Source organism: Peribacillus simplex, assembly GCF_900156045.1.
In the GTDB taxonomy this organism is placed as follows: Bacteria; Bacillota; Bacilli; order Bacillales; family DSM-1321; genus Peribacillus; species Peribacillus simplex_D.
This window is the reverse complement of the sequence record NZ_FTMX01000001.1, coordinates 1-115,343: the sequence shown is the minus strand read 5'-3', so window position 1 is coordinate 115,343 and position 115,343 is coordinate 1. Positions and strand designations below refer to the sequence as shown.

General features: G+C 38.7%; 95 protein-coding genes, 1 pseudogene and 2 riboswitches (1 of these 98 running past the window's edge). Of the genes and pseudogenes, 26 read left to right on the top strand and 70 right to left on the bottom strand.

Features of this window, described 5'->3' with window-relative positions; genetic code table 11:
- Positions 1-534, top strand: partial view of an NAD(P)-dependent alcohol dehydrogenase gene (locus tag BW986_RS00485; RefSeq protein WP_076364132.1) — the 3' portion only. It extends 393 nt beyond the left edge of the window; 534 of the gene's 927 nt are visible here — the last part of the coding sequence; the start codon falls outside the window, past its left edge; the stop codon is at positions 532-534.
- 779 nt (positions 535-1,313) lie between these two features.
- A riboswitch (purine riboswitch) is annotated at positions 1,314-1,417 on the top strand.
- A gap of 230 nt (positions 1,418-1,647) precedes the next feature.
- A complete protein-coding gene (locus BW986_RS00480) occupies positions 1,648-2,472 on the top strand; it encodes a 5'-methylthioadenosine/S-adenosylhomocysteine nucleosidase (RefSeq protein ID WP_397221670.1) in 825 nt (274 codons plus the stop codon).
- Between the two features lie 77 nt (positions 2,473-2,549).
- Here BW986_RS00480 and BW986_RS00475 read toward each other — a convergent pair whose 3' ends face one another.
- The 3 genes from BW986_RS00475 to BW986_RS00465 form a co-directional block, all read right to left on the bottom strand.
- Positions 2,550-2,930 carry a hypothetical protein gene (locus BW986_RS00475; RefSeq protein ID WP_076364128.1) on the bottom strand — a complete coding sequence of 127 codons (381 nt, stop codon included), beginning with the start codon at positions 2,928-2,930 and terminating at the stop codon, positions 2,550-2,552.
- A gap of 174 nt (positions 2,931-3,104) precedes the next feature.
- Positions 3,105-3,830, bottom strand: coding sequence for a ZIP family metal transporter (locus BW986_RS00470; RefSeq protein ID WP_076364126.1), 726 nt, complete (start codon positions 3,828-3,830; stop codon positions 3,105-3,107).
- A gap of 172 nt (positions 3,831-4,002) precedes the next feature.
- Complete coding sequence (locus BW986_RS00465; RefSeq protein ID WP_057276953.1) at positions 4,003-4,341, bottom strand: hypothetical protein; 339 nt, start codon at positions 4,339-4,341, stop codon at positions 4,003-4,005.
- A gap of 198 nt (positions 4,342-4,539) precedes the next feature.
- Here BW986_RS00465 and BW986_RS00460 point away from each other — a divergent pair, with 198 nt between their 5' ends.
- A complete protein-coding gene (locus BW986_RS00460) occupies positions 4,540-5,034 on the top strand; it encodes a L,D-transpeptidase family protein (RefSeq protein ID WP_076366177.1) in 495 nt (164 codons plus the stop codon).
- Between the two features lie 71 nt (positions 5,035-5,105).
- On the opposite strand, the gene BW986_RS00455 is transcribed toward BW986_RS00460, so the two are convergent.
- Entirely contained in the window at positions 5,106-6,560 is a 1,455-nt protein-coding gene (locus BW986_RS00455; protein WP_076364124.1) for an Msr family ABC-F type ribosomal protection protein, read from the bottom strand.
- Between the two features lie 685 nt (positions 6,561-7,245).
- On the opposite strand from BW986_RS00455, the gene BW986_RS00450 reads away from it, so the two are divergent.
- A complete protein-coding gene (locus BW986_RS00450) occupies positions 7,246-7,791 on the top strand; it encodes an SMI1/KNR4 family protein (RefSeq protein WP_076364122.1) in 546 nt (181 codons plus the stop codon).
- A gap of 259 nt (positions 7,792-8,050) precedes the next feature.
- On the opposite strand, the gene BW986_RS00445 is transcribed toward BW986_RS00450, so the two are convergent.
- The 3 genes from BW986_RS00445 to BW986_RS00440 form a co-directional block, all read right to left on the bottom strand.
- The gene (locus BW986_RS00445) at positions 8,051-9,652 is read right to left on the bottom strand and encodes a sodium:solute symporter family protein (protein WP_076364120.1); all 1,602 of its coding nucleotides are present in this window, start codon (positions 9,650-9,652) and stop codon (positions 8,051-8,053) included.
- Complete coding sequence (locus BW986_RS29940) at positions 9,653-9,793, bottom strand: hypothetical protein (RefSeq protein WP_179085980.1); 141 nt, start codon at positions 9,791-9,793, stop codon at positions 9,653-9,655.
- Between the two features lie 99 nt (positions 9,794-9,892).
- Entirely contained in the window at positions 9,893-11,656 is a 1,764-nt protein-coding gene (locus BW986_RS00440) for a sigma-54 interaction domain-containing protein (RefSeq protein WP_081395456.1), read from the bottom strand.
- Between the two features lie 337 nt (positions 11,657-11,993).
- Between BW986_RS00440 and BW986_RS00435 the strand changes: the two genes are divergently transcribed.
- On the top strand, positions 11,994-13,952 hold the full coding sequence (locus BW986_RS00435) for an oxidoreductase (protein ID WP_076366173.1): 1,959 nt from the start codon (positions 11,994-11,996) through the stop codon (positions 13,950-13,952).
- Between the two features lie 44 nt (positions 13,953-13,996).
- Here BW986_RS00435 and BW986_RS00430 read toward each other — a convergent pair whose 3' ends face one another.
- Together BW986_RS00430 and BW986_RS00425 are read right to left on the bottom strand one after the other, a co-directional pair.
- A complete protein-coding gene (locus BW986_RS00430) occupies positions 13,997-16,414 on the bottom strand; it encodes a DEAD/DEAH box helicase family protein (protein ID WP_076364118.1) in 2,418 nt (805 codons plus the stop codon).
- The gene (locus tag BW986_RS00425) at positions 16,407-16,733 is read right to left on the bottom strand and encodes a nucleoside triphosphate pyrophosphohydrolase (RefSeq protein ID WP_076364116.1); all 327 of its coding nucleotides are present in this window, start codon (positions 16,731-16,733) and stop codon (positions 16,407-16,409) included. The genes BW986_RS00430 and BW986_RS00425 overlap by 8 nt, the downstream gene beginning before the upstream one ends.
- Positions 16,734-16,852: 119 nt before the next feature.
- On the opposite strand from BW986_RS00425, the gene BW986_RS00420 reads away from it, so the two are divergent.
- The gene (locus BW986_RS00420; protein ID WP_076364114.1) at positions 16,853-17,266 is read left to right on the top strand and encodes a (deoxy)nucleoside triphosphate pyrophosphohydrolase; all 414 of its coding nucleotides are present in this window, start codon (positions 16,853-16,855) and stop codon (positions 17,264-17,266) included.
- Positions 17,267-17,271: 5 nt separating this feature from the next.
- On the opposite strand, the gene BW986_RS00415 is transcribed toward BW986_RS00420, so the two are convergent.
- From BW986_RS00415 to BW986_RS00400, 5 genes are all read right to left on the bottom strand, one after another.
- Complete coding sequence (locus BW986_RS00415; protein WP_260320480.1) at positions 17,272-19,494, bottom strand: DUF3427 domain-containing protein; 2,223 nt, start codon at positions 19,492-19,494, stop codon at positions 17,272-17,274.
- Positions 19,495-19,724: 230 nt separating this feature from the next.
- Positions 19,725-20,081 (bottom strand): phospholipase D-like domain-containing protein, encoded by a 357-nt coding sequence (locus BW986_RS30570; protein ID WP_260320479.1) that lies wholly within the window; start codon positions 20,079-20,081, stop codon positions 19,725-19,727.
- A gap of 266 nt (positions 20,082-20,347) precedes the next feature.
- Entirely contained in the window at positions 20,348-25,192 is a 4,845-nt protein-coding gene (locus BW986_RS00410) for an AAA domain-containing protein (protein ID WP_076364112.1), read from the bottom strand.
- Positions 25,193-25,573: 381 nt separating this feature from the next.
- On the bottom strand, positions 25,574-26,410 hold the full coding sequence (locus tag BW986_RS00405) for a hypothetical protein (RefSeq protein ID WP_076364110.1): 837 nt from the start codon (positions 26,408-26,410) through the stop codon (positions 25,574-25,576).
- A gap of 423 nt (positions 26,411-26,833) precedes the next feature.
- Positions 26,834-27,283 carry a hypothetical protein gene (locus BW986_RS00400; RefSeq protein ID WP_076364108.1) on the bottom strand — a complete coding sequence of 150 codons (450 nt, stop codon included), beginning with the start codon at positions 27,281-27,283 and terminating at the stop codon, positions 26,834-26,836.
- 258 nt (positions 27,284-27,541) lie between these two features.
- Here BW986_RS00400 and BW986_RS00395 point away from each other — a divergent pair, with 258 nt between their 5' ends.
- Entirely contained in the window at positions 27,542-30,112 is a 2,571-nt protein-coding gene (locus BW986_RS00395; RefSeq protein WP_076364106.1) for an McrB family protein, read from the top strand.
- Entirely contained in the window at positions 30,105-31,319 is a 1,215-nt protein-coding gene (locus tag BW986_RS00390) for an McrC family protein (RefSeq protein ID WP_076364104.1), read from the top strand. The genes BW986_RS00395 and BW986_RS00390 overlap by 8 nt, the downstream gene beginning before the upstream one ends.
- A gap of 293 nt (positions 31,320-31,612) precedes the next feature.
- Here BW986_RS00390 and BW986_RS30565 read toward each other — a convergent pair whose 3' ends face one another.
- The 11 genes from BW986_RS30565 to BW986_RS00340 form a co-directional block, all read right to left on the bottom strand.
- Complete coding sequence (locus tag BW986_RS30565) at positions 31,613-31,888, bottom strand: hypothetical protein (RefSeq protein ID WP_260320478.1); 276 nt, start codon at positions 31,886-31,888, stop codon at positions 31,613-31,615.
- Positions 31,866-32,168, bottom strand: coding sequence for a hypothetical protein (locus BW986_RS30560; RefSeq protein ID WP_260320477.1), 303 nt, complete (start codon positions 32,166-32,168; stop codon positions 31,866-31,868). Before BW986_RS30560 ends, BW986_RS30565 begins: the two co-directional genes overlap by 23 nt.
- Positions 32,169-33,058: 890 nt before the next feature.
- Positions 33,059-34,258, bottom strand: coding sequence for a GmrSD restriction endonuclease domain-containing protein (locus BW986_RS00380; protein WP_179085979.1), 1,200 nt, complete (start codon positions 34,256-34,258; stop codon positions 33,059-33,061).
- Positions 34,259-34,749: 491 nt separating this feature from the next.
- The gene (locus BW986_RS00375) at positions 34,750-36,261 is read right to left on the bottom strand and encodes an Eco57I restriction-modification methylase domain-containing protein (RefSeq protein WP_076364102.1); all 1,512 of its coding nucleotides are present in this window, start codon (positions 36,259-36,261) and stop codon (positions 34,750-34,752) included.
- A 259-nt stretch (positions 36,262-36,520) separates the two neighbouring features.
- On the bottom strand, positions 36,521-38,650 hold the full coding sequence (locus BW986_RS00370) for an AAA family ATPase (protein WP_076364100.1): 2,130 nt from the start codon (positions 38,648-38,650) through the stop codon (positions 36,521-36,523).
- Positions 38,651-39,038: 388 nt separating this feature from the next.
- Positions 39,039-39,500, bottom strand: coding sequence for an SMI1/KNR4 family protein (locus tag BW986_RS00365; RefSeq protein WP_076366170.1), 462 nt, complete (start codon positions 39,498-39,500; stop codon positions 39,039-39,041).
- An 87-nt stretch (positions 39,501-39,587) separates the two neighbouring features.
- On the bottom strand, positions 39,588-39,932 hold the full coding sequence (locus BW986_RS00360; protein WP_076364098.1) for a tRNA-Val4: 345 nt from the start codon (positions 39,930-39,932) through the stop codon (positions 39,588-39,590).
- A 2-nt stretch (positions 39,933-39,934) separates the two neighbouring features.
- The gene (locus tag BW986_RS00355; RefSeq protein ID WP_081395452.1) at positions 39,935-41,668 is read right to left on the bottom strand and encodes a T7SS effector LXG polymorphic toxin; all 1,734 of its coding nucleotides are present in this window, start codon (positions 41,666-41,668) and stop codon (positions 39,935-39,937) included.
- Positions 41,669-41,909: 241 nt separating this feature from the next.
- Positions 41,910-42,737 carry a MetQ/NlpA family ABC transporter substrate-binding protein gene (locus BW986_RS00350; protein WP_076364096.1) on the bottom strand — a complete coding sequence of 276 codons (828 nt, stop codon included), beginning with the start codon at positions 42,735-42,737 and terminating at the stop codon, positions 41,910-41,912.
- Between the two features lie 18 nt (positions 42,738-42,755).
- On the bottom strand, positions 42,756-43,418 hold the full coding sequence (locus BW986_RS00345; RefSeq protein WP_076364094.1) for a methionine ABC transporter permease: 663 nt from the start codon (positions 43,416-43,418) through the stop codon (positions 42,756-42,758).
- Positions 43,411-44,160 carry a methionine ABC transporter ATP-binding protein gene (locus BW986_RS00340; RefSeq protein ID WP_076364092.1) on the bottom strand — a complete coding sequence of 250 codons (750 nt, stop codon included), beginning with the start codon at positions 44,158-44,160 and terminating at the stop codon, positions 43,411-43,413. Before BW986_RS00340 ends, BW986_RS00345 begins: the two co-directional genes overlap by 8 nt.
- Positions 44,161-44,666: 506 nt before the next feature.
- On the opposite strand from BW986_RS00340, the gene BW986_RS00335 reads away from it, so the two are divergent.
- Positions 44,667-45,461 (top strand): alpha/beta hydrolase, encoded by a 795-nt coding sequence (locus tag BW986_RS00335; protein WP_076364090.1) that lies wholly within the window; start codon positions 44,667-44,669, stop codon positions 45,459-45,461.
- 193 nt (positions 45,462-45,654) lie between these two features.
- Here BW986_RS00335 and BW986_RS00330 read toward each other — a convergent pair whose 3' ends face one another.
- Positions 45,655-46,167: a helix-turn-helix domain-containing protein gene (locus BW986_RS00330; protein WP_076364088.1), complete on the bottom strand. Its 513-nt coding sequence runs from the start codon at positions 46,165-46,167 to the stop codon at positions 45,655-45,657.
- Between the two features lie 173 nt (positions 46,168-46,340).
- Between BW986_RS00330 and BW986_RS00325 the strand changes: the two genes are divergently transcribed.
- Together BW986_RS00325 and BW986_RS00320 are read left to right on the top strand one after the other, a co-directional pair.
- Positions 46,341-47,639 carry an MFS transporter gene (locus BW986_RS00325; RefSeq protein WP_076364086.1) on the top strand — a complete coding sequence of 433 codons (1,299 nt, stop codon included), beginning with the start codon at positions 46,341-46,343 and terminating at the stop codon, positions 47,637-47,639.
- 32 nt (positions 47,640-47,671) lie between these two features.
- Positions 47,672-48,655, top strand: coding sequence for an ornithine cyclodeaminase family protein (locus tag BW986_RS00320; RefSeq protein WP_076364084.1), 984 nt, complete (start codon positions 47,672-47,674; stop codon positions 48,653-48,655).
- A gap of 402 nt (positions 48,656-49,057) precedes the next feature.
- On the opposite strand, the gene BW986_RS00310 is transcribed toward BW986_RS00320, so the two are convergent.
- From BW986_RS00310 to BW986_RS00285, 6 genes are all read right to left on the bottom strand, one after another.
- A complete protein-coding gene (locus BW986_RS00310; protein ID WP_076364080.1) occupies positions 49,058-49,516 on the bottom strand; it encodes an SRPBCC family protein in 459 nt (152 codons plus the stop codon).
- A gap of 210 nt (positions 49,517-49,726) precedes the next feature.
- A complete protein-coding gene (locus tag BW986_RS00305; protein WP_076364078.1) occupies positions 49,727-51,190 on the bottom strand; it encodes an NAD-dependent succinate-semialdehyde dehydrogenase in 1,464 nt (487 codons plus the stop codon).
- Between the two features lie 58 nt (positions 51,191-51,248).
- Positions 51,249-52,544, bottom strand: a complete 1,296-nt coding sequence (locus BW986_RS00300; protein ID WP_076364076.1) for an MFS transporter — start codon at positions 52,542-52,544, stop codon at positions 51,249-51,251.
- 135 nt (positions 52,545-52,679) lie between these two features.
- Complete coding sequence (locus tag BW986_RS00295) at positions 52,680-53,924, bottom strand: iron-containing alcohol dehydrogenase (RefSeq protein ID WP_260320476.1); 1,245 nt, start codon at positions 53,922-53,924, stop codon at positions 52,680-52,682.
- A 109-nt stretch (positions 53,925-54,033) separates the two neighbouring features.
- Positions 54,034-55,239: a hydroxyacid-oxoacid transhydrogenase gene (locus tag BW986_RS00290; RefSeq protein ID WP_076364072.1), complete on the bottom strand. Its 1,206-nt coding sequence runs from the start codon at positions 55,237-55,239 to the stop codon at positions 54,034-54,036.
- Between the two features lie 18 nt (positions 55,240-55,257).
- Positions 55,258-56,700, bottom strand: coding sequence for an aldehyde dehydrogenase family protein (locus BW986_RS00285; RefSeq protein WP_076364070.1), 1,443 nt, complete (start codon positions 56,698-56,700; stop codon positions 55,258-55,260).
- Between the two features lie 598 nt (positions 56,701-57,298).
- On the opposite strand from BW986_RS00285, the gene BW986_RS00280 reads away from it, so the two are divergent.
- The 3 genes from BW986_RS00280 to BW986_RS00270 all read left to right on the top strand — a co-directional run bounded on the left by BW986_RS00280 (position 57,299) and on the right by BW986_RS00270 (position 60,832).
- A complete protein-coding gene (locus BW986_RS00280; RefSeq protein ID WP_076364068.1) occupies positions 57,299-57,964 on the top strand; it encodes a GntR family transcriptional regulator in 666 nt (221 codons plus the stop codon).
- Between the two features lie 82 nt (positions 57,965-58,046).
- Positions 58,047-59,099 (top strand): ureidoglycolate dehydrogenase, encoded by a 1,053-nt coding sequence (gene allD, locus BW986_RS00275; protein WP_076364066.1) that lies wholly within the window; start codon positions 58,047-58,049, stop codon positions 59,097-59,099.
- Positions 59,100-59,563: 464 nt separating this feature from the next.
- Positions 59,564-60,832 (top strand): ATP-binding protein, encoded by a 1,269-nt coding sequence (locus tag BW986_RS00270; protein WP_076364064.1) that lies wholly within the window; start codon positions 59,564-59,566, stop codon positions 60,830-60,832.
- 78 nt (positions 60,833-60,910) lie between these two features.
- Here BW986_RS00270 and BW986_RS29450 read toward each other — a convergent pair whose 3' ends face one another.
- The 5 genes from BW986_RS29450 to helD all read right to left on the bottom strand — a co-directional run bounded on the left by BW986_RS29450 (position 60,911) and on the right by helD (position 68,259).
- Positions 60,911-61,162, bottom strand: coding sequence for a hypothetical protein (locus BW986_RS29450; protein WP_142244506.1), 252 nt, complete (start codon positions 61,160-61,162; stop codon positions 60,911-60,913).
- A gap of 553 nt (positions 61,163-61,715) precedes the next feature.
- On the bottom strand, positions 61,716-64,886 hold the full coding sequence (locus tag BW986_RS00260) for an ATP-binding cassette domain-containing protein (RefSeq protein WP_076364060.1): 3,171 nt from the start codon (positions 64,884-64,886) through the stop codon (positions 61,716-61,718).
- 449 nt (positions 64,887-65,335) lie between these two features.
- Entirely contained in the window at positions 65,336-65,467 is a 132-nt protein-coding gene (gene sspL, locus BW986_RS00250) for a small, acid-soluble spore protein L (RefSeq protein WP_034304091.1), read from the bottom strand.
- Positions 65,468-65,606: 139 nt separating this feature from the next.
- Positions 65,607-65,843: a hypothetical protein gene (locus BW986_RS00245; RefSeq protein ID WP_076364058.1), complete on the bottom strand. Its 237-nt coding sequence runs from the start codon at positions 65,841-65,843 to the stop codon at positions 65,607-65,609.
- Between the two features lie 79 nt (positions 65,844-65,922).
- Positions 65,923-68,259: an RNA polymerase recycling motor HelD gene (gene helD / locus BW986_RS00240; protein ID WP_076364056.1), complete on the bottom strand. Its 2,337-nt coding sequence runs from the start codon at positions 68,257-68,259 to the stop codon at positions 65,923-65,925.
- Positions 68,260-68,661: 402 nt separating this feature from the next.
- Here helD and BW986_RS00235 point away from each other — a divergent pair, with 402 nt between their 5' ends.
- Positions 68,662-68,919, top strand: a complete 258-nt coding sequence (locus BW986_RS00235; RefSeq protein WP_076364054.1) for a zinc ribbon domain-containing protein — start codon at positions 68,662-68,664, stop codon at positions 68,917-68,919.
- Positions 68,920-69,344: 425 nt separating this feature from the next.
- Here BW986_RS00235 and BW986_RS00230 read toward each other — a convergent pair whose 3' ends face one another.
- Both BW986_RS00230 and BW986_RS00225 read right to left on the bottom strand, forming a co-directional pair.
- A complete protein-coding gene (locus BW986_RS00230; protein ID WP_076364052.1) occupies positions 69,345-70,265 on the bottom strand; it encodes a response regulator in 921 nt (306 codons plus the stop codon).
- Positions 70,262-71,533 carry a sensor histidine kinase gene (locus tag BW986_RS00225; protein WP_081395451.1) on the bottom strand — a complete coding sequence of 424 codons (1,272 nt, stop codon included), beginning with the start codon at positions 71,531-71,533 and terminating at the stop codon, positions 70,262-70,264. The genes BW986_RS00230 and BW986_RS00225 overlap by 4 nt, the downstream gene beginning before the upstream one ends.
- A gap of 199 nt (positions 71,534-71,732) precedes the next feature.
- On the opposite strand from BW986_RS00225, the gene BW986_RS00220 reads away from it, so the two are divergent.
- A complete protein-coding gene (locus BW986_RS00220; RefSeq protein WP_076364050.1) occupies positions 71,733-73,004 on the top strand; it encodes a cation:dicarboxylate symporter family transporter in 1,272 nt (423 codons plus the stop codon).
- Positions 73,005-73,398: 394 nt separating this feature from the next.
- On the opposite strand, the gene BW986_RS00210 is transcribed toward BW986_RS00220, so the two are convergent.
- Both BW986_RS00210 and BW986_RS00205 read right to left on the bottom strand, forming a co-directional pair.
- Entirely contained in the window at positions 73,399-74,376 is a 978-nt protein-coding gene (locus BW986_RS00210; protein ID WP_076366164.1) for a 2-hydroxyacid dehydrogenase, read from the bottom strand.
- A 95-nt stretch (positions 74,377-74,471) separates the two neighbouring features.
- A complete protein-coding gene (locus BW986_RS00205; RefSeq protein WP_260320463.1) occupies positions 74,472-75,794 on the bottom strand; it encodes an Nramp family divalent metal transporter in 1,323 nt (440 codons plus the stop codon).
- Positions 75,795-76,245: 451 nt separating this feature from the next.
- On the opposite strand from BW986_RS00205, the gene BW986_RS00200 reads away from it, so the two are divergent.
- Complete coding sequence (locus BW986_RS00200) at positions 76,246-76,527, top strand: hypothetical protein (protein WP_076364044.1); 282 nt, start codon at positions 76,246-76,248, stop codon at positions 76,525-76,527.
- Between the two features lie 291 nt (positions 76,528-76,818).
- Here the strand turns inward: BW986_RS00200 and BW986_RS00195 are convergent, their stop codons facing one another.
- The 4 genes from BW986_RS00195 to BW986_RS00180 all read right to left on the bottom strand — a co-directional run bounded on the left by BW986_RS00195 (position 76,819) and on the right by BW986_RS00180 (position 79,663).
- Positions 76,819-77,046 carry an excalibur calcium-binding domain-containing protein gene (locus BW986_RS00195; RefSeq protein WP_397221667.1) on the bottom strand — a complete coding sequence of 76 codons (228 nt, stop codon included), beginning with the start codon at positions 77,044-77,046 and terminating at the stop codon, positions 76,819-76,821.
- 199 nt (positions 77,047-77,245) lie between these two features.
- A complete protein-coding gene (locus tag BW986_RS00190) occupies positions 77,246-77,800 on the bottom strand; it encodes a competence protein ComK (RefSeq protein WP_076364040.1) in 555 nt (184 codons plus the stop codon).
- Between the two features lie 460 nt (positions 77,801-78,260).
- Positions 78,261-78,572, bottom strand: coding sequence for a protealysin inhibitor emfourin (locus BW986_RS00185; RefSeq protein WP_076364038.1), 312 nt, complete (start codon positions 78,570-78,572; stop codon positions 78,261-78,263).
- Positions 78,573-78,604: 32 nt separating this feature from the next.
- The gene (locus BW986_RS00180; protein ID WP_076364036.1) at positions 78,605-79,663 is read right to left on the bottom strand and encodes a M4 family metallopeptidase; all 1,059 of its coding nucleotides are present in this window, start codon (positions 79,661-79,663) and stop codon (positions 78,605-78,607) included.
- Positions 79,664-80,034: 371 nt separating this feature from the next.
- Between BW986_RS00180 and BW986_RS00175 the strand changes: the two genes are divergently transcribed.
- The 4 genes from BW986_RS00175 (at position 80,035) to BW986_RS29935 (ending at position 83,163) form a co-directional block, all read left to right on the top strand.
- On the top strand, positions 80,035-81,378 hold the full coding sequence (locus BW986_RS00175; RefSeq protein ID WP_076364034.1) for a PepSY-associated TM helix domain-containing protein: 1,344 nt from the start codon (positions 80,035-80,037) through the stop codon (positions 81,376-81,378).
- A gap of 27 nt (positions 81,379-81,405) precedes the next feature.
- A complete protein-coding gene (locus BW986_RS00170; protein ID WP_076364032.1) occupies positions 81,406-81,876 on the top strand; it encodes a FixH family protein in 471 nt (156 codons plus the stop codon).
- A 175-nt stretch (positions 81,877-82,051) separates the two neighbouring features.
- Complete coding sequence (locus BW986_RS00165; RefSeq protein ID WP_076364030.1) at positions 82,052-82,534, top strand: hypothetical protein; 483 nt, start codon at positions 82,052-82,054, stop codon at positions 82,532-82,534.
- A 461-nt stretch (positions 82,535-82,995) separates the two neighbouring features.
- Positions 82,996-83,163 (top strand): hypothetical protein, encoded by a 168-nt coding sequence (locus BW986_RS29935; protein WP_179085978.1) that lies wholly within the window; start codon positions 82,996-82,998, stop codon positions 83,161-83,163.
- A gap of 201 nt (positions 83,164-83,364) precedes the next feature.
- Here BW986_RS29935 and BW986_RS00160 read toward each other — a convergent pair whose 3' ends face one another.
- Together BW986_RS00160 and BW986_RS00155 are read right to left on the bottom strand one after the other, a co-directional pair.
- On the bottom strand, positions 83,365-84,564 hold the full coding sequence (locus BW986_RS00160; RefSeq protein ID WP_076364028.1) for a phosphoglycerate dehydrogenase: 1,200 nt from the start codon (positions 84,562-84,564) through the stop codon (positions 83,365-83,367).
- Positions 84,565-84,698: 134 nt separating this feature from the next.
- Positions 84,699-84,777, bottom strand: a riboswitch (ZMP/ZTP riboswitch).
- 148 nt (positions 84,778-84,925) lie between these two features.
- Complete coding sequence (locus BW986_RS00155) at positions 84,926-85,357, bottom strand: ATP-dependent metallopeptidase FtsH/Yme1/Tma family protein (protein ID WP_076364026.1); 432 nt, start codon at positions 85,355-85,357, stop codon at positions 84,926-84,928.
- Positions 85,358-85,505: 148 nt separating this feature from the next.
- Between BW986_RS00155 and BW986_RS00150 the strand changes: the two genes are divergently transcribed.
- Positions 85,506-86,024, top strand: coding sequence for a GNAT family N-acetyltransferase (locus BW986_RS00150; protein ID WP_076364024.1), 519 nt, complete (start codon positions 85,506-85,508; stop codon positions 86,022-86,024).
- A gap of 77 nt (positions 86,025-86,101) precedes the next feature.
- Here the strand turns inward: BW986_RS00150 and BW986_RS00145 are convergent, their stop codons facing one another.
- The 4 genes from BW986_RS00145 to BW986_RS00130 all read right to left on the bottom strand — a co-directional run bounded on the left by BW986_RS00145 (position 86,102) and on the right by BW986_RS00130 (position 88,639).
- The gene (locus BW986_RS00145; RefSeq protein WP_076364022.1) at positions 86,102-86,518 is read right to left on the bottom strand and encodes a VOC family protein; all 417 of its coding nucleotides are present in this window, start codon (positions 86,516-86,518) and stop codon (positions 86,102-86,104) included.
- Positions 86,519-86,622: 104 nt separating this feature from the next.
- Entirely contained in the window at positions 86,623-87,114 is a 492-nt protein-coding gene (locus BW986_RS00140; protein ID WP_076364020.1) for a PTS sugar transporter subunit IIA, read from the bottom strand.
- An 80-nt stretch (positions 87,115-87,194) separates the two neighbouring features.
- A complete protein-coding gene (locus BW986_RS00135) occupies positions 87,195-87,584 on the bottom strand; it encodes an iron chaperone (RefSeq protein ID WP_076364018.1) in 390 nt (129 codons plus the stop codon).
- 284 nt (positions 87,585-87,868) lie between these two features.
- Positions 87,869-88,639 carry an SDR family NAD(P)-dependent oxidoreductase gene (locus BW986_RS00130; RefSeq protein ID WP_076364016.1) on the bottom strand — a complete coding sequence of 257 codons (771 nt, stop codon included), beginning with the start codon at positions 88,637-88,639 and terminating at the stop codon, positions 87,869-87,871.
- A gap of 260 nt (positions 88,640-88,899) precedes the next feature.
- Between BW986_RS00130 and BW986_RS00125 the strand changes: the two genes are divergently transcribed.
- Complete coding sequence (locus BW986_RS00125) at positions 88,900-89,496, top strand: TetR/AcrR family transcriptional regulator (protein ID WP_076364014.1); 597 nt, start codon at positions 88,900-88,902, stop codon at positions 89,494-89,496.
- A 67-nt stretch (positions 89,497-89,563) separates the two neighbouring features.
- On the opposite strand, the gene BW986_RS00120 is transcribed toward BW986_RS00125, so the two are convergent.
- Complete coding sequence (locus BW986_RS00120) at positions 89,564-90,208, bottom strand: alpha/beta hydrolase (RefSeq protein ID WP_076364012.1); 645 nt, start codon at positions 90,206-90,208, stop codon at positions 89,564-89,566.
- A 200-nt stretch (positions 90,209-90,408) separates the two neighbouring features.
- Here BW986_RS00120 and blaOXA point away from each other — a divergent pair, with 200 nt between their 5' ends.
- Positions 90,409-91,200, top strand: coding sequence for a class D beta-lactamase (gene blaOXA / locus BW986_RS00115; protein ID WP_076364010.1), 792 nt, complete (start codon positions 90,409-90,411; stop codon positions 91,198-91,200).
- A gap of 369 nt (positions 91,201-91,569) precedes the next feature.
- On the opposite strand, the gene BW986_RS00110 is transcribed toward blaOXA, so the two are convergent.
- From BW986_RS00110 to BW986_RS31165, 8 genes and pseudogenes are all read right to left on the bottom strand, one after another.
- Positions 91,570-93,327: a SulP family inorganic anion transporter gene (locus tag BW986_RS00110; RefSeq protein ID WP_076364008.1), complete on the bottom strand. Its 1,758-nt coding sequence runs from the start codon at positions 93,325-93,327 to the stop codon at positions 91,570-91,572.
- A 1-nt stretch (position 93,328) separates the two neighbouring features.
- Positions 93,329-93,922 (bottom strand): beta-class carbonic anhydrase, encoded by a 594-nt coding sequence (locus BW986_RS00105; RefSeq protein WP_076364006.1) that lies wholly within the window; start codon positions 93,920-93,922, stop codon positions 93,329-93,331.
- A gap of 302 nt (positions 93,923-94,224) precedes the next feature.
- The gene (locus BW986_RS00100; protein ID WP_076364004.1) at positions 94,225-94,962 is read right to left on the bottom strand and encodes a PepSY domain-containing protein; all 738 of its coding nucleotides are present in this window, start codon (positions 94,960-94,962) and stop codon (positions 94,225-94,227) included.
- 79 nt (positions 94,963-95,041) lie between these two features.
- Positions 95,042-96,385, bottom strand: coding sequence for a sensor histidine kinase (locus BW986_RS00095; protein ID WP_076364002.1), 1,344 nt, complete (start codon positions 96,383-96,385; stop codon positions 95,042-95,044).
- The gene (locus tag BW986_RS00090) at positions 96,382-97,083 is read right to left on the bottom strand and encodes a response regulator transcription factor (RefSeq protein WP_076364000.1); all 702 of its coding nucleotides are present in this window, start codon (positions 97,081-97,083) and stop codon (positions 96,382-96,384) included. Before BW986_RS00090 ends, BW986_RS00095 begins: the two co-directional genes overlap by 4 nt.
- A 324-nt stretch (positions 97,084-97,407) precedes the next feature.
- Positions 97,408-100,023, bottom strand: a complete 2,616-nt coding sequence (gene ppsA / locus BW986_RS00085; RefSeq protein WP_076363998.1) for a phosphoenolpyruvate synthase — start codon at positions 100,021-100,023, stop codon at positions 97,408-97,410.
- A gap of 434 nt (positions 100,024-100,457) precedes the next feature.
- Positions 100,458-100,955, bottom strand: coding sequence for an SRPBCC family protein (locus BW986_RS00080; protein WP_076363996.1), 498 nt, complete (start codon positions 100,953-100,955; stop codon positions 100,458-100,460).
- Between the two features lie 13 nt (positions 100,956-100,968).
- Positions 100,969-101,154: pseudogene (locus BW986_RS31165) on the bottom strand (ArsR/SmtB family transcription factor); the annotation flags it as partial.
- Positions 101,155-101,615: 461 nt separating this feature from the next.
- Between BW986_RS31165 and BW986_RS00070 the strand changes: the two are divergent.
- Complete coding sequence (locus BW986_RS00070) at positions 101,616-102,020, top strand: VOC family protein (RefSeq protein WP_076363994.1); 405 nt, start codon at positions 101,616-101,618, stop codon at positions 102,018-102,020.
- Between the two features lie 417 nt (positions 102,021-102,437).
- Here the strand turns inward: BW986_RS00070 and BW986_RS00065 are convergent, their stop codons facing one another.
- From BW986_RS00065 to BW986_RS00020, 9 genes are all read right to left on the bottom strand, one after another.
- Positions 102,438-103,157 (bottom strand): alanyl-tRNA editing protein, encoded by a 720-nt coding sequence (locus BW986_RS00065; protein ID WP_076363992.1) that lies wholly within the window; start codon positions 103,155-103,157, stop codon positions 102,438-102,440.
- Positions 103,126-104,202, bottom strand: coding sequence for a threonine aldolase family protein (locus tag BW986_RS00060; protein ID WP_076363990.1), 1,077 nt, complete (start codon positions 104,200-104,202; stop codon positions 103,126-103,128). The genes BW986_RS00065 and BW986_RS00060 overlap by 32 nt, the downstream gene beginning before the upstream one ends.
- A gap of 1 nt (position 104,203) precedes the next feature.
- Positions 104,204-104,647 carry a MarR family winged helix-turn-helix transcriptional regulator gene (locus tag BW986_RS00055; protein WP_076363988.1) on the bottom strand — a complete coding sequence of 148 codons (444 nt, stop codon included), beginning with the start codon at positions 104,645-104,647 and terminating at the stop codon, positions 104,204-104,206.
- Between the two features lie 326 nt (positions 104,648-104,973).
- The gene (locus BW986_RS00050) at positions 104,974-106,269 is read right to left on the bottom strand and encodes a hypothetical protein (protein ID WP_076363986.1); all 1,296 of its coding nucleotides are present in this window, start codon (positions 106,267-106,269) and stop codon (positions 104,974-104,976) included.
- 229 nt (positions 106,270-106,498) lie between these two features.
- A complete protein-coding gene (gene argH, locus BW986_RS00045) occupies positions 106,499-107,818 on the bottom strand; it encodes an argininosuccinate lyase (protein ID WP_076363984.1) in 1,320 nt (439 codons plus the stop codon).
- Positions 107,819-107,857: 39 nt separating this feature from the next.
- Positions 107,858-109,423 carry an APC family permease gene (locus BW986_RS00040; protein WP_076363982.1) on the bottom strand — a complete coding sequence of 522 codons (1,566 nt, stop codon included), beginning with the start codon at positions 109,421-109,423 and terminating at the stop codon, positions 107,858-107,860.
- 480 nt (positions 109,424-109,903) lie between these two features.
- On the bottom strand, positions 109,904-110,311 hold the full coding sequence (locus BW986_RS00030) for a YbaN family protein (protein ID WP_260320445.1): 408 nt from the start codon (positions 110,309-110,311) through the stop codon (positions 109,904-109,906).
- A 131-nt stretch (positions 110,312-110,442) separates the two neighbouring features.
- Complete coding sequence (locus BW986_RS00025; RefSeq protein ID WP_076363979.1) at positions 110,443-111,087, bottom strand: MBL fold metallo-hydrolase; 645 nt, start codon at positions 111,085-111,087, stop codon at positions 110,443-110,445.
- Between the two features lie 210 nt (positions 111,088-111,297).
- On the bottom strand, positions 111,298-111,843 hold the full coding sequence (locus tag BW986_RS00020) for a cupin domain-containing protein (RefSeq protein WP_076363978.1): 546 nt from the start codon (positions 111,841-111,843) through the stop codon (positions 111,298-111,300).
- 148 nt (positions 111,844-111,991) lie between these two features.
- On the opposite strand from BW986_RS00020, the gene BW986_RS00015 reads away from it, so the two are divergent.
- On the top strand, positions 111,992-113,353 hold the full coding sequence (locus tag BW986_RS00015; protein ID WP_076363977.1) for a D-serine ammonia-lyase: 1,362 nt from the start codon (positions 111,992-111,994) through the stop codon (positions 113,351-113,353).
- A gap of 907 nt (positions 113,354-114,260) precedes the next feature.
- Here BW986_RS00015 and map read toward each other — a convergent pair.
- Positions 114,261-115,001, bottom strand: a complete 741-nt coding sequence (gene map / locus BW986_RS00005) for a type I methionyl aminopeptidase (RefSeq protein ID WP_076363975.1) — start codon at positions 114,999-115,001, stop codon at positions 114,261-114,263.
- Between the last annotated feature and the right edge of the window lie 342 nt (positions 115,002-115,343).

Below are 115,343 nucleotides of genomic sequence, written 5' to 3'. Positions count from 1 at the left end.
GCCGCTGCCGTTTCTTTTGGGGGAACGACAGCCCTGCATTTTTTCAGAAAAGCCAATATCCAGGACGGGCAAAAAGTCCTCATCTACGGAGCATCCGGTTCAGTAGGCACTTCAGCCGTGCAGCTGGCCAAATACTTTGGAACAGAAGTTACCGGAGTATGCAGTGCCGCTAATTTTGAATTGGTGAAATCATTGGGAGCAGATGAGGTAATTGATTATACGGAAGAGGATTTCACGGAAAAACAAGAACGATATGACATCATCTTTGATGCAGTCGGGAAAAGCTCGAAAGCCGCTTGCAAGAAGGCACTGACCCCGAACGGGCGATACGTGTCCGTCGAAGGACAAGGAATAGCAAAGATACTTACGGAAGACTTATTACTCCTCAAAGAGCTAATCGAAACTGGAAAAATAAAATCGGTCATTGATAAACGCTACCCGCTGGAACAGCTTCCCGAGGCCCATAGATATGTAGAACATGGACATAAAAAGGGTAATGTAGTCATAACCTTGGTTGATCATGATAGACCCTGACAAAACCTATAGTTTTTTTATTTTAAAAAAGTTTCAGTTTGATTTCAGAAACCCGCTCCCTTTCCGCCGACTGTCTGCCAAGCCTCCTCGGCTCAAGCGCCTGTGGGGTCTCGGCTAGCCAGCTATTCGGCAGGAGTGTCGCAAATTTCTTCAATCCAATGAGGAGGTTATAAAAAAACTATTAAGAAAACCATAGTCTTGTAATCATGAATCAGGATGAGCCATTCCGCCCCTCCAGATTAAAGCCAAATTGGAAGAAAAGTCAGTTTACCTATAGTTTTTTTATTTGAAAAACGCTCCAGTTGATTGGAGCGGGTGTTCGAGACTCCTGCGGGAAAAGCGTGTCCAAGGGAGACCCCACAGGCGAGCGCCGAGGGCGGACCGCCCGCGGAAAACGAGTGCCCTACGTTCCAATCAACGATCAGATTTACACGAAAACCATAGTCTTGTAATCATGAATCGGGATAAGCCATTTCTCCCCCCTCCAGACTATAGCCAAATTAGAAGAAAGGTCAGTTTGCCTATAGTCTTTATATTAAATAAACGTTTCAGTTGATTGGAGCGGGTGTTCGTGACTCCTGCGGGAAAAGCGCGTCTAGGGGAGACCCCGCAGGCGCAAGCCGAGGAGGCTCCACGACCGCCCGCGAAAGCGAGTGCCTTACGTTCCAATCAACGTTTCAAACAAATCACCACCCTACAAAACACGAACATTAAATTATTTTTATATTTTAATGTTCACTTTTTTATTGATTATCTATCATTTGTTTGTTATATTAGCAAAGTAATAATCGTAATTTACTCGTATATGCTCGGAAATATGGTCTGAGCGTTTCTACCTGGTTCCCAGTGAAAGAACTAGACTACGAGTTAAAGTATTCGGCTGCCCGCTTTCTTGAGCAGCGCATGATTTAGCTAATCATTTTGCTTAATCATCTTTACTTTGACTATCGTAGGTCTAGAAGGCAGTAATCATTCTGCCCGTTCTGGACCTTTTTCTTTGACCGCAACTGCGAGTGCATCAAACAATCGAATAAATATGTTTTAAGGAGAAATTAAATGAGAAAAAACATGTTCAAAAAGTACACGATATTAGGAATCATTACATTACTTTTCATGTCGGTGATTGCCGCATGCAGTTCTGCTTCCAAAGATGAAACGGTCGAAAAAAAGACTCAAAGGCCTATCATGATTCAAGGTCCAATGCCGATTGAAGCTGAAAATTTCGCTAAAAGGTTAAAAAATGTTAAAGAAGAAAAATCAGGAGATTTTGTGTTTTACATTGGAACGTTAGACAATTATCCTGTAATCGTTGCAAAAACAGGTAAAGGGATGGAAAACACAGCTGCCGCTACAGCTTTGGCCATTGAAAGGTATAACCCTATTGCCATCATCAATCAAGGAACATCAGGCGGACATGATCCAAGCTTAAACGTTTTTGATATTGTTTTAGGAAAAAGAACGGTAAACCTAGGTTCATTAAAAACGGCTGATAAAGCTGAAAAACAAGGAATCGATCCAACCATTTGGAAACCGATGGACCTAATGGCTTCTGAAGGAAGTGCAGGAGAAGATCCTAACGCTGAAAAACCACGCTTCTACGAGGGAGATAAAGATCTACTCGCAGCTGCCCATGCAGTTAAAGATACTTACACAAAAGGTAAGGTTGTCGATGGCACTATCGGTTCTGCAGACGTTTGGAATAATGAAGTGGATCGGATTAAGTGGTTCCATACGAAATATGGTACATCTGTAGAGGAAATGGAAGGAGCTGCGGCAGCGCAAATCGCCAAAGCTTACGATGTTCCCTTCTTAGGTATACGAGTGCTATCCAATAATAAAGTGAACGGCGGTAAATATAACCCGAATACAGCAGCTGCCAATCAAGAATATGTTTATGAAGTGGTCAAAAAATATATATCCACGATGCCAAGCAAATAAGGCCGGCTCGGAGTATACTATCCCTATAATGAATAAAAGAAGAGCACATATTATCGTATATAATATGTGCTCTTCTTTTATTCGCTGAGGGCTGTGCCCGATTCTTCCTCCTTGCAAAATAATAAGCTGAGGTTATTCAACGTATAGAGTCTAGCGGTAAAAATGAATAAATCGCTGTAGTTGTTTTCAACGTACTCTTCAATGATGCCCATCCCTTTCCTGAATCTATCAACTAATAAATGCGTGTAGTTTTCATCCCAGGTAAACCGATTGATTCGTTTAAGTTCATCGGCCAAAACTTGAAACTTGAACTCCTCGACAAGAAGCTTCAATTGATACAATTTATCTCTATTTAAACAAAAGCAATTATTTTCATTTTCATGATTTTCCCGAACGAATGTAATGAAGCCATTTATATTATCGGCCAGCATATTCGCTATTTGCATCCCGAAGTTCATTCCTAACATCTCCTCAATGTCTAAAATCTATATGAAGAGTGTATGATTTCAAATGATATTTTAACACCAACAATTATTCTTTTAAGATAGATTTCCTTATTTCGTACTATGATAGATTTTTACAAAAAAAATTGTCCCCTTTCCTTCCAAGGGGACAATCTCACTTTATCGTCATCACATCGAATCCAGAACCAAAGAGATAAGCAGGCCGGCGGCGGTGAATATGCCCGTAATCGGTCCTCCGTCTTCATATGCTTCAGGCATCATCGTCGAGGCAATCATGGCGATGATTCCACCGCCTGCAAATGCCGCCATCGCTGCCAGGATATAGTCCGGGGCATGATCGAGGAATAGATAGCCCGACATCGAGGATAGTGCCGAAATGAGCAATACGGAAAACCACAGCAGCATGATTTTCTTCTTCGAATAATCACTTTTGAGCAGACCAGTTGTACTTGAGAGCCCCTCCGGAATATTACTGATGAAGATGGCAATGACCAATAACCAGCTTACCGAGCCACCGCTTATTAAGCTTGCGCCAATCATGATCGACTCCGGTATGGCATCCATCACCGTCCCGATGAAAATGGCCAGTCCCGCTTCCTTCGAAGAGCTATTATTGGACCGTTTCCTTTTATCCGCACCTTTTTTGGAAATAAGAAAATCCAAGGCGGTAAATACGGCGGCCCCTGTTATGAATCCGATCGCCGTCGCCCAGATTCCTCCATCACTCACCGAATCGGCAAGCAGCTCGTATGCCGCTGCACCGATCAATACACCTGTACCAAAAGCCATAATATAGCCAATGATGTTTTTCCTTATCGGAATGGAGATGGCGGCTAGTGCGCCAAGCAGGACAGCAGAACCCGAAACCCCTCCCCAAAAGACCGCATTCCACATAGAATTCCCCCATTTCCTTTTTATAGGATAGTGTACCCTGGTAGATGTTGGGGTAAACAAGGGGCCGCTTTTTTGCAAATTCCAGCAAAAAAAAGCAGTTACATTCGCTGCCATGGTTTTTGTGTATAGAATAGTAGAGTCGCTATGATTATCCTAGCCTTCGCTGCCTGCCTTATATGACTGATATTTGCGGTTTTCCTTCTTCTCTTTCACTAACCTTTTCAATTTTATCGACAAACATTTGAAAAACCTTTCTCTTTTCTTCCAGCTCTTTTATTGATTCTTTCAATTCGTTCAATTTTTGTTCAAAAGGTTTATGATAGAGCTCACGGATATTTCGAATGATTTCATCATTTATAGTTGATTGTACCACTTGCTTGGTAATATTGAATTTATAGGAATAAACCTGAAGATCACGCTTAACTTCTTCATACTCTTTTTCTATCCCATTTAACACATCACTGATTTCTTCATTCCATTCCACTAAAGCCTTTTTCACATGTTCCTCCACCCTTATTCCCCCTCTTTAACTAACAAAAAATCCATCTCGATAAAAACTTATTTTATCAAAAGTTCATTTCGGTTTCTTTTCGGTTAAGTTACTTAACATATACATTTCATTAAAAACAGATAACAGCGAGTTACGAAACACTTTTGAAAAATCACATAGAATGAAACATGACAACTATAACCTATGGAGGTGTTCAGACTGATTCATACAGTTAAACCAGGTGAAACACTGACACAGATATCCAGGGACTACCGGACACCGCTATCGGAAATCATCAATGCTAACCCGAACATCAATCCAAATGTCATTTATCCTGGTCAGCCCATCATGATCCCTGGTTTTCCCCCTCCTGATACCATTCCATTTCAGATCGATGTGTCCGTTAACAATCGTAAGCTAAGGCTGCTAAAGAATGGAGTCCTGCAAAAACAATATCCAATTGCTGTTGGAAGAATGCTGTTCGGTACACCAGTAGGGCAATTCATCATCGTTAATAAAGCCCCAAACCCCGGAGGCCCATTCGGTACAATGTGGATGAGTTTATCGAAAGAACACTATGGCATTCATGGAACGAATGATCCCAGCTCGATCGGTAAAGCCGTCTCAAAAGGCTGTATTCGCATGCATAATCGGGACGTGGAGGAATTATCTAGGATCGTTCCAATCGGGACACCGGTTACGATTCATCCTTAATGTGTATAGGGAATGATGATAAATAAGCCGATGGAATTGTCCCATCGGCTTATTTTGGCATGAACTTAAAATCACACTTGAACCAATTTCTTCGCCTGAATCTTATACTGAAGATCGGCTACATGGTTTATGAACGCTTGATCATGGGATACAAATATGATCGTCCCATCATATGCCGCGATAAATCGTTCCAATGCTTCAATGGCCGTAATATCCAGGAAATTGGTCGGTTCATCTAAAAGCAGAATGTTGTATTCCCCTAAGAACAACTGACAAAGTTGGAGGCGAATCGCTTCACCGCCACTTAATGCTTGAACACTTTTCAGTATATCCGTCCCGACAAACTGCATCGAATGCAGGACGCTTCTTAAAAATCCTTCATCATATTCTGAACGGTTTCCCAGGAATTGCAGAACCGTTTCATCTCTTGCAAATCGATAGCTCATTTGACGGAAGTAACCAATTTTCGCTTTTGGAGAAAGCGCCAAGCCTGCACCACCATTTGCAATATGGTGAAGCAAAGTACTTTTACCGCTGCCATTTCTGCCTGTGATGGCTATTTTTTTACCGAGCGGCAGCTGGAAACTCACTTCATCCAATAATACTTTTTCCTTCACTTGAAGAGTCAATCGGTCCGCCATTATAGGGAACTTATTATGCAATTCCAATTGCTTTGACTGGCGAAATACGATTTGCCTTTCCTCTTGTACAGCATCGACTTCCTGAAGCTTTTCCGCTCGCTGCTCAATTGCCTTCGCTGCACGTTGTGCGGCTTTTTGGCTTGTGCCTTTCGATTTCGTCATGAACGTCTTATTCGGTTTTGCATTCGCCTCTCTTTTTGACAACCTACCAGCTTGAGCGATTTTTTCAGCTTTTTTCATTTTTTCCTGCGCTGCTTTTTCAAGCCGGCTCTTTTCTTTTATGAATTGTTCATGAGCCTGCCTCTGTTGTTCACGTTGTAACTGCTTCTGTGCCATGTACTCGCTGTAATTTCCTGAATATACGTATACCTTGCCTTCATGCACTTCCCAAATCGTTGTCACAAGTTCATCCAATACAGCCCGGTCATGACTAATTAATACAAGCGCACCATAGTAATAGCGTAATTCATCAAGTAAAAACGAAATGCCGTCTTGGTCCAAGTTGGTTGTCGGCTCATCGATAAGTAACGCTTCAAAATAGTGGGTAAACAATTGGGCAAGCTTCAGCCTCGTTTGCTCACCGCCGCTTAGCGACCCTGAATTTCGCGGAACTGTTAATTTTCCCAGTAACGCTGGATCAGCCTCTGCAACAGCAGGCGCTTCTACTTGCTCAAAATAGCCACGATCAACGTAACCCTTTACTTTTCCGCTTGCCGGTTGAATTTTTCCAGCAAGTAACTTCAATAACGTACTTTTCCCTGCACCATTTTTCCCGACGATGCCGATGCGGTCAAATTGATGTACAGCCAATCGTTCAATCTTCAATATCTCTTTATCTAAATAAGTCACTTCGACATTTTCCAATTCAAAACATATTTGTTCCATATTCGCTACCTCCGAAATTTGTGATTTCGTATCGATAGCTTGGATCGATACGAGCTTCTATTTCAAGCTCGCATCAAAAGAATAATAAAAATTGCAATTTACATTCCCCCCACCTTCAAAGTCACCGCTGAATGACCATGTAATCGAAAAGAGCTTATCTTCCAAACTCGTATCAATAGAAAAGTAACATCATCATGTAAAAATCCCTACAAAACAAAAAGTACACAGAAGGCTCTGTGTACTGAAAAAACGGCATAGATATCCGGTAGAACGACAAAACTCCTACAACATATCCATCCTATACACACAGCAAATAACCCCTTATGCAAAGTGGTTTTTTCCATAATATGTGTGTATATCAGTATAGTTGTAAAAATGCCACGTTTATCGCTCCTTTCAATTCTTGCCCCTATTCTAACCAGGAAATTTCCATTAGTCAATATTTTTTGTTTTATGTAATGGACAAATAACTACAATAATTACCAAAATAGTAATATATGATAAAATATAGAGATCAAAAGTGGGGAACAAAATGGCCGGGAGCTGATATACATCATGAATTGCCAATAAAATATGGCGAAAAAAACTCGATGTCTAATTTATTTCCTTTGCCAAGAGAACTCCATCAACAAACAGGAACTCCTTGGTGGGCTTCATATTAATTTGATTTGGAGGGATAAGTAAATTGAGCCATTTTGTACAAAACACCCTATCTGGCCTTAAAGAATTGTTGAATAGCACTGACCAAATGAAAATAATATCATACGAAGGGGAAGTTAGAGAGGTAACTTGTTCTTTTAATTCCGAAGCCATTACAGCTGAAATTGAAAAGTTTGAAAATGAAAATAACAAACTTCCTGAAGACTATAAGGCGTTCTTAACCCTCCATAATGGAGCGAGAATATATGAGTCAATCGATGAAGACGGTGAAACACTAGGCGATGGTCTTGAGATATTTAGCTTAGACGAAATAAAAGAACATCAAGAAATTGAATATTTAAGTGAACACGGGATTCCGATTGCACATCTGTTGAATGATTGTTATCTAATATTAGATACAGAAAAACTAAAGAGTGGGGATCCAAATTACCTTATTATTATGGAGTTTACAGAACTTTCATCTCTAAGTCTTAATTTTGAAATCTTTTTAGACCGCTACATTATTTCACAAGGTGAAGCGTTTTGGAGCTGGCCCATTTACACAGCTGAAAACTACTACAGGACCAGGTAAATAAATAATAAGAGCGATTGCTAACTAAATGCAGTCGCTCTTTTTGAATATTATTTCGATTCGAATTCAAGTATTTTGAAAAAGAGGGGGCGAATATTGAAATCTACTCTTTCAACATAATACTAATTTAGTTGAAAGACTGACATAAACAAATCATTTGGTTTTGCTCCTTGTTCTATGCTGATTTATAATCATACCATCGTGTCGTTATAGTCAAAATACAGAATAAAAATGACAGGGATCTCCCCTGCCATTTCTATCAATTCATATTGATCGGCCAATAATAAAACACTAGTGTAACCATAATGATCATGACGCCGCTTATCATCAAATAGGCTGGGTATCTGCGGGTGATGCTCATTTCTTTTTGCTCGTCTATTTCAATTGGGGTTTGAAGGATATTTGCCTGAAACTCCCTTTCTTCGATGGTGATCGTTCCATACTTGGAGCCAATGATAAGTGCGCCTATGCTTAAGATTAAACCTATGATGACAGGATTGAGGTAAACGGGAAGGCTTATTCCGAACATGCCGAGGCTTTCTCCGAGAATGACTCCAACGAAGCCGAATACGATGCTCCAAAAAGCTCCTTCTTTCGTTACCTTCTTTGAAAATACGCTTGATATGGCAATCGGTCCCCATGATGCCGCAAATAATGTTGCCGCAAAGTAGCCGATCCACATGACGGCAGGCGGCTGGAACAATCCAATCAATAAGATGATCAAGCTAATCACGACCATGGAAATGCGGCTGGCCCGTAATAGATGTTGATCGGTGTATTCCTTTTTCCGTGATTGTTCCATGATATCCCGAGTTATGCTGCTTCCTATTATTTGGAGGAAGCTCGAACAGGAAGATAATGCCGCAGCCATGATGCCGCTAACAATGATGACGCCAAGCCATGTCGGGACAATATTCATCGCTGCCCAAATGAATACCTTTTCCGTCGGGGCGATATCCGCTTTAATGGTGGTGATTGTCGAGATGCTAATATGAAGGAACAAATAGACGGTCAAAATGGATATCGTTGCCCATACGCCGGCCCGGATGGCTACGTGTTCATTTCTAGCCATTAAGTACCGGCTGCTTTGCCATGGACTCACTGCAATGACAATGCCCCAGACCAAGCCCATGATGACTGCCCAGGCCAATGCTTCCCAAGGAGTGCCCATCGTTGCGGCAGGTCCGGTAATGCCATGCCAGCTTAATAAATCAGGCCGTTCTGCCAGGTTTGCCGCTTTCATAACAGCATCAGGGAATCCGCCTGCAGATTTGATGATATAAGGAAAGCTAAGATACGTTGCGATCGAGAATAAAAAGAACATCACGGTATCATTCACCATGACCCCCTTAGCACCTGAGAGAATGGTAAAGGATGAATACACGACCCACATGATCACCAGGGCCATTGGATAGGAAACCCCGGAAACCTCGGCCAATAAAACCGCAGCGCCTTGGGTAACGGCTACCAAGTATGCTGCGATTCCGAGAATCGTCGTGATGGCAGCTGCCAGTCTTACCTTCTTCGAATGAAAGCGGTTACCAAAAAATTCAGGAACTGTCAAGGATTTGCTTCTTCTTAAATACCTGCCAAACAGGAATACCCCGAAAATATAGCCGCTTGCATTAAAAATAACAAGAATAAGCAGCAGGATCGGATACCCTTCATAGGAAAATCCCGCTTCTCCCATAAATGATACGGTACTTAGGAATGAGGCAACAAGCGTACCCGTTATCATCAATGTGTTTCCGCTACGTCCAGAAACATAATACTCCTCTGAGCTTTTCACTTTCCTGAATAAAAAAATGCCGATCGAGACATAAACACAAAAGGATATGATAATACCAAGCAGAAAGGCCACTTACATCCCCACCTTTTCAATCGGATCTTTTGCTTTTATTTCTTCTTGGCTCTTTTTCATTTTCACTAGAAACACCTTCGTGATCCACCCCATGACAATTAAGGAACCCCCATAACTTAAAGAGAAAATCAACTCACCCATTTCTTGACCCCCTTATCAAAATAGAAATAATCAATAATGAAATATGCAATATCCATACCAAGTTTTTGAATATTCAGATTTCAATGGAGGTAAATTTTATTAATCGTCATGATAGCTAAATTCGTATTTGCCTAGTTTGCGCATGATCGTCGTTTGGCTGACCTCCAAGGCTTTGGCCATTTTCCGGGTAGATTTAAAGGTGGAAAGGGCCTGGGACAATAATTGCTTTTCCGTTTCCTCTAACGCTTTTTTCAAGGGAATGATCCCTGTTAAATTGACTAGCGCCGTATCTTTATAGGTTAAATCGGAAGGCAAATCCTCTATCGTTACGATAGGTTTTCTAGCCGTCACGACAATTTGTTCTATTACATTTTCCAGTTCCCGGACATTACCCGGGTAATCCTGCAACTGAAGAATTAACTTCGAATGATCATCGATCGTGATGGATTGACCGTATTTTTCATTGAATTTCTTTAGAAAATAATCGGTTAATAATAGAATATCTTCCTTTCGCTCACGCAGCTGCGGTATTTCCATTGGAACGACATGCAGCCGATAATAGAGATCTTCGCGAAACTGATTTTTCTTGATCATTTGCTTCAAGTCTTTATTCGTAGCGGAGATAATGCGAATATTCACCTTTTTCTCCTTCGTTCCTCCCACCTTCATGAATGTTCTCTCCTGGACCAGATGGAGGATTTTCACTTGAATGTCGAGCGGCATTTCCCCGATTTCATCAAGAAACAGCGTGCCTCCATCAGCACTCTCAACAAGACCTTGTTTCCCGTGCTTATTGGCTCCCGTGAATGCACCGCTTTCGTAACCAAACAGCTCGGATTCGATTAATGCCGATGGAATCGCGCCGCAATTCACTTGAATGAATTTCTTATCCTTTCTGCTGCTAAGATCATGAATGACCCTTGCTAATACGCCTTTTCCGACTCCGGTTTCTCCATGGATGAAGATTGATGAATCCATCGGTGCGACTTTTTCAGCTAATTCCAACACCTTTATCATCTTATCCGAATTTGTAATGAAGTTATTGAACGAAACGGTTCTCGAATTCCCATGCTGGGCCCGCTGGTTCCTAAGATTCACCCTGTTCAATTTACTCTTCATCTCAACCAATTCCGTAATATCCCTGGAATTCGAAACGATTCTATATAAGTTCCCCTCCTCATCAAAAATCGGCTTCGCTGTGCAGAATACAGTCAGCCCATGCGGATAGGTTTGCTCCGCTGAATGGATCGCTTTCGTTTTCATGGTCTTTAATGTAACCGAATTGACGATCAATCCCTTTTCCACTAACTCTTTAATGTTCTTATTAATAAAGGCCTCCGGCGGCAGCCCTGTAAGCTTCTTGCACGCTTCACTCACGAATAACGTGTCCCCGTTCGCATCGGTCACGAAAATTTCATCATAGCTGGAATCCAAGATTTGCGTCAGCTCTTTGACCTTCTTTCTTGTCACCTCAAGCTCTCCATGCAGTGATTCATTTAGACTTATTAAGCTCTTAATCTTCTGTTTAAGCAGAGTTTCCCTGGCTTCAGTGATCGGATAGCATCTATATTGGTTATCGCCATGTTGAATCACAAAATCATAGGTGCACATATCCTCTTCACTTAGCCTATCTAAATCATCAACGACGACAAACGATGTATTCAGATAAGCCGTGATTTCCTGATTTTGCCCCTCACTATCCAATCTCTTCAAAAAGAAACCTTCCTCTAAAATGCCGAGGATTTCCAAGTGATTTTTCATGACAATAAAAGGAGAAGAATTGATTTTCAGTAATGCTTTCACATCCAAAATAGAAATATCGGAAAATACAATTAGTGATTCTTTTTTTGCTTCCGTATCCACACACTCACCCCATCATTCGATATTGAACCGATTTTGTTACACTTTTTAGTGCGCAAAGAAATATGTGACCCTTTCATAAGCAACGATTGTCTCTATACCAACAATTTTAAAACTGAACCTTTTATGAATCACCACTTTCCAAAAAAGGTTCAGTTATCTATCTATAAAATACTATATCCATGAGCCATACCCTCCTTATAAAAGTAAAAAAACGATGATGTACCCAAATTCCTCATCGGCATGATTATTGCATATTGAACCTGTATAGGGATAGGTAGAGGGCGATTGGTGCCCTCTATCCTCTCATTCTATCTAACATTAGGGAGTGGTCATGATCATGGCTCAATTCAAGAATCTGTTTACCCAATTAACGATCGGATCTACTGAATTAAAAAACCGGATCTTAAGCACAGCACATCAAACAAATCATGTCACGGACGGAATCCCGACTTCGGATATGGTGGCCTATCATGAAGCCCGTGCTAAAGGCGGCGTCGGATTGATCATCCTTGAAGCGGCATCCGTACATCCATCCGGCATGCTTACGTCCAAAACAATCGCAGGATATGACAAAAGAATCGTCTATGCCTACAAAAAGATTTCCGAAACGCTCCATAAGTATGGAACGAAGGTTTTCTCGCAGCTATTTCATGGCGGACGGGAAGTCGTATCGAGCGACTACCGAAATGCAGCATGGGCGCCATCCGCCGTTCCCAGCCTGCGCTTCGGCGTTATGCCAAAACCAATGAGTTTAGAAGATATTGAAGGAGTGGTTGAAGGGTTCGCCCATTCAGCACAGCTGGCAAAGGAAGGCGGACTTGATGGAGTGGAAATTTGCTGTTCACACGGATATCTTCCTGCCCAGTTTTGGTCGGTGCATACAAATAAACGCACCGATAACTACGGAGGATCTTTTGAAAACCGGATGCGATTCATCGTGAAAATTTTGGAGAAAGTATGGGAAAGAGTCGGAGAAGACTTTACCGTCGGCATTCGCATGAGCTCAGACGAACTGACGATGGACGGAACAACGATGAAGGATTCCGTGCAAATCGTCGAATATCTCGCGGAAAAGGTCCGATTGGATTTCATCAACGTCACGGCCGGAGATTCAAGCACCTTCGAGGGTTCAACACATATCGTTCCGCCATCACCGATAAAGCACGCGTACCTATCTCCACATGGATTCAAAATCAGGATGGCAGGAGCCGTACCGGTCTTTGTCGGAAATCGAATCGTCGACCCCGTTGAAGCCGAACAGATCGTATCAACCGGAAAAGCCGATGTCGTCGGAATGACCAGGGCCTTAATCGTCGACCCTGACATGCCCAACAAAGCAAAAAACGGCGACCTGCAGGCAATCGATGCATGCATAGGCTGTTTACAAGCCTGTATCGGCCACTATCATAAAGGACTGCCGATTGGCTGTGTCCAAAACCCGACAACAGGTAAAGAAGCATGGATATTACCAGAATTAAAGAAAACAAGAAACAAACAGAATGTCCTGGTCATCGGCGCCGGACCTGGCGGATTACAGGCAGCCATAACTGCTGACTACCTAGGTCATTCCGTTACACTGATCGATCAAAGCAAATCAATCGGCGGCCTGCTTCGCACCATGCGTAAAGCACCGATGAGGCATGAACTCGCAGAATCGATGCTCGATAACTACTCCCGGAAATTAATGAGAAGCAACATAAATGTTCAATTAGGAAAGACTGCCACCGCCCAAGAAATATCCGAAGCGAAACCGGACGCCATCATCTGTGCAACCGGCTCACGTCCCTATACACCAGCCATCGAAGGAATCGATGACCCACGGATCATCATGAGTGATGACCTCTACAGCTCAACAAAAAAAGTCGGGGACAACGTCCTCGTATTCGACTTTGGCGGCGACTGGCCCGGCATGGAAGCAGCCATCTACCTAGCCGAAAAAGGACATGGAGTCACACTCATATCATCACGACTGCACATCGGCGAAACCGTCCACCAATATCTCAGGAACGAATACCTAAAAAAACTATACAACCTAAACGTCAAACTCCTTCCCCACTACGACATCGGGGCAATCAAAGAAGATCACGTCATTATCAGAAATCTATTCACCCAACAAAAAGAAGAACTAACAAACTGGGATTCCATCGTCCTCTCCCTTGGCCGCATTCCCAACACAGAACTATTCGAAGAAATGAAAGGCCATGCGCCTATTGTGAAACAGATTGGGGACTGCCTTGGACCACGTACGATTGAGGAAGCTACGCATGAAGGGATGATGAGTGCAATAAGTTTATAGAGGGGAAGAGACATTCCTTGGGGGGGATGTCTCTTTTATTTCTTTTACTTAGCTTTGCGCTCAAAGTGATAATGAAGTCTATATTCACTAATATCCTTGGTCATTTCAAACAAGACCCTCTGATCTTCTGGTCTGACATCAAAGTTCAGCTTGAAAATATCATCTTCGTAAGAAATTAACCCTTTAGAGCTTCCACTCCACTTAGCCATAGGCATAGTTGCAATTAACTTACTAACTCCATCTTCATCGTAGTTCCATAGCTTTTTAGAGGATTTATCAGCAAAGTCGATTTGTTTTCGATACTCTGTTTCTGTTAAGTAACTATGAAAGAATGGTGCTGCTTCCTCAGAGGTGATTGGCTTGAACCAACTAACCTCTCCCCGATCTAGCATGGCTAGCAGAACGACCATCTTATAGCTCTTCGCCATACCCGTTTTCTCTACTTCCACTAGCCATGGTTCATATCGATGAAATATTTCAGATTCACGTTCTGAAAACTCTTTAGCATATTCCAAGAATCCATAATATGAAGAGAATTCCTGACGATACTGAGGGGAATCAGAGGCACCTTTTAAATGCAATTCCAAATAGGAAGGCCTTCTTCCTAATTCCTGCTTTAATATGTGATAATCATTTACTAATTTATCTCGTCTAGGCTGTTTCTTTCTCGTCATTTCCTTTAAGAGATTAATAACCTGGATATCTAATTCTATTTCACATAATTCAGGAACAACCGGCTCAATGGTTTTCGTCTTTTGCTTGCTCAAATTTGTATCAAACAAACTTAATTTAACATCTGCATTACGATAATTACCAATCAGATCTATAATAACGCAATGATCCTTAGAGTCATGTAGTCTTAACCCTCTGCCAATCTGCTGGGTAAAGACCGTTAAAGATTCTGTTGGCCTAACAAATAAAAGCGTATCAACAGCCGGGATATCGACTCCCTCATTGAATAGATTGACAGTAAAGATAATATCGAGGTCTCCAGCTGCAAGCTGATTTATTGCATCATCTCTATTTATGTCTTTTTGCCTTGAATGCAGACTAATTGCCCTATAGCCCTTTTGATTAAAAAAGTCAGAAAGAAAATCTGCTTGCCTAATGGATGAACAGAAACCAATTGTACGTGTTTTTCTTTTGTCCTTCCACGCATTCAATACTTTTTGGGCCATCTCATCCCGTAATTGAAGCTGTAGCAACTCCTTTTCATCATATCGATATCCTAGCCAAGTAATCTGACTATAATCTGTATCATCATACACACCAAAATATTTAAACGGCGCTAACCAGTTCCTTTGTATAGCCTCAAGGAAATCCATCCGGAATGCTACATTTCCACCACAAATGGCGTATACATCCTTGTTATCATTTCGATCAGGTGTGGCCGTGATTCCAAGCAAAAATTTCGGTTTGAAGTAATCTAGTACTCTTTGATAAGATTCAGCCGCTGCATGATGAAACTCATCGACGATTATCAACTCAAATTCTTCAGGATCAAACACTCGAAGATGCCGCTGCATACTTAACGTGTAAATCGAAGCAAAAATGGTATGTCCATACCTCTCCTTCACCTTGCCATTATAAATAGAAAAGCTCTCTGCCGGCATAACCATTTGGAAAGACTTCTTAGCCTGATATAAAATTTCTTCAAGATGGGCAATAAACAGCACCCGTTTGAAATTGCGCGCAAAGAACCCGGCTAAATATGTCTTTCCTAATCCGGTGGCCATCACAACTAACGCCTTATCATAATCTTCTTCCATTGTTTTATTTAACTCTTCTAATGCTTCAATTTGTGCAAAGCGAGGATAGACTTCCCCATATGGTGCAGATGGTTCGTGAATGATCTCCGTTGTTGGAATAGACTCATCAATTTCACTTGGAAGCATTAAATCCATTTCCTCTGTTTCCGTCCACTTTTGAGGAAGACTTGGATTAGTTATATGAAACTTCTCATAGCTTTCTTCATAATACTTCAACGTTTCTTGATTTAAAGAAATCGTATGATCACTATAAAACGTTTCTAAAAATAGATGCAAGCCTTGAGAAAATACTTCTTCATCATCACTAACAGAAAGACTCCATTCCACTCCATTACTTAAAGCAGAACGTGAAAGATTGGACGAGCCAACAAACAGGCTATCTTGGTTTTCTTGTTGAAATAGATAAGCTTTAGGATGAAAGGACACCCCATTACTCCTCCATAATCTGACCTCAATCCTTGAATCAATCTCTAACAACATCCTTAATGCTTCTGGCTGGGTCACAAACAAATAATCGCCAGTACACACTTTAATTTCCGCTCCACGTTCAGCAGCTGCTTTTAATGCTTCTCTCAAATATTGAACACCAGACTTCATCACAAATGAGGTCAAAATACAAATAGAAGAAGCAGAATCAATCTGCTTCAATAGGTGTGACCCTAATTGACTGATAATTAATTGGACCTTACTCATCTTCAACCTCAATCAGATAAATCTTCTCCTTAAACCCCCCGCGTTTATCTGCTTTGATCTTCCTTACTTTCTCCACTTCCTGGATAGAAGCCCCATGATACTCAGCCAGAGCATGGAGGATTTCTAACACATCAGCCAACTCTTCAATCGCATCCTCTTTACTTTCAGTCTCTACATATTCCTGTAACTCTTCAAAGCTCTTCTTTTTCAATTCTTCTATGTATTCTTTCTCATCTAACACTCTCGTTGTAAACTTTTTACCTGTAGCTTCAATCACTTCTGGAATCCGATCACGGACTAATTTATTGTGGACTGGCATTAATGGTCCTCCTTCAGATTTTATCTTACAATTATATCACTTACCCAAATTCTGTATTTATCACAAAACTCACTTAATCATGATATTATTTAATCATAGCAAACCTATAGGAGGATAACATGAAAAAGCAAGTTAAAGTAGTTGCAGCCATCATTGAAAATGAAAAAGATGAAATACTATGTGCGTTACGCTCTCCAGATATGAGCATCCCGAACATGTGGGAATTCCCAGGTGGAAAAGTAGAAATGGGTGAAGATATTTTTACTGCTTTAAAAAGAGAGATTGATGAAGAATTACAATGTAAGGTTGAAACAGAATCTTTAATCTTTAATGATAATACGCATGAATATGAAACCTTCATCATTAACCTACTATCAATAAAATGTAGAATTATTGAAGGTACCCCAACTGCCAATGAGCATTCAAAACTGATATGGTTAAAGGGAGAGAATCTAAGCTCTCTAAAATGGGCTCCTGCTGACATTCCAGCTGTAGAGCAATTAATCAATGAAAAAAATAGTCTTCTCAAATGAGAAGACTATACTCTTTTAGTGAACTCAGTATATAAACTAGCTGGGACTTCATTCTCTAATTCCATTGTAACGGTAATTGGCTTTTCCCCTTCATATTCCACCGTGTTACCCTTCCCGATATAAATATAAGGTTCTGTCTTTCCATCTATTTCTTTATACTTTCTAATAAATAAATGTAAATGAATCCCTCTATCCTGGTTGAATACAATATTCTTGCCTCTCTCAGAACTTGGGGCTGTACTATTTGGAGTCTGCCATTGAAAAATACGCTCATTTATAAATTCATCGTGGTAATTAATGCTCTCTTTAATATCTTCTTCCTTGTGTAAATCAATAAATAAGAAATAGTCATTTCCATTCGAAAGTAAACCAGAACCCCTAAAAGCACTGTGGCTTTTGCGATAATTCGATAGTAATGCAGCATCACCCATTTGATATTGTTCATAAAGCTTCAAATGCGGGACACCATAGTAATCTTCTTTAAATTCCTTTTCATATCTAAAGATCCCATAAATAATAAGATCTTCGATATACGGTCTATATTCTTCATTCTGTAGAACTATTTGATAAGTAGAGGTCTTAGATAAATGACCATCTTCAAGTGTAAATAACTTCAAGTTCCTCTTTTTCTGACCAGGATCATAAAAATCCTGATTTAGACACTGAAAGGCATGTAATACACTATCTTCATCTACCTCTTTAACTAACTTCAATATCTCTTGTGTTGCGGTTTCTAAAGAAATCTCATCATGGTCCAATAGATATTTAGCAATCGCAAACTCATACACTCGCTTTAAAGGTAGCTTACTCGATAATTCCCTTATTACTCCTTCAAAAGCCTCGTCTAGTAATAGCCTTTTCAAGGAATCCTCTTTTTCTACTTTTGCTACAAATTGCAAATATGTTTTTTCACGATTAATAAACTTAATCGGATCTGGAGCTCCATCAAATTTCATATAATCCATTAATAAGAAAGGAATTTTTCCTTGATTCATTTTCTTAAATTCAAAGTACTCTTCCTTCAAATACTTCAAAGAATTAAAGTTTTCCTTATCAATTTGCGCCAATATCCGTTCTTCCGAGATCTTATCCATTTGAATATGTGTACAACCTGGAATATTTGCAAAGCCAGTCGCAATAGCAACCTTCAAGCTTTCTTTATCATAATAACGACTTCCATTTAATGCGATGGCAATCAAGAACGTTTTACTATGATTCCCGATAAAATCAAGGACTGTTAGGAAACTCTTGTCTTTATGTTTACGAAGCCCTCGTCCTAGCTGTTGAATAAAAACTATCGGAGAATTAGTTGGCCTTAGCATTAATACAGTATTTACAGAAGGAATATCAACACCCTCATTAAAAATACCAACCGTGAAAATAAATTCTAAATCATCATGATCATCTTCTAATCTATTTATATAATACGATCTCAGCTCGACTGAATCATTTCCAGATAAACAGATACTTTGAATACCTCTTCTATTAAATTCTTGTGCCATATATTGTGCATGTTCAACGGTTACGCAAAAACCTAAACCTTTTCTTTTGTCCCCGTCATGGCCATAGAAATTCATATTCTTAATAATAAAGTCTACTCTCTCGTTAACCTTTAATCTCTTCGTTATCTCCGCTACATCGTCAATATCTACATCACTTAAATCAATTCCCTCAATGTCGGTAATACCAAAATAATGAAAGGGAATAACCAGTTCATCCTCTAAAGCCTCATGTAAACGAACCTCCAAGGCAACATTATTATCAAATAAGTCAAAGACATTTTGTTGATCGCTTCTCTCTGGAGTAGCTGTCATCCCTAATGTGAATTGTGGGTCGAAATATTCTAGCACTGCTTGATAGCTAGGGCTTGTCGCATGGTGGGCCTCGTCAAAAATAATATAATCAAACTCATCTCGTTTAAATTCCTCGTAGCATTTAGACATAGTTTGAATGGTAGAAAAAATATAATCAGCATTTTTTTGCTTTTGATTACCAGTCAGTAATCCAAATGTCAGTTTTTCATTAGGAAGGAGCTTTTCAAAGGTCTCTTTTGCTTTTTTTAATATTTCTTCTCTATGTACAATGAACAGTAATCTTTTAGGCTTGAATCCCTTTACATCAAAAGCAGACATATACGTTTTACCCGTCCCTGTTGCTGCTATAACTAAGGCCTTCTTTTCCCCAAACGACCTAATCCTTTCTAGGTTTTCAACCGCACGTTTTTGCATGTTATTAGGAATGATATATTCAGAGCTTTCATAAATAAATTGCTGTGTATTCGTATAGCCCTTTAATTTACTCAGAAACTCTTCATACTTACTTATGAAATTGTCATCCGCTACGACACTACTATTCCATAATCCATCATATTCCTTTAATACATCTTTCAGAAATTGAGCATCCTCTTTAGCAATAATCTCAACGTTCCACTCAATATTACTCTTAAGTGCACTTTGAGTTATATAGAAGAACCAATAATCACCTTATAACTATCCTTAAATTCAAAAATATACGCTTTCGTATGAAAACCAATCGCCTTTTCCGTTTCAAAAATCTTCAAACGGATATTACTAAACTCATTTATTTTCTTTAAAGCCTTCGCTTCAGTAAAATTCAGATAAGTAGAAGTAATAATCTTCCCCTTTACTCCCCTTTTCTCCGCGTTCTTAAAAGTATCCAACAACAGCTGAAGACCACTATAATTAATAAAAGCCACGCTGAAATAAAACTTTTCACACTCATTTATTGAAGAAATTAATTCATTTAATAAATTCCCCTTGTCTGAATTGACAATTAGCTTTTTCTCGATGCTCATGATTTGCTCCTGACTGTGGTTATATAAGAAAATATTTCAGATTTCAAAAGATACATTGAATAATTTGTCGAACAATAATACATTTTTCTTGTTTGTTTCTAAAGGCGAATTTTCCCTTCAACTAGTGTCAGAAATAGTGTGTCATACATATGTTTTTTGTGCATGCTGTGAGAGCAGTCTTAAATACAATGAAAAAGTCGCCGACTCTTCCCAATCTAAATTGAAAAAAGAGAACCAAAATAAGATTTTTTTGGTTCTCTATAGTCCTAGTCACTATATTGTGAATACCAAGCAGGTTCTTTTTTAGTTGAACGACTACCATTAGGAGAGAACTTAAAGGTTATATTCCTCCTTGAAAGGCTTTCCATTAAAGGTTGTAGATTTTCTCCCCCAACAACCCAAATACTCCCCCCTTTATCTCGCTGATCTATAACTTCATAACCTGCAGATTTTAAGTAGTTATATAACGAGAATGATTTTGATTCTTGATTGATAATACCCAGTTTAACGGTTATTTTGTCGTCACTTTTTTTCATGTGTAAGGTTGGATTTTCATTTTCAAACAAACTAGTTTGCTTATGAGAACCTTTCGATTTTAAGTCAAAAGGGGCTTCTTTTACCTCAATAATTGATTTTTTTTCCATACCTACGGGAGGACCCAAATTCAATTTACTTCTTTGTATCTCTGGTATTTTTAGATTTTCTTGTATTCGTGCCTTTTCAGCAGATTTTTCTAAATCCCTTGAAGTTATATTTATTTTATTATATCGTGATTGACCTATTGACGGTTCAATTCCCATGCTTTTTAATTGTTCCCATAAGCTCTCCATTGCTTTTATGCGGTCATAGTAGAACTCCCTACCCCTGACTCGCCAAAATTTCCAACCCGCACGCTCGAGAGATTCTTGCCGTTGCATATCCTCATCAAATTTCTCTGGGCCATGCCATTTTTCTCCATCACACTCAACTGCTAATCTGTCTCGTAAGCCTTCTATGACTAAGTCGATTCTGTATCTTCCAACTTTAACTTGTGGAGTTACTCTATACCCTCTTGCTAAAATCATCCTAAGTACATCTATTTCAAATGGGGAATCACATTTGTCTTCAAGGTTTGCTAGTTCTTCATTTAGACGAGTTGGATGCTTACAATAACTTAAGAACCTATAACGTAAATCATCAGAGCTTAGTTCTTCTAAGTCTACAGAATGATAAAGTCTCATTTGATTTTTCGCACGGCTTGCTGCCACATTAAAACGCTGCTTTTCAGATGTTTTTGTTAATGCTCTAAAATTCCTATTAGGAGCGACAACCATTGATAAAAATATTATGTCTCTTTCATCACCTTGAAGAGTATAAGGATTACCACAAATTATCTTACGTTTCACAAATTCACTGTCGCCTATTTCCTCCCGGATTCTTATTTCGAGCAATTTATGTTGCTTTTGTCCTTGTAGAGTTATGACCCCAAAGGTTTGCTCGTCATAAAGTGGATCATTTATCATTTGAACCATATCAGCAATAATAGCATCTATTTCTGGTATGTTAACATCCTTATCTTTTTCATCATTGTATCCATCATTTACTTTAATTGCTTTTACCGGCGGTTCAATTTTATCTTCTTCTAAAGGTAATCTAAGTGGAATCATCTCTCCCCCGTAACTTAGGTCATTTGAGAATTGAATGATTTCAGGCACACAGCGGAAATGCTCTCTTAGCATAAGCTTTCCTTCCTTTGGGAAGGTTTGTTCTGCAATTTCATATAAAGATATATTTCCGTCAAACAAATTTGCATTTGGGATACCTGAAAGATGCCGACGAACCAATTCGTAAACATCCTCAAGATTAGTACCAATTGCTTGGGGGCTAATTTGCTCATCATCACCAACTACGATTATCTTTTCTCCACGCAACAAAACATTTATTGAAAATAAATCGCATTGGCTACTTTCATCAAAAATAATGATATCAAATTTTTCATTTGTAACAGGGAAGTTTTCTAAAACTTGATTTATAGGCATAATCCACACAGGGATGGCACTTTGAGCTGTCTTCATTTCTTCCCTGGCCCCTTGCAAATGCATCTGTGCGTATTTCCCACTTCCTTTCCCAAAGCGTTTAATATATGTTTTCCATGCCGAAAGCGATCTTTTTTCTTCATCTGTTATTCTTGCGACTTGGTTCTTCCATGTAGATTTACTAACAATATCACGCACTAACTTCATCTGTTTTTTATGCTCATGATCAATTTGTTTTTTTAATACAGAAAAATTCATATCCTTTGTTTCATCTAACCATGACTGCAACTTTTTTAATTCAAAAGCTGCTATATGTTCTACTGGTAATTCTTGTTCAGATCCTACAGTAAGTTCGATTGATTTTCCTGTTAATGGCAGCCTTTCCTTTAAAACGTTTAGTAACTCATAGAAACGGTTGACAATCTCTTTTGTTTGATGCAGTTTTTGCAATAAGTTAACCAGTCTTATCCAATTTGAAACATCTCTTGATTGCATAGTACTAATAAATTCATGTAAGATTGGATGACTATTTTCTTGGATACACAAATTTCTTAACTGTAAGAGTGTTTTTTCATAATTTTCGAGCCAGTCTTGATGTTGTATATATTTGATTGCATTTTCGATTCCATTAATAAGTTGTTTGTTAATTTCAATAGAATACAGGTTTAGACCATTCATTTTGTATATTTTTATCTTCTCATATATAGATACAGTGGAGTCAACGACTTGTATAACAAGCTTTAGCTCTTTAATCCGTTCCTCAAGGATATGTGGATACCGTCTCTCTTTTTCATCGATCATTGAAAGACCTATTTCCTCCATATTTCCGTTAAAAATCCGAGCAGTCTCTTTTTTAATCTCCTCGTATTGAAGATAAATCTCAATTGCACTGATATCGTCAATAGTACTAAGAGGTTTATCATTTAAAATAGGATCTTCAAACAAATATTTAGCCTGCTTACCTTTTAACATAAAAAAGAGTACATTTGGTTTTTTTCCACTTAAAAGTCTTTGCTTAGCGATATTTATTTCCTCTTTCAAAGTGATAAAATCCTTATCGGGTAATTTGATCCTTTGAGTAATCAGACTATTATAGTGTTCGAACATTTTTTCATTTGCCTGTTCTAATTCACTTAATAATTTTCGCCACCGTTGTTCTCTAACCCCGCCTGCTTTGCAGTCTTCGATAATTGATTTGTACTCGGTATTTTCTAGTATAGCTGACATACTCAAAAGGCCTTTAAAATCCTTTAAAAGTTGTTTAAGCAACCTTTCATCTTTAGGATAGTCATATTTTTCGATCACTTCGTTTCCTAATTCAACGTATTTACTTAGCTCTTGGCCGGTCTGTATAAGAGAAGAAAAGGAAGCGCTATTCTGAATATGTATACCTACGGTAGGAAGAAACTGATCTCTAAGTAATAAGCTTTCTTTACTTAATTTTTCTTTCAGTTCCCAAAGCTCTTTAAAATCTAATGGAGATAAAGGGAAAGTTTCGTCTAATAATATTTCATCTTGAATCCAAGTATAATCAATAGTAGATTCAGATAGTTTTTTTGCAATATCAAACTTAAATAATATTTCTCCATTGTAAAGAAGTTCTGTTCCTTCTTTTTCAGCATATATTTTTAGTTGATTTTTCAAATGAGCTTCGTTAGCTTTACTTTTATGAAGTTGTTCCTTGTCTCCGTTTATTTCAGTTTCCAGTCGATAAACATCTAATTCACCAAGCTTTTCACCAATTACTCGAATAGATTGTTCAATTTCTTGTAAAGACTCACGCCCTCCTCCGAGTACAGGAACACATAAATCTCTAATTTCTTTGGGGATTTTATTTTTTAATACTTTTAGAGGACTCTCTTTCTGACTGGTTATTAAAATCCTTTTTCCTTCTGATAAGAAGTGAGAAACCAAATTTGCTATTGTATGAGTCTTCCCTGTACCCGGAGGCCCTTGTACGGTCACACCATGATGTCTTTCAATTCTGTTTATAATTTCTTTTTGTTGCTCGTTAGACTCAAGTGGAAAGTATAAATTGTTTTCCAAAAACCCAGTAACACTGTTTTCTTTCATTATTTTTAATTTTTCAACCGAATTGTTACTATTCTCTCCTAAAATAGAGATTACAGTATCAGAAAGTACTATTTCGCCTGTAGAAATACCGGAAATAATTTGTTCAAGATCATCCCGTAAAACCCTAACATTTTTACTTCTTAATGAAAACATCGAATGTTCATATATAAGGGGATCCTCAGTTGCTTTTTTTGTCGAAGATTCTTCAATGAATTTACCATTAGCATCTAATAAATGAATAAAGTGAGTAAAGAAGTCAGATAAATCCGTTGTTATCTCTCTTGATTCAACATCACGAATTAATTGATTTATCTGCTGAATATTTGGAATTTGTATTCCTGAAAACATTTCACGCTCGACGCTTTTTATGCCATCAACCTGTTTAGCTGAAATAATACCTTTATCAGCTTCTAATTCGAGTTCCAATTTAGTTGTTAGGAGTGGAGAACGAATCGTTCCTACCTTATTATCTGGATGTTTCCAACATAACAATCCCCTTCCAAAAATAAATTCGAGCGATTCCCCTTCCTTTTCAAGTCGTGAAATCAAATCAAAAAATTCCCCATACAGTTTTAAGACGCGCTTTTTTTCCTTCAGATTATTAGCCCAAATGTTCCATTCAGAAACCCATCTTATATAAGAAGATTTACGGTCACTGTTATCGCTAAAAGATTCTTTAATCTCTTCTCCTTCTTTATCAGTTACCAATTTCTCTTTTCTATATGAAGTTTGTATATTTTCGTTGGAGAAGTCGAAGTCTATCCAATCGGTAATTATTTTATCTGGCTTAGGGGGTTGCTTATCCTTTTCAGTAATGTTTGGTCTATGTATTTCAAAAATGTTATCCTCGCTATGGCAATTTCCTAATACAAAGCACCCGTTTAACTCTTTAAGGTCATCTATAAACCAATTTTTCTCAAATTCCGAGAAGTCTCGGGTTACTTTTCCAACTAAATTATTTAAAGCAAGTAAATATTCAAAAAAATTCTGTGCTTTTTCTGTTACTATATTATTTATTTCCACTCTAAACACACCCCATTTATTTTTCATGTATAATTTTACAACTTTTGTAGTTTCAATAAAAGGATATGTAAAATATAACAATATTATTATTACATGCTGCTTTTATTTTTTTATGTATAGTGCTAAAGGTAAAAGTCCCGTAAACTGTATTGAATCTCTCCCTTTCAAACTAACTCTCTTAAGTAATTTTATTATTTTATGTATACAAAAAGACCGGATACTAAATCGTAACCGGTCCCACCCTCGATAGTCTACTTGACCCAAAAATGACCAGCGGTTAATCTCTTGTATTTGAGTCCAAGCAATATAAGTAGAAGGGTAAATTGGAAGCGGAAATAAAATATTGTTTCACTTTTATTCTTCTCACATATCCGATGTTATTTACAAATAACTCCCCAATCTCCATTGATTCCATGCATCCTTAATTCTACCTGGTTTTACACAACGGTCATTAATTATCGTTTTATCACCATTAAAAGAGATATTTAAGTCTATGTGGTTATATTTCACATAATTTGCAATCCAACGTCGAGACTCTTGAATCCCATTGAGGCTATCGTTTAATCTTTTTACACTTCCAGAGGGCAAATGCAAATCCACAGTGTAAAAATCCGTTTGTTTACTCCCGGAGATAATAAAGTAAACTTCATGTTCTTTACTAACTCCCCCAATAATCTCACTAGGCATTCCTGATGATCTTCTTCTTTCAGGATTCATATCCTTATACTCCGACAAAAACTGCTGAATCAGAAAGGCTTCAATCGGCTTGGTTGATAGATCCAATTTATTAAAAGACTCAAAGACTTTTTGCCAGGAAGCTTCAATTACTTTTGCGGGTTTCGAAAACTTTGTTTGGTGAGCTGCCAATTGACTATCATCCAGCGTACCTCTCACCTTAACTTCAACGAGTATAGTGAAATTTCCACCAAATATCCAAGCATCTGGTATTGAATCGAGATTTCCCTCTAACCCACTGTTAGGTAGTTTTCTCTTATAGGGTGCTATCCCTAAGATATATTCAAATTCTACATTTGGATTCGGGTTAATAGGACTGAATAACTTTATTTGATTCCTTTCATGATTAAAATTTTTAGTTGCCTCTCCTATTAATAAATCTAAAAATGGTCTAGTAAGTTCTGCATTATGCATTGATAATATATTCATCAATATATTTGTAAGGTGATTTTCATATTGCCCATAATATTTAAATAGATTCATATATTTCCCTTCTTTCGCAGAAATACTAACTCATTTTTATACTACCTTTGAAAATCTCACATTAAGAATAGTGGAGTTAGAAGTAACCATTTATATATTTAAAAGAACTTACTCTTATTGGTTTTATGGAAAGGCCCTGACTTAGCCGCCATACAGAAGGAAAACCCTAGGTTACAGCAGGGAGTAGAAATCTTAAAAAAAGCTATGGCATATCCACGAATAAGTATCAGAAACCGATCTTAACTAATTTATCGAGGAACAAATGAATCAATTTCCTGTACAGAAGGTATGTAAAGTGTTTGGAATCCCCTGATCCAAACACTGATTATTCCCTTTATTATCTTCATTCCTTGAATTAATACTACTTCTTAATTAAATATTCTTCTGTTAACCAAAACATTAATTGAGGGTTCAGCTACAACTTTACAACTTAGATTGAACGATCACTTCATCTTTTCCACATGTAATTTCTTCATATGTATAGTAGGTGTGGCCTGCTGTATTTCTCCCTTGAGGTCTAGGTTCGTGAGGTAGGGATTGTTCCTCTTTTAGGACAAAAAACTTATAAGTATGATTCTTTTTTTCAAAGCCAAATTTTGTAGTTTTTCGTGCATTTATGTATCTTAAAATTCTATCTTTACTATCATCATCTAAATGATGAAGTTTGCACTCCAAATTTTTATCAGAAGGGTTTAATACTACTTCATTCGTAACGCTGTATAACATATCCATTTTTCCGCCTTTTTCTGCTCTGAATGCTATATATTGTGATTGATCATACGTAGTATTCCTTGGATAAGGGAATGCATGAATACCATATCCTTTAATATTTTTAATTGTCTTTCCCGCTGGTATTGATAAAACTTCTCTCATCTTCATACTCCCTTTATCTATTAATATAGTTTTAACTTATTATATCACCTAAGGGTACTTTTTCTTTATTTTCCAATCGATTGAATTACTTAGAACAACCCCTTTCATTCCACATAAGCATGTGACTTATTAAAAAAGACAATATATTTAAATATCGTCTTTTTTATCCTCTTCTTTAATCTTGCTATATCTACCACCTTCCCTCTTTTTACCTTATAACCTATAATTGCTATAAAAACAAAAGGAGTTCCTTCCTTAATGAAACTTCAAACTTTACTCAATAAAGCTTTAATTTACAAATCAAATGAACAACTCCTTGCTGAAAAAGAAGAAGGACGCCAATCATTCCTCAAACGTTTTCCATTTGCCTCTTTAATCGATCTAACAATAGATGAATTTTCCAATACAAAAACAAAAGATTGCTTTAACTACTGGCTTGAACGGAAGAAAATTTTAGGTGGGATAGGTGGAGGCAATTCATCTAAGTTTGGCATTTACCTTTCAAAAACAGGAGACTACTGTAAAGGTTATGGTAAACAAAAAATCGAACTGAAAGGTGAACAGTTAAATAAAGAATTTCAATCTCTAAAAGAAAGAATTATTAAAGCCATCAAATTTGCAGAGGAAGACCATATTTCTGATATTTCCTCATTGGAAGTACCTGTTTTTAATATGGTGCTACTCAAGATATTAAACATCTATATTCCAGATAAATTTTTAAACATTTATTCACCACCGATTTTGATTGAACTTGGAAAAGAGCTGAATATAAATGATGCGCTACTTGCTTCAAAGTATTCTATAGAGCTAAATCACGAAGTATTGATTGCACTTAAGAAGCAAGATGTCTTTTCAAGTTGGTCTAATGAAGAGATTAGCCGCTTTATTTGGGATACATTTTCAGAGCGCGATAAAGCGCTTGACAAAAATATCAATTATTGGTTAATTGAACATAAATCTGACAATGAAGATTCCATTCGAGATTACTTACTACAAAATAACTGTATAGCCATTGATATTTTTCACGAAGATTTATCACCTTATTTAAATGAGGAAAGTATTGAAGACATTTTTGATGAAAAAGAAGAGTCAACAGCAGGACAAAAAGCGTTAAAGCAGTTTTTCACAATGAAAGAAGGCGATTTAGTTGCCTTAAAGTCAACTTACACTCTTAAAGTCGAAGGAAAGAATCGGGCTGTTTTACGGATTAGCGCAGTCGGAAGAATAACTAGTGATGCCACTGATGGCTATGAGTTTTCTCAAAAATACGGACATCTTCTTCCAGTTCAATGGACAAATACAGAGAAAAGAGAGTTTATTGGCTATGGGGGATATCGTAGTGTCATTAATGAAGCGAAAAGTAAGAAAACGATTAATTTAGTGTTTATGCAGAGTGAAGAAATAAAAGATCCCTCTCCATTGCCGGAACCAATATTAGATACAGTCCCAAAAAACTATATATTTCATGGACCACCTGGTACAGGGAAAACGTATACGGTTACAGAAAGGGCTGTTAAATTAATTGATCCAAAAATATATGAAGAACTGATTGCAGACGGACGTGAGGCCATCCAACAGGAGTTTTCCCGTTTAGTTAAAGCAGGTCAAATTAATTTTGTAACATTCCATCAGTCGTATGCTTACGAAGATTTCATTGAAGGGTTAAAGTCGGATGGAAATGGAAATTTCATTCCAACAGACGGTATTTTAAAAAAGGCAGCACTCGAAGCTATGTATGAAGGAATCGAGAGCAATAAACATGACTATTCAGGGGAAGTGCATTTTGAACAGTTATATAATTATCTAGTTGTAAATGGGATACCTCACAATGTTCAATTTGAATCCAAAACTGGGGCTGCAAGTTTTATCTCTCATATCTCACCACAAGGTAATATTGTAGTAACAAGTGAAGATGTGAAAACCAACTCAATCGTCTCCAAAGAACGATTGTTAAATTTATATCGCTTTATTCAAGAGCATGACATTGATTGGAAGCATAATAATATTGGATTTATTCGCGAAGCGATTGGTGGCTGTAATCAGACCAGATATTGGTCTGTACTGAATTGGATTTCAGAAAAAATGGAAGAAGAAGAGACCATTGAAATTGAAGGAGACGAGAAAAAAGCGGTTATCAAAAAGGCGCTGATAGAAAGAAGCAGTTCATTTGAATTTACTAATGTGAAAAAACATGTTGTGATCATTGATGAAATGAACCGTGGCAATATTTCAAAGATTTTTGGAGAACTTTTAACACTTTTAGAAGAGGATAAACGCCTTACAGAAAAAAACGAACTAATTGTTGAACTTCCCTATTCAAAAGAAAAATTCACTTTACCTCCAAACTTATTTATTATCGGAACAATGAATACAGCAGATCGCTCAATTGCATTGTTAGATACAGCACTTCGCAGAAGATATGTATTTGAAGAAATGATGCCGAATGCGGATCTATTAGAATCCATAGGTGAAGAGATTGATCTTACTGTCATGTTATCCATTATGAATAAGCGTATAGAAGTGTTGTATGATCGAGATCATACAATTGGTCACGCATATTTTATAAACGCTACAACGGATGAGGAAGTGATTTCTATTTTCCAAACAAAAATCATACCACTCTTGCAGGATTACTTTTATGATGACTGGGAAAAAATCGGTCTTGTTTTGGGAGGAATTGGAAAGTCAAAGGAAGATTCGTATATCGTTTATAAAGAAGAAGTCGATGTGAATCAATTATTTAAACAGAAACCGTCTATGCATATTCCAGCACTGTACCGCTTAAAACGTAAATTAACACCACAGGAACTAATAGCAATTTATGAATAAGACGATTACTGTTCGAGAAGCATTTGACTGGATTACGGAAAATACTGTAACAAACGCACAATTTGAAGAACTGGTACAGTATATAGAAGAAAAATATCCGAACGAGAAGGTGCTTGAACTTCAGTATAAACGGCTGCGTTTTATTAATTATGTCGGTGTAATTCAGTGCTCGGATGTACGATATGAAATTGTTCCGAAAATTACATTGAATCCAGTTAATGATCAAAAAGCATTATTAGCGATGCTGTCGGTCACAGGGTTTCTATCAATTTCCTTTTACGATCAGGTACAAAACGGGGAAGAAAAAGGTAACCTGCTTGATGCTTTTCTTACTTCATTTATCACTCGTTTACTACCTGAACTACAAAAAGGTATCTATAAAACATATGAACGCCAAGAAGATAATTTATATGCACTTCGTGGCAAACTTCAGCTAAGTAAGCATGTCCGTCAAAATATGTTTCAAAAATCAAATGCTTACTGTGCATTTGATGAACATACAGAAAACAATTCTTTAAATCAACTTTTTAAATGTGCCTTACTTATTGTGAAGCGCTCTGCAAAAAATCATAGGTTAACACTGCACCTTGAACGTTGTTTAGGCTTTTTAGAGCAGGTGGATTTAGTGCAGTTTTCCCAGTCAAATTTTAAAAATATAATGTTTAACCGTCAAAACGAACGCTTTCGCGATGCCGCATTGTTTGCAAAACTGATTATTGAACGAGCTGATATATACAATAAACGACGAAATGCCTCATCATTTTCTTTCTTATTTCAAATGAATTTGCTATTTGAAAACTACATTGAAGCCGCATTAAAAGAGGCTGTTGGTACTCATGCAGTAATCAGTCAGGATACAGGAAAAAGGCTGCTCCGAAATAAAAAAAGTGGCTATGGTAATATTTTATTAAAACCAGATTTTGTGATTGATAATAAAATAATCATTGATACCAAATGGAAGAGTTCATCATATAACGGAAGAAGCCAATACGTTCAAAGTGATATTTATCAAATGTATGCATATGTGACTGCCTATAAGGATGTTGAGCGTTGTATTTTGCTTTATCCTAAACAGGAAGGAGAAACGGATTATCCTGTATGGGAAGTTATTGATACTGAGAAGACAATTGAAATGTGCGCCGTGAGAGTTGATGAGTTTAGTGAGACTGTGAGTGAGTTGAAAGATATATATTATAAATTAATATAAAGAGCATGATTTCAGGGAAATCATGCTCTTTACATATAGGAGATAGGGCAAAAAAGATATTACTCCCGCTGCAACCGGCTATGACCTACTGCTCCTTTTGACACTAGGATTACGCTGTTATACCAATTTGTGATGGTTCTAGTAAAAAACGTTGATACATTGTTTGCCTAGGAATTAAGGATATCCTTTTTAGACTAAATTAAATTTACCCCTTTGTGCGTTTAACATGTTTCTTCTTTATTTTTGCAAAAAATATACTCTCCATGGATAAAAAGCAGTTTGGATCATAATCCCTACAATATACCATCTACTGTCTGTTTTAATTCTTCATATATACACGGGTGAGCTATTTTTTTTAGTGAATTTAAAGATATTGTTTTTTGATGGGGAAAATGCATATCTAAGTCTTTAGTTAATACAATATAAAATTCCCATTGTGTCATATTTAATGGTTCAATTAATTCTAAATTTTTTTCTTTTAGTAAACAAAAAACATTTATATCTGCATGCCGTTTTATGGTAGGGCTATTTTTATTTGTTCCATAATCATATTCTTTTTTTTGCCCCAATACTAAAACTGATGTTTGAATATTTTTCTTTATGCCATGCTTGGATATACGCAGAAGATTTCACCTCAATTTTCATGCCTTTATAAACTAAATCAAATGCATCCCATTCAACTCGTATTTGATTTAAACAGCCAAGAGCAGTCCCAATTAAAAACTCAGCAAAAATACCACTTAGGTTATTTGTTAATATATTTGAAAAGTCCCATTGCCAAAATTCTAACATAGTATGGTCTGTTCCTAATATTGGGGTTTCTGATTTAAGAGGTAAATCATTATTCAATTATAACCACATCCTTTTATGCACATTTCATGCAAACCACCAACGTTTCCCAATACATTTTATCTTCCCAATTAAGTTTCACATAAACCAAAAAAATATATCCCATTGGATGATATCCCATTTATAAGTTGCTTCTAGTTATCTATTTTAAAAATCTGTTGTTCCTACTACTTTCATGACGACTGTTCCAAGGGCATAAGTTACCCAATGAGACCGCGAATAGGCATCACCATTTACCATATCCCCTTCATAAAATCAGATATTGCCTTTGAAATATATTTATAGGTTTATATAGGATGCACGATTGAATTTGCCACACCTTCAACCGTTTCCCTAGGGTCTGTGACAAAGTCCCAAACCCCCGCAACAAATTCATTATAAAGGCCTAGTCCTATTCCCTTTAATGTATGCCGTTGCTTGGATACTTCTAGCTGCATAACATATTGCTGTTGGGTATGCCTAAGTTTTCATACCTGATCTGCTTGGCGATTTGCGGAACTCATCTGGTCTGTTACATGATCGAGTTGTGCCTTTAATTCTTTAATCCGGCGATTCTCCGCTTCCGCTAGTTGATATCAATTTTTTTGGACTCCGATGAAGCGACTTGGACTAACAAAGATTACTCGTTTTGCAGGCTGCTTCTTCTACATTTTTGTCTCCAATAACTCTAACAGTTTTCTGTACCTTTTTTGACTCATAATTTTCCCTCCAATAGAAAAAACCCTCATTCTGTATATAGAATGAGGGTTTTTTCTGAACATATGTTCATAGCTATAATATATATTTTCATATTTATTTTTTACGATTCTAATCTATGAGGATATAAAATAAATGGAATCATTAAAGTGAAAAGTTCATTCAGAAACCCAAGATGGCTGCCTTTTAATCAATTAATAGCTAAAATACTTTTTACCCAAATCAGTTAAAGTTGTGAATCGAGTTACCGCTCTACCACTTATAGTTTTTTGAGCTTCCGAATAATCACTCGAGTCATAAAGGTCTGTTACTTTAGTTAATATATACTCTGTAGGAATATCCATATTAATGATTTTATCTAGATTTTCTGCTATACCGATTGCAATAATTTCAAAGCTAGATAGCATTACTTGCCCTTTAAATCTTTGCTCTTCATTATAGTATTTTTTAAATGCAGACTCTCCAAGAGCATTATTAAGAAGTTCAAATGTTTTATCAAAAATCTCTTTTTCCTTAATTAGATCAAGACTGTTTTCACTGCAAATGTCTCTCATTTTTTTAGTTAGCACTTCATGTATATCATCTGTAAATGAATACTCATCTTTTTTGATATGCCTATAAACAACAAAGCGTAAAACATATTCTAAATTATTTTGTTCATTTTTCGCTTTTTGACTAATTGGTAAACATGACATAAAGTCAGGATTCATTGATAAATTTCTAAGCCAAACATAGAATTCTCTATTAATCATAATTGCTAAGCAATTTCTAACTTCTTGATGTGTTAATTTACTACCACCTGTATTTAATCTATCAAAAATATCATATTTTGCCTTAGGATTACTTTCGTTCCCTACAACAATTACTTTTAATTTCGAGTTTAAAAATCTGTTTGCAATACCAATTCCTTGTTGAAATGAGAAACGATGTTTATGTGGAGGATGATCATTATCCCATACTTTTCCTTCTAGGCTTGGTAGTTTTTCTGTACCTACCAATATACTCGGAGATATTATTTTCTCTTCATCATCTCTTAGTACACCCAAAAACTCAAAGATTGTTGATAACCTTTGTACACCATCAATTACATCCCATGCAGTTCGTTCATCTTCAGCAACAAAGAGAGGAGGGATAGGGATACCTAACAAAATTGATTCAATCAATTTTGTTTTTTGAGTCATTGACCATCTAAATAGCCTTTGAAACTCCGGATGGATATCTATTACTTTTCGGTTTGAATACATATTCAGAAGTTCTGAAATAGTAATATCCAATGTTTCAGTTTTCATTTCCTTTCTTTCTTCAGTAATCTGATCTTCCAATTCTTTTATAGTTCCATAATTGTTTACATCACTGGAAATAATATCGAAAATAAGCTGTTCCTGATTTTCCATTTTCATATCATCCTCTCTTAAAAATAAGTCATCATTCATTTCATTTCTGATTATAATTGGTTCTAAGACGCTTCCTACTTTATAACGAATTTTTTTTATTTCATTTTCCTCATTTACTTCTTTAAAAATTAGATCTGCATAAACTCCGAAATATTCTGATAATTCTCGACTCTCATTGGTGGGACTCTTCTTTTACCCTTTATCTAATCGCTAACTGATTGTGGAGAGACCTTAAAGTAATTTGCAACTTCCTTAAAACCATATTTTTTAACTTTATTACTCCTTCTAAACCAATCACCATTTCTTCTCCTTACCTGATTTGATGATAAAAGGTAACAAGACTGATTCAATTATTCAAATTAATAAAATTACTCAATTTATCCAAATTATTCAAACTGCAAAGTCTAATTTATAACGACTGATTCAATAAGTCAATTTTTTTTTGAAAAAATAATAAAATAAGTCAAAAGCCACCTAAATACAATATGTATCTAGATGGCTTTTTTAAAATCATAATTATCAATAATTTTGTCAATTTCTTCTTGTGGAGGTAATTCAGTAAACAACCTACCAATTTGTATCAAGTCTTCTTTATAGGGGTATTTTATTGCTTTTAAATCTGCAACATTAACTTGGGTGCTGCCACTAAAAGTTCTGAAGTAGAAGTCTACCAATGATGAATTAAGATATAAACATAAACCTTTTGCTAAATTCAAATCATCAATTCCACCTTGTGCTATATGGTAATAATTTATTTTATTGTCAAATCCAACCTTTTGATCTGAATACTCCTTATTATTAAAAACAGCAGCTACAATCCTTTTTCTCTCTTCTTTCGTAGTCATTCTTTTAACTAAGACATATATTCCGGAAGGTCTTAATCTTTTATAATTTTTATCATCTTCAACAATGAGACCTGGTTTTTCACTCTCAATAGGCCACTCTATTTTTCCCTGTCTAAAATTCTCTTGATAAATCATTGGAAATGACCATAGATTATATTCAAACCTGAGACTTTCTGGTTTTTCTCTGAAATCAACTATAGGTCCCGTTGAAACACTAATTCCCAACTTTGATAATGTGCAAGGAAGGGAATGCATTTGATCTACAATCATTTTATCTGGAGTATGGATAATACGAATTATTTTCTTAGAGTCCAATGGAAATATTACATTATCAAAACGTTTATGTGTTCGTTTAGTCTCGGTAAAATCATCTTTTAAAGACTCTGTTATAAGAATAGTGTCATTTAACTTCTGTACTTTTTTCTGTAAGGATAAAATAATAGTTTCTTGTAAAACTTCATCATAAAATAAATCTTTTCTCGATTTAAAAATATGAATTCGATCTATTTTTGTTTGTGTAATTAAATCTTCTCTAAACGACTTAAAGTAGGTTCCACTACAGAAACTTCTAGGCAATATAACTACTAATTGTCCTTTAGCTTTTAATAATCTATACGATATAGCTAAAAAAGCAGCATAATAGTTTGGAACATCTATTCCACATTCCATTAGAATTCTCTTATGATTAGATTCACTATATAACTTACGATATGGTGGATTTAAAATAATATAGTCAAATAAATCATTACATTCATTCACCTTATTCAATCCAGCAATGATAAAATCTTCATATCGTGTTGTGAAATTTAAAGTAATTCCATTATCTCCGCATAACTTTTGGAGCTCGGACAAATTCTTATTTAACTTTTCAGAAAGCGTCTCATCAATTTCAAAAAGTTCTAAATTAATCACTTTAGGCTTTCTTTTCCAATCGCAAACCATAGCAATAAAAGCTGCGGAAAGATTGCCTGTACCACAACCTGGATCCAAAATATTAATTTCATTTTTTCTAACTTCTTTAAACATAGAACTCATAAAACTTGCAATGCTGATTGGTGTAAAATACTGCTCATTTTGCTCCTTTTGCTGAATTCTAGTTTCATCAGAAGTTGCCTCAATGGAACATTTATTTATTTTTTCTAGTAAATCTTCAATCATTAGAAACAACCTCCATCAGTAACATTATATATTATTTAATAACTGCTTTGAATAAAAAATAATTCCTCTTTAATACAAAAAGGATTGAACAAATACCTTCTTTTGTTCAATCCTTTTGTATCGGCTTTAAGTACCCTGTTTTAAAAAGTAAAAAGTGTAAAAATTACATCTGAATAGAATGAATTTTCATATCTTATTGGAATTTAAAACATTATAATTTTCTGCCATTGTTCAGTTTTCATTCTAAAACAAATATAATTTATTCTTCCGTTTCTTCGAGCTCTTCTACTTCAATTTCCTCATGTGTAATCCCAAAAAGAGATATAATTCTATCAATCAGATTATTTAATTCACTACCTTTAGTTCCTAAAATTGCAGACTTAATTTCTCTTCTCAACCTTATAGGCCTTACTTCTGGTCCTTCACTAAGTTTGGCTACAACTCTGCCTAATACCGACTTACCATCCATATAGTCGTGCCAATTTTCTTCCCAATTTTCACCCTCATAAAACTCCTGCATCTGGTCAAAAAGATTCATAAGTTCTTGTTTTATATTTAAGAACTCCTGTTTATTGAATAAATCACCAATATACTGATTATAAAGTGCTTTATCCTCTACCTTTATTTCATTATGATTAATTAACTTTTTTACCTTTTCCATTTTATGATGAAGATGATAATTTAAATATTTTTTTCTTGTATATTTTAGTTGTTCGGTGGCAACCTCATAAATTTTACTTTCTATTTCATCTTCAGTTGGAGGCTCATAACTATCACTTTGATGCTGCTTAAGGACATCTGCAATAATTTTAGGTTCTAAAAAATAATTTTCTAGCTCATGCTTATCCATTACTATAAAATGATTATCAAAGTATTCCCCATGTCTATTTCTAATAGATTCAATCTCTTGTACACTTCTAGTATCTCTATCTATTAAAAACACAAACATTGGATCCTGTAAAAATGCGCTCACTCTTTTAATACCTTCAAATGTTTTAATTATCTCAGAACAACTATCTAAAGATCTAACTTTTATAGTATATCGGTCTAATATACTTTCAAGTACTTCTATATCAGTATCGCCTTCAACAAATAGTATTTTGTCATTAACATAGCTAATCCCTAACTGTCGAAGCATTTGCTCACAAGAAGCATAATCAATCGGCTTAAGTGTTTCACCTAATACAAAGTTTGTCCCTTTTGAAAAGTTATGGTAGATTAACCCTTTCGAATGTGTTAGCAAAAATACTTGATTTAAACGGAATTTATCATAACCTTTTTCAAGTTCACTCTCAATTGTCGTGAGGGATTTCTGACCAATATTCAATTCACTAATAAATTTTTTGAAATCATCAGAGTAGGTAATGTCATGTAATAAAGTAGAAAGTTTACAAGCAACTTCCTCATGCAAATGATTCTCTGGCTCATCAATAATTAGAATCCCCATATTTTTTATATAATTAATAAATAGTAATGTATACCATATTAGTTTTTCTCCAGAACTAAACTGCCTCATGTCATATTGTTTGGTTCTTAAAGATTTATTTTTTGCACTAAATATAAACTGATTTTCCCTTTTAGAGCCTGATAAATTTGTAAAGGACAAATCAGGCATTAAAGTTGCAAATAACATTTTAGTTACATGATAATATAAATCTTTTCTTGGGGATGGTCCTTTTCGAGTAACAGGAATAATTTTTTCATGTAAATAATCATTTACTAGAATTTCATATAAATTCTCGAAAATACTAGTAGGGTCTAAAACAAACTTAACAATTGGAGAAATAATCTTATCTTGCCTTAACTTTATATCATCAAATGTAACGTCTTTTTCAATAATATGCTTATTTGAACTAATAAAAGCAATAATATTCTTAGGACTTTTAAGATTCCAAAATGAACTTAGAACAGCTTCTTCCTCGTCAGTAATCTCTATTTCCCAATAAACTTGTTCATTTTCAATCTTTTTTGCCTTTAATACAACTTTAACTTCGATAACTTCGTCCTGAACTTCTATTGCTGGAGCAGCCTCTTGCTGTTCATCTCTAATTTCTGGAGCTCCAGTAATTGAGCTATCATTTTCCATATCTTGGTCTATCTTATCAAACTGAAAGACAGCTTCAATATACGCTTTATCATCAATCATAAACTGAAACAGTTCTTTCCCTACTTCAGTATATAAATCTCTACCCTCGTAAGGAATTTCTTCTGTTAGAATTTTTTGTACAAAATATGCTTTCTGTAACTCGATTAAAGCTTCAAAAATAGTAGACTTCCCAGCACCATTCTTTCCACTTATTGTGTTAATATTTTGTCCTGCCATAAATTCAAAAACAACTCGATTGTTATATTTCTTTATTTTATTTAGAGTTACTTCTTTTATTTTCAATTGCCAATACTCCTAATTATTTCTAATTAAAATTTTAATTAAAAAAATAGTTAATTTACACTAGTATTTATAAATTTGTGTATTTCGACATTTTTTAGGTAAATAGAATATAATCCTAATTCCTAGTCGGTATTGCATATTAATTAAGTTCTAAATTTAAATTCCTATAATTAATTTAATTCGAAAACAACTACCAAGGTCTACGCCAATTCCCTTTACAATGACTTGAGGATTCTATATGTGGGAAGAATTGCTGGTGGGTCGACTGCAAAATGGATAGTCCCTTTGATTTTCGAAAGGCTCTATCCATTTCTTCTGATATAAAAATAATTCAACTTTTAACAAAACAAGATAAATAACTTTTACCTTCAGCTTTTACCCTCTGCTTTTACCAATCTTCTTCATCTTCATCCCATTCTTCTTTTGCCTCTTCAAGACTTTCTATCAAATAGTCTAGGAAATTATCAGCTACGGTAAAACCATACCCCTCCTGATTATCCCACGTAATAACTGGACATTCGCCATTTTTCATTTTATTAGTATCGAGACAATAAGCAAATTCATCAATATCTTCTATAACCACAAGACCATCTATTAAATCATAATACTTTTGATGACCTTTGGTAGCATCTACTACCGCTGGACCCGTAAAACCATATCCAATTATGTCCACACCAAAAAATCCACCATAACCATAGTTTCTTAAAAACCACTTGTAACTTTCCGGTAATGAGACCTGTAATTTTTGTTCAGTTTCTCTTACTTTGTCTTCACTTACTCCACCTGTAAAATCATCATCTTCGCCATACTGCTTTATAAATTGCTGTAAAGCTAAATATTTTACCAAAATCACCGTCTAATTCTTAGTTTCGTAACGCATGAAGCACGGACAAGTATGAAGATACACTAAGGGAATAATCAAATTAGAAGTATAAATTCAATTCTCATTTTTCTTGAATCTTTCTGGAATTTTACTTTTCCATATTAACATAAGTTCTTTAAATTCTTCAGTCTCCATTTCGTTTTCATAAGGCTCTTCATATCTAAAAAAATGTTCAAGTACTGTCATATCTTTTTTTATTAGCACACTTGTGGCATTAAGTTGAATTTCAAACTTTTCGTGTAAACCATTTAATACATTTTCAACTATCGTAATATACTCGTCTGCTTCTTCCTCTGTAGGGATGTCTTCAATAAAATCAGCGAATAATTTTATTTCATCCGATAATTTTATTCTCAATGTCCCAAAAGGATCTCTAAAAAACTCGTATGAATATTTCATCCTCAACCTCCTTCGTAAATTGGATAGGCAGTGGCAACTGATCCGTCTGGTTTAAGATACATATCTATTTGTAAACCAGAAGAAGTTAAACCAGAATATTTATTTTCACCAATTTGCGTTTTATTTTTAAAAGCCTCATCAATAGCTTTTAAAACTTGTACCCGGTCCCATTCTTTTGGGAAAAAACTTGATTTTGCTCTCTTTTCTACTCCATCTATTACCACCTTAGCTCTATATACTCCATTTCTATCAGGCCTTGTTTCTGTACCTGGAACTATTTTACCACCCATCATACTCTCGTGATGATAACCAACAGCTTTCCCACGTCGATTAATCTCTCCATGATAAACATGCCTCATAGTATCTAAAGTGAACTTATTTCCACCATTACCACTAACCTCAGACTCCACTTTCGCCATCGAAATTAACTGTTCTTTTAATCCAGTACCATTAACCACATTATAAGGTACTCCACCTGCCATGGACAGTTGGTTTTTAGGGTTGTATGGCAATAGATTAGGGATAGTGGCCAGTTCTTTTGCTTTCGTAACACCTTTTACTGCAGCCGCTTTTGTAGTCACGACCCCTGTCTTCGTTATGGCTCCTGCGCCTTTTGTTCCCACTACTGATGTGACGACTGTTCCGAGGGCATAGGTTACCCAATGAGACCGCGAATAGGCATCGCCATTTACCATATCCCGTTCATATGAGTCCGAGATGGATTTTGAAATATATTTATAGGTTTTTATCGGGTGCATGATCGAATTGGCTACACCTTCGACCGTTTCGCCAGGATCTGTGACAAAGTCCCAAATTCCTGTCACGAAGTCTTTACCTACATCATAAAGGCCTACGCCGATTCCTTTTGCAATGTCAGCCGTTTGCTTGGATGCTTCTAGCTGCATAACATATTGCTGCTGGGTGGGCGCTAAGTTTTCATACCCGATTTGCTTGGCGATTTTGAGGAACTCATCCGGATCTGTTACATGATCAAGCTGTGCCTTCAGTTCTTTGATCCGGCGATTCTCGGCTTCCTCTTTCTTAACCTTCAGATATTGCGCGGTCTCTTTTTTCCTAACTTCCAGACTTTTATAGGCTTCACTATTTTTATAGGCTGTTGCATTAAAATAGAGCGGGGATACTACTCCTCCCCTTGTACTGGATACTTTCAATTGCTCCATGAGTGCCGCCACTGCCGCTTGGTCCGCTTCGGATTTAGCATATTCAGCCGTCCACTTATGATCGATCTCGTTTAATTTGTCTATCGTTTGGTTCCGTTTCCTTTCAGCTTTCTCCATATTCTCAAAGAACACATCATCGGAAAAGGGTTCTAACTGAATGATATCATCAATTCCAGCCAATATTTTTTTCAGATCATTTTTTTGGGCTGTGACCATTTCCTTGGAATTTCGACTGGCGCTTTCCAGCTCTTCCTCTAAAAATGGGACCGTAACCACGGTTTCACTCAGGTTCGCCTCGATTGTATCTCCTTGAATTCCACTTAAAAAGGCAACATGCCGATTGATCAGACGCAGCCAAGAATCCACGACATCGATCTGTGCTTTGTAAAATCCTTTAATGGCCTCCGCGCCTTGACCCTGCAGCTCATCGTCCAAATGAACGATACTCTCAAATCCTTTTTTTAATTCCGTGAGCTGTTCTTTTAGGTCCTTATATTGTCCGACACGCGTTTGCATGGCAGAAACTAGTGTTTGAGATTCGTTAATCATCGACATAATGGAAAGTCCTTTCAACTTCTTTTCTTATAACTAGATTTCATTTATATGTAATATTTTTATTCACTGTAAAATTATGGACTAAATATATTTTAGAAGAGTTTCTATATTTATTCAAGAATTGAAGGGGAATTGGACAGTATTTTTAATAGTAGCTAGACGGTGGGCGATCACAAAGTTAAACCAATACGTAAATAAGGGCTATTCCCGTTGAAGGAATAGCCCTTTCTTTGTATCAAAATTAAAATGCCGGTATAGCTGTTTCACTATATTTCTCTTCTAAAAATTTGCGTACCTCCGGGCTTGTCATGGCCTTGGCCAACTTTTGGACTGGCTCAGAATCCACGTTATCCTTGCGTGCCACTAATGTAATCGCAAAGTCATTTTCAACACCTTCTGTGAGAAGAGCGTCATTTTTTGGTGTCAAACCAAGCGGTGCAGCGTAAGCAGGTGTGATCACGATCGCATCTGCTTCATCATACGTTCTCGCCAGCATTAATAAATCCACTTCTTTAAACTTATAGTTTTTAGGGTTCTCAGTGATATCAGACATTGTATAGTATGGACCCTTTTTTTCCTTTAAAGTAATGACTTTATGCTGTGCCAGCAATGCCAATGAACGATCGATATTCGACACATCATTTGCAATGGCAATAACGGCGCCCTCTGGCAATTTATCCATTGAATCGTATTCTTTGGAATACACCCCATAATTGGCAAAATAAATCGGTTTCACTGGTACTAGCTCGGCATTTTTGTTTCGATTGAATTCCTCCATATATGGAACGTGTTGGAAGAAGTTCACATCCACTTCTCCTGCCGCTAGCGCGGTGTTAGGCTGCACATTATCACCTAATACAACCATTTCCAGGTTAATGCCCTCCTCTGCCAGCTTTGGTTTCACAAGCTCAAGAATTTCCGTCATTGGGGGAATGAGTGAGGCCACTTTCAATGTTACCTCTTCCTTCTCCTGATTCTGAGTATTTTCTTTCTCTTTTCCTTCATTAGCCTTTCCGCATCCTACTAAAAGCAACATGATTGCTGACATGAGAAAGAGTATTTTTTTCATGATGTTTCCCTCCATTATTTATCTTTTATCAATCATTCTGGCTACAGCCGTTCCAATGAATTGGATAAGCTGGACTAGAATGATCATAATGATAATCATATAAATCATTAACTCTGTTTTAAACTGCTGATAGCCATACCTGATGGCAAAATCGCCGATACCGCCGCCCCCGACCACTCCCATGATCGTTGAATAGGAAATAAAGCTGATAATCGAGGTTGTTAGTCCGAGGACAAGTCCTGAACGAGCCTCCACGTAAAGAAATTTAAAGATGACACCCTTAACAGAAGCCCCCATGGAAATGGCTGCCTCGATCACACCCTTTGGCACGTCCAATAAAGATTGCTCGACCAACCGCGAATAATGGGCAATGGCAATGATCGCTAATGGAACGCAAGCAGCTGCTGTTCCAATGGCTGTGCCGATTATGAGCCTTGTAAACGGGATTAAAAAAACAACCAATAATAAAAATGGGAAAGAGCGGATAGTATTGACAAATAAATTCAAAATCGAGAAAGCCCACGGATTTTCAAGCAAATGCCCCTTCCTGCAAAGAAACAGCAAGGTCCCGACAGGCAATCCAATCAAAATCGCAGCTAAAATGGACACACCAACCATGGTAATGGTTTCTCCAATTGACTGCCAAATTTCTGCCTCATACTGAACTAAAACCTCAGGCATGATCCAGCCCACCATTCTCTGCTAATTGTTCGATGAAGTATTCCGGCCGATTATCCTTTTTTTCAATCCCAGTTGGTTCGATTAAGACAGTGTCATAAATCTCTCCACCTTCCATGATCGTAACACGATTGCATATACTTTTAATGACATCCAGCTCATGACTGACAATGACAATCGTCACACCGAAGCGTTTGTTTATGTTCTCCAGCACGTCCAATATTTCAGCCGTTGTATTTGGATCAAGGGAAGAAGTCGGTTCATCACATAACAACACTTGCGGGTTATTTGCCAACGCCCTTGCAATGGCAACACGCTGCTTTTGTCCCCCGCTTAATTGTGCAGGATATCGCTCCATCTCACCCTTCAACCCGACAAATTGAAGACACTCTACAACACGGCTCCGACGTTCCTTCTTTGGATAATTTGCCAGTTCTAATGAGGCTGCCACATTGTCATGAACCGTTTTATTTGCCACAAGATTAAAATGCTGAAAGATCATGCCAATCGACTTCCGTGCCCCTCGAAGTGCTTTATTGTTCAATGGGGTCAACCTTTGGCCGTTTACCTCCACTTCGCCCGCATCTGGGGTCTCCAACAAATTCATCAGCCGCAGCAACGTTGATTTCCCTGCTCCGCTTGCTCCGATTATTCCATGAATTTCACCTTTAGGTATTGTTAAAGTAACAGACTTAATTGCCTGAAACTGTGAAAATTTTTTACTCACTTGATGCAGGTTAATCATAAAATCCCACTTTCCATTTGTTGAAAGATAAGCATATCGCTCCTCATTAATAGTTTCATCAAAGAAACACAACTCATTTTATCAACTAATGAGGACCTAATGCAAAGACACAAATTAACAGTTAAAGACTGCCAACCCTAATAAGCTCCCTCTTCCTATTGGCTTTTTATATACCATTCTTATTATCATCATCCTTAATGACTGGATTTTTCCTTTCAAAATAATAAAGAGTATATTATGATTATAAATGATAATGGTTATCATTATCATTTATTTTTTTTCTAAGGCTGATTTCGCATACTTTGTTGCTAATTACCAAGTAAAGCGTTGTGTTGATTTCCCCTTCAGCTGCTCGCTTTCCGCGGGGCGGGCGGTGCCCCCGCAGGAGTCTCGCACTTGCGCTCCAATCAACCTTAAATCGTTTCGTTTTAAAAACAACAATCTTTACGAAAAGAGCCTTTTCTAAACTTCAACATACGAATATTCTAAAGGATGTGGGAAAATACATGATCCAATACCTTGATGAGAAAATTGCCAACTATGAGGTATGTGTCATCTTACCCTCAAGTTATGATCCAACCAAGAAATACCGAACGATCTATATGCATGATGGCGGAGAAACGGCCAAGCAAGCTGTAAACTATATCGATCATTTAATTCTTTCAGGTCAAATCGAACCATTTATCGTTATTGGAATTGAACCGATTGATCGCAAAAATGACTATACGCCGTGGGAAGCACCATCACTTGCACGACATGCTTCTTCCTTTGAAGGACAAGCGCAAGTTTATTTACATACTCTTGTAAGCGAGATAAAGCCCTATATAGATGCCCATTATGCTACGAATCCTGAACCTTCACATACAGCGATTTCCGGCTGCTCATTAGGAGGACTTGTTTCGCTTTTCGCCTCCTATTATTATCCAGATGTATTCCATCAATATATCTCATTATCCGCTTCCTTTTGGTACGAGGATGTTCTTCGCTATCTGCAAGGGGAAAAGATTGAACGGCAAGGAAATATCCATATCAAGCCAACTGTGAATCGTCAAGATCATCAGCTCTATTTATATGTCGGGGAATTAGAGGGAATTTATAAAGAAACGATGCAAAAGCATATGGTTGACTACACGAAGAAGGCCCACCTTGAATTTATCAAGGAAGGCTATTTGGAACCAAATCTATTATTTGCGTCAGATCCAGAAGGAACTCATGATGACCTATTCTTTTCAAACTACTTCATTCAGTCACTTCGTTGGTTATTTGGCATAAAAAATAAAAACGAAACAATGGATTATTGATTAGTCTTCATGCATCACAATAGCTTATTCTATATAACCATTTTTTCTGAAATCCAATATTTTTTCACACATTCACATTCAATAGGTAAAAAGGAAAGGATAGATGAACAGTGAGGAATCCCTGTTTACATCTATCCTTTTGTACGACAATTTTCGTTAACGGGTGAAAGTTATCGTTAATTCTTTACTTCCGTTATTTCGACGACACCACCAGAAACCGGACAATTTGATCCGAGAAGTTAAACCAGTAATGGGCTTTTCGAGCATCGAACATGAACGACTGCTGTTCATGGAGTTCTGTCCTCTCTCCCTCTATTTCCACGGTTAACTTCCCTTCGATAATGAATAAGAATTCGTGTCCGCTATGGGAAAAGGCGCTTCCTTTGTTTTCCCCTGGCTTTAAGGTGACAAGAATGGGCGAAAAAACAGCATCACGAATGCCGCTGGATAAATTCTGATAATGAAATTGTTCATGATTATAATCTGAATTTTCTTGGGATCGGTCCTCAGAAAAAAAGAAACTTGGGCTGACATCTAATGTATCAGCGATTTTTTTTAATGACTCTAATGTGACGCTTGATTTTCCCCGTTCTACTTGTGATAAAAAACTGATTGAAACGCCTGTTTGTTCAGCCAGACTTTTTAATGTTAGTTTTCGCTCTTTCCTCAATAATTTCATTTTTTTCCCGATTGAATCAAAAGGCATACGGATGCCCCCTTTTTTACATAGTATCTAGCTACATTATACAGTACAAGTTTTGATGAATGTTCCGTCATTAATAGCTTATCAAAAAAATATTGACAGAAAATTTGTAATTATTTAAAATAAAGGAAATCAGAAATTGAAGTGATACTTCAATTTTAAAGGGGTGACTCAAGATGGAGAAGAAACAAATGCGGCGTATTTTAATCGCAAGTTTAGTCGGAAGTTCGATTGAGTGGTTTGACTACTTTTTATATGGGACCGTTTCAGCTCTCGTGTTTAACCAGATATTCTTCGTGAATGAGGATCCGACAATAGGGCTGTTGCTCTCCTATGCATCCTTTGCGTTAGCATTCTTCATCCGCCCTTTTGGCGGGGTGATCTTTAGCCATATTGGCGATCGTATCGGGAGAAAGAAAACACTTGTTTTAACACTTAGTTTAATGGGGGTCGCAACATTTGGGATGGGGCTTCTTCCTACGTATCAAGCCGTTGGTATTTGGGCGCCGATTTTATTGATCACGTTGCGCTTAGTTCAAGGTCTGGGAATTGGCGGTGAATGGGGAGGCGCGCTTTTATTGGCCGTTGAATATGCTCCCGCTGAGAAACGGGGCTTGTTCGGAGCCATTCCTCAGATGGGTGTCACTATAGGAATGCTACTTGGAACCGTTGCCTTATCTATTATGACACTGCTTTCTGAAAACGCATTCATGACCTGGGGATGGCGTATACCATTCATTTTTAGTGCTCTGCTAGTATTTTTTGGCCTATGGATCCGTAAAGGAATTGATGAAACTCCGTCATTCAAAAAAGTAAAGGAATCCGGAGAAGTTCCAAAGCTGCCGATTGTTGAAACTCTTAAGAATTATTGGCGTGAAGTCCTTATCGCCGTGGGAGCCAAAGTGGTAGAAACGGCGCCATTTTATATTTTCAGCACATTTGTCGTATCATATGCTACTGCAAATCTCGGTTTCTCTCGGACTGCTACATTAACTGCAGTCATGATTGCAACAATAATAACGACGATTTTAATACCAATCATGGGGAATTTATCTGATACAATTGGCCGCAAAAAGCTGTTTATAGGCGGAACGATTGGGATGGCACTGTTTGCATTCCCATACTTTTGGCTGCTGCAGCAAAAATCGGTCCTGCTATTAATCGTTGCAACAGTGATAGGTTTAGGGGTCATTTGGGCTCCCATCACAGCTGTTCTTGGAACGATGTTCTCGGAAATTTTCGATGCAAAGATCCGTTATACCGGCATCACGCTTGGATATCAAATCGGGGCTGCTCTTGCAGGAGGAACAGCGCCGCTAGTTGCAACGGCTTTACTTGATAGGTTTAATAACTCCTATGTTCCTGTTGCCATTTATATTATTTTTGCATCTGTCCTGTCACTAGCAGCGATTTGGGCAGTCAAGGATCGCAGCAATCAGAAATTAGACGAAACGCATAATAGTAGTGCCATGTAATCTATGGTTTTTAACTCAAGGAGGACAATGGAATGTTGGTTATAAGTGAGAAGGAAATTCAACAATCATATGGAATGAAAGACGCAATATCAGATGTAAAGGCCGTATTACGTGCACATGGTGCTCAAAGTATAGACAACCCCCATCGCACCGTTCTTGCTTTTCCTAAACACGAGGCATCGGCACTTTACATGCCAAGCGCTGATTTATCTGAAGAAGTTTCGGCGGTCAAAGTCGTTACCATTTTCCCGAAGAATCCTTCAAGGGGGATGGCAACAACACAAGGAGTCATCTTGCTGTCTGATGCTGAAAATGGCGAACATTTAGCATTGTTGAATGCCTCCTATTTAACACGTCTCAGAACGGGGGCATTGAGCAGCATTGCCACGGACTTTCTTGCTCGTAAAGACGCCAAGGTTCTCACGATCATCGGAACGGGTGCTATGGGATTTGAACAAGCAATCGGGGTGTTAGCCGTAAGGGACATTGAACGTATTTTATTAGTAAATCGCACACGAGAGAAAGCCGAGAAATTCGGGGAAAAGCTGCGGGCATTCGGAGTAACCGTTCCTTTTGAAGTTTTCGAAGATGTATCAGCAGCCGTTCGTCAGGCAGATATCATTTGCTGCGCAACCCGCTCGAACGAGCCTGTATTCAATGGGCAGGATTTAAAGCCGGGCACACACATTAACGGGGTCGGGTCTTATTTGCCGGATATGAAAGAAGTGGATAATACCACGGTTTCACGCGCCGCTAAAATTATCGTCGACGATTTGGTGGGCGTGAAGGATGAAGCAGGAGAACTCATTTCTGCAGCCAATCAGGAAAATTGGTCGTTTAATGATATTCATGGCGAGCTTTATGAACTTGTCATGCTGAACAAAACAGGCAGGGAAAATGAAGAGGAAATTACCTTCTTTAAATCAGTCGGTGCCGCTTACTTTGACCTCGCTGTGGCAAAAGGTGTTTACCGCCAATCGAAAGAACGGAACATCGGGATGGAGATTGAGGTATAACAAAAGCCCATACATTTTGCTATCACTGAATGTAGTAACAATAAAAAAAAGAGACCCTTCTTTCGGAAGGGCCTTTTGAATAATCCTTATCTTTCACAAGCGATCAAGTCTATATCACGATCGCTTTTTTTAGTGGCTTTGAAACATGGGCTTGTATATCAGTCTGAATCCATCTTGAATAAAGATGGATCATGTTGCTGTGTCAACTTAGTTTTCATGCAGAGCTGATTGGAGCGAATGTGCGAGAATACTGCGGGAAAAGCGTGTCCAAGGGTGACGCCACAGGCGCAAAGACCGCCCGCGGAAAGCGAGTGCCTGCAGTGGAATGGAAAGATCAAAGTATACCCTCCAACATAGGCAAGTTGTATGCCCCCTATAATGCGGAAGATTGACTTAATTAATTCATGATTCACTTGTTTCTGCTTCAGCTACCCTTTTGACACGTTCCAAGAATTCAACGACCACTTTATCGGTAGCAAACAATAAAAGTAATTTCAAAAACCACTTTAACGGGCGACTGGTGACTGTATATGTAAAGGAAGTTCTATTGTCATTGATTTTATTTAGTTCATAGAAAGCTGTAATTTCAAACATTTTAGCAAGTATGAAGCCCACTTTTAGCTTTTTCTCATTCGTTTCATTCAAATATTCCAATGTTTCTATATCATACTCTTCTGTTCGTTTTCCTTCTCGGTACTTTTGGCGATATACACTCCCCACCACTTCTTCCGTTATTTTAACGGGCTTCTGTTCAACTACTTGAGGCATGATTTTTTGCATATTTTCTACAGAACCATCAAGAAACTTCCAGACTTGTTCAATCGGGGCGTTTATTTCTATTTCCCTTGTCCATTTTTTCAATGAAAATCACCTCTAGTTATAATATATTTACTTTACAACAAAAAACCAAATATTAACAACCTAGGGTCAATGTGTACGGAGGAATTTTGGTAACAGAGGTTTGTTAATCAATGGGGAGCGTGTGAGGAATTAAGATTCTTCCTTTTTTATGAGGTAAATAAGGAAAGGCTTAAGGATTCGACTTCACCTTAAGCCTTTTCTTGTCCTATTTTAAAAACCCATCGATATATATTTTTCTTCTAAATATTCTTCAAGGCCTTGATGGCCGCCCTCCCTCCCCATGCCGCTTTCTTTCATGCCGCCAAATGGGGCTTGTGCAACGGTGGGAATGGCGTCGTTGTATCCGATGATGCCGAACTCCAGAGCTTCGGATACCCTGACTCCCCTGCTTATATTCTGTGTGTAAAAATAAGCGGCCAGCCCGTACTCTGTATTGTTGGCAAGCTCAATCACCTCTTCTTCTGTATCAAACGGGATGATTGGTGCGACCGGTCCAAATGTTTCCTGGTATGTGATGAGCATATCCTTGCTCACTCCACCCAGAACGGTCGGTTCATAGAATAATCCATTAGCCAATTCCCCTTCAACTCTTTGTCCGCCACAAAGAAGGCTGGCACCTTTTTCCAAGGCATCTTTTACATGTTCCTCTACCTTTTCCAGGCCATCACTGCTGACAAGAGGCCCGACTTCAACGGTTGGATCAATGCTATTTCCAACTTTTAGAGCTTGTACCTTTTCAACAAAAAGTGCGGAGAATTTATCGATGACAGAACGGTGGACATAAATTCGATTGGCGCATACGCACGTTTGTCCGGTGTTCCTGAATTTGCTTGCAACGGCACCAGCTGCTGCAGCTTCCAAATCAGCATCCTCAAAAACGATGAACGGCGCGTGTCCTCCAAGCTCAAGGGAAAGTCTCTTGAGTTGCGGGGCTGACTTGGTAACCAGCAATTTGCCTACTTCAGTAGATCCAGTAAAAGAAATTTTCCTTACTATCGGGTTTTCAAAAATTTCATCCGAGATAGGTCCGGCACTCCCTGTTACGATACTGACCACTCCAGCAGGCACTCCCGCCATTTCTACCAATTTCCCAAACGCTAACGCACTAATAGGAGATTGTTTAGCAGGCTTGACAATGACTGTACATCCAGCGGCCATGGCAGGTCCTACTTTCCGCGTCATCATGGCCAACGGGAAATTCCAAGGGGTAATGGAAGCGACCACTCCAATCGGCTGGCGAATCACCGATAGCCTTTTATTTGCTGCAGAAGCAGGGATCGTTTCCCCATAAATCCGGCGGCCTTCTTCAGCAAACCATTCCAGGTAGCTTGCAGCAAAATCCACTTCTCCCCGGGCTTCTGTAAAGGGCTTGCCCATTTCCATACTCATGATTTCCGCTAATTCATCTTTATATTCATGCATAAGGTCATGCAATTTCTTTAGATATTTACTGCGTTCCTGTGCTGTCAGTTTTGACCAGGTTTTAAACGCTTCCTCTGCAGCTGCAATTGCCGCATGCGTTTCTTGGCGACCTCCATTTGGAATCCTTGCCACCACTTTCCCTGTTGATGGATTTGTTACTGGTAAAGTTTCTCCGTTATGTGCTGCAGTCCATTCACCGTTTACATACATTTTCAGTTCAGTTAAATTGATTAATCCACTAGTTTTCAGCATGAATATGTCTCCTTTTTTCGTTGGATTTACAAAGCGCTTCATTATATACACAAAAAGATTAGAGTCCTGAAACTTTAGTTCCCCCGTCAATGTCCGTGTTAATGGAAATCCTTTCATTTTTAAGCACGAAGGTATACCCCACAGCAGCAATAAGGCAAATGACTACAGGTATGATCAGGGCTATATTGAAATTATTGAACTTCGCTATTAAGATCCCTGTTGCGACTGGAGCTATCCAGCCAGCGAGGTTCCCCACGAAGTTTTGCAGCCCTGCAAGCTTTCCTTCCGCACCCTTTGGAGCAACATCCGAAACAGTGGCCCAGAGAATGCCCGCAGCCAATCCTTCACCGCCGATTGCTATTGAGATATACGTAAGTGCCATTAGGGCGCTGTCTGTATAGATCGTCGGTATAATAGCTAATGGAAAAAGCATGCCTATGGTTAAAATAGTCTTTCTTGCTTTGATGGAATTCCAGCCTCTTTTAATCAAGAAATCTGACAACACCCCTCCTAGAATATTTCCCAGAAAGGACATGATCCAAGGTAGCATCGTGAAAAATCCGGCTTTTAAAAGAGTCATTTGCCTTTCGACTACAAGATAAGTGGGAAGCCAGGTCATCATTAAATAAGTAAGATAGTTATGGGCAAACAAGCCATATAACATAGGGTAAACACTTCTAAATTTTAAAAATTTAAATGGCGAGATGTTTAATGTCGTCGCTTTTTCGGTTTGAGTTTGCTCCTCTTTGATATAGGCTACTTCGGCCTCATTTGCAATCTTACTTTGCTCTGGATGGTTTTTGAAAAAGAATAACCAGAATGCCAGCCATACAAAACCGATGGAGCCAATTACCACAAAGGATGCTTGCCATCCCCAAGTCTGGATGATCCATGCTAAAATGGGTGTCGTTATGCCAATCCCGATAGCTGTACCGGAATTAAAAATCCCGTTTGCAATGCCCCGTTCGTGTGACGGCAGCCAGTCTGAAATAACGCGCGTATTGGTCGGAAACGCTGGAGCCTCTCCGATTCCCATTAAAACGCGAATACCGATCAGTCCGCCAAGCGAACGTCCCATTCCAGTAAACACCGTACAGAGCGACCACCAAACAATGGCAATCGAATACGTTAACCGTGCCCCCAATTTATCAACGATTACCCCGACCGGGATTTGCATTAAGGCATACGACCAAAAGAACGCTGACCCCAATATCCCGAATTCGACTGCCGAAAGCGAAAGATCCTTCATCATCGAAGGTCCTGCAATGCCAAGAATTGCCCTATCCATATAATTGATTGTTGTTGCGACGAAAAGGAGTACCACTACAAGCCATCTTCCATTGGTCTTTTTCATACGTCACCTCATTAGAAAATTATATTCAGGTAGAAAAAATGCTGCGGGAAATCCATATTTCCGAAAAAAGTTGAAAAGGGGAAACTGATTCAAAATCCCTAGAAAATTCCAGGTGATTGTCGAATGTAATGATTTTTATACATTCACGATGGCCGTTACTGAACTTTTGGCACTGCTTGCATTGCGATTACCATTATTAAAACCTTCAAAATCCCCCTCATAAGCCTTCTCTATAATCAGTTGGATATCCGATGCCTTCGTCAGCCTTGGATTAACGACCACGTTACCGCTTCGCATGGAATCTTCCACTAATTTCGGCAAAACGTCCAATGAGACTCCAAGTTCTTTAATATTAAGAGGAATATTCATGCTCCGATTCATTTCGATGATGGTTTCGATTGCTTTCTCGGCTGCTTGCGCATTGGATAAACCGCTTACATCCATTCCTAAAGCTATTGCAATTTCTCTATACTGATATTCACATGCCGGCAGATTGAATCTCATGACGAATGGCAAAAGTGCTGCATTTGCGATGCCATGCGGGATATTAAAGACTCCTCCAAATGTATGGGAAATGGCGTGTACATTACCCAATCGGGATTGTGAAAAGGCTGCACCAGCTAACAGGGAGGCTATAAGCATGTTTTCCCTGCTTTCTATGTCCGTTCCCACAAAGTACGACCTTGTTAAATTTTCACCGATCATCTTAATGGCCTGCATAGCGAAAGCCTTGCTGACAGGGTTGGCAGATTTGGAGGTGTAAGATTCAATTGCATGAGTCAGAGCATCCATACCAGTTGCTGCAGTGATCTCTTGAGGCAAATTTAATGTAAGGGCAGGATCCAATATAGCTAGCTTTGGAAACAGAAGTGAACTAAGTACTCCTAATTTAAAAGAGGTGTCCTTATTCGTTACCACTGTCGAATTAGTAGCTTCACTGCCCGTTCCAGCCGTAGTCGGGATTGCTATGATAGGGAGCGGATGGTTGGAAATCTTTCCAACTCCTTCATAATCCAGGATATGGCCGGGATTAGTAGCCATTGCAGCGATGCCCTTTGCTGTGTCAATGCTGCTTCCTCCGCCTACAGCCAGAACCGCCTCCATCTTTTGTTGCTTAAGATACACTGTACCCTGGTGGATTGTTTGAGCTGATGGATTAGGCTCCACCTCATCGTAAATCTCAAAATAAAGGTTTGCCGAAGCAAGGGATTTTACAATGCCTTGTAAGAGACCGGCTCCTCTAACCCCTTTATCTGTTACGATCAGCACACTCGATACACCTAAATCCTTAATTAGTTCCCCTGTTTTTCCAGATATTCCGTTACCGCACTCCACCCGTGTCGGCATACTATATGTAAAAGGCAAAAGAGACATTTTCATCTTCCTCTCCATTTATATTCTATTAGATAGTGAAACCCTTTCGGCCCCGGTCTGCAGATCCATCATGAATGACGCTTAACCCTCCAGGGACACCATTCCTTCAAGCAATCTATAAAGCTTTTCTAAGTAATTCTTCTAAACTGTGCTGGGTTGGAACTCTTGGGTTATTCCGAATCAGGCGATCGATTTGGAGGGTCTTCTCAGCAATTTCGGGAATATCTTCTTCTTTGATCCCAATCTCCGTCAGCTTTGTAGGCAGTCCAATTTCCCCAAGCAGGGAAAGCACAGCTTTTGAAGCAGCCAAAGCGGCTTCCTTATCGGAGAGGCCATTCGAGTTCACATTGAATGCCTGGGAAATCCTCACCATTTTTTCTGTTTCTACAGTTGCATTATATTCCATGACATATGGAAGCAAGAGCCCGGTCACCTCTCCATGCGGTGACTTCACTAGCCCTCCGATTGGGTAGGCCAATGCATGGGCTGTAGCTGTACCTGCATTTGAAAAGGACATTCCTGCAAGCAGGCTGCCCATTAGCATATTGGAACGGGCCTCGAGATTGCTTCCTTGCTGCACAGCAAGCGGCAGGTTTTTTGCAATCAATTCAATAGCTCTATAGGCGAGTGCATCGCTTATGGGGATTGAACCTTGAAATAAAATGTTTCCTTCTGCCTGGATGTATGCAGAAGGTTTGGCTGTGTATGCCTCTATCGCATGTGACAGAGCATCAATTCCGGAACAAGCTGTTACATAAGCGGGAAGCCCTAACGTTAATTCTGGATCAAGCAGAGCAACGGTTGGTCTTAGGTAGTTATCTGAGATACCAACTTTTAGGTTATTTTCCAAATCGGTCAATACCGCTACTGATGTCACTTCCGAACCGGTTCCAGCCGTCGTCGGAATCGCTACAAGAGGGGCGATTGGTCCGGGAACCTGGTTTTCCCCGCCATAATAGTCCAGGGGATGTCCACCATGGGCGACCAACAAGGCGACGATCTTGGCCATATCAATGCTGCTTCCTCCGCCAAGGCCAATTACTGCATCAATATCCATTTGAGATTCCGCAAACTTATAACAGTCCATTGCCGAATCTACAGGCGGCTCCGGTACGACCTGGTCATAGATAACTGTTTCGTAATTTGCTTGCTCCAACAACGATGAAATTCTATCCACGATACCAGCGTTTTTGATCCCTGGGTCAGTAACGAGCAAAATGTTTTTCGCCTTTAACCTTTGCAGGATTGAATCCAATTGCCCGATCGCACCGTTTCCAAATACGATTCTTTCGGTAGAATAAAAATCCCATGTGTTTCTCATATCCCTTACCTCCAAAGTCTATAGATTGATGACGACAAGTTTTTCGTCTGTCATCTCTTGCATGGCATAGTGCGGTCCTTCTTTGCCAATTCCGCTGTCCTTCACGCCGCCATACGGCATGATGTCGGCACGGTATGTAGAAACATCATTGATGATCACACCGCCAAAATGAAGTTCCTGTGTTGCCCGCATGGCTAAAGTGATATCGGATGTAAATAAACCAACTTGTAAGCCGAACTTCGTATCATTGGCCTGACAGAAAGCCTCCTCGATGCTATCGAAAGGAATGATGCTGATCACCGGTGCGAACACTTCCTGGCAGACTACCTTCATTTCCGGTTTCACATCTATTAATATAGTAGGTTCCAGGATCGATTCCCTCCTTTTCCCTCCATATACCACTTTGGCCCCTAGACTCCCAGCTTCCTGAATCCATTCCTCCGCACGCCTTGCTTCCTTCTCGGAAATCATGGGACCAATGTCCGTGGAAGGATCTGCAGGATTTCCGACCTTCAAGCCCTTCGCCACCTTGACTGCCTTCTCCACAAACACATCGCAGATATCTCTATGAACGTAGATGCGCTGCACAGAGATGCAGGCTTGCCCTGCATTCACATACCCCCGCGTGACACAGAGCTCAACTGCTCTGTCTAAATCAGGGACATCCTTGTGAATGATATTTGGGGAGTTATTCCCTAATTCCAAGGTAACCTTACGAATTCCCGTACTGCTCTTAATGTGCCGGCCTACGCCGGGACTCCCTGTAAAAGTGAACATCGCAATTCGTTCATCCTCCAAAAGGTATTGACCTGTTTCCTGCCCAAACCCGTTGACCACATTGAGGAAACCTGCGGGCAATCCAGCTTCGGAAAAGATTTCTGCTATCTTGCATGCAATGAGCGGCGTCATTTCAGCCGGCTTCAAAACGATTGTATTTCCCGCTGCCAACGCAGGAGCCACCTTGTGGATGGTGAGATTGAACGGGAAGTTAAACGGGGTGATCGCACCGATTACTCCAACAGGAACCCGGATGGTGAAAGCCATCTTATTGTCGTTTCCAGACTGCCCCAAAGGAACGCCCGTACCGGCAATCCGTTTTGCTTCTTCAGCTGATGCAATCATTGTTTGAATTCCTCTATCGATTTCCCCTCTGGCGTCCTTCAATACTTTACCGACTTCCCGAACCAGAATCATCGCCAGCTCTTCTTTTCTTTCTTTCGCGATTTCCGCTGCACGCATTAAAATCTCGTAGCGTTGACCGGAATCTAGCTTTCTCGTATTAAAGGTTTCCAATGCATTGGTCACCGCTTCAGAAACAATTTCGCGGGATGCCCTGCCAATCTGGGCAATTTCTTCTTTATTATATTTGTTCATAACAGCGATTGTATGTTGATCGGATATCCATTGCCCATTTATGAAATGGCCATAAAATACATTTTTTCTACTAAGCGATGTGCTCATTGAAGATTCCTCCTTTGAAAAATAACGATCACATTTTTTCACTTCACAGTTATTTCTGCTAATAGATGGAATAAATTCAATCAGGAAAACGCTTCAGGTAAAGCGCTTTCATTTCAAACTTATAATTTTGTCTGCCTATCAATACTCTTTAGCAAACTGTTTATCTCATAGAGTCCTATTTCAAAAATCATATGTAATCGTTTCCGAAAATATATCACATAATATACAATTATGTAAATATTTAAAATTAAAAAGATTCAGTTTATTATTTAAAAACATTGATATTACAGCGTTTTTAAGAAAAAATAATAAATATAGATTAAATATTTCATAATTATTTGAATGATTTTATATATAATTTCTCCAAATTCTATCAAATATCATATATAATTATCAGTAAGGAAGATATATTTTTACAGCTTTCCAGCAGACTAGTCGGTCTCTTCCAAACTGTCTATTCTTGATATCAATATGGATTCACCTTATCTTATTGATAGGGTAAATACGTTTTAAGTTACTTCAGATATAATTTAAGTTGTTACACCAATATACAATAACACTTTTTCTCATAGAATTTTTTCAAGTTAGGGGCATTTCGATGATAAAGGAAAAAGAACGCGGAGAGACAACGGAATATGTATACAATTTATTAAAGGAAAAGATTTTTGAATGGGATTTATCGCCGGGCCAAAAAATCAACATCAGCCATTTAACCCGGGAAATCAACATTAGTGCCATACCTCTCAGAGAAGCATTGTCTCGTCTCCATTCCGAGAACTTAGTTGTTTTAGAACCCAATAAGGGGTATCGCGTCAGTGACATATTAGATGCGGAAAATATGGCGAAAATGTTAGAGGCCCGGATTTTACTGGAGACGCATGCGGTCCGGAATATGATCCGCTTAAATAATGTAAGCGCAACGGAAGAAATGGCCGCGCTTACAGATGAGATGTTTTCCACAAACACAGGTGCTTCCAACAAAAAAATACTCGATTTCACTCATTTAGATCAACAATTTCACCACGTCATCATGAAAGCTGGAGGAAACTCGTTTTTATATGAAGCGTATAAAGGCATGCACTGCCATCTTCATATAGGCCGGTTTTATCATGTCAAAGGTGAGATCGACCAAAAAGACGCACCATCGGAACATATGGAAATCATTGAAGCCATCCGGACAAGGGATGTATATAGAGCCGAGATTGCAATCTCCAGCCATATACAAGATTCCATAGATCGTTTATTGGAGAGAACAAAGAGATAATACTTGGAAGCTATCGAGGATTAACTTCTTCTGATATCAGTAACGGATTTGAAAACATTTCATTTTCAGGGGGGCGGTATGGTTGAAAATCCCAAAGGAAACTTTAAAAAACTTGATCAAGACTAAACTGCACAAGGCAGGCCTCAAAGAAGGACACGCTGACATCGTGGCTGATGTGCTCGCCTTTGCAGATGCAAGAGGAATTCATTCACACGGGGCTATCCGGGTTGAATATTATTCTGAGAGAATCGCCAAAGGCGGCATCAACACCAACCCTAATTTTACATTCGAAAAAACTGGACCAAGTGCAGGCGTGTATCATGGTGATAATGGCCCTGGTCACGTTGCAGCAAAACTAGCGATGGATGAAGCGATTGCAATTGCAAAAGAAACAGGCGTTGCATTCGTTGGGGTAAAGAGAATTTCCCACAGCGGGGCTCTTTCCTACTTTGTTCAACAAGCAGCAAAAGAAGGTTTGATTGGAATTTCAGTTTGCCAGGCCGATCCGATGGCAGTCCCGTTTGGCGGTTCGGAGCCCTATTACGGAACTAACCCCATCGCATTCGCCGCTCCGTCAAAAGATAACGAAATGATCACTTTTGATATGGCGACCACAGTAAAGGCTTGGGGAAAAATCCTCGATGCACGTTCAAAAAACGAATCAATCCCGGACAACTGGGCAGTGGATCAACAGGGTGAACCTACAACGGACCCTTTTCAGGTCAATGGATTATTGCCGATTGCCGGCGCAAAAGGATTCGGGCTAGCGATGATGGTGGACATTTTATCCGGCATTTTATTGGGACTGCCCTTCGGGAACCGGGTCTCTACCCTATATGGCGACCTTTCCCAAGGCCGTAATCTTGGGCAGCTGCATATTGTCATACATCCGGGATTCTTCACAAACTCCGAAATATTCAAGCAAAACATTTCCCAGACAATGGCTGATTTAAGCGGGATGAAGCCAGCACCCGGATTCGATCATGTTACATATCCCGGTCAAGGGAGTGCTTCAAGGGAAAAAGAAAGTGAACAAAACGGAATCGAAATTGTTGATGAAATCTATAACTATCTCACTTCCAACGTCATTCACAGTGATAACTATGGGAACAAAGATCCTTTTGCAAGTAAATGACCGAAAATTTAAACTTCATTAGACTATTTAATTGCCATTATCTATTTTCACTCATTTAAACTCAATTGAATCACACTTTCGGCTTTTGCTTTCAGCAAAGCTGGAAGGCATTCCACTACGTTAGAAAAGAGAAAAAATGGGAGTGAAGAGGGATTTGTATCATTATTGGATGGCAATAGACATTGAAATTTATTGTCTCACTATTTAACCATGTTGGAAAACCATTCTATGCTAATCCTTTCTTCCATGAAGTTTAACTTCTTCATTCTCCACTTCATCCATCCCTATAAAACAATCTAACGACAAACTTTCTAAATAAATACATTTTCTTAAATAGGCGTTATTAAACAACTCTTTTTTTGAATTTAAATGTCTTTTTGTAAATAAATTACTTTATTAAGATTCTCTTTTTTACTGTTATTCTTGTATAATAAACGAAACGGTTACTTTTTCAGGAGAATCCAATGAATTTTATTTATATTAATCAAAACATATTAGATAACCTCTTTTATATCTTGGTAAGTATTTTGATTTATTATTTTTTATTAGATCATGGCAAAAGGTTAAGTCAGTATGGCAAGACCCTTATTACTGCATGCATGAGCATTCCTATTATATTATGTATGAAGTTTCCTATTTATATAGATGAATATTGTGTCCACGATCTCAGGCAAATTCCTTTTATAATAGGGACCCTTTATGGTGGTTGGCCTGTAGGGGCTGCCCTGTTAGTCATCATATTAACTTTTAGGTTTGCTTTTTATGGTTTCAATTTCCTTACGTTAATTGTTTATATCGTTATCTTTATTATAACGGCTTTATTTTCTTCCAAATTCAATCATTTCAATCGAAAAAATAAGCTAAATGGCTCGATATTATTAATTTTGTTTCTAGGAATACTGACCAGCCTTATTTCACTCGGTATGTCTGATTATTTTCATATAACGGAGGCGTATTTGTTTTACTTTATCATCCTCCCTCCTTTCATTATCGCTTTAGCTGTATATATCATGGAAATTTTAAAAGATGCCATTTTAATCCGGACACAAATGATACGGCTTGAAAAAATGGAGGTAGTCAGTCAGCTTGCGGCCAGTATTTCACATGAAGTTAGAAATCCTTTAACAGTTGTGAAAGGATTTGTTCAACTGCTAAAGGCTCCTGATCTTACTCAAGAAGTAAAGGAACAATATATACAGCATGTTGTCAGAGAGCTTAATAGTGCAGAATCCATTATTAGTGAATATTTAGCTTTTGCAAAACCTGCACTTGAAAAAGTGGATACCATTTCAATTAACCGTGAAATAGGATATGTACTTGAAATGATAAAACCATTGGCCAGCATGAATTTAGTTACGATATCTGAACAGTTGGCTCCAGGCATTACCAGGGGGAATACTCAACATTTCAAGCAATGCTTCCTGAACCTGATTAAAAATGGTATAGAGGCAATGCCTGACGGCGGGGAACTTAGCATTGTTTCCTATATAAATAATTTCGATATCATTATCGAAATAAGTGACAATGGAATAGGCATGAACAAGGAACAAATAAATCGTTTTGGCGAACCTTATTACAGTTCCAAGGAAAAAGGGACAGGGTTGGGATCAATGGTAGCTGTCAAGACCATCCAAACGATGAATGGCACACTTCATATAACTAGCCTTTTGAATAAGGGAACAACGATTTCAATAACCCTTCCCGTTTATCAAGAGGATTATTCTGCAAAATAATAAAAAGTCCGCCATTTACGGCGGACTTCAGACTGTAGACAAACTCGATGAAAACTCAGTTTGCCTGCAGTTTTTTATTTAAAAAGTTGAGATGATTTCAGAAATCCGCTCCCTTTCCGTCGACTGCCTGCCAAGCCGCATCAAAGCAAGCGCCTGTGGGGTCTCGGCTAGCCAGTTATTCGGCAGGAGTGTCGCAAATTTCTTCAATCCAATAAGGATTACAGTAAAAAACGATAAAAACCGGAGCACTTTATTCGACCAGCTGCACTGTCTTGGGCCATTGACGCAGTTTATCGACCTAAGCCACATAGTATTCGGCCGTTCACGCACAGTATTCGACCTTCACTCACTATTCGGACTCTGAACCTCTTTTATATTCAAACAGAAGTCCGCCATTTACAGCGGACTTTTAGTTTGTAGACAAAAGGGGTTTTATCTAAATTTTAAAACAAAGTTGATTGGAACGGAGGGTGCGAGACTCCAGCGGGAAAAGCGTGTCGAAGGGAGACCCCGCAGGCGCAAAGGCGCCGAGGAGGCTCCCGGACCGCCCGCGGAAAGCGAGTGCCTGGAGTGGAAATCAACGTTTAAATTGTACAAACCCTTATAAAACTGTAGACAAACTCGAGGAAAAGCGAATTTGCCCGCAGTTTTTTTATTTAAAAAATACTGGTGAATTTCAGAAATCCGCTCCCTTTCCGCCGACTGTCTGCCAAGCCTCCTCACCGCAAGCGGCTGTGTGGTCTTGGCAAGCCAGTAATTCGGCAGGAGTGTCGCAAATTTCTTCAATCCAATTAGGATTACAGTAAAAAACTTGAAAGATAATCCAGTCTTGTTTAAATAATTTAGATGGTACCCCTTCTGTTTAATAGAGTGCTGTCATTATTTATTTTTTCTGTTCAAGGCATTGATAAACCGCCATCATATCTCGTTTGTTCAATTCACGAATCCGGGCGAAGATGGGGATATCGGCAACGGCCTCGGTACGTTCACTTTCAGCCACAACATCGCTTACTTTCCCTGTCAGCCAGGTCTGGACGTTGATGTCTTCGACGATCGCTTTACGCCCTTCATCATTGATGCCACTGGCATGACAGCTCACACACGGTATCGTTAATTTATATACGCCGTCATGGAGGTTATCTTCTGAAATGACTTTCTTGCCATTACAGAATGGGCATTTATGACTTGCTTTAATTTTATTGATTTGGGTAACGATTTTTTTGTAGCCAAATGTTTCATAGACATAGGTTAGTTTTTTGTATTTGCCATTGGTGAAGTATTTATCAATAATGGTTTCTCTTGTTTCGTTAATATCGGCAAAGTCACAGACGGTGATCTGGTTTTTGCTGCTGATCGCTTCGAGATTGCTTTTGATGCTGCCCCAGAATGGCAGGGTATTTTGTAAAGCCACTTCATAGCCGACGAAGCTTGCTAGTTCGAGCTCTAGCATTTTCAACGCCGCTTTTGTTTCACGTGGAAGGAATGAGACATCATCAGTGAGTGCGATATCGCCGCCCACAAGCGCTTTTAGTTTTTCCAGTTCCGGCAGCTTCCCTACAATTTTGATGACTTGATCAATTGGCTGTTGGATGATCTCGCGAATGTCTGTATCACCAAATGTCAGTTTTTTATGATGGTTCAGGATCGTTCCTTGACAGACTGGACAGGCGATCATTTCTTTTGATTCTTTCATCTGCTCTTTAATGATCGATTTCGATATGAACATATAACGTCCAATGATGAAATTGAAGCCTTCCCAAATTCTTGATGCCTTGCCTGCTTTATCATAAAAGGACTTTTCCCAATACCCATATAAGAAGGTCTGCTTTTCTGCATCTGTCATCTCATTATAGCTTTTACTAATGTCGTGACCGAGTTCATTCTTGATCTCATCAAACAGGAATTGCAGTTTTGAATGTTGATAATATTTCAGTACTTCCATCACGTCTGGATGTAATAAGCCATCCCAGAATGGCACGTTTTTGTCTTGAATGACAACATCAAAGTCAAATTTTTCAATGACTCGGCGGCCCGAACAGCTTGGACAATGATTTTCTGCAGAATAGAAATCAAAGCTTCTTGTATCTTTATTGGTCGGATGTGCAGCGACTATATGGTTGATCATTCCGCCCACTTCATAAAGAAACGTATATTGGCTGTACAAGTGCCGTTCAAGATCGATGGCGATCACAGGTGCAATCGTGTCTGACTCGTATTCACCATAAATCACACGAGCGATTGGTGATAAGCTTTTTAAAATGCCGCCCTTATAGACGTTCTCTGCCTTTTTGAAATAGTCTAGATGATTTTCCTGTAAATAATTGATGCCATTTTTTGACCGAAGTGTGGAAGAGATATGCAATGGCTCCGCTCGATTCCCACTGTCTTTGTGACGATAATGCTCATCATGACTGACAACGTCAAGATGTTGAACAGGTGCAAGCTGTCTTTTACCGAAATCAACGATATAATCCGAGCTTTCCAGCATATAACCATTATGTTCAATCATGATGATGGAGACCGATTCATCCTCGAGGATGACCCTGACACTATCGATGAATTGGTTCAAAATGTTTTGCGATAACCCTTTTGAAGGCTCGTCAAAAATGAACAGCGTGTGTGGGTTTCTTGTCTTCGCGAACAGCTCGGAAACTAAGTGGACACATTGAAATTCACCTGTCGATAGGGTTTGTGTTTTTCTTTCTAACGTCAAATAACCAAGCCCAAGTTTGATCAATAAGTTCAAGCGTTTATGGGCGATGTCCTCCTTTGGCAATTCTTCGATGATATCTTCAATCGAACGCAGAAAAATATCATCAATTTCATCACTGTATTTGGTGAGTTTCTTTTTAATATCAAGAAACGTCGCAACGGTTGATCGGCTTGTAATCGATTTGTTTCGGTCCTGCCCGACCATGACCAGCTTATCCTTTGGATACCGCTTCTGAAAATCCTTGGAGATACATTCATTGACAAGTGTAGATTTACCGCATCCCGACTCACCTGTAAAGGTAACGAGCCTATTCTTGGGAATCTGGATTTCCTCCATTTGAATATTGCGGCAGTATAGATCTTGAAATTGATAGTATTCCGTTGGCGTCGCTTCATTTCGTTCCCAGCTGATTGGTTTTGGACGCGGTGATTCCTCAACGATTTTCCCGCCATATTTACCGCTGCCAGGTCCAAAGAACAATTGTTCATCCGTGCTATCTAACACCGTGTCTGAATGATCTATGAGCCAAATTTGATTTTTATAGCCTAATTGCTCAATCTGTTCCAAAATTTTCAATAGGGTTTGATGATCAAGACCGACGGAGATTTCATCAATGATGATCACGGTATTTTCACTTGTTGCCATGAATTCGGCCAAATACAGCCGGGTTAATTCTCCCCCTGACACTGTCCCCATAATTCGGTTCAAGCCTAAATAACCAATATTCATATTGATTATATTTTGGAGAATATGTTGTTTAGCTTCACTAATATGTAATGTCTCTGCGAGTGAAAGGATTGTTTCAATGCTTAAGTTGTTGATATCGGAAATAGTATGCGGGCGATCTAATAATTCAATGGTATATTGCTCGACGTCTTGATTGTAGCGTTTCCCCTCACACTTAGGACACTCGACATTTTTCGTCGTACCGCGTCCTTTACAGCTGGGACACCACCCTAAGGCATTATTAAAGGAAAAAACTTCCGGAGAAAGATTGAATTTTTCAGCAAGACAAACACGAATCTCTTTAAACACACCAGTATGTGTGCCAATGGTTGAACGGGGATTGGCTGAAATGGATGATTTGCCGAGAAAAAGGACCAGCGGCATTTCTTCCATCTTGATGGCGCTGAAGTTTGTTTCCATAATATTAGGAAATAAATACTGATATTCAGACTTCGGCAATAAGGAAACGAGACGCTTCTTGGATTCTTCCCCAATGGTCTGACAAAAAGTCGTTTTCCCGGAACCGGATAACCCAGCAATTCCTAATGATTGATCGTCTGGTATTGCAGCATCCAAATGGTTTATATTGTTCGCTATTAATCGATTTATTTTCATTTGTAACTCCTCTCCATTTTATTAAGCTCAGTCTTTCATATTAGCACAGCGACAAATGTATTTGGTACTTTTTTAACGGTAGCTCCATCCTTCTATTCTTTCACATTCCACTGCTCCAAAAACGTATGATTCATCGACAAAAACTTTATAGATTATGGCTCTTTTCGTAAAGACTGTTGTTTTGAAAACGAAACGATTTAAGGTTGATTGGAGTGGAAGTGCGAGACTCCTGCGGGAGCAGCGGGACAGGTGAGACCCCACAGGCGTTTACGCCGAGGAGGCTCACCGCCCGCCCCGCGGAAAGCGAGCATCTGGAGGGGAAATCAACCACACCACATTACTTGGTAAAATGGCAAAAAAGTATGCGAAAACAGCCTAGATTATAAAAGCCCCTCTCGATATGAGAAGGGCATTCTTTATGAAGTATGACTATATTTTGCCCAATGCGCTTATTTTGTATTGGACTTTTTTGCCTTGTTTTCAAGATCGCTTTTTGGCTCAGTGGAGAATTCCACATCTTTTCCGTGTCCCTGCGGGTTAACACTTGGTGCGATGCGACCTCTTCCTGTCTTTTTACTCATTTCCTTCACCTCCAAGTATATTATGTCCGAACTGTTATAAATTAAAAACGAGGTCGTTTCTATAAAGATCCCCCCAATAAAAAACCTGCATAGAACTAAAGTCTACACAGGTTTCAAAACAGCTGTTTGTTGGAAGGACCTACTTTAAAAGACGAGTGTAATTGAATGTGTCCTTGTTCTGAGGAATATCGGGATTTTTTTTCCCGGCAGGCTGTACCGCTCTTCCTGTATTTCCGCTATAGCCCTCTTCCACGGGCCCTGGATAATGATAATGACCATCATTAACTGATTGAGTTGTTGATTCACCAGTCGTCTGGCTTCCTCCCGTGTTCACCCCATCGAGCCTTACGGATTTGTTTTCTTTCTCGTTAGTCAAACCGTCTCCTCCTTTTCTAAAGATTCTTTTATAGTATTTGATAAAAGGACAATAAAATTAAAGGAGAAAAAAGGAAGCGTTAATCTGTCAGAAGGAAACGCTTCGTTGCATCGTTTTGCAAGAAAGGACTCGGTTCGCCGACCGTATATAAATGTAAGTTATGCATAGCCCTGGTACATGCGGTATAGAACAATCTTCGCAGGCTCTCATCACCGTATGTTTTCACAGATGCATCATAAATGATGACAGCATCAAATTCGATGCCCTTGGCCAAATAAGCTGGAATGACAACAACACCCTGTTCATATTCATTTGTGCCTTTCCGTACGAGTTTAATTTCACCGTGGATACTAAGGGCATCGTATGCAGCGGCACTTTCGACAGCGGATTTACATATTATTGCGATGGTATTATAATCACGACTTTGAAAGTCCTTGACTTTAGCCACGATTTTGCGGTGCAATTCATCTCGGCTGGACACTTGAGTCAGTACTGGCTTCTCGCCTTCACGTTCGAATGCCTTAATTCGATGGCCTTCAGGAACTAGTTCACGTGTAAATTCTATAATCTGCTTTGTGGATCTGTAGCTTTGATCCAAGGTTATACTCTCGGTTTCACTTATCCCGTATAAACTGGTAAGAGTCTGGAAATCCACCCGTTCGCTGGCATGAGCAAATATTGCCTGGTTAAAGTCACCGAGCACGGTCATCCTTGCAGAAGGAAACAACCGTTTCAAAAACTCGAATTGAAATGGAGAATAATCCTGTGCTTCGTCCACAAGCACGTATTTTATAGTAGAATTCGTCTGAAACCCTACAATTAGTTCCTTCAGCAGCAAAAATGGAGTCGCGTCTTCGTAATGCAGTTTACCTTCGTCCAGCATTTTTTGCGTTGATAAACATATATCCCTTTCGACAGGTGTTTCACCATCATGCCACAGTTCATTCCGTATTTGTTCGTCAAAGAGTTGCTTGTATATTTGCTTAATATTGATAAAATGAAGTGCTTTTACCCGTTTGCGTAACGCCTTCAATTTCTTGCGAACAATCATACGCGCAAGCATTTTATGCTCTATCTCATAATCATCAAAGGAATCTTCACTATGGCCCCGTTTTTTCTCTAAGCGGTTGTATACCTTTTGATAGTCTTCTTTGCTAAGGTACTCGATTTCCTCCTGGACCCAAGGTTTTTCCAACTCAGACTTTTCCGTTTCATCAAGAATCTCACATAACCACTCTTTCAACTTTTCAACCCTATTGTGAAAACGTAAGGTGGTGTCTGTGTTATAAAATCTTTCTGAGATTTGTTTGGCTGAGACAAGCGTTTCCCCTCGGAACTTTAACCCTCTAAAGATCATTCCAGATCGTTCCAGTGATTGCCTGTATGTTTTGATGATCTCAAAGAAGCGAATCGATGCCTTAAATTGGATGCTCGCTGTCCTGGTGCTATAGGATGGATCATCCGCTGCAGTCAATAAAAACTCCAATTGATCATAAGGATCCTCCACTTGAAACGAGTCAGTCAGACGATGATCCAAGTATTCCTGGAATGTTACCTGCTGCATATTCTCTTCGCCAAGTTCGGGCAACACATTGGATACGTAGTTATTAAACATTGAGTTAGGAGAGAATAAAATGATTTGGTCGGCTTTAAGCCATTCCCGATTCTTGTAAAGCAAGTAAGCGATCCGTTGGAGGGCAGCTGATGTCTTGCCGCTGCCAGCGGCACCTTGAACAATGAGCAGACGTCCGCGATCGTTCCGGATGATCCTGTTTTGCTCCCGTTGAATGGTGGCCACAATACTGTGCATATGCTTATCCGTTCCCTTGCCAAGCACCTGCTGCAGTATCTCATCTCCAATGGTGAGACTCGTATCGAACATTGATTCGATAACGCCTCCCTTGATGATATATTGCCACTTTTTCTCCAGCATCCCTGAAATTACGCCTCCGGGAGTAGAGTATTCTACTGGACCGGGAGGATAGTCATAATAAACACTCGAAATCGGGGCCCTCCAATCGTAGACAATGAAGTTTTCTCCTGTTGTATCAGTAAGGGTGGAGGTCCCAATATAAATATGTTCCGTAAGGGCAGACCCTTCTTCAGTGATATCGATCCGGCCGAAATAAGGCACTTCCTGCATGCGGCGCAGTGTTGACAACCTCTTGAAGGAATATCTATATGCACCTTCGCTTTGAGACAAGTCTTGAGCCTGCTGCCTTAAGCCAATGATGGTCTCGAGGTAATCATCGAAAGTATCCATATTAACCTTGAGGTCATCCCAAAAGTGTTTACGGATATTAACAACTTCTTTTCTGCGCTGGGAGGTTTCTCCTTCAATTTTGCCGATTTGTTTCGTAATTGTTTCCATCACCTCATCCAAACGTTCTTGCTCCTGCCGAATTTCATCGTTCATATCAGACACTCCTTCAAAAAATAAAAATAGGGGTTGACTAGAGGTGAGTTTTACCTTATACTTATAGTAAGGGGTAAACTGTTTTTGGCTATTGATAAATGTGTTTCTATACTAATTTAACACAATTTCTGAATGATATCAATGTATATTGCACAACAGTTGCCATAATAAATCGTCATTTAAAACTCTAATTTAACATTTTAAGCCATAACCAGTTGAGCGAGTAGCTTGACTGGTTATTTTCATGACTATTTGAAAAGCTGAATGCTTCACTAGTCCTGCCGCAACGCCCACATCAACGGTTGAATCGTCGTTTCGATGACATGTGATACATATTGTCTTGACTTCATTTTGTTTGTTGGATAATGTTTAGGATAAAAACTTTTTACAGGAGAATTTATAATGAAAAAATATAAAGCATGTCAGAGTTGTGGAATGCCGCTATCTAAAGATGAACTAGGTGGAGGAACTGAAAAAGATGGCAGTAAAAGCATTAAATATTGCAGTCATTGTTATATGAATGGTGAATTCACTCAAAATATCACTGCGATGGAAATGCAAAAATTCGTTCAAAATCATATGATGGAAAATATGAAAATGCCCAAATTTATTGCTAAGTTTTTCAGTAGGGGCATCCCGAAGTTAGAGCGATGGAATTAGTCAACTATTAGGAACGAATGAACTTTTTTATCTTCTTTCTTTAGATTTGAAAGAAGGTCGTACCGTTTATTAAAAAGGCTGTTTTCGCATACTTAGTTGCTATTCACCAAGTAATGCGGTGTGGTTGATTTCCCCTCCAATGCTCGCTTTCCGCGGGGCGGGCGGTGAGCCACCTCGGCGTGAACGCCTGTGGGGTCTCACCTGTCCCGCTGCTCCCGCAGGAGTCTCGCACTTCCGCTCCAATCAACCTTAAATCGTTTCGTTTTAAAAACAACAATCTTTACGAAAAGAGCCATTAAAAAATACGAAGAAAAAGCGATAAAGACAAATCCATATAAACAGATTTGTCTTTTTGTTTCTTCCATTGAAAAATATGAAAATGTTTTTGTGAATTTTCAATCTATTCAACTTGTGTTTCTGGTTTATTATTTCATCATCTGTCTTGCTTCCATAAACAGCACTTGGATAAACTTTTTCATGTTATTACGGCTCTGGCTGCTTACTTTATTGCTTTTGTCTTCTAGCTCCAGCATTTTTTTGCGGACTTCCGAGAAATCAAAAAATGTGGATGAATAGGCTTCGAATTTTGGATTCATATAATCCGTCAATCCTAATGAAGCGATATGGATGAGGGCCTGGTTAAGAGCGCGGCGGACACGCTGCTCAGAGGCTTTCATTTCTTTCTGGATTTCGGCCTCTTTCGCTTGATCTCCCAGCTTTTCAGCGGCAATACCCGCAAAAATGTCCTTTAGATATGGAAACGTATAGGCGGAACCGAGTCTTCGCTTTTCATTTTGAAGGAATCCTAAAATGTTTAGTAAATCCTCGCTTCCCCCTTCGCCAATCATACCTAAATCGGAAATTAAGGAACGTCCGGCTTCCATAATATTTTTTGTATGAGAGGAGGACACTTTCGAAGACTTCGGGCGGCCCGTAAACACGTTCAACGATTTTTGAATGCCCTGGATCGATTGATCCACCAGTATTCGCTCGTTCACTTTGTTTAATATGCATGAAATTTCAACTTGGTTCAGCGGTTTTGTAATGTAGTATTCCGCCCCTAATCTATACGCCTCTCCTATCAGTTCTTTCGATTCCACTTGCGAAATCATCACAAACTTTCCTTGAAATCCATCAGCAAGAGCTCTGATCGTTTCAATTCCGTCCCTAATTGGCATGAGCAAATCAATTAGGACAATGTCTGCTTTTTTAAAAGACAGTAATCCATTATTCACTGCCGATCCGTCTTCTGCTTCTCCCACAACTTTGCCTAAATCTTCATCTTCAATCATCTCTGTCAGCATTCCTCGAATGGCAGGATCGTCATCTATAATGAAATAATTCATCTCGTTAATCCTTTCTCCATAATCGCATCAATCGGAATTTCTACGATGAATACGGTTTCTTTATAGTTATTCATTAACCTGATTTGTCCTCCAAATTTTTCAACAGTTTGTTTCACATACGATAACCCGATTCCTGTCGAAGGGTTTCCTGCCTCATCGAATTTCTTTGTGTATCCTGCTGTAAAAATGACTTCCTTCTGCTTGGGTGCAATACCGGGTCCATTGTCACTGATGCAAAACTCCGCGAATTGATCTTTCCTTTTCACATGCAGTGATACGTATCCCTCATCTTTGATGGCTTCCACGCTATTTGCCAATAAATTATTTATTAATGATAATACCATATATACATGGTAGGGCGGATGGTCACCATCTATATGCAAGGAAAATGAAATATCTTTGAGAAGGGACTCTGCATATCGTCTATTGGACACGATCATGATGTTACCAAGCTCTTCGATATTCATGTATTCCTGCAGGTTTTCGGAAGACATGAGTTCCGATAGCCCCGCATAAATCCGCTGGTTATCTTTTTTGATTTCATGCACGAGACCGGCAATCTGCAACGCCGTTTGCGCATCGCTTCCATTAGTCCCCTCTGATTTTAATCGACGGTAAAAGTCATAACAAGTGCGGGTGATTTCTTCCGCATTTTGCATCGTTTTCTTCAGTTGAACCGATTCTTCATACAAACTTGATATGAAAAGCAGCATTTGTTCCTTTTGCATCCGCTGCTCCGCTTCTGCGAATTTTGCTTCTCTCAGCTTTAATATATTAAAGAAGCCGAGAACGAAAAAGCTTCGAATAAAGGCGATTAAAACGAGTTGGTCGATGGCTAGCAAGGGTGTGTCCTGATTCGCCAAGAAGGAACGGATGCCCATTTCGGATACACTTGCTAAAAGCTCGATCAATACCCCTAAAAGCCCGATCATTAAAGGCTGATCGTGGCGTTCGTTCAATTTAGTCTTATGAAATGCGAACGCGTAAATGAAATAATAGAAAAAGGCGGGAAAATGAAGATACATCGCTTCCTCAACAGATATGTCCCGTATTCCGACAGCCAGTGAAAAACGAAAAACAAACACACTCATCCCCGTTAAAATGCCTGCAATAATCGGGTGGATCCCCCTCCCCCATAGCAAAAACAAGAAAAAGACGGGAGTTCCCAAACTGACTCTGAATGTACCGTCGAATGGATAAAACTTGAATTCACCCGCAAGAGGCACCGCAATCATAATCAATAATAATATCCTTATACTCTTTTTCAACACGGTCCCTCCCCAGTCGCTTTATAAAAACATAACACTGAAATGCTAAAAAAGAGAGAGGGATTTTAACTGAAATTTTTATTTTTTCTATCACTTGTAAATATCAGTAGGTTTCAGTAGGTTCCAGTAGGCTGATCATAAACTTGAAATAATCTAAAAATTGAAAGCGCTATCAAATAAACTGCATAGGGGGATTAAAATGAAAAAGTTTGGATTGGCTACACAAATTTTTGTTGCACTTGTACTAGGTATCGGTGTCGGTGCTTTATTCCATGGCAATGAAACAGCCATGGCCATTATGGAACCGATTGGCGATATCTTCATTCATTTAATTAAAATGATTGTCATCCCGATTGTCATGGCTGCATTAGTGGTCTCAATAGCGGGAGTGGGCGATATTAAAAAACTAGGAAAATTAGGTGGGAAGACTCTTCTTTATTTTGAGATTGTCACCACAATTGCCATTGTTATTGGAATACTGGCGGCAAACTTGTTCCACCCGGGGGCTGGCTTAGATACAAGCAACCTTGAAAAAAGTGATATTTCAAAATATGAAGAAACAACAAAGGAGGCTGGAAGCAGTGGCTTTGGGGAAACAATTTCCCATATTGTTCCTCAAAATGTATTTGAATCAATGGCTCAAGCGGATTTATTACCAATTATCTTCTTTTCCGTTTTATTCGGCTTAGGTGTGGCTGCGATAGGAGAAAAAGGAAAGCCTATTCTTGGATTCTTTGAAGGTGTGTTAGAAGTCATGTTTTGGGTGACGAATCTAGTCATGAAATTTGCCCCCTTTGGTGTGTTTGCACTCATTGGTGTAACAGTTGCCAAATTTGGTATCGCCACATTAATACCTTTAGGGAACTTAGTAATTGCTGTTTATGTGACGATGGTATTCTTCGTGTTCGTCATTCTTGGAATTATAGCGAAAATGTCCGGTACAAGCATTTTTGTTATCCTGAAAGTGTTAAAGGATGAACTGATTTTGGCCTTTACAACAGCAAGCTCAGAGTCTGTATTACCAAGGCTTATGGACAAAATGGAGAAGTTTGGCTGCCCGAAATCCATTACTTCATTTGTTATCCCAACAGGCTATACGTTTAATTTGGACGGCTCATCGATTTATCAAGCACTTGCTTCGCTTTTCGTGGCACAAATGTATGGAATTGATCTATCCATTACAGAACAGATTACTTTGTTGCTAGTATTGATGTTAACGTCAAAAGGAATAGCTGGCGTTCCGGGTGCGTCATTTGTTGTTATTTTAACGACACTTGGTTCTATGGGACTGCCGGTGGAAGGTGTTGCGTTCATTGCCGGTATCGACCGAATTTTGGATATGGGGAGATCAGCGGTTAATGTCATGGGGAACTCATTAGCGGCGATTGTCATGTCGAAGTGGGAAGGCGAATTTGACCAGGATAAAGCAAACCATTACGTTGATTCCATTAAACAATCAGACGTAGCATAAACTATATCTATATAAATCATAACGTACGTATTGAGAATCTACAGCTTGAAGCCCTCCTTTTAAGTGAGGGCTTGTTTGTTTTGCAGAAGAAGTAATCATACTAGATATCAAAAATGGATAGCCCCATATAAGGCTATCCATCTTAATTTATGGCTGTTTTCGCATACTTTGTTGCTATTTTCCAAATAATGCGGTGTGGCTGATTTCCCTCCAGATGCTCGCTTTCCACGGGGCGGGCGGTGAGCCTCCTCGGCGTGAACGCCTGTGGGGTCTCACCTGTCCCGCTGCTCCCGCAGGAGTCTCGCACTTCCGCTCCAATCAACCTTAAATCGTTTCGTTTTAAAAACAACAATCTTTACGAAAAGAGCCTAATTTATAAATGCTGTTAAAGAAATCACTTCACCTTTACACCAGCTTTAATCAAGGTAGGCGGAGTTTCTCCCTGCAATCCGGCTACAAGGTTGGTTGCTGCCAGCATCGCCATTTTCAGGCGGGTTTCATATGTTGCGGAACCGATATGAGGCAAAGTGACGACATTCTTCATCGAAAGCAATGGATTGTCTCCCTGGACGGGCTCTTGTACAAAGACATCCAGTCCTGCCGCGTGGATTTCACCAGTTTTTAGCGCAGTGATCAAGGCTTCTTCATCAACGGTTTTCCCTCTTGAACAATTGATGAAGATGGCGGTCTCTTTCATGAGCTTGAATTCTTTTTCCCCCATCATCTTTTCAGTTTGGGGAGTCAGCGGTGTCATCAAGCAGACAAAATCAGATTGCTTTAACAGTTCTTCCAGGGAACAGTATGTAGCTTCATACTTTTGTTCTGCTTCTTCGTTTCTAGATCTGTTGTGATATAAGATGTTCATATCGAATCCAAAACGGGCCCTTTTTGAAACGGCAGAGCCTATTCCGCCCATCCCGATAATCCCTAATACTTTATGATGGACGTCCAACCCAAATGATTTTTCTCCGATATTCGATGTCCATTGCCCTGACTTTACCATTTGATCCATCTCTGGCATTCTTCTCGCTGTGGACAGCATCAAGCCCATAATCGTATCTGCGACTGTCTCATTCAATACCTCTGGAGTGTTCGTGGCCAGGATTCCGCGATTGGACAACTCGGTTATATCCAAATTGTCGTAACCAACTGATGAGTTACAGACGATTTTTAATTGCGGTGCTTGGTCCAGTAAAGTTTTATCCACCTTTAATCCTGAACCTAATATACCTTGTGCGTTCTTCAGCTCTTGAAGAAATTCAGGGTATTTTTGTGAGTCAAGACCTTCAAAATAAACGACATCACAAGTCTCGCGAACATAATCCAACACTCCTTGATCCACTTTCTTATAGATGATTACTTTCGGTTTCATCATTGATACCCTCACTTCCAATAAAGTAGGACCCCACCGGGATCAAATGCAGACACATGTATTTTGAAATACCTCTACCTCTAATCTACCATTATTTAAAAAAAGGTTGTAGCTAATTGAATGGCGGACCAAACCGCTAAAATGGAAGCTAAAGATAGAATGATATTTTCGAACCAATTGTTTTTATATTTTCCCATCAAGCTTTTTTTATTTGATAGCACCAGCATCCCAATTGCGATAACCGGAAAACCGATGATGTTTATTGCATTTACGCCGATTGTCAAGGCGATGAAACCTGGCATGCCGGGAATGGACCAAATGATTGGGGTAACCAATACAAATATCATAACCCATTTATACATTGGATCTTTTTCATATTTGCCATTGTACTTTTCGCGACGATCCTTATTTATTACGTAAAAGGCATCAACTATCAATCTAGGAAAACCAGTTGACTTGCCCACTACACTCGCGAACAATACGCCAAATACACCAAGATAGAAAATGTACCAGCCAAATTGGCCTAACGACATTTGTAATGCCATTGCCAAGTCATCAATCGTTTCCACATGAATTCCATTCGGTTTTAAAATTTCTGCCCCGACAACCCAAATGGCCAAATTAATCACGATGCAAACTGCGATGGCAAACAGCAAATCATTTCTTTGAACCTTTACATGACTCGGTTTCGTCCAGCCCTTTTCCTTCATGAAATATGGATGAACAAAGTTCGAAATCGATCCTGCCACTGCACCGATAATTGAAATCGCCACCAATAATGCTCCATGAACGCCAGTATCACTTGGAATGCTAAAACCAACCGTTCCCTTAATGATTTGCCCCGCATCCGGTGTTGCTTGAATGGCCAGGAACAAGAAGGCAATGGTCAATAATGCCAAAAGCACTTTCATTACACTTTCAATTCTATTATAAATATTCCTGCCAATAAGCATAAAAACTAATCCCACAACTACCATTGAAGCTAAGAATGGCTGATTAACATGGAATAGGGTTGATAATACCTCTCCCGCTCCCTTAATCATATATGCATTAAAAAGATGACCCATTATTAGTGCATAGCCAAACATGAAGTAACCGAAAAACGGATGAATGCGCCCATATCCTTCAAGTATGGTTAACCCTTCTGTGTTACAGAGCTGGAACCGGGCGATAACATTAACGATAAGAAAACGAAGGATTAATGACAGAGCTAGAATCCACATTAAGCTATATCCATAATCTGCCCCGGCTACAGAAGAAGTCACCAGATCTCCGGCACCAAGCCACGTTAACACGGCAAGAATCCCCGGACCATAAGATGTTTTGAACTTCGTGATGAAATTCGGTTTCTTACTTACGACCTCCGGAACAATCACAGTGGATTCAGCAAGGTTTGATTGATTTTTCAAGTTATTCACTCCATTCCAATGAGTAATGTATTCGCTTTCATTTTTTCTAAAGCATTAATACTTTGATAACTCTCGACATACAGATATTGCAATTATGACAAGACTTTATGTCATTTCCGAATTGACATAAAGTATACGCTGCAGGATGTTGTCATGCTTCATGGTGAAGTGAATCAGCTCGTTAAAAAAGCTCCCCCTCCATTTGATTGAATGTTTCGACTATTTACATTGAAATTGTAAGACAATATAAAATGTAAGTCAATAATAATATTTTTTAGTTTCTTTATAATCATTTTATAAAAAAATCCTTGTACCTATCGTACTAGATGACAAATCAAGATGAGCGGTGTTGTTGCAGATTAGAAAAGAAAGGATTCATTACTATACGGATAAGGGATTAGTACAGCGTGCGAATAGATTAATGCCATCAGCGAATAATATAAGCGAAGGAGTGAAATATATGCCACAAGATCATAACAATGATCCATTTAATAATGCCGGGAACCGTAGAGACCCCACTAATAATAATGATGACAACAATACAATTGATAGACCTAGTTTGAACCCCGGATTTCAAAGCGAAGAACGTCCTGTGCCTAATGGTAATATCCCAACAATAGAGGGAGTTGTAAACGTTAAAGAACGTTTTGCTTCGGACCATGAGAGACTTATGAGCAGAATCAATCTTGGTGATGCAATTATAAATCGAGAAAATACACATTTTGGACGGTTTGAAAGATAAAAAAGAGAATTTTTAAAAACATAGTTGATTGGAACGGAAGGTGCGGGACTTCTGCGGGAAAAGCGCGTGCCTGGAGCGGAATCCCAGAACTTGGATCGATTTCATTAAAACTAAACGAGAAGGCCAAAGAAATGACCAATGATATGTTGGAAATACAAAAGACCGCCAATTCGGCGGTCTTTCCAACATTCCTTCCCTTACCTGTAATGGACGTCCTGAGACTTACGATTAATGTAAATCGGCCCAATCTAAAAAGAGACCTTTCATTTAAAAGGTCTCTTTGAATAATCCTTATTTTTCACAAGCGATCAAGTCTTTGTCACGATCGCTTTTTTTATTGGCATCATATAGCGCCTTTGAAACGTGAGGTTTGTATTTCGTTTTTCCTCCTTTATTTTTAACGGAAGATGTACGAGCTACGCCTCCTTTATAGTCTTTATTCAATGCTGTACAGTTTTTATACGTCTTCACCTTTGTTTTGGCACCTGCAACGTCATTCGCGCCAAACGAGAGACCCATAACTAGTCCAAAAGATAGTAAAATAGCAAATAAACGTTTCAAAATATGTACTCCCTTTCCTAAAAATTAACTTTTTACTAATCATAATGTATCATTTCATTTTTTACAATAACTTTATTTCCATATTTTAAATTAAACCCGCTCTCACTCTATCTATTCCGAAAAAAAGACCGCCAATTCAGCGGTCTCATTAATTATGTTATTCCTCCCCTTTCACCCTGTAATGGACCTCCCCAGGTTCTTTGCAAAAGGTGATTCCGCTTCCCGGTTCATAATAAAAGGTCTTTTTGCCTAATGAGCGTTCATGGAAGGTCGTTTGCAAATAGGATGCTTGATCTCTTTTGAAGGCAAGCTGATTTTTACTTAAGTCTACAGGAAGGCAATGTCCGTAGTTTGTGTGGACCAATGTTTCTTTTTCGTTCATTTCCTCTAAGTCGCAAATGTGGATGTAGGAAAACCAGATCCCTCCCCTTTTCCGGAAAGAACGGGAGGAGAACCAGACCATTCCCAGCTGGGCGTTTATGCAGACAGGCAGCCTGTATTTACCGCCAAGCACGGATTTGGCTGCTGCAAGTCCGCCATCCAGATCCAAACCAAAGTGGTTCAGCGTGTTATTCAGGATTTCCAGTCGCGGTTGGTCAACATGGAATGTGTTCTCTCCCTCCACTACCGTGGTCATCTCGACACCATTGGAATCGTAACGCTCCATCATTCCTATCGTTTCCACATTCAATAAATAGTTTTTTCGTATCATCCTTCCATTCACTCCCCATTTCCCTATTCATTTTTTTTGGAGTATACTGGATATAGAGGCAGGTATACTCCTGCTCGCAAGCCCTTAGGTGATGTCTTCCAGGACGTCCTCACCTAGGGGTTTTTATTTCCGTCTCTCGCACTTCCCTTTCAGATATGTCATTCACCTCCATGCGCCCATTATCCTATTTTATGTATTTTTTGTAAAATCCATCTTATTTTACCTCTATCAAAATTCGTTCCCTTTTGTGGCTGCATTGCCTGTTTAATTGGCTCAATCTATTAAAAATCTCGAATTTCCTTTTAAAATCTGCTGCTCAGATCGCTATTTCCTTGTTATTTTGTGTCCATTTAGAGAACAAACAGCCAAAATTCATATAAAAGTGAAATGAAATGACATTTTTGTGAAGTTTTAAGACATAACAAAAAAAGTCTATCGTGATGATAGACTTTTGACGTGGTTATTCTGCCATCTTTTTTTCAATCGCTAAATTCCGTAAATAATCCAATAAGGGCCTTACGTCCTCTGGAGCTGTTATGTCAGTAAACGAGAAAGATTGCTTCTTCTTTTCATCGGCTATATCCAGTTGATATGAAAACGAGTCGAACCCCTGCGCTTTCACTTTTTTACATTCGGCAGCATGAGGAAGGTCAGCTGCCTTCATTAAGTTCTGCAATTCCTCATTTTGCTCTTTCGGCAATTCATCTGTATCTATCTGGCAATTCAAGTCGAGGTTGGCAAATCCCCCTATGCAGCTAAATTTGATATGCATGTTAGATGAGGCCTCCTATTCATGGAATATGACTACTCAGGCAATCCAACCGCTTTAAAAGCATTTTCAATTGTTCCTATGGCTGTTTCAGGCACTTCTCCGCCATCAACAAGTTTTTGCGCTGCTTTGATGACGATTTGCACGAATTGATTGAAATTTGCCGTTGCAAATAAATTCTGCATTGCATTAAACCAGATCAAAGCCGCCTTGTCCGTTCCGATTTCCATGGATGTTAGATAAAAGGCCTTGTTTGGTATGCCGCTATTGATATGGACACCATGATTATCGCGTTCTCCTTTATAGAGGTTCTTCATATGATCAGGCTGAATATCTTTACCCATTAACTTATTGTCAAATGCAGTACCTGGCGCTTTCATCGAACGGAGTGCCTGCCCTTTCAGTGTTGGTCCCATTATATCAGCACCGATTAACCAATCGGCATCTCCTGCCGTTTGCTTTAAGTGAAATTGTTTTATGGCAACTCCAAACACATCCGAAAGATGTTCGTTCAAAGCCCCGGACTGACCTACATACTCCAATCCACTTGTGAACTGCGTAACCCCATGTGTCAGTTCGTGTCCAATTACATCGAGTGAATTGGCAAAATTGCTAAAGATGACCCCATCGCCGTCACCAAATACCATTTCATCTCCGTCCCAATAGGCATTCGTGAACTTATTCCCATAATGAACATTCAGAATAAGATCAAGGCCTTTGTTATCAATTGAATTACGGTGCAAAACATCCTTGAAATAGTCACGCACAACTCCGCTATAATCGTATGCAGCGTTAACAACAGGGTCTGCACTTGATCGATCTCCTTCTTTCCTTGCCTCATTCTGCCGGAGTTTCGTTCCCCCTTTACAATCGTAAACATGTCGGGCAGATTCACCTTGACGTTCAGATCCTGCATCCGTTAAAGCGACAACACCGTCAATATCATATTCTTTAAAAATTCTGCGCCTGCGCATTTGACGGCTTTTCGCTAAACTGATCCGTGCTTCTTCCACTTCATTTTGTGCCAAATTCTCAAGAATATAGTTAGGTACGATGAAACACTGACACCTTTTGGAACAATCCTTATTATGCATATTCGTCACTCCTTTAAAGTTTTTTACGATTTATTCAATTACTTTTTTCAAGGGTGCTGCTTTTCTTCATGCATTTGTCTTCAACATCGGTTCATCCGTACATTGAAATCTTGATGCTCTTCCTATTTTCAACACATTTCTATAGATTACTTTCGCCATATTTACCTCATATCCCTTCATTCCATTCCTACTCTACTTCTTGCTGAAAGTTCACTCCTTAGTTACAGTTGTTCTTCTTAGTCGATATGACCATTTAATCTTTCACAAATACAAACTTCCTTTTTTTTAATAAATTTCATATTTTTCTCACAACTTTCTTTTATCATCTATTATAGGTGAATTTATTAGTATTACTCGGAGGTTCTGTATAAATGGAAACTAAACAACCAAACACCTCTCTATATAGAACAGTATGGAGATGGCATTTTTACGCTGGAATCATTTTTGCACCCTTACTTATTATTCTGGCAGTTACTGGCTCAATCTATTTATTTAAGCCACAGATTGAACAGGTGCTTTATCAAAACTACCAAGAGGTTATTCCGCAAGGAGAAAAGATACCAGCATCCCAGCAGATTGAGACAGTGAAGAAACTTTACCCTGATGCAGTTGTGACAAATTATCATCCTGGAGAAAATGCATCTCGTTCAAGCGAAGTAAGAATCACTTCTAATAATGAGTCACTTACCATTTTTATAGATCCGTATACAGGTAAATCTATTGGAGTGTTAAATGATGAAGACAGAATTATGGATAAAATCGAAGAATTTCATGGTGAACTGATGGCCGGCACCTTGGGAGATAGAATTGTAGAGTTAGCTGCGTGTTGGGCAGTTGTGTTAATTGTTTCTGGTCTTTATTTATGGTATCCCAAAAGTAAGCTAAGTCTTTCTGGTGTGCTTTTTCCAAGAATAAATAAAGGAAAAAATATTTTCAGAAGAGATTTACATGCAGTACCTGCCTTTTGGATAACTGCGGGCATGTTATTTTTAATTATGACAGGATTGCCTTGGTCTGGTTTTTGGGGAAGTAATTTTCAATCGTTAGCTACCAATTCCGGGTCTGGGTATCCTCCTTCCATATGGACAGGAAGTGCTCCAACATCCTCAATTAAAACAAAAGACATTGCAGATGTTCCTTGGGCAGCAGAAAATTTAGATGTACCTATCTCAGATATTCAAGGTTTTATCCCACTGTCCATTGATGATGTAGTCACGATAGCGAATCGTGAGGGTATGCATCCAAGTTATAGCATTAATATTCCAAATGAACCTGATGGCGTTTATACATTGTCAGCTTTTCCACCGAAAGCACAAGATGAAGCGACTATACATATTGACCAATATTCAGGTGCAGTACTAGCTGATTATCGTTATGATCATTACGGTTTAATAGGAAAAATAGTTGCTTGGGGAATTACCTTGCATAAAGGGACTCAATTTGGTTTGATTAACCAAATAATCAGCCTTCTTATATGTTTAGGAATTATGCTTGTTGCATTTAGTGGTTTTTATTTATGGTGGAAGCGAAAGCCAAAAAAAGGATTAGGTGCACCAAAAGCTCCTAATATAAAGAACATGAACTTCTTTTTATTTCTGTTAATAGGTCTAGGAATTTTGTTTCCTTTGGTTGGTTTGTCTCTTATTGTTGTTTGGCTAATTGACTGGTTCATTATTAAAAGAATTTCTGCAGTTAAGAAGTTTTTGAATGCATAATTTGAAATGTAAAGGGTGGCTTTTGCCGTGAAAAAATATATATGTATTACTTTAATCTTTATTTTCAGCTTATTTCTAAGTGCTTGTTCACTTGAAAAGGATGTCACTAATCTATACATAGAAGAAACACCCCTTGAAGCTGAAATAATTATACCAGAATCCTTTTTAGTTCATACACAAGAGACCATGAAGGCTGTTCTCACTCAAGGTGGCCAAATGGTTGAAAACGCAGATTATGTTCATTTTGAGATATGGAAACAAGATGGCTCGCTCAAATATAGTATGGAACAAGCTAAAGAAGAGGGAAACGGTACTTATACTTTAAGTAAAAACTTTGATAGTGATGGCCTATACTATATAAAAGTTCATGCTAGTAACAATGGTTCAATCATTATGCCTCAAAAACAGTTTATCGTAGGAAAACTGTCTGAAAGTGAATTGAAATTCTTGCAAAAAGGGATGCAGAGACAAGAAGAAAGTCATGAACATCATCATTAAGAAATTTATTTGAAATCCGGTTTTCAATGGAAAACCGGATTTTTTATGAACCTGGGAGAATGCATTTACAGTTCTTCACCTTTGTTTATTAAATCATTCTGCCCGTGCTGCATATACTGCTTTAAACAAGGAATCTTCCTCAGAGCATACACAACCTTTAAGGGAGGGCATAGCATTGGTAACTTCACAGGGAACTGCTTCGGTTAGCTTTCCATTCCCATCTGTATGGGGGATCCACTCTTCAATAGCTGGCAGAACGATCATTTGGGGTACACTTGCCATTAACTCCATTATAGATAATAAGGTGGTGGGTACGATTAATTTTCGTGGCAGACCCATTCCGATTAATGGATTTTGGAATGAAAGCACCAAACAAATCGCATTTGATTCACCTTATGCCACTTTCTCTGGCAACTTAACCATAATTGATGATCTACAGAGTAGAATTCGACATTTCATTCTTCAAGGACGTTTTCTTATGAAGCCTCCCTCTTTGCAAGCAGGTGAGACTGGATCGTGGATTGCCACTACTGATATAGCTCTGAATCAATTTCCTGTTAGCGGCAATGCGTATACCGGGCAATTGCCTCCTGTTGGAGCTTTTTTAACATCGAATATCCTTCATCAGCAACAGAATTTTGGGGGAAGAACAATATAGGTAATCCATTCTGTATAGAAAAGGTGTTTAACATAGGAATCGTCTCTGTATCTCATTAGGACGATTCTTTACTTAGCTGCGCTGAATTGAACGTAAGCAAGGGGCACACAGTGACTCCATTGATTCAGGTTCGCAACACTTTGCTTCCTGGCGTTAAGTTGACCGCAATTCTCCCCCTTTTGGGTACCGTTTTGCCTATCTCACTAAGTAGAAATTTATATGAGATAGTTATTTTGGTAGATAACTTATGAATCCATTAACTCAAAATGAGTACAAATGGAATATAGATTGACATCATTTTCCCTGTACTTCATACTATAGTAATATATAGAAGTGACAGAATATTTAGTTAATTAGGAGGGTGAAACTATGAAATTAGCAGATGTTCTAGCAGAAAATGATTTTCCAGTGGCTCAAGTGCTTGATGTATTAATATTTGAGGATAAATGGGAGGATGACCTATGACTAAGCACAGAATCCTTTTAACCATTCCAATTTTACTGTATGGAATTTACATATTTGTTGTCATTCAAAACGATAAGAACATTCCCCTTTATTTGCATCTTCTATTCGCACTCTACTTGATGTTGTTTGTACATTATGAAGAAAAACCTGATGTGAAACCATGACAGGTTTTTTATTGGAGAATTTCGATGCTTAGCAATTCGTGATGAAAGAAGTTTTGTTCTCAATTGTTCGTTGTAATCCCTAGGTTATGATTACCGTATTTTTTTCAAAATTCATTAACATTGCCTAAAAAAAAGCCCCAACTCCGGTAAGGAATTGGGGCTTTCACTTATTATTTGAGCAAGAAAGTCTTCCTGTTCAAATTAGATAATGCGAGTTGTAACGATGCCTTCGATTTGTTTGATTTTTTCTTCCAAACCAGGAATGATATCGCCGTTTACTTCACCGTCAATGTCGATGATCGTATATGCATATCCCCCACGGCTTCTGTTAACCATGTCAGCGATGTTCAAATTAAAGCTTGATATAGCCTGTGTGATTTGCCCAACCATGTTCGGAACGTTTTCGTGGAAAGTTGCCACACGACGGTTTCCTGTATAAGGAAGGGAAGTATTTGGGAAATTCACAGAGTTCTTGATGTTCCCTGTTTCCAAAAAGTTCTTCAACTGACGAGCTGCCATGATGGCACAGTTTTCCTCTGATTCAAGCGTAGAGGCACCAAGATGCGGAATTGGAACGACATTGTTCATTTTCAACACGTTTTCATTCGGGAAGTCAGTAATGAACTTGCCTACTTTTCCGCTTTCAAGTGCAGCTTGCATATCCTCTTCATTCACTAGCTCGCCGCGTGAGAAATTCAAGATATGTACGCCCGGCTTCATGATGCTGAATGTTTCTTGGTTGAACATTCCTCTTGTGTCGTCCGTTAATGGAACGTGTACTGTAATATAATCAGATTCTGCAAACAATTCTTCAATCGTCATGGCGCGCTGTACATTGCGGGACAAGTTCCAAGCTGTATCAACAGAGATGAACGGGTCAAACCCAATGACATCCATGTCCAAATCCAGGGCATCATTCGCTACAAGTGCACCGATCGCACCTAAACCGATTACGCCAAGAGTTTTCCCCTTGATTTCTTTACCAACGAATTGTTTCTTTCCTGCTTCAACAAGCTTTGGAATTTGTTCTCCTTCGCCTTCAAGCGTCTTTGTCCAAGCCACACCTGCAAAAAGGTTACGAGATGAAGCCATTAATGATGTCAGCACCATTTCTTTTACAGCGTTTGCGTTAGCACCAGGTGTATTGAAAACGACAATTCCTTGCTCGGTGCATTTATCGACCGGAATATTATTGACTCCAGCCCCTGCCCTTGCGATTCCCTTTAACTGATCGCCGAATTCCATAGTATGCATGTTAAAGCTGCGAAGAACGATCGCATCAGGGTTTTCACTGTCATTGTCGACTTTAAAATCGCCTTTATTGAATACATTCAGCCCGCTTTCGGCAATGTTATTTAACGCTTTGATCGTTTTGACTTTTTCTAAAAGTAATGTGCTCATTTTGTTTGCTCCTCTTTCATGATAGTTTTGAAATTTCAAAATACTGACAAGATTTTTAAGCCCATGAAAATCTGCATACTTTAATCCTTCACTATCTGTTTAATATACAGAAAGAGGCAAGGGATAAAATCCCTTACCTCTGCCCAGGCGAACGGCTACGACACTATGTGTTCCCTCACGGTTATCCGTGTTTCGCCAGTTGCACATAGTCTTTTTCATTTATTTCATTCTATCAAACTATTCAGCAATCTTCAATATCATTTTAAAGGTTTATCTCTTTTTTTGCAGAAACGGCAACTCACCAGAAATATCGACCAAATTTACAGTTTTATCTCCGAAAATTGGAATATATCGACGAATTCTATCTTTTTATTACAACTCTAAAAAGTAATAAGACTAAAAACAGGATGAAAATGATTACGAACGGTATGGTCGTTGTTAAAAGGGTGACCCATCCACTTGTCTCTTTGTCTTCTGGCGTAAACTCAATTTTTTCTATGTCATGTCCCCTTATGGCGTGATTCATTCTATCTTGCCAAATTTCACTATTCGGTACAGATGCGATAAAGTATTGATCCTTTTCATATCCTACCAGCCGACCGCTTATTTCATAAACACTATTTTGTTGCTCCACCTCTAAAAATGTCACTTTCCCATCTTCTAAAGTTGTAAAAAATTCATCTTCAGTTAATTGCTCAGTCGGTTCTTTGTCATTATTAAAAACCAGCACAATCCCAAATGTAACCAAGAAGATTAATAAATAAAATACTTTACTACGGAAAATCCGCTTCATCTAATACCTCTCCCACAAAAACAAACTACAGGCAATAGTATCATATATAGTTAATTATTAACAATTAAGCTATCATTGTATCACTTGCAAAATGGATAATATTAGTAAAAAATAGGAGATATAGCAAACTTAAAAAGGAGGAACCAATATGCTAATAAGAGAGGCAACAGTGACTGATGCTGAAGGCATAGCAATCGTCCATGTGGATAGCTGGAGAACCACATATAACGATATAATGCCGAGTGATTTTTTAGATAATCTGTCTTATGGGCAAAGGAATGAATTATGGAAAAAGAATATATCCAGTGATGGGAATTATGTTTATGTTGCTGAAAACAGCGATGGAAAAATAGTTGGATTTATTAGTGGCGGGAAAAGGGAAAAAAATAAAGTTGAGGATTCAGGTGATTTAACTGCGATATATATCCTCGAAAATTCCCAAAGAATGGGGATAGGTAAGAAACTCATCAAAGAGTTATTCTTTAAATTCGAAGAACTGGGATTAAAGACAATTTTTGTTGAGGTGCTTGAAGATAATGAATCTCGATACTTCTATGAGGCATTTGGTGCTGAATTGCTTAAAACCGAAAAAATCAAAATGGCTCGTACTGAATTGAATCTATTGGTTTATGAGTGGAAAGACATTAGCCCAGTATTGTACGAATGAAATCCAGATAAGATCGCTTACTTAACACTTCAAAAAAAGGCACAATCCTTCACGAAGGATTGTGCCCTGCATTTAATTTAATTTTGATTAAATCCGCTTTCGTCCATGTAAAATACTTCCCAAGAATGTCCGTCGATATCCAGAAAACTCCAACCATACATGAAGCCATGATCTATGGCTTCATTGAAAGGCTTTCCGCCAGCATCCAGTGCCCTATTCACGATTTCATCGACTTCTTCCTTACTTTTAACGGACAGGGCGACGATGGCTTCCGTACTCGCTGCAGAATCCGGGATTTCTTTCTTGGTAAACGTTTTAAAGTAATCTTCCACCAATAACATGACATATATGGACTCGCTGATAACCATGCATGTTGCATTTTCATTGGTCATTTGCTCGTTAAACTCAAAGCCGACCTTTGTGAAAAATTCTACTGAGGCATCCAAATTTTTAACAGGCAAGTTTACAAAAATCTTTTCTGCTTTAACTCCCATCCCATTCACCCTCGCTTGATTTATTTGTTCACTCACCTACTATTCGCTGCATTTTTCGATTATCCTGCTTGCAGCATAAAAGGAGAGATCACCATAAAATCTTTCTACTTCAAATAAACACTCATGATTTGTGTTTCGTTACTATTCGCTTGGGTGCTATTTGTTTTTTCCAGTTTTTCAACTAGTTCGCCGTTCGTGATAACAATCGGAGTTACAATGCTTGGAGCTTTGGATTTTATAAAATCGATATCAAATGTTACAAGCTTGTCTCCCGCTTTTACATTTTGCCCTTCTGCGACATGGACTTCAAATCCCTCACCATTAAGGTTAACTGTTTCCAATCCAATATGAATCAACAATTCAATGCCATGCTTCGTGCGGAGGCCTAGTGCATGTTTAGTATGAAAAACCTGGATTACTTCTGCATCGATTGGAGATACGACCAGTCCCTTCTCAGGAAGTATCGCTATTCCGTCCCCCATCATTTTACCGGAAAACACCGGATCCGGAACATCTTCAATGTTTATTACTTGTCCATTAATGGGAGCAAGCAGCTGTTCCACACTTTCTTTTTTACCGAATAATTTTTTGAACATACTATTTCCACCCTTCTCTTTCAGTCTTGAATCTCACAATCATATGTTAAATATTTGATGAATTCTGATAATCATTTCCGTTATTTTTTCTTTTTTGATTTGCCTTCCGCTTTCTTCTTTTTGTTCTCTTCCACTCTAAATATAACCATCTCGGTTATTAATTCATAAGGAATTGGCTTGTTAAGCGGAAACTGAACGGCCCCTTTTGAACATTTATATTCCGTTAAAGCAGATTCAAACGCAGAGATTGCGCTAGGAGTTGGATAGAATCCTATATGTTTTTTATAAGCAGCGAAATGTACCAGATTTCCATATAAAACAAAGGTAGGCATTTGATAGCTTATCTTTTCCTCTGCATCCGGTGCTGCATCCTTTATCACTTTTCTCAACGTTAGTAGTATTTCCTGAACTTTTTCGGGAAATTGTATAATATATTCATCAATTGAATGAAATGTATTGGTTCCTTCCATGATCTCTCCTTTCTAAAACCAAATGATTAGTCATCCATACCTTTAATATAACATTTTATCCCTCCACTATCATGTTCCGTTACCTTTAAGGAAAAGGAACCCGGGCACTCGCTAGGCTACTTCCGGCGGTTTTTCCCGGTACAAATCATATGATTGGAGATCAAAAAGATAGTTGGATACTATCAATAAAAGCTGGGAGGCACAATTAACGAGGCAGCTGCTTGGCATTTGAATGACAAAACCCCCGAATTCGAGTGAATTCAGGGGTTTTGGATTTTTTATATTTAACGGCTCGTGTAACCTGCATCGACGTGCAAGGTTGTGCCCGTTACATAAGAGGACTGGTCTGAAGCTAACCATAAGCTAGCCTGTGCGACTTCCCTTCCTTGCCCAAACCTGTTCAACAGGCTAAGCTGCGGTGCGTATTCTTCTTCGGTGAAACCAAACTGTTCCAATGCTCCACGTAACATCGGAGTATCAATGGCACCAGGGGCCACAGAGTTAACACGGATGTTTTTGTCTCCATTTTCTAGTGCAGCGACTTTCGTCATTCCGACCACTCCGTGCTTTGCCGCGACATAGGCCACATTATCCGGCTGAGGACGGAAGCCGCTGACGGATGAAATATTGATGATCGATCCACCGTTACCTTGCTTGATCATCTGTTGCAGTTCATATTTCAAGCATAGTGCTGTTCCTTTAAGGTCTATTGCCATGAGCTTGTCCCAATAATCTTCATCAAACTCGGCTACTGGTTTGTCATCAGGAGTCAGGGCTGCATTATTGACAGCAACATCCAGCCTTCCATATTTCTCAACAGTTGCATCGACCAGTGCTTTTACCTGTTCCGTTTTGGAAATATCGACCTTTTGGAAGAATGCGATTCCGCCGTTAGCCTCAATTTCCGAAACTGCCTGCTTACCTTTTTCTTCGTTAAGGTCAGCTACCACCACTTTGGCACCTGCTTCTGCAAATAGTTTAGCCGTTTCGAGACCCATGCCCATTGCAGCTCCTGTTACGATTGCCACCTTATCTTGTAATACTGGATATGTCATTCCAATCACTCTTCCTTCCTGTATCTTAGAGTATCGTGTAATTTCATCCAAACCGGGGTTCAGGTGATTTATCCCACCTAACCTTCCCTTTATCTTGGATATTATCCAAATTGGTAACTATCTCGACATTGAGATATCATGAAACAATTAAAGTATAAAATGTTTATGAAAGGGCTTCAATATGCAATACTATAAGAAATGTATGATACCCGACAGATTCATCGTTTTTGTCCATTAAAAAATCAGGAAGGAGTATTTCCATGTCCATTCAGCATCCAGATAGACGAGTAAGAAGAACAAAAGAGAGCTTTAAAGCGGCTTTATTATCTTTGATGGAAGAAAAAAACTTCCATACTATCACCATTACGGAAATCGTGAATATGGCGAATTATAATCGAGGAACATTTTACTCCCATTACGAGCAAAAGGAAGATTTATTAGATGAAATAATCGGGGAGATGTTCGAAAAATTGAATGAAGCTTACCGTAAACCTTATCGCGGTTTATCAGTCGTCGAATTCAATAATTTACCTTCAAAATCGATTGTATTATTTCATCATTTCTTAGAAAACAAAAAATTTTATAAACTGATGTTACACCCAGAAACTGCCTATAACTTCCGTGAAAAAATGACAAACAAATTAGCTGAATTATTCAGGGAAGACTATCAATACTCGACTGAGGTAAATCCAAATATTGATATTGACCTTTTTAGCACGTATCGGATCCATGGAATCATTGGATTGATAATAGATTGGATTGACAATGATTTCGAACAATCACCTGCGTATATGGGCGACCAGCTTATTCAAATATTGAATTTTCACACACCGAAATTCTATCTAAAAGACCGCTGACCCCCACATAGCTTCATTGATTTTCTTGTTTTCTTTGCCTACCTCCTATCGTTTAATCGCGATTGTCCTATCCCTTTATAAACTCTTCCATACCATTCATTACACTTTCCAGCATGGTAATCGACCTTGAAGCATTCAAAGGTTCAATATCCAATGAATGATTTGCATGCGGGATTTTATCGATGCTTATGTTCGTTTTATTTTCAATTGCTTGAATTTTATCTGGAATATAATGATGGTCTTTATCTCCGATTACTATATGTGCTGAATGATTGCTGCTCAATAACCCAGCAAAAATCGAATCGAACTTCAAGAGCGGCGTAAGCAAAATCATTTTGGCTTTCATAAACCGCTCACTTTTCATAATTCCATTGATGATGGGGATGGTGCCAAGTGATTTACCTAAAAACACTGTTCTTTGATATTCATGATTTTGAAGTACTTCCGTAATGACGGGATTCACATCATTAACGATCACTTTTGTGATATCTACCAATGGATGCTTGAATATATCCTGGTCGTAAGCGTAATGAATATGCACGACATCATACTGATTTTGAAGCATGATCATCGTCGAATAATAGAATAACGGCTTCTCATACGTGTACCCCGCACCTGAAAACATAAAACAAACGGCAGGACTTCCGTTTTCAATATGTGTGTATGTAATTTCTTTTTCATTACTATTTATTTTTCTTTGGTTAACCTCCATGATAGATTCCTCCCATTCTTTCGTTTGCTTTATATATTCATTAGCTACCCTCTGCTTCCCTCCTTGATCGATACTATCTAAACAGAATCCAAGAATTAGGTTTCGTTTTTTATCGGGAATAGGTATACTTTAGCCATCAACCTATTTTTTGGAAATTACTTCTGATGATGTATCAATCCATCCTTAAAGGAGAGTGTGTAATGAAAATCAAAGCGTTATGTTTCATTCTTGTCCTGCTAGTCACTGGTTCCATGGGTACGATTCACGCAAGTGCAAACGATCAAAAGGTGAAAGAACTGGATATCGGGGAGTCTTTCGATGGTGTGGAAGGCACGATGGTTCTCCAAAACTTAAAAAATGATAAAGTATATATCTATAACAAACAGAGAAGTAAAGCGCGCTACACTCCGGAATCGACATTCAAAGTCGCGAATGCATTAATCGGCTTACAGACAAAAGCGGTGAGCGATGAATATGAAGTGAAACGCTGGGATGGCGTAATTAGGGAATTTGAAGATTGGAACAGAGATCATACGCTTGCTTCAGCCATGAGGCATTCTGTGATCTGGTATTATCAAGCAATGGCCCGCGATATCGGGGCGGGAAACATGCAGCGATATGTGAACCTGATTGATTACGGCAATCGTGATATCTCCGGCGGGATCGATCAGTTCTGGCTCGACAGCAGCATAAAGATTTCTGCCCTGGAACAAGTCCAATTCATCGAAAACCTTGTAGAGGAAAAACTGCCTATCGATAAGCAGCATATGAGAACCGTAAAGAGAATCATGATCAATGAAGAAGCAGACTCATATGTCCTCCATGGAAAAACCGGTACACGCCTTTCTGATATGGGATTAGGCTGGTATGTGGGGTACATCGAAACGGACAAAGGCAAATGGGCCTTCGCAACGAACATGGACGGCAGCGGAAGCAAAGCCAAAACGATTACGCTTGAAGCCCTGAAAGAGTTGGATATCATAGAAGAATAAAAGTTTACGCATGCTCAAAATTCTTGGGCATGCGTTTTGCCTTTTCTTAAAGCTCTCTTTTCGTAAAGATTGTTGTTTTTAAAAACTAAACGATTTAAGGTTGATTGGAGCGCAAGTGCGAGACTCCTGCGGGAGCAGCGGGACAGGTGAGACCCCACAGGCTTTTACGCCGAGGAGGCTCACCGCCCGCCCCGCGGAAAGCGAGCATCTGGAGGGGAAATCAACCACACCGCTTTACTTGGTAAATAGCAACAAATTATGCGAAAACAGCCTTTTCTTAAAGATATCTGATAAACCGTGGGGTAGATTATTATAATCAAAGAAAATGAGCATCTGCCAAAAGCAGATGCCTCATCTTCCTAACAGGAGTCATGTTAAACCTATCTCCCGTTTTCTTTTTTGTTTTAATAATGCAGGCTTTTGGACTTGCTGGGAGAGTGCGGTACATTCAGCAAAAGAAAACTGTTTACATCCTTTACAACGGTTCTCATCCAGTTTGGATAAAGCTTTATTAATGGCATCACCCGTACTGGAAAAGAATTGTTCCTCACCTACCAGTTTAATGAATCCGGTTTTTTCCAGTATTTCTTTAGGTTCCTGTTGAATCCCGGAAATCAACACTTGTAGATTATGAGACTTGAATTGCTTCACGATTTCGGTGAGAAGCGCTTCTCCCGATGTATCGATAAATGGCACATTGCTCATTCTTAATAGAAGGACTTTAGGTTTTGAACGCATTATTTCGTCGATTTCTTCTTGCAGCCTTTCGATCGAACCAAAGAATAAGGGTCCTTCTATCGTATATATGTTAATCTGCGGGCAGCTTGAACCTTGTTGCACCATTTCTGGTTTAACTAGTTTATCAGCTGGATCTGGTAATACCTTCGATAATTTCAATGTACCGCTCATCAGTTTAACGAAAGATAGGATGGCTAATAGCAATCCGATCCCGACACCTGTTGTCAGGTCAATCAATACGGTTAACACGAAGGTGACGATCAATACGATCGAGTCCATCGTTTTTGCTTTTAAGATATGCGAAAATTCCTTTCGTTCGCTCATGTTCCATGCGACAAACATAAGAATGGGGGCCATGCTGGCCAATGGAATCGCCGATGCATAAGGAGCCAAACTGACCAACACAAGCAATACCACCAGCCCATGAATCACACCTGATATAGGGGAAACTGCACCGTTTTTAATATTCGTTGCGGTACGTGCGATGGCACCTGTAGCTGGAATGCCTCCAAATAAAGGCGTGATCATATTGGTCAATCCTTGCCCCATCAGCTCTTTATTGCTGTTATGTTTACTGTTGGTCATGCCGTCTGCCACTACAGCTGATAATAGTGATTCAATTCCTCCAAGCATGGCAATGACCAAGGCAGCCGGAAGGAGTTCAATCACTAGTCCGCCAGTGATTTGGGGAAACTGAAAATGGGGCAATGCATTAGGAATGGCGCCATAGGCCGATCCAATTGTCGCTACCTGACCTGGAAAGAATAAGCTGGCTACTAGAGTCGATACGATCAATCCCAGCAATGCTCCAGGAATTTTCGGTATATATTTTGGAGTCAGAATGACGAGAGTTAAACTTATGATAGCTACCAGTACACTATAGACATTCACTGTATTGAAGTTCAATAAGATTTCTTTCATATTTAAAAGGAATGCTTCTTCTTTTTTTAAGTTACTGAGTCCAAAGAAATTGGCAATCTGCCCAGAGAAGATAATCACGGCAATTCCAGCAGTAAAGCCGATGGTAACTGGACGGGGAATAAACTTGATGAATCTTCCCAGTTTGAAGACGCCCATAAGAAAAATCATGATGCCTGCCATGAAACCGGCGATTAACAGTTTTTCATATCCGTACTGCATGACCACCCCGAACAAGACCGGGACAAAGGCTCCAGTCGGGCCTGCAATTTGATATTTGGATCCTCCAAAAAGGGAGACCATGATTCCTGCAATAATGGATGTGTACAGTCCGTATTCCGGTCTTACTCCAGAAGCAATGGCAAAAGCCATCGCTAAGGGAATCGCTACAATCCCAACTACCACCCCGGCAACCAGGTCTTTCTGAAAACTGCCTAGATTATATCCTTCAAGCCTGCTAGATCCCATCATTCTATCGCTCCTTCTTTTGAATATGTATTTCGCCCTTGCTATATCCATCTATGATTCGATCCAATTTACCCGTTTCGGGATGGATGACCATACCGTGAACGGCAATGGATTCCGGTAATAATGGATGGTTTTCGATCAAACGGACACTATTCGTTACGCTCTCCTCTACGCATTGAAATCCTGACAGCCACTTTGATAATTCAATACCAGAGTTTGTAAGGACATCAATTTGCTCCTGACTGACTTTCTTCTGTTTTGCGGCATCAAGAAGTGAAGAGTATTGAAGCCCCACCATACCGCATCCATGATGTCCGATCACACACACTTCCTCCACTTTTAGCTCATAAATAGCGACAAGGATACTGCGCATGATGCTGCCAAAAGGATGGGAAACTATAGCTCCAGCGTTTTTAATGATTTTCGCATCTCCATTCTTTAAACCCAGCGCCTTTGGAAGCAATTCCAACAGACGGGTATCCATGCACGTTATGATGACGATCTTTTTATCTGGATACTTTGTCGTTTGAAACTCTTTATATTTGTTTTGATCGACAAACATCTTGTTGTAATCCAGAATACTGGAAATAATTGACATTACTTATTCTCCTTTCTCGTGTTGAATATGATGGAAATATTCTATGTACAATAATCCAGATGCCTTTCATCCACCCAACTTATTTGGCCCTGATTTATCATTTGGTGCTTTATTCCATGTTAGAGAAATTAAATTAGAGTTAAATGATAGAAGGATTAGAAATTGGTGAGAATTATTACATTTTCTTCTCTTTCCTTTTGCATTTTCCTTACTCAACGAAGCCAAAAAGGGTGATGCCTATTAATAGGCATCACCCTTTTTTATGATTTGCTCCATTGCGTCTTGATTAAAAAACCCTTTAATTAGTTTTCAGGGCCATCATTATCATTCTCTTCATCATCTTCCCATGTTATTGTTTTTACTTCTTTTGTGTAGCCGTCAACTTGGACGACCGCGTCTCGATCATCCTCTAATTCAACTTCGATCAAATAATAAGGTGTCTGATCTGGGGGCTGATAAAATTCTGTATCGTCACCTGTTCCTTTTACATGTTTTTCCGCAATCTCAATTGCTTCCTTTTCTGTAATGATACTTTCTGCCACCATTGTCGAGTCAATAATAGCTCCAGTATATGGGTCGAGTATCAATGTGATTTTTTCGTTATTCTTATTTACCACAGCTTTATAAAAGGAATTGTCTTTCTCCTGCACAAAATCAATTTGTTCCAGATCACCCTGTGAGGAAATACGTGCCTTTATTTCTTTTTGGGTCAGTTGCTTTTGGGGTATGTTTTCCGTCGTTTCTTCAGCTGCATGAACTATGTTTTCTTTTTTTAGAGAACGAACTTCACCGCTTTTCGCATCCATCCTAATTTGATATACCCCAGTCTCAAGCTGCATTTCAATCCGATATTCTCCACCTTCACTTTTCGTTGTCTTTATAATGGTTCCAGGATATTTATCCTTTGCTGTCTGGTTCACTTCTGCTTCCGTCAAGCTTTCCGCGGATAATGATGGAGCCCACCATTGAAATCCGACGAATAATAGCAGGCCAAAAACGAGGGTTGATCCAGCTGTTATCAGCATTTTTCCACTCTTCATCGTATCCCCCATCCAACGTCATTCTGACTTTATTAATCTTGATAAAATGAGACCGATAAGAATTCACTATTTAAGAGACTCAATTAAATAAAAGGGTGACGATCGTTCCCCTGCCTTCGAGACTATCCATTTCAATCCGCACATCAATTGCATCAGCAATTTCCTTTGCCATGGTAAGCCCCAATCCTGATCCGCCTTGCTTTCGGCTTCTCGCTTTATCTACACGATAAAAGCGATCGAACACTTTTGGCAATTCAGCCTTTGGAATTCCATCCCCTCTGTCTTCGATGCGGATATATGCTTCATCACTTGTTTGTCCTATGTAGACTGAGATATGCTCGTCACTATATTTTCTTGCATTGTCTAAAAAAATGAACAAAAGCTGTTTTAACTTTTGAATGTCCGTTACTGCTTCAATTGCATCGCCACTATATATCTCCACTGTTCGATTGTACGCATTTTTATACACTTTCGCTAACTCTGCAATGATGTCGTTCAGAATGATGGTTTCCTTCTCTATATTCCATTTTTCCTGATGCTTTGCAAGCAGGAGCATTTCCTCTGTCATTTCCCTCATTCTTATGGCTTCAGAATGTATGGCCTCTATAGATTCATCAAACAAATCAGGGCGCTCCAACCCTTTTCTCTTCAAAAGACTTGCATAGCTTTCGATGACAGTTAGCGGTGTTTTTAATTCATGTGAAGCATTCGATACGAATTGCTCCTGTTTTTCAAAGTTGGCTTGCAGCAAATCGATCATGTGATTAAAGGTATTTCCCATTTCCACAAGTTCATCTTTTGATTTTTCCTCTAGGCTAAGTCGCTTAAATTGGCCGCTTGTTTGAATCTCCTTCATCGTATCAATCATCGATCGAATCGGACGGGCGATGAAGTTACTAAGAATGGTGCTTGATATTAGAACAGGTATCATGGCAATGACCGTTACAGCGGTTAATACGATGCGCAGAACAGCGAGCATTTCTTCCGTTGCTGTCATGCTTTTGGTGATTTGCAGATTAACTACACTTCCATCTCCCCAAACGATCGGGTTTGAAACGAATACATACTTTTTATGATGATAAGTGATGATCGCACTCTTCTCACCCGGATAAAAGCCACTATCCCGATTGCTCAATTGTTTTTCAGAATCGGATGTAACGAGTGTTCCTTTTCGTTGATCTTCGTTTACAATACCGATCATGCCATCTATAGGCAGATAGGCCCGAAGTAAATCATTTGGTGAAATATCATTAACATTTTTACTAACATCGAAGGCAATTTTCTTTGTCTCCGCTTTCGCACGGTTAAGTTCATTCACCATCATCAGATTACTGAATATAAAATAAATGGAAACATTCATTAAAAGGAGCAGGAAAATGAATAACACCGCTGTATATAAATTTATTTTCTTCCGTAGCCTCATTTTGCATCCTTCATGACGTAGCCAACGCCTCTTACAGTATGAATAAGCGGGGTATCAAAGCCATATTCGAGCTTTTTGCGAACATATCGGATATACACATCCACAACGTTTGTTTCTCCATAGAAATCATACCCCCAAACCGCTTCCAGAATTTGATCCCGGTTTAGCACTTGACGCTTATTCTTCAGTAAATAAAGAAGTAAATCATACTCTTTTGGTGTTAGGTCAATTTCACTTTCACCTCTAATGACTTCGCGTGTTTTGACATTCACCTTTAAATCAGCGGTATTGAGCCATCCATCGTCTTCATCTTCCATTGAAGGTACAGCAGTCCGCATTCTTAAAACTGCTCGAATTCGGGCAAGCAATTCCTCAATTTGGAAAGGTTTAGTGATGTAGTCATTCGCGCCGAGATCAAGACCGGAAACTTTATCTTCAACAGAGCCTTTTGCAGTTAACAGGATGACTGGGGTGGAACTGTTTTTCATACGAATTTTCCGAAGCAGCTCGATCCCGCTTATACCTGGAAGCATCACATCCAATAAGATCAAATCCCATTTTCCTGATCGATACGCTTCAAGGGCTTGATTCCCGTCCATTGCCTTTCCAATTTGGTAGCCTTCAATTTCAAGCTCCAATTCAAGCAGTCTCAAGATTTTTTCTTCGTCTTCCACGATTAGTATTGATTCTTCACTCATTTGTAAGGCCTCCTTTGCGGGGGTGTTTGTGTGGGACTGTCCCTATTTATGTATTCTGTCAAACAAAGATACTACAGTTGGAATACTAAGGAAATAGGGTATTATAACGAGTTAATAGGGCCCAATGCCAGAAGCTATCGTAAGTAAATGGAAACAATTTTTTTCAGAATGGTTCCCATCCACATGCTGAAATAGCATCACTTGAATAGAAAACTGCGAATTTACGACATTATTAAAATCCAAATATAAAAAAGCCCCAATTCCCGGTGTTGCAGGCGGGAATTGGGGCTTTGGTTACTACCTTTATGATTTAAATGTAATGAATTATATTATTTCGATATACCCTTCTGTTCCATGCACGCGAATTCGTTGCCCGTCTCTTATGATCTTGGTGGCATTTTCAACCCCGACAACCGCCGGTAAGCCATATTCACGCGCGATAACCGCCCCATGGGTCATCAGTCCACCAACCTCGGTAACTAGACCTTTTATGGAAACAAACAATGGTGTCCAGCTAGGGTCGGTAAATGGGGTGACCAATATATCTCCCTCTTCTAAATTCGCATCATCCATGTTTAAGATGACACGTGCCCTTCCCTCAATAACTCCGGAAGAAACAGGTAGACCTGCAATAGCTTCGGCTGGAAGATTTTCTCGTTTGTACTCCCCTGCAATGATTTCACCATCAGAGGTGATAACACGTGGCGGAGTCAGTTTTTCATATAAATTGTACTCTTCTTTACGTTTGCTGATGATCTGGTAATCCAATTTATTTGTGCGTACGACTTCGTGAAGTTCTTCAAAAGTGAGGTAGTATATATCTTCTTTTTCACGAATGACTTTGGCTTGTAAGAGTTGTTCGGCTTCTTTCAGTAAAGCCTGCTTATAAACGAAGTAGCGATTAACCATGCCGTATTTGGGATATTCCCGATAACCGATGAAATTCCGGATTAGGCTGATCATCCGTTTTGTTTCTTTGGCTTTTTGTTCACCATCCGGTAATTGCTTCAATCGAGCCAATAACTCTTGTTCTTTTTTCAAAGCTTCCTGTCGCCCTTGCTCAAATTTCCGATTGCTGGCATCAGGCTCAAAGTTTTTGATATTACTGAGAATCATAGGGATGAGTGTAGTTGGTTTTTCGCTCCAACGAGTTTTAGTAATATCGATTTCTCCGGTACATCGCATTCCGTATTTGCGGAGATAATCATCGATAGCGTCTTGGGTTTCCTGTCCACCATCAAACTTAACCAGTTCATTCAAAAAGTTATCATCTTTTACATGCTGTAAATAATCAATTACTTCTGGATTAGGACGAATCACATCTGCGATATCCAATAGCGCCAGACCCATTTCCGAAGTAATATTGTTTGGTACAGATTGAGAAAGCGTATCTGCTGCGTTTTTTTCACCTAACCACTTGTTCATTTTTTCATTGATCCATGATGAAGCATCCATAGCAGCCATAAACACAGCTGAACTTTGTGGGTCAAATAAAATCTTCTTTAATAGCTGGATATCTTCCAGAATAAAATCAAATAAATCCGATCCTGATTTCGTTTGGATGTTTTGTTTTAACTCTTCTATCGATGTTTGACTGCTCTTAATCAAATCAGAAACGATTGTCGGGTCGTTTTCGAATTGTGCCCTTGAATCCGCAGACGACACACTTTTATTGCTTTTACGGGAACTCTGTCCTTCCTTATCATTTGGTAAAGGTTTTATGAAATCTCCCCGCTCTATTATGGTAATGAGTGCGCCTTTCATGAGCGGATCGTGTTGTCCCATGGCATCTAATAACATTTTTCTGCTGTCAGGTGAAGCCAGCATATGTGTGACATCAACAAACAACCTTCCACCAGCTTTACGCATGGGTGCATTAGTCGTTAACAGGAAAAAAGACAATCCCAGTGGTTTCATGGAATCGGTCATCATTTGTTGGTGACCGACAGATACATACACGTGATTCTCCTGATCATTCGCTTCGGGTATCGGGTATAAAGTAGTGATTGGCCGACTCTGGACAATATAAAATGTATCATCAACCAAACACCATTCGATATCTTGCGGGTAGCCAAAGTAAGCTTCGATCTGCCTTCCTGTGCGTGCCAGTTGTAATATTTGTGGTTCAGTAAGTGTTTGATTCTTTTGCCGACCGGGATCGATCTGCTGGATCTCCGTTCCGCCTTCTTTTAGTCCATGGATAGCCAATTTTTTGGTTGCTATCATCTTATCGACGATTTTCTCTTCTTGCACTTTATAGTTATCGGCAGATACCAAGCCAGAGACCAGTGCTTCTCCAAGTCCAAAACTGGCATCGATTGATAGCAGCTTTCGATTAGAAGTAATCGGATCAGCGGTAAATAAAATCCCTGAAGCCTGTGGGAAAACCATTTTTTGAACGATAACGGATAAATAAACTTGACTGTGGTCAAAACCATTTTGCATTCGGTAGATTACCGCGCGATCCGTAAACAGGGAAGCCCAACATTTGCTGATATGCTGCATGATTGCTTCTTTGCCAATGATATTTAAATAGGTGTCTTGTTGACCAGCAAAAGAGGCATGTGGCAAATCCTCAGCTGTCGCACTAGAACGCACTGCATAAGCATGTTCATCACCAAACCGGGAGAGATAGTGGGCAACAGCCTTTACTACATCGGAAGGAATTTCCACTTCCATAATGATTTCCCGAATCTTCCTGCTGATTTCACCAATTTGATCTCGATCCTCCACTTTCAGCAGTGTTAGTTGATCCACCAATGCGTAGAAAGCTTCGTTTTGTTCGAGGGCTTTTTGATAGCCTTCTGTCGTAACACAAAATCCTTCGGGCACTTGTATTCCCTGAATCTTCGATAGTTCCCCTAAATTCGCCCCTTTTCCTCCGGCGAGCAAAAGTTGCGTTTTATCGATTTCCCGAAACTCCAGTACATATGGTTTCATTTCTTTCCCTCCCATTTATTGCTTCATACCAAGACGAATCTTATGACAAAAAATATTAATCTGATCAACCAATTGCGCGGTCCGCTCGTTCTTGCTCCTGGTGAAGTTCCATGTTCATCAAACACTCCTTAAAAAAATAAAAATAGGGGTTGACTGAAAAGGACTTTATGAAGTATAATTAAAATAGGGATAATTTATATAAAAATCCTTCAACAGTGTGTAACTATATAAATTTACCACAGTTTTTCTTTTTTATCAATGATTAAAGGAAGAGAAATTTCACAAGACTACAAAAATGATAATGAATTCCTATATTAATGAGCCCGATTTCTATTTTAAGAAATCAGGCTTTTTTCGTTACCCTTCAATAAGAACACTGAGAACTCTGCTGTTAACAGTGTTCTCAGTGTTCTTTTATTCTTCATCGACCTATATCAGTTTTCTGAAATATTCGCGAGGTAACCAGCGAGTTGAACGAAGGTTCCAGAAAAGCCCGCCTGTACCATTTCCTGCGATTCCTCGTAAGTTTTCATTTCCTCCTCAGTTGGAGATACAGGTGTCCCAATCATTGTAAGTACTGTTTTACCTTCATGCTCGGTGAATGTAAAAGTATTGAGAATTTCCAATGGCCAGTTGTCGTTAAAAGGAGCACGTACGATGTTACCCTTTTCATCAGAAAAGAATGAGGTGTAAACAAGTTTCTCTGGAGCTTTTACTTCTTGATAAGCAAATTTGACCCACATTACATTACCGTCAGGAGATGTCTGGCTATAATGTAAGACACCATCCTCGCGAACCTCAAACTCGGAAATATCAAAAGCCCATCCTTTTGGGCCCCACCAGTTCTGCAGATGTTCTGATTCGGTAAATGCCTTAAATACAAGCTCACGAGTAGCGTTGAAACTAAGGATAATTTCAGTTTTTGTAAACATTTTATTCCTCCAATTATTGTGTTTTATTTTGTAGCTCCTTTAAGATAAAGTTTTCACGATACCGTTCCAACCAAATGTTTAATGCCTTAAAGGGTTCTGAACGAAGCTTATAAATTCGACGATTTGCTTCCGCATAAAATTCCACCACTCATGATATATAAAGCACACTTAGATGTTTAGATGCCAATGGAAGTCGAATCCGCCCTTAATCGAATTGGCTCTGCAAGAGCACTTAATAATGTAGTATTCATCTTTATACTACGATTTATTAGCATTATATTCCTTCACGTGGAGAATAAAATAATGATATTTTTGTACATAATGATACAGGTTTAAGTTTTTAATAAAGGCGCTCTTTTCGTAAAGATTGTTGTTTTTAAAACGAAACGATTTCAGGTTGATTGGAGCGCAAGTGCGAGACTCCTGCGGGAGCAGCGGGACAGGTGAGACCCCAGGAGTCTCACCGCCCGCCCCGTGGAAAGCGATCATCTGGAGGGGAAATCAACCACACCGCTTTACTTGGTAAATAGCAACAAAGAATGCGAAAACAGCCTTAATAAAAAAGAATGATTTAGAAGTTTTTATTTGAAAATAGAACCTACGTTCGTATATACTGGTATGAAGACAAGGAATCCAATCTTAATTCAAAGGAGAATGAAAATGATTAAACCTTATTTAATGTTTAATAGAGAATGCGAAGAGGCTTTCAAACTTTATATGGAGGCATTTGGCGGGGAACTTATTGCGATGCAGAAATATAGTGAGCTCCCATCAAGTCCAGACTTTCCTGTTGAAGAGAGTGATAAAGAACTTGTTCTATACTCACAATTAAGAATCACAGAAGATGGATATATTATGGGTTCTGATTCAAAACGCGAATTGAATGATAGTGACAAAGTGGTTGTAAGCGTGGAGCTTAACTCGGAGGAAAAAGCCAGAAAGGCATGGAGCTTATTAAAAGAGGATGGATCTATACATATGGATCTTCATGAAACATTCTTTGCGAAACTTCACGGTTCTTTGAAGGATAAATTTGGTATTTCATGGATGTTTACTGTCAATTAAATTGAATCCAAGCCAAAAGACAACCCGTTATATGACTGGTTGTTTTTTTATTATTCTAATCATAATCCTTTAAAACATAAATCCCTCATTTCATTAAAAAGTTCCTCAACAATCCGGCTTTAGCTCCATAAAAAAAAGAGCTGCCAATGCAACTCCCTTATTGATGTAGTATTATTCACATGATACAGACCAGTTAATAGCCAAGAAGCCCTTTTCAACGTTAGGTGTTTTACAGTTTTCAATACATGCACTTTTGGTGCTTTCGAGTGAATTAAAGTTTGAGATGATAACAATTGCAGAAAATGACAAAACTATAAAACATAGTATCAAAGACTTTTTCCTCTTTATATTCACGAACATCCCCCTCACCCTAAACAATAGCCAGCCATATAGTGAAGAAGGATTGGATAGCATAGCTTAATCCAGTAGTTGAATTTTAATCCTTTTTTTCGTCGGGCCTTTTTGTTGAATTTTCATAACGGAAAAGTCTTTAATTTCATTTGTGTTGTTGACGTGGGTTCCGCCACACGCTTGCTCATCAATATCTTTGATTTGAACGATTCGAATTTCGTTAAGAGAGGCTGGAAGTAAATTAATGACCGTTTTAATGAACCCTTCCTTTTGCTCTGCCTCAGTCCTGCTAATTGTTTTCGTGTAAACATTATGGGGCTGTGCCAGGACCTTCTTTATCGATCGTTCCAAGTAATCAAATGGTATTTCTTCCATTACTTCAGGAGAGAAAGACAGCTCTAATCTCGCATGATCTTTCTCAATTTGACTGCTTGTGGCTAAAGCATGGTAATGTTGGTATAAATAACCTGACATGACATGCAATAATGTGTGATACTGCATATTCCGAAACCGCCAAGACCAGTCAATCTGCATGTCTACCTTTTGATTCATATCCTGTAATGGGCGTTCTAGTTCATGCATGATTTCACCATCAATTTTTTTTACCGTTACTATATTATAGGTTTCATCACCTTGTTTAATAACCCCCCGGTCACAAGGCTGCCCGCCGCCACCTGGATAAAAAATGGTTTGATCGAACACGACAAACCGGTCTTGTATAGAAACAATATTTGCCGAACATTCTTTTAGATAACTATCCTCTAAATATAACTCTATCGTGGCCATTTTTTTCTCCTTTTGTTGCCTTGATATCCTCTACCAGCATTTCAACATGTTCTTTTTTCGTAGCCCAACTGGTGCAAAATCTCACAGCACTGTGTGTAGCATCGACCTGTTCCCAGAAGGAGAATGAATACTTTTTGCCTAATTCCATAATTACATCTTCAGGCAAAATGGGAAACTGCTGATTTGATGTGGAATCATATCGTAATGAAAATCCATTTTCAACAAATGCTTCTCGAATCATCATGGACATTTCGACGGCATGATTGGAAATTTCATAGTATAAGCCATCTTCAAATAAGGTTTCAAACTGGATTCCCAATAGTCTCCCTTTAGCCAGTAATCCTCCCTTTTGCTTGATAAAATACCGAAAATCCTTTTTCAGGGCATCATTCATGATGACTGCCGCTTCACCAAACATTGCACCAACTTTCGTTCCCCCTATATAGAACACATCACATAGCCTTGCAACATCCGCCATGGTTAAATCGCTGTCTTTTGAAGCCAAACCATACCCTAATCTAGCTCCATCCAATACCAATGGCAAACCGCATTCCCGGCAAACTTTACTTAATGCTTCCAATTCGGCTTTACTATAAGTCGTTCCATTTTCCGTAGGGTTAGAAATGTAAACCAAGCCTGGCTGTACCATATGCTCATGAGTAACATCATTCCAGTGAGCATCATATAATTCTTTCACCTGTTCAGCTTGAATTTTTCCATCATCACTCGGCAAAGTAAGTATTTTATGACCAGTGGCTTCAATTGCTCCTGTTTCATGTACCGCAATATGCCCGGTAATTGCAGCAACTGCACCTTGATGCGGCCGTAAAATGGAAGCGATTATCGTTGTATTCGTTTGTGTTCCCCCTACTAAAAAGTGGATATCTGCATTCGCCGCATCACACTCTTTCCGAATGTAAGCCCTCGCTTTTTCACAGTGTTCATCCACTCCATATCCGGGTGTTTGTTCTTCATTGGTTTCTATTAATCGTTTCAGAATTCGCTTATGAGCACCTTCTGTATAATCATTTTCAAAACGTATCATCCTATATTCTCCCCAAACTATCCAGTTTCTTCTGAATGAACATCATAGAAGCATGGATTTCTTTTATTTCATTTTGTGATAATCCTTGGAATAACCTCACTATTTGTTCATCAGATCGTTCATTAAGCTGGTTAAATAGAGTCAACCCTTCAGGTGTCAACCGAATCAGACTAGTTCTGTTATCCAAGGTCGAGTTTTCCTTCATAACCAGTCCATCTTTACTCAGCTTGTTAATTATCCTGCTCATATAGCTGCGATCAATTTCCAGCTTATCAACCAAATTGTTTGCTATACACTGCTCCATCAAACCGATTTCTAAAATTACCCGTGCCTCAGTGAAAGAATATCCGGTATCCAAAATATGCTTATCCAATACACCAAGTATATTGGTATAAAATCTATTGAATTGCCGTATATCAGCCATGGTATTTTTACTTATATTCATTCTTTACTTCCTTTTTTAGTGGACTTTATCCACTAATACTTTATTTTGATTAGTGGACTTTGTCAACATTTTTCGTAAATATTTTAAGAATCAATCGATACCACTAGTTTAACCAATTTCAAAAAATTCACTTTTAGAGCTACCACATAAAAAAATCAGGCATCCTTAATGGATGCCTTTAAATAGTCGAGCTATCTTATATTTCATTTTCTTTATAGAAGTCCTTTGGCAATATAACGGTAAAATCATGGGTTATTTTAATATCCAGTTTAGAACTGCCCTTAGGGATAAAAGCTAAAAGTCTAAAAACACCCGAAAAATGGGTGCTATTTTAAACGATAAATTTTACTTGGTCTTCCTCGAGAAGAATAAGATTCCTCACCAATGATTTCTGCTAAATCAACATCACATAAACCTACTACAATACGCCGTGCATTACTTTCATCCCAATAGAGATGCGTTGTTAAATCTTTTATTGTAAAATCGTTCAGTTTCAATCTGTTAACTAAAGCATATAATTTATTATAATTTTTCACACTTATTTTGGCTTTTTTTAGTTTTTCCATAAAATCCTTGTCATCTATCCGGTAAGAAAAACGTAATTCTTCCTCTTCACCCGCAGACTCGATCATTGTTCCGTCCTCTTGTACAATGACGATGCCCTTCTCTGACTTTTCTTTTGAAAGTTGGATGGCACGCTGAGCGTTTATTTCTGCTGAGTGAAGTGTTTGACCATATCCAATTCCTACGGTTACAGTAGCATTGGATTCATTTGACAACAGAAAGACCGTATCTTTTAAATCTTTGATTTTGGATTCAATTGTACCCCGTGTACTAAAGATAAAGTAGCGGCCATTTCCCTTCTCAACTAATGATCCCTCCAATTGTTCGCAAAATCCAAGAAGGGTTTCTTTTAATTTTATCTCTAGAAATTGTAGATGGTACGAGCTTTTAGCTTTCTCAAATATTTTCTCAAAATGTTCAATTTCAATAATTTGAACACCAATTTGGGTGTCCCTAAAGTAAAAAGTTCTCGATTTTTCTGCAAGAATTCTTAATGATTGGCGAATTTCCATATCGGTTGTGGATATTCGATAGGTTGGTACTCCTGCTTCTTTTAAATTTAGATATACAGCCTCGAAACAAGTTATTGCACCTTCCGTTTTTCCGGCTTTCCATAAATCAAGATGGAATGCGATTAATTCTTCCGTGCTTGAATCAATATTGAAGTTTTTTATATACATTTCTTTTGGAGTAATATCTATTTGTTTTAACGCCTGCTCTAAATGGGTTGTAGTTATTTCATCGATACTTACTTTACTTAAAAATTCCTTTTGGAAATATCCCATATGCAAAAGGCTTTTATAGATGCCTGATTCAGTATGATCAATATATAATAGGTTATCCCCTATTCCCACAGTATTTTTTGCAACCATATATGAAATTTGGCCAGAAAAAAACCAGACATCCACATTTTTATTGAATTCCAAAACGATTTTTTCAGTTTCTCTGAAATCCTCATATGGGTAGGCTTTAAATTCCATGATCGACTCATATTCTTTACCTAAATTAATAATGCGCTCAACTGATGAATTAGGACCAACTACCCCAATTTTATACATATTTTTCTCCTTAGTTCAAAAAACTTAATTTCTTTAATCTTATCTTTAAAATGAAAGAAATTAAAGTTTAATCCTTCTTCTGTTGGAAAAACATTTATCACATCACAAGACATTGTATCTCTTGTTTTAAAAGGGGAGTTTGATTATGTGTTTTAAAAAATATAAAGAGCTATTAGCATAGATCGTACTTATCTTCTATGCTATAGCTCTTCAATTGAAAAAAACTAGATTATTTTAATAAGTTCACCTTAATGCCTTTATTTAATATATTTTGATAATCAATAAAGTTAAATAAGTCCCCTTCAATTAATGGATTTAAGCTCTTCAATTCGTCTAGAGTCAACTCTTCTATTGCTTTATTATGATCTTCACAATAAATGACGATAGACCCAACGATACTGTGGGCATCTCTGAACGCAACCCCTTTGCTAACTAAATAATCAGCGACTTCTGTTGCATTGAGAAAGCCATATTTTACAGCTTTTTTCATATTCTCAGTATTCACCTTCATGGTAGAAATCATATTGGACATAATTTCCAGACAAGACAAAACTGTATCCAATGCATCAAAAAATGGTTCTTTATCTTCCTGCATATCTTTATTATAAGCCAATGGTAACCCTTTCATCGTTGTTAAAAGTGAAGTAAGAGAACCGTACACTCGTCCTGTTTTTCCTCTTATAAGCTCTGCTGCATCAGGATTTTTCTTTTGAGGCATGATACTGCTTCCTGTAGAATATGCATCATCAATAGTAATAAATTTAAACTCTTGACTGCTCCATAAAATCAGTTCTTCACTTAATCTGCTTAAATGCATCATGATGATCGAAAAGCTAGACATTAGTTCTAAAAGGTAATCTCTATCACTAACACCATCGAGGAAATTGTTTACAGGCTTTGAAAACCCTAACTCCTCTGCTGTCATTTCTCGGTCTATAACATGAGTCGTCCCTGCCAATGCTCCACACCCCAGTGGACTTTCGTTCATAATTTCAATTGCATTAAGAACTCTTTTTCTGTCCCTATCCAGCATATTGAAGTAGGCCATTAAATGGTGCTTAAGAGTTACTACTTGAGCTCTCTGTAGATGGGTGTATCCTGGCATGATCACATTGTTTGCTTTTGCCTTTTCTTCCAGGTTATTTTGAAGCTCTTCAATATACTCGATCACTTCTAACGCCTTATTTTTAGCGTAAAGCCTGATATCTAAAGCAACTTGATCATTACGACTTCTTGCTGTATGGAGTTTTTTTGCTGTTTCACCTATTCGTTCCGTTAATGTTGCTTCAACAAAACTATGAATATCTTCAAAATCCCCTTCGATCACTAATGCTCCGCTCTCGATATCTTCCAATATAGAAAGAAGTGACTTTACAATACTTTCTCCTTCTTCCTTGGTAAGCAATTCACATTTCACAAGCATATTTACATGTGCAATGCTCCCTTTAATATCTTCAGAATATAGCCTCATATCAACATGAAGAGAACGATTAAAGTCCTCCATTAATTTATTTTCTTCTTTTCTAAAACGTCCACCCCAAAGCTTCATAACCATTTCTCCTTTTGTAAAATGAAATTACATTTAATTTTATGTGTTATCCATATCCAGCAACTCTTGAACATTCCCCTTTTTCCGCATGTACCAGACTCCGTTATAAACAGCGAAATAGTAAAAAACGAACCCTATTATTGCCACGATGTAAGACATAAATGGCTCTGGAATAATACCCTTACCACCAAAATTTCCGATTGATGATATCCCAACGAGCATCAGAATATAAATGACGAGATAGATACCGCCAATGATTTCCATCGATTTATGTTTATTGATAAAGTGTGTAATCAAATATCCAACAATTCCAATTGCCAATCCCCAAATTGCAAGTTGAACCCTGCTCCAATTTGTCCAATAGATAAGTAGAGTGGCAAATACAAAGGCTAAAGGAGCGATAAAATTCATGCCTGGGATACCGTTGTCTTTTGTCAAACCAACCTTACGAAACACCATTACTGTGACGCATGCTGAGGCGTATTTAAAAATCCCGATCGCTCCAACGATTGCGACAATTGCAGTCCAACTCTTTAAAGGGAACAAGAAAAGCAACCCAATGAGGAAGTTGAGAGTGAGTGCACGTGTTGGAACGCCAAATCTTTTATTAATAGTTCCGAAATAAGAAGGGAGAAATCCACTCTTCGCCATTCCAAAAACATGTCTTGAAGTTCCAGCTGTATAAGCAAGCGCCGATCCAGTTGGGGAAATCATTGCGTCCGCTGTAATGGTCCATGACAGCCAAACCATATTCGCCATAAGTGCTAAATTCGCAAATGGAGAGTCAAATTTAATTCCACTCCAACCATTAGCTAGCATTTCGGGCGGTACGGCCCCTATAAAAACGATTTGAAGTAAAACATATAAAACTGCAGAGACTGACAGCGATGTGATAAGGGCAAGCGGAATATTCCGTCTTGGGTTTACCACCTCGCCACTCATCATTACCACATTCCCGAATCCTGTATAGGCAAAAAATATACCACTAGTTAAGATTGCGCTTAATCCTGCGCCATATCCATTGGGGGCAAACCCATGACTTGTATAATTCTCTTCATGAAAACCTGTCATAAAAAAAGCAACGATGGTCAGGACAGGCACTATAAATTTAATCGTGGTAATAATGGTATTCGTGACAGCAAATAATTTCACTCCAAAATAGTTCACCACAACAAAGAACACCATTAAAACAGTCGATGCTAGAATTCCTGTTGTCGTAAGTTGCTCCTTGGATATATCATATAGGCCTGGCCAGAACTCATTAGCGTATTGAATAACTCCCGATGATTCAACGGGTGCAGTGGCACAGTAGCCAAGCCAAATCGAATAACTAGTCACTGTAGCGAGCAATTTTCCATGGGAATAAAGGGGATAACGACCTAAACCGCCTGTTTCAGGTCTTACCCTTGCTAATTCAGCATAAACAAGGGCTATTAGCGTAATGACGAATGCAGCAATGATCCAAGACATAATAGCAGCTGGTCCAGCCATTTTTGCCGTATTCCATGGTCCAAAAAGCCAACTTGATCCAATAATTCCTCCAAGAGATAATGCAGTAAGTGACCAAAAGCCCATTTTCTTTTTCAAATATCGTTCTTGATTCATGAAATTCCCTCTCTCTTAATGGGGTATATTATTATTTGCAAACATGGATAGCTTTGTACTGTACTCCTTTCAAATTTTTTTAAGTTAATACTTCAGGAAGCTAACATTACCTAATGGATGGACAAAATCCCCCAAAAACAACTAGGACACATTAGCTTAACCCACAAGGATTAGCTCAATTGTTTATTTTAAGGTTAAAAAAATGTAATTACCTTAAATTGATTTTATTTGAATCGTTTACATTTTGCAATATTATTTTTTGAAAATTCGCAACACACATACTAAAGGAGTTCGTTCACTGAGTTAAGGCATGCATGACCCGCTGATCAAGGGTACTTTTTACATTCAAAAGGCCGCCAAATGGCGGCCTTCTTATCCAAAATACATTGATTTTCTTACTACCCTGCCCCGTTAGCTCCATAGGAAAAAGAGCTGCCGAAGCAACTCCCTCATTGAAGTAAGGACCCGTTATTTGAAGGTTCAAAAAGCTCTTTGTTTTGTATTGTTCGGATCGATTGTCTTAATTTTTTTAATGAAATAATAATGTTTGTAGAGCGCGAGCACAATCAATAAGATTTTCACTAATAGGATGTCCACATAAAATACAGAAATGACGATGAAGAAATCGGCAATTAAATTGATTCTGATTTTCTCTCTTCGAGTCATACCTTTTTTTTGCAGGAATGCTTCAACGTATTTTTCATATAATGAGGTGCTTTTAAACCAGTTTTCAATCGACTTGGAACTTTTAGCAAAGCAAAAAGCAGCAAATAAGTAAAACGGACCGCCCGGCAGAACTGGTAACACAGTCCCTGCAATACCAATCAAAAGAGATATGGACCCAAGAAGAAAAAATAGGATACTTTTTACTTTTTTAATTGTAATCACCTTTTTATTTATATTCTATCCCCTTATAACGTAAAGAGGAAGTTTAATTGATTCAACATCACAGATTAGTATCTTCCCTTTTTCTACTTGAACTAATCTGACCCGTTATATAAACTGGGTTTCTTATCCATTCATTCATACAGCATAGTTACGACACCAGCATATTCTGACAAATTCCCTTTGGAAATATCCAATGTCTCAACTTCGGTTGTTCGCTGTCCGGAAATCTGAAGAAACGTATCTAGCTTTGAAAACATCAGGCCAACAACCGACAATGCCTTTGTTCTATAATGCATGGGAATTGTAATAGTAGACTTCAATTGACGCATCACTTGAGTGGCTTCCAGTGAATTTATCGTGAATGTACCTCCTACAGGAATGATAAGAATATCTACTTTTCCAATTTCATTTACTTGTTCTTCTGATAGTAGATGCCCTAAATCTCCACAGTGACAGATAGTTAGTCCGTCCATTTGGAATCGATATAAAATATTGGGGCCTCTCTTCTCGCCATTAACCTTATCGTGAAATGTCTTGAATCCACTAATTCTTACATCTTCGCGGATGTATTCCTTCGGTTCATTTACAAGCAAGTATTCACCTGTTGCAGCTTGAATTTTATTGTGATCGAAATGATTATGTGTAACGGCAACTATATCTGATTCAACACTCGGCATACGGTAACGGATGAAACGATAATATGGATCAATAAGAATCCTGGTTCCACTTTCGGATGTTAGTAAAAAGGCAGAATGTCCAAACCATTTTATTTTCATACTAAAATCCCCCTTACTATCCAATTAAAATTATTAAAATCAAGTAACTTTTTAGGGAACCTCGGTCCTAAAGTTCAATATTTATTCCATTTATTATAATTCCATTATTCATGAAATAGTCCTTCTACACCTGATCTGCCCCTTTAGTTCCATAAGAATAGCGATTCTCATTAAAGAATCGCGCCCAATTGTGAAAGAAAAATATTTTCATTAAAACGCAGGCGGGGTAACGGAAAATAAAACAGCTGCGTTCTGATTAAAATTATTTTCCCATTTATGTTTGAAATTTGCTGGTATTTTCACACTATCACCAGCTTCCAATATATATTCTTCTTCACCTAAATACAATTTGATTTTCCCTTCCAAAATATATGCCACTTCCTCACCTCTATGTTCTAGAGGATTTTCTGACGAGGAAATATTCGGAGGAACTTTCATAATCGCTGTTGCCAAATTACCCGTAAAATCTGGTGACAATAACTCATAAGACAAATGATCAATGATCATTTTCTTACGTTTACTGGACCTAACGATTAAATCCTCCGTAATCGTTTCTTCCAGTAAAAAACTAAATGTTGGAACATTCAGGGTTTTAGCTAAGACCTTTAGGGTTTGAATAGAAGGATTCGCCAACCCCCGTTCAATCTGGCTTAACATTGAAGGTGTAATTTCAGCTAATTTTGCTAACTCTCTACTACTCAACCCTTTAGCTTTTCTATATTTTTCAACTTTCTTGCCAATATCTATATTTTCCATAACCGCTACTCCTTAACGATATATTAAATCAGATTTAAATAAAATTAATTTAAATTAACAATGAGATGGTTGTGTGTTAAACTATATTAAATTTTATTTAATTATAATTCACCAAACAACTTGTTACAAGAAAATGAGGAGGGGCCCAATGAAAGAGATTGAAAGCAAAGAATTACAATCATGGAAAGACAAATATCCCTTATTAAAGAAGCTCATTTCGACGGATGAAGTATTTTGGCTCAATCCAAATGTCGAAAAATTTCAAACAGGAATTAAAAAATCCCCCCTTACTCAAGAAGATGTAAGAGATGCAGAGGAAAGATTGAAACGTTTTGCCCCATATATCGCAAAGGTTTTCCCTGAAACAAAAGGGACGAACGGTATCATAGAATCTCCTTTAGTGAGAATTCCTGCCATGAAGCAATCCCTGGAACAGGATTATCAACAACCTATATTAGGAGAATTATTACTAAAATGTGATAGTCACCTTCCTATATCAGGATCCATTAAAGCAAGAGGCGGGATCTATGAAATTCTCAAACATGCGGAAGAATTAGCTTTCCAACATCAATTGTTAACAATTGATGATGATTATTCGATTTTGGATAGTGATAGGTTCCGAACCCTTTTCTCAAAATATTCAATTGCAGTAGGTTCGACTGGAAATTTAGGACTTAGTATTGGCATCATCAGTGCAAAGTTAGGTTTTAATGTTTCCGTTCATATGTCAGCTGATGCAAAACAGTGGAAAAAAGACTTGCTTAGAAGCAAAAATGTCAAAGTCATTGAATATGAAGCTGATTATAGTAAAGCTGTAGAGGAAGGCCGTATCCAAGCGGATAGTGACCCAACATGTTATTTTGTGGATGACGAAAATTCCCACGACCTATTTTTAGGATATGCAGTGGCTGCATCCCGTTTGCAGAAGCAATTGGAAGAGCTAGAGATAGTTGTCGATGAAAATCATCCTTTGTTTGTTTACCTTCCATGTGGAGTGGGTGGTGGTCCTGGAGGCGTAGCATTTGGTTTGAAATTATTGTATCAAGACCATGTTCACTGTTTCTTTGCAGAGCCTACCCACTCGCCATGCATGCTACTCGGTTTAATGACTGGACTCCATGATAAAGTTTCTGTACAAGATGTTGGCATCGATAATGTAACAGACGCGGATGGACTTGCTGTAGGAAAACCATCCGGGTTTGTGGGTAAAACGATGGAAACCTTTTTAAGCGGCAATTATACGGTTAGCGATGAACAGTTGTATAAGTTGCTAAAGGAACTGGTCGATACAGAGGGGATCCATTTAGAACCTTCCGCACTAGCAGGCATGATAGGACCAAGTAAATTATGTAAAGAGGGCATAGATTATATACAAAAGCATCATTTAACGGAAAAGATGAGCAATGGTACACATATTATTTGGGGGACTGGCGGAAGCATGGTTCCTGAAGAAATGATGAAGCAATATTATCAAAAAGGGTTGAAATTAGCGTTAGAGAAACAGAAGTAATGTACGTGGCTATATAACAAAGGCTCTTTTCGTAAAGATTGTTGTTTTTAAAACGAAACGATTTAAGGTTGATTGGAGCGGAAGTGCGAGACTCCTGCGGGAGCAGCGGGACAGGTGAGACCCCACAGGCGTTTTCGCCGAGGAGGCTCACCGCCCGCCCCGCGGAAAGCGAGCATCTGGAGGGGAAATCAACCACACCGCTTTACTTGGTAAATAGCAACAAAGTAAGCCAAAACAAAAAAGACTGTAGGCAAAAGGATTCTATTTAACTGTTAAAACAAAGTTGATTGGAATGGAAGGTCGAGACTCCTGCGGGAAAGCGCGTGCCCTATGTTCCAATCAACGTTCGCATCTTCAAAGACTGTACTGTAGACTGCAGGAATGCTAGCTTGCCCCTTTAGTTCCATAAGAAAATTTGCCTATATGACAGATCTGATTAACTGCTATTGCACCTGAACTTTCGATGGAGTGTCAGCCCCCCTGACGATCACATAGGAATGTACCCTTTTGTTAGATATACAAATATCATAACGGGAATAAAACTAAAGACCATAAATAAATTGCTAAAAGCTATTAATCTGTTATTTGAATAAGAACCTAATACTACTCCAATTGGGTTAAGAACAAATGTTAACATCCCATAAGATTCTTCCATTTTAAAGACCAAATAAGGTATCCAAGAAACAATTCCACAGAGTAAAAGTGTAACAGATAGCCAAAAGTAGATCTTTGTTTTTCGATTGACTCGACTCAATTATTCCAACGCCTTTCAAAACAACAATGCCCTAATCTTAACATAGTTTCCAAATAAAGTTGCCAGATTTCCTGCCCCTTTAACTCCATAAGAAAAAGAGCTGCTAAAAGCAACTCCCTTATTTAAGTGTGCGTTCACCGATCGAAAATTGAATTAAAGTGTGACAATAATCGGACCATTTTTAGTAAGGATAATCGTATGCTCCAATTGAGCTACATAGCTTTTTTCTGTCGCATAGGTCCAACCGTCTTCTTCCTGGAATACTTCTTCTTCAAAGGTTGAAATAAATGGTTCGAATGCGATAACCATCCCTTCCTTTAATAGTTCATTATCCCATGGATCATTATAATTACAAATATGGTCAGGCGCTTCGTGTATTCCACGTCCAACACCATGTCCTGTAAGGTTTTTGATAACGGTGAATCCATGCTGTCTCGCTGTTTCGAATACCGCTTTTCCGATTCTGCTTTTTTTGGCACCGGGTTTTGCTTTCTTAAGACCTGCTTCAAATGCCTTTTTGGCAACGTCGCATAATTTCGTTAATACTTCTTCTCCCTCCCCTACTACAAAAGAGATTCCTGTATCTGCGAAATAACCGTTCTTTGAAGCAGATACATCTATATTCACTAGATCCCCTTCATGAATAACCCGATGACCCGGAATACCATGTGCCACTTCTTCATTAGTACTAATGCAAGTATAGCCAGGAAAATCATATTCACCTTTTGGAGCTGAAACTGCACCTGCCTTTTCTAAAAGTTCTCCAGCTACATCATCAAGTTCTTTGGTCGTTATCCCTGGAATTGTTCTTTTTACCAATTCATCTCTAATGGAGGCAACGATTTTGCCAATTTCCTTCAAACCATTAAAATCCTCTTCTGTTTTTGCAATCATTTTATCCTACCTCATCATCTTTTATAATCTATAATCCTTAAGCTAAATAAGTATTAATTGTACCTTTATTTTCTCGAAAAATAAAAGCAATGTAAACGTTTTGGTACAATATCCCTTTTTTCACAAAGTTACTATTAGTTTACCATAACTAATTCTAAGAACGTTCAAAAATTATATTATTGAAGATTCCTTTACTAAACAATCTGGCCCAATTGTTGAACAAAGAACAAACAGCACCCTTTAGTTCCATAAGAAACTCCTATGGCGGCGCTCCTCGCCGCCACCATCTACTACGAAAATCTAAACTCAAAAATAGAGTCTAACCCATCAACCCCTTGACGA

Coding starts and splice junctions, on each gene's coding strand:
- BW986_RS00390 (WP_076364104.1), top strand. CDS start 30,105: ATGAATAAGACGATTACTGTTCGAGAAGCATTTGACTGGATTACGGAA.
- BW986_RS00260 (WP_076364060.1), bottom strand. CDS start 64,886: ATGAAAATAAATCGATTAATAGCGAACAATATAAACCATTTGGATGCT.
- BW986_RS00400 (WP_076364108.1), bottom strand. CDS start 27,283: ATGAGAGAAGTTTTATCAATACCAGCGGGAAAGACAATTAAAAATATT.
- BW986_RS00325 (WP_076364086.1), top strand. CDS start 46,341: ATGGAGAAGAAACAAATGCGGCGTATTTTAATCGCAAGTTTAGTCGGA.
- BW986_RS00050 (WP_076363986.1), bottom strand. CDS start 106,269: ATGTATAAAATTGGGGTAGTTGGTCCTAATTCATCAGTTGAGCGCATT.
- BW986_RS00295 (WP_260320476.1), bottom strand. CDS start 53,924: ATGAAAATGTCTCTTTTGCCTTTTACATATAGTATGCCGACACGGGTG.
- BW986_RS29935 (WP_179085978.1), top strand. CDS start 82,996: ATGACTAAGCACAGAATCCTTTTAACCATTCCAATTTTACTGTATGGA.
- sspL (WP_034304091.1), bottom strand. CDS start 65,467: ATGAGTAAAAAGACAGGAAGAGGTCGCATCGCACCAAGTGTTAACCCG.
- BW986_RS00435 (WP_076366173.1), top strand. CDS start 11,994: ATGGCTCAATTCAAGAATCTGTTTACCCAATTAACGATCGGATCTACT.
- BW986_RS00125 (WP_076364014.1), top strand. CDS start 88,900: ATGTCCATTCAGCATCCAGATAGACGAGTAAGAAGAACAAAAGAGAGC.
- BW986_RS00150 (WP_076364024.1), top strand. CDS start 85,506: ATGCTAATAAGAGAGGCAACAGTGACTGATGCTGAAGGCATAGCAATC.
- BW986_RS00090 (WP_076364000.1), bottom strand. CDS start 97,083: ATGAGTGAAGAATCAATACTAATCGTGGAAGACGAAGAAAAAATCTTG.
- BW986_RS00220 (WP_076364050.1), top strand. CDS start 71,733: ATGAAAAAGTTTGGATTGGCTACACAAATTTTTGTTGCACTTGTACTA.
- BW986_RS00070 (WP_076363994.1), top strand. CDS start 101,616: ATGATTAAACCTTATTTAATGTTTAATAGAGAATGCGAAGAGGCTTTC.
- BW986_RS00180 (WP_076364036.1), bottom strand. CDS start 79,663: ATGCATAATAAGGATTGTTCCAAAAGGTGTCAGTGTTTCATCGTACCT.
- BW986_RS00380 (WP_179085979.1), bottom strand. CDS start 34,258: ATGGAAAATCAGGAACAGCTTATTTTCGATATTATTTCCAGTGATGTA.
- BW986_RS00190 (WP_076364040.1), bottom strand. CDS start 77,800: ATGATACGAAAAAACTATTTATTGAATGTGGAAACGATAGGAATGATG.
- BW986_RS00155 (WP_076364026.1), bottom strand. CDS start 85,357: ATGAAGCGGATTTTCCGTAGTAAAGTATTTTATTTATTAATCTTCTTG.
- BW986_RS00320 (WP_076364084.1), top strand. CDS start 47,672: ATGTTGGTTATAAGTGAGAAGGAAATTCAACAATCATATGGAATGAAA.
- BW986_RS00340 (WP_076364092.1), bottom strand. CDS start 44,160: ATGATTAACCTGCATCAAGTGAGTAAAAAATTTTCACAGTTTCAGGCA.
- BW986_RS29940 (WP_179085980.1), bottom strand. CDS start 9,793: ATGGGTGAGTTGATTTTCTCTTTAAGTTATGGGGGTTCCTTAATTGTC.
- BW986_RS00185 (WP_076364038.1), bottom strand. CDS start 78,572: ATGCATATCAAATTTAGCTGCATAGGGGGATTTGCCAACCTCGACTTG.
- BW986_RS00405 (WP_076364110.1), bottom strand. CDS start 26,410: ATGAATCTATTTAAATATTATGGGCAATATGAAAATCACCTTACAAAT.
- BW986_RS00200 (WP_076364044.1), top strand. CDS start 76,246: ATGCCACAAGATCATAACAATGATCCATTTAATAATGCCGGGAACCGT.
- BW986_RS00145 (WP_076364022.1), bottom strand. CDS start 86,518: ATGGGAGTTAAAGCAGAAAAGATTTTTGTAAACTTGCCTGTTAAAAAT.
- BW986_RS00350 (WP_076364096.1), bottom strand. CDS start 42,737: ATGAAAAAAATACTCTTTCTCATGTCAGCAATCATGTTGCTTTTAGTA.
- BW986_RS00120 (WP_076364012.1), bottom strand. CDS start 90,208: ATGGAGGTTAACCAAAGAAAAATAAATAGTAATGAAAAAGAAATTACA.
- BW986_RS00475 (WP_076364128.1), bottom strand. CDS start 2,930: ATGAACTTCGGGATGCAAATAGCGAATATGCTGGCCGATAATATAAAT.
- argH (WP_076363984.1), bottom strand. CDS start 107,818: ATGAAGCTTTGGGGTGGACGTTTTAGAAAAGAAGAAAATAAATTAATG.
- BW986_RS00300 (WP_076364076.1), bottom strand. CDS start 52,544: ATGAAAAAGACCAATGGAAGATGGCTTGTAGTGGTACTCCTTTTCGTC.
- BW986_RS00415 (WP_260320480.1), bottom strand. CDS start 19,494: ATGCAAAAACGTGCGGTTGAAAACCTAGAAAGGATTAGGTCGTTTGGG.
- helD (WP_076364056.1), bottom strand. CDS start 68,259: ATGAACGATGAAATTCGGCAGGAGCAAGAACGTTTGGATGAGGTGATG.
- map (WP_076363975.1), bottom strand. CDS start 115,001: ATGATTGCAAAAACAGAAGAGGATTTTAATGGTTTGAAGGAAATTGGC.
- BW986_RS00025 (WP_076363979.1), bottom strand. CDS start 111,087: ATGAAAATAAAATGGTTTGGACATTCTGCCTTTTTACTAACATCCGAA.
- BW986_RS00130 (WP_076364016.1), bottom strand. CDS start 88,639: ATGACATATCCAGTATTACAAGATAAGGTGGCAATCGTAACAGGAGCT.
- BW986_RS00480 (WP_397221670.1), top strand. CDS start 1,648: ATGTCGGTGATTGCCGCATGCAGTTCTGCTTCCAAAGATGAAACGGTC.
- BW986_RS00015 (WP_076363977.1), top strand. CDS start 111,992: ATGAAAGAGATTGAAAGCAAAGAATTACAATCATGGAAAGACAAATAT.
- BW986_RS00375 (WP_076364102.1), bottom strand. CDS start 36,261: ATGATTGAAGATTTACTAGAAAAAATAAATAAATGTTCCATTGAGGCA.
- BW986_RS00285 (WP_076364070.1), bottom strand. CDS start 56,700: ATGAGCACATCGCTTAGTAGAAAAAATGTATTTTATGGCCATTTCATA.
- BW986_RS00330 (WP_076364088.1), bottom strand. CDS start 46,167: ATGCCTTTTGATTCAATCGGGAAAAAAATGAAATTATTGAGGAAAGAG.
- ppsA (WP_076363998.1), bottom strand. CDS start 100,023: ATGAAACCATATGTACTGGAGTTTCGGGAAATCGATAAAACGCAACTT.
- BW986_RS00020 (WP_076363978.1), bottom strand. CDS start 111,843: ATGGAAAATATAGATATTGGCAAGAAAGTTGAAAAATATAGAAAAGCT.
- BW986_RS00305 (WP_076364078.1), bottom strand. CDS start 51,190: ATGCTGAAAACTAGTGGATTAATCAATTTAACTGAACTGAAAATGTAT.
- BW986_RS00425 (WP_076364116.1), bottom strand. CDS start 16,733: ATGCCAGTCCACAATAAATTAGTCCGTGATCGGATTCCAGAAGTGATT.
- BW986_RS00270 (WP_076364064.1), top strand. CDS start 59,564: ATGAATTTTATTTATATTAATCAAAACATATTAGATAACCTCTTTTAT.
- BW986_RS00195 (WP_397221667.1), bottom strand. CDS start 77,046: ATGGGTCTCTCGTTTGGCGCGAATGACGTTGCAGGTGCCAAAACAAAG.
- BW986_RS00080 (WP_076363996.1), bottom strand. CDS start 100,955: ATGTTTACAAAAACTGAAATTATCCTTAGTTTCAACGCTACTCGTGAG.
- BW986_RS00345 (WP_076364094.1), bottom strand. CDS start 43,418: ATGCCTGAGGTTTTAGTTCAGTATGAGGCAGAAATTTGGCAGTCAATT.
- BW986_RS00395 (WP_076364106.1), top strand. CDS start 27,542: ATGAAACTTCAAACTTTACTCAATAAAGCTTTAATTTACAAATCAAAT.
- BW986_RS00040 (WP_076363982.1), bottom strand. CDS start 109,423: ATGAATCAAGAACGATATTTGAAAAAGAAAATGGGCTTTTGGTCACTT.
- BW986_RS00235 (WP_076364054.1), top strand. CDS start 68,662: ATGAAAAAATATAAAGCATGTCAGAGTTGTGGAATGCCGCTATCTAAA.
- BW986_RS00335 (WP_076364090.1), top strand. CDS start 44,667: ATGATCCAATACCTTGATGAGAAAATTGCCAACTATGAGGTATGTGTC.
- BW986_RS00230 (WP_076364052.1), bottom strand. CDS start 70,265: ATGAATTATTTCATTATAGATGACGATCCTGCCATTCGAGGAATGCTG.
- BW986_RS00360 (WP_076364098.1), bottom strand. CDS start 39,932: ATGAAATATTCATACGAGTTTTTTAGAGATCCTTTTGGGACATTGAGA.
- BW986_RS00175 (WP_076364034.1), top strand. CDS start 80,035: ATGGAAACTAAACAACCAAACACCTCTCTATATAGAACAGTATGGAGA.
- BW986_RS00455 (WP_076364124.1), bottom strand. CDS start 6,560: ATGGAACAAATATGTTTTGAATTGGAAAATGTCGAAGTGACTTATTTA.
- BW986_RS00055 (WP_076363988.1), bottom strand. CDS start 104,647: ATGAATATAAGTAAAAATACCATGGCTGATATACGGCAATTCAATAGA.
- BW986_RS00290 (WP_076364072.1), bottom strand. CDS start 55,239: ATGAGAAACACATGGGATTTTTATTCTACCGAAAGAATCGTATTTGGA.
- BW986_RS00160 (WP_076364028.1), bottom strand. CDS start 84,564: ATGAGCACATTACTTTTAGAAAAAGTCAAAACGATCAAAGCGTTAAAT.
- BW986_RS00110 (WP_076364008.1), bottom strand. CDS start 93,327: ATGATGGGATCTAGCAGGCTTGAAGGATATAATCTAGGCAGTTTTCAG.
- BW986_RS00430 (WP_076364118.1), bottom strand. CDS start 16,414: ATGAGTAAGGTCCAATTAATTATCAGTCAATTAGGGTCACACCTATTG.
- BW986_RS00060 (WP_076363990.1), bottom strand. CDS start 104,202: ATGATACGTTTTGAAAATGATTATACAGAAGGTGCTCATAAGCGAATT.
- BW986_RS00355 (WP_081395452.1), bottom strand. CDS start 41,668: ATGTCGATGATTAACGAATCTCAAACACTAGTTTCTGCCATGCAAACG.
- BW986_RS00100 (WP_076364004.1), bottom strand. CDS start 94,962: ATGAAGAGTGGAAAAATGCTGATAACAGCTGGATCAACCCTCGTTTTT.
- BW986_RS30570 (WP_260320479.1), bottom strand. CDS start 20,081: ATGAGCATCGAGAAAAAGCTAATTGTCAATTCAGACAAGGGGAATTTA.
- BW986_RS00420 (WP_076364114.1), top strand. CDS start 16,853: ATGAAAAAGCAAGTTAAAGTAGTTGCAGCCATCATTGAAAATGAAAAA.
- BW986_RS00280 (WP_076364068.1), top strand. CDS start 57,299: ATGATAAAGGAAAAAGAACGCGGAGAGACAACGGAATATGTATACAAT.
- BW986_RS00105 (WP_076364006.1), bottom strand. CDS start 93,922: ATGTCAATTATTTCCAGTATTCTGGATTACAACAAGATGTTTGTCGAT.
- BW986_RS00140 (WP_076364020.1), bottom strand. CDS start 87,114: ATGTTCAAAAAATTATTCGGTAAAAAAGAAAGTGTGGAACAGCTGCTT.
- BW986_RS00065 (WP_076363992.1), bottom strand. CDS start 103,157: ATGGCCACGATAGAGTTATATTTAGAGGATAGTTATCTAAAAGAATGT.
- blaOXA (WP_076364010.1), top strand. CDS start 90,409: ATGAAAATCAAAGCGTTATGTTTCATTCTTGTCCTGCTAGTCACTGGT.
- BW986_RS00470 (WP_076364126.1), bottom strand. CDS start 3,830: ATGTGGAATGCGGTCTTTTGGGGAGGGGTTTCGGGTTCTGCTGTCCTG.
- BW986_RS00210 (WP_076366164.1), bottom strand. CDS start 74,376: ATGAAACCGAAAGTAATCATCTATAAGAAAGTGGATCAAGGAGTGTTG.
- BW986_RS00095 (WP_076364002.1), bottom strand. CDS start 96,385: ATGAGGCTACGGAAGAAAATAAATTTATATACAGCGGTGTTATTCATT.
- BW986_RS00135 (WP_076364018.1), bottom strand. CDS start 87,584: ATGGAAGGAACCAATACATTTCATTCAATTGATGAATATATTATACAA.